The following is a 113683-nucleotide window of genomic DNA, read 5'->3' on the forward strand; positions in this document are numbered from 1 at the left end:
ACACTTCACCATGCTGGGTCGGGCTCATGGTGCCCGGATCCACGTTGATGTACGGGTCCAGTTTCATGATGGTCACATCCAGACCACGGGCTTCCAGAATGGCTGCCAGAGAAGCTGCGGCAATGCCTTTGCCGAGGGATGAAACAACGCCACCAGTAACAAAAATATATTTGGTCGTCATGCTGAACCTGAAAGAAGTTTAGGGAATTTTAAGGGGTGCTTCGGGGATGAAGCAGGACGGGGAAACAGTATACCAAAAACCCCTCTCCCAAACAATGAGCAAAAATCTATCAGGCTCACCGCCCCCTCATCTTGCGCCAAATCAACTTTGCTCGGTTTCCTTCGCCTTATCCCAGGCGGCATCGAGCTTTTCGAGGGTGCAATCGGTCATTTTCAAGCCTTCTGCGGCGATTATCTGCTCAACCTGACGAAAACGACGCTCGAACTTGGCGTTGGCGCCGCGCAGTACCTGCTCCGGATCCTTGCCCAGATGACGCACCAGATTGACAGTGGCAAACAGCAGGTCACCGAGCTCATCGCTCACCCTCGCCTCGTCCACATCGGCCATCAATGCCTCTTCCATCACCTCGTCGATCTCTTCGTGGATCTTGTCCACCACAGGCCCCAACGTCTTCCAGTCAAAACCGACGGTGGCGCAGCGTTTCTGAATTTTGGCGGCGCGAGTAAGGGCAGGCAGCGCCTGCGGGATATCGTCCAGCACGCTCTCTTTGTCGAGGGCCGCCCGCTCTTTGGCTTTTTCCGCCTCCCAGTTCGCTTTTACCGCCTGCTCGTTGGAGAGGTCTGCATCGGAAAAAACGTGGGGGTGACGACGAATGAGCTTCTCGCTCACCGTATCGACGATATCGGCAAAGTCGAACAAGCCCCGCTCTTTACCCAGCTGGGCGTAAAACACCACCTGAAACAGCAGGTCCCCCAACTCCCCTTTCAGCCCCTGCCAATCCTCAGTCTCGATGGCATCGGCCACTTCGTAGGCCTCTTCCAGGGTGTGCGGCACTATGGTCTGGAAGTCCTGTTTCAGATCCCAGGGGCAGCCGTTTTGCGGATCGCGCAGGCGAGCCATGATATCGAGCAATTGAGAGAGGTCATAACGTTGGGACATGGGATATTCGCTTTCTATTCGTTCAAAAAGGGTCATAAATACAGACCGGCCACTGGGGCCGGTCGGTTCGATATCAAAGCCGCTTGGCGCTGATCACGTCGTTAAGCTGACTGAGCTTGGCCAACGCCCGGTTGAAGGCGTTGATGTTGTAAATCTCCAGCTCCATGTCGATCTCGGCGGTTTGCTCGCGCACGTTGGAGCGCGAGCGCACCCCCATCACATTGATCTTCTCGTTGGCCAGCACGGTAGTGATATCGCGCAGCAGGCCGGAACGATCGTTGGAGATGATCCGGATGGTGAGGCCGTAGCCGCCGGAGTAGTTCTCCCCCCACACCGCATCGATCAGCCGCTCCGGGTTGCGACGGGAAAGCTCTTTCAACTGCTCGCAATCTTCCCGGTGGATCGAAACGCCACGCCCCATGGTGATAAAGCCCTGAATGGAGTCCCCCGGAATGGGCTGGCAGCAGCGGGCGATATGGGTCATCAGGTTGCCAACCCCTTCCACCACTATGTGGTCTTTGGGCTTGTGGCGCATCGGCGCATTGGCCTTCTGCTCCAGCTTCTCCAGCAATCGGCGATCTTCCTCTTCCGCCGTCGGCTTGTTGTAACAGGTGTCGAGATAGTTGAGCACCTGGTTGATGCGGATATCGCCACTGCCGATACCGGCCAGCAGATCGTCGGTGCTCTCCAGATTGAAGCGGCGCAGCATGTTGCCCTTGTCGATCTTGGACATGCTGAGGTTGTGGCGATCCAGCTCCTTCTCGAACAGCTCGCGACCGGCCACGATATTCTTGTCCCGATCCAGTTTTCTGAACCAGGTCGCCACCTTGGCCCGCGCCCGGCTGGAGCGCAGGAAGCCGGCGTTGGGGTTCATCCAGTCGCGGCTCGGGTTCGGCTCTTTCTGGGTGATCACCTCCACCTGATCGCCGGTCTGCAGAGCGTAGGTGAACGGCACGATGCGACCATCAATCTTGGCGCCGATGCAGCGGTGGCCGATCATGCTGTGGACGTGATAGGCAAAATCGAGCGGGGTGGCGCCTGCCGGCAGGTCGATGACATCCCCCTTCGGGGTGAAGACGTAGACTCTGTCCTCGAACACCTGACTGCGCAGATCTTCCAGCAGGGAACCGCTCTCGGAGAGATCTTCCTGCCAGGCGAGCAGCTTGCGCAGCCACTCGATCTTGTCTTCGAAGGTGTTGGCCTTGCCGCCCGCCTGCGCCCCTTCCTTGTAGCGCCAGTGCGCCGCGACGCCGAGCTCGGCATCCTGATGCATCTGGTCGGTACGGATCTGGATCTCGACCGTCTTGCCCTCCGGCCCCACCACTACGGTGTGGATCGACTGATAGCCGTTCGGTTTGGGGTTGGCGACATAGTCGTCAAACTCGCGGGGAATGTGGTGGAACTGGGTGTGGACTATGCCGAGCGCCGCATAGCAATCCTGCAGCCGCTTGGTCACTACCCGCACTGCGCGCACGTCGAACAACTCGTTGAATTCGAGGTGCTTCTTCTGCATCTTGCGCCAGATGCTGTAGATATGTTTCGGCCGACCGTACACCTCGGCGTCAACTCCCGCCTCTTTCAACCCATTACGCAGGGATTGCACAAACTCGCGGATATAGCGCTCGCGGTCGAGCCGCTTCTCGTCGAGCTGCTTGGCGATCTGCTTGTAGGTATCCGGGTGCAGGTAACGGAAGGCGAGATCTTCCAGCTCCCACTTGAGCTGGCCGATGCCCAGACGGTTGGCGAGCGGCGCATAGATATTGGTGATCTCCTGGGCCATCAGCACCCGAGTCTCTTCATCTGCCGTCTTCGCTTCCCGCAGGCAAGCGATCCGCTCCGCCAGCTTGATCACCACGGCACGCACATCCTCGACCATGGCGAGCAACATGCGACGCACGTTGTCGACCTGCTCCGGCGAGGTTTCGCTGCGATGGAGGGTCTGCAGGGAGCGGATGGCCTCCATCTCCAGCACCCCTTCCACCAGCTTGGCGATCTTGGAGCCAAAGTCCTCATCCATCCGCTCCTGGCTGATGAGACCGGCTTCGACGAAGGGGTAGATGATGGCCGCTTTGAGAGTACCGATATCCATGCTGAGCATCTGCAGGATGCCCACCATTTCGATGCCGCGCACCAGCAGCTTGCTGGTCAGCGCCTCGTCACCGAGCGTCAGACAATACTGGTAGACGGTTCGCAGCTGATCCTTTTCACTGTCACTCAAGGAGAGCGAGCTGACCCACTCTTCCAGGGTGAAGTTGTCTTTCAAATGAATATCGCGAACCGCAACCATGGTATCAATCCTTTAAATTATCGGGCCGAAAGCTGTCACTTTCTCCCCTCATGAGATTGCCTCAAATGGGGATATCCAGCGCACTTTTCAAGGCATATTGTCCAGAAAGACAATAGAGCGCACCAACAGGCCCTGCCGAACGACGAGGGTCTAGATTACCCCAATCACACCAGCTCAAACAGCCGCAGACATGCAGGATTGCACATCCGCATCGCCATACCGATGAGCAGGATTACTTCATATACACACCTGCTCAAACAGCCGCAGACATGCTAGATTACATATCCGCATCGCCGTACTGATGAGCAGGATTACTTCATATACACACCTGCTCAAACAGTAACGAACATGCCGGATGACCTATCCGGCATCGCCGAACTGATGAGTCATTTACTCCCGTTCAAACAGCGCCATGGACTCCAGATGACCGGTGTGAGGGAACATGTCGAGCATGCCGAGGCGCACCAGACGATAACCCCCTTTCACCAGCACCTGACTGTCCCGCGCCAGGGTGACCGGGTTACAGGAGACGTAGACCACCCGCTTGGGTGAAAGTTTCACGACGTGTCCCATCACTTCCAGCGCGCCGGGGCGAGCCGGATCCAGCAGCACCAGATCAAACCCTTCCCGCGCCCAGGACATGCCGACGATGTCATCGCTCAGGTCGGCCTTGTAGAAACGGGCATTGGTGATGCCGTTGCGACGGGCGTTCTCTTCGGCCCGCTGCACCATGGCCAGTTCACCTTCGACACCCACCACTTCGCGAGCCTGACGGGCCAGCGGCAGGGTGAAGTTGCCGATGCCGCAGAAGAGATCGAGCACCTTGTCATCCTTGCTCGCCCCGAGCCATGTCAGCGCCTGCTCAACCATGCTCTGGTTGATGGGGCCGTTGACCTGAATGAAATCACCGGGAGCAAATGCAAGAGACAGGCCATCCAGCGAGTAGGATGGGGAAAATTGTTGCTGCAGCGCTTCGATACGATCATCGGCCGCCTGCAGGTAGAGGTCGATCCCCTGCGCTTTTGCAAACTCCACCAGCAGGGCGCGATCCGCCTCATTGGGGCGGCCGGTGTGGCGCAGCAGCATCATGATCCCCTGTTCGGCCTGGATTAGCTCCGCATGGCCCAGCTCGCGCTGGCTCTTGAGGCGATTGAGGCATTCACGCAGCGGGGCAATCAGCGCAGAGAGCGGTTCGGCCAGCACAGGGCAACTGTCGATCTCCACCAGATCGTTGCTGTTGCGGCGGCGGAAACCGACCCGGGTGCAGCGACCATTCTTGTCAAATTTGATGGCCAGACGACAGACCCGGCGGTAAGCGCGATCTTCACCGGTCAGTACCGGCTCCAGCGCCGGCGCCTTGATGTTGCCCAACCGCTCGAACAGGCTGACCAGTCCCGCCGCCTTGGCGGCTTGCTGATCGGCAACCGACATGTGCTGGGCACTGCAACCGCCGCACTCGCGATAGTGGCTGCAAAAGGGGGCGATACGATTGGCCGCCGGGGTCACCACCTGTTGCAAGGCGGCGTGACCATACTGTTTTTTCTCTTCGGTGATGCGTGCCTTGACGGTCTCGCCGGGCAGTGCCCCTTCGACGAAGATCGCCTTGCCCTGATGGCGACCGATACCGACGCAGTGGTGATCGAGGGTGTCTATCGTAAATTCAATGCGTTGGAGCTGGGTGGACTTCTTTTGGGGCTTGAAAAACTGGGCCATAAAACTTGGTGCCTATAGGTGGCTATGTCATGATTGTGGAATCTGCTGCCGGGTATTGTCCCACAAGAATAATAGTATGACCAAATACGGCCACAGAGCCCGTGTATTGCCATCAACCCTATCGCCAACCCTGTTCACTGGTGGCCTGTTCGTATGACCAAATATGGCCTGAGAGCACGCGTTCTCGCCTTCACCATCCTGCCGACCCTGATCATCGGTGGCCTGATGGCCGGTTACTTCACCTTCCACCGCTACCAGCAGCTGGAAAACAACCTCATTGATCAGGGGATCAACATTATCGAACCGCTGGCGATCGCCAGTGAATACGGGATGACCCAGCACAGTCGAGAATCCCTCAAGCGGCTCATTGGCCTGACCCATCGCAAGAACTCCCCCTTCATCAAGTCCATCGCGGTTTTCACCCAGGACAACCAGCTGTTCGTTACCTCGAACTACCACCGGGATTTCACCCGACTCAGACTGCCCGATGGCGAGCCCATTCCGGATCTGACCAGCGTGACGTTTCAGGGGGACGACATCATTTTGCGCACCCCGATCCAGGCTGAAACCAGTCTGGATGGCTTCCCGCTGCCCAGCGATGTAGAGCCGCCGATGATCGGCTACATCTCGATGCAGATGGCGACCGATAGGGCCATGCTGCTGCAGTACCGCGACACCTTCTTTGCGGTGATCATGGTGCTCATCGGGGTCGCCTTCAGTACCCTGTTTGGCTTCCGTCTGGTCAAGAGTGTGACCCAACCCATCACCAACATGGTGCAGGCGGTGCACAAGATCAGGGAGGGGCGGCTCGATACCCGGGTCAGCGGCCAGCTCACCGGCGAGCTGGATATGCTGAAAAACGGCATCAACGCCATGGCCAAAGCGCTCTCCGAATATCACGAAGAGATGCAGCAAAATATCGATCAGGCCACCTCTGACCTGCGCGAAACCCTCGAGCAGATAGAGATCCAGAACGTCGAGCTCGACATGGCCAAGAAGCGGGCGCAGGAGGCGGCGCGGGTCAAGTCGGAGTTTCTGGCCAACATGTCCCACGAGCTTCGTACACCGCTCAACGGGGTCATCGGTTTTACCCGCCAGTTGCTGAAAACCAGCCTGACCCCGAGCCAAACCGACTACATGCAGACCATCGAGAAGTCGGCGCGCAACCTGCTTGGCATCATCAACGACATCCTCGACTTCTCGAAGTTGGAAGCGGGCAAGCTGCAGCTGGAACATATCCCGTTCAGCCTGCGCGACACTCTCAACGAGACCATGCACCTGCTCGGCCCCAGCGCCCACGACAAGCAGCTGGAGCTCTCCCTGCGGGTGGATGCCGATGTGCCGGACTACCTCACCGGCGACCCCATGCGTCTGCAACAGGTGCTGACCAACCTCACCGGCAACGCCATCAAGTTCACCGAACAGGGCAACGTGGATGTCCATATCGAGCAGACCGGCAGTGGCAACCACAAGGTGAGGCTCAACGTCCAGATCCGCGATACCGGCATCGGCATCTCCCAGGAGCAGCAACATCAGCTGTTCCAGGCCTTCAATCAGGCCGACTCCTCCATCTCCCGCCGTTATGGCGGCACGGGCCTGGGGCTCGTTATCACCCAGAAGCTGGTGCAGCAGATGGGCGGCCAGATCCGCTTTGAATCGGAGCTCGGCAAGGGCTCCCTCTTCTCCTTCAGTCTGGATGTGGAGGTATCCCCCCTGCCCCAGACCGATCAATTGCCGCTGGATCGGATCCGTGGCAAGCGGCTCTGGCTGCTGGAACCGGATCCCTTCGCGCAAGCCTCCCTGCTCGCCCTGTTGGCGGAGTGGCACCTCGACGTGCACCCACTGACCAGCGATGATCCCTGGCCTGAGATGAGCGAGCAGGAGATGGTGATCATCGGCAGCAGCACCCTGCATACGCCGCAGCAGGTGCTCGGCCGTCTCGACAGACTGAACGGCCAGCAGCAGAACACCATAGTGCTGCTCAGCAGCCACGAGCCGGCGCTCTATGAAGCGATGCTGGCCCATGGCGCCCAGCACTGTCTCTCCAAACCGGTCAACCACCGCAAGCTGCTGCACGCCCTGCTCTCGCCGGAATCGAGCCGCCAGAAACTGCCCGCCCAGCCTGCTCCGCGCCAGTTGCAGCCAATCAAGGTGCTGGCGGTGGATGACAACGCCGCCAACCTCAAGCTGATCGCCGCCATGCTCAAGGAGATGGTGAGTCAGGTGGTGGTGTGCAAAAACGGCAAGGAAGCGGTCAAGCAGGCCCAGAGCCAGCCGTTCGACATCATCTTCATGGATATCCAGATGCCGGTCATGGATGGCATCAGTGCCACCCAGGCTATCCGCAACCAGTCCCTCAACACCACCACCCCGATCGTGGCGGTGACCGCCCACGCCATCCCCGGAGAACGGGAGCGGCTGATCCGGCAGGGGATGGACGACTATCTGGCCAAGCCCATCGACGAGAGCATGCTGGCCCAGCTCATCACCGACTTTGCCCATCGGCGCCACCAGAATAATGGTGCCCAACAGATCGACTGGGCACTGGCGGTGCGGCAGGCGGCGGGGAAAGAGCATCTCGCCAGAGAGATGCTGACCATGCTGCTGGCCAGTTTCGACGAAGTGGAACCAGTGCTGGATAGCGCGCTGGCTGGCGAAATTGAAGATAGCGAGGTGCTGGCCCAGCTCCATCGCCTCAACGGTGGCTGTGCCTATTCCGGGGTGCCTGGGCTGCAACGGCTGCTCTCCCAGCTGGAGCAACAGCTGCGTGACGGCGTGCCGGTGAGCGAGCTGGAACCCGAGCTGCTGGAGCTGCAAGATGCACTGGAACTGGTGCGCCAGGAGGCGCCCCGCTATCTCGGCAAAGCTTGATGAGCTTGACCTGAACTGTATCGGCCCCCGCTTTTTCTGACGCGAGGGCCGCCAGATGGTAAAGTTGCGCCGTTTACACAGGAGTCAGCATGACCAACAACGATATTCTGCGCCGTCTGCGCTACGCCCTCACCATCAGCAACGACCAGATGGTCGAGATGTTTGCCAAGGGCAACCTGACGGTCACTCACGCCCAGCTGCACAGCTGGTTGATGAAAGAGGCGGCGGAAGGTGAAGAGCAAGAGGCAGGCTATGTCGCCTGTCCCGACTCGGCCCTGAGCCAGTTCCTCGACGGTTTCATCATCGCCCGCCGCGGCGTGCGGGAAGATGCACCGGCCCAGGTGATCCCGAACCGGATCAACAACAACATGATCTTGCGCAAGCTGCGCATCGGTCTCAACTTCAAGGAAGAGGATATGCTCGGCACCCTCAAGCTCGCCGACTTCAACCTCTCCAAGTCCGAGCTCAGTGCCCTGTTCCGCTCCAAGGATCACAAGCACTATCAGGATTGCGGGGATCAGATCCTGCGCAACTTCCTGATCGGCCTCACTGCCAAGTACCGCGGCTGACCAGCTGCGCGACTGACTAGGCAGAGCCTTCGACATGTGCCAGCGACTCACTCCTCCCACGCTCAGCAACCTGGCTGCAGCAGGGGGATGGCGCTGGCACAGTCTTCTTCCCCTCTTCTTTCTGCCACTGGTTCTGCTGCTGGGTGGTTGTACTCCGTCCGAATACCAGCTATCTACCCGCTATCAGAGCGCCAACCAGAACGAGCGGATCGCCTTTCTGATCCTTCACTACACCGACGAAGACGATGCCAATTCCTTGCGCCTGCTGACCGAGCCGGAGCACAAGGTGAGCGCACACTACCTGATCCCCCGCGACAGCCGCGAAACACCGCTCACCGTCTATCAGCTGGTGCCGGACAGCGCGCGCGCCTGGCATGCCGGACGCAGCCGCTGGCACCAATATGCCGGGCTCAATGCCAGCTCCCTTGGCATCGAGATCGTCAACCTCGGCTATCCAGCAGAAGATGAGCCGCTGGCCCCCGATGTCCGCCGCTGGCAACCCTATACCCCGCAGCAGATTGCCGCCGTCGGCGCCCTCAGTCGGGAGCTGGTCGCCCGCTACCAGATTCCACCGACCCAGGTGCTGGGCCACAGCGATGTCGCCCCCGAGCGCAAGCAGGATCCCGGCCCCCACTTCCCCTGGCGCCAGCTCTATCTGACGTACGGAGTCGGCGCCTGGCCAGATGAAGATCGGGTGGCCGAGCTACTGGCCAGCACCTTGCCCGATTGGGATGCGGCCATGTGGCAACAACAGCTGGCCCGCTATGGCTATGGCCTGCCCCGGAGCGGCCAGTGGGATGAGCAGAGCCGCGCCGTCATGGGCGCCTTTCAGCTCCACTTTCGCGCCAGCAAGGTCGATAGCAAACCGGACCGCGAGTGTCAGGCCATCCTGATGGCGCTGCTCGAAAAATACTTCCCCTAATCCTCATCCATTGCCCCCGTTGCTGCGTACTGTTTGATAGCCGTTAGCTATCAAACAGTTAGGCACAAACAATTGTCCCTGCATTTTGCAAGGCGTTACTCTGACTACGTTCCGAAAGAGAATTTAAAACCGATTTCCAAATCTGGAGGTGAATGATGAAAAGCCCGATTGGTCTTGATACTGCTCAATCACAAGCCCTGGCAGCCGAGTTGAACAAATTGCTGGCCAGCTACCAGATCCTCTACATGAACGTGCGCGGCTTCCACTGGAATATCCGTGGCAACCAGTTCTTCGAACTGCACCTGAAATTTGAAGAGATTTACAATGACCTGCTGCTGAAAGTCGATGCACTGGCCGAGCGGATCCTGACCCTGGATGGCGTGCCAATGCACAGCTTCAGTGACTACCTGAAAGTCTCTGCCATCCCAGAGCAAAAAGGGCTGCACGATGGCCGCGCCTGTGTCGAATCCCTGCTGGATAGCTTCCGCGAACTGCTGGTCGCCCAGCGCCGTATTCTGGGCCAGGCCGCCGAAGCCGGTGATGAGGGCACTGCCTCCATCCTCTCCGACTATGTGCAGCAGCAGGAAAAACTGGTCTGGATGCTGCGCGCTTATCTGGCCTGATAGTGAACCAAGCCGACTACAGCGTACGTATGATTGCTTGAGTAAGTACCGGGCCGAAAGCTCCTGACCAGACCACGGCCCAATCCGTCTGATTGTTATGTTCTGTTGCAAACCTGAGTTGTCTCTCCTTTTATCCACCCGCTTGCCGCCCTGTTTGGGCGGCTTTTTTGTTTTTGATCTGCATCAAGGGAATCTTAATTGGCAAATTGAATACCTATTAAGTTTTTCGCGAGAGGAATAGAATCGCCACAAAACAGACAACTGAAATGTCCAATTGGGAGAGACATGATGTTTTGTGTGCAATGTGAACAGACAATTCGTACCCCGGCAGGCAACGGCTGTGCCTACGCACAAGGTATGTGCGGCAAAACGGCGGAAACCTCGGATCTGCAGGATGTACTGATCTATACCCTGCAGGGGCTCAGCGCCTGGGCGCTGGCCGCCCGTGAGCAAGGCATCATAGATCGCGAGATCGATGCCTTCGTGCCCAAGGCCTTCTTCGCCACCCTCACCAACGTCAACTTCGACTCGAATCGCATCGTGGCCTACGTCAATCAGGCCCTCGCCTATCGCCAGCAGCTGGCCGATCGTCTGACCGCCATGGCGGTGCAGGTCAACGACTTGCCACACTCCGCTTACTTCGAACCCGGTGCCGAACTGCTGGAGCAACTTGCCCATGCCGCACCAGCCGCCCCCAATCGGGGCAAGAGCGAGGTGAACGAGGACATCATGGGGCTGCGTCTGCTCTGCCTTTACGGCCTCAAGGGAGCCGCCGCCTATATGGAGCACGCCCGGGTGCTGGATCAGCAGAGTGACGAGGTGGCCGCCGAATTCCACCGCATCATGAGCTGGCTCAGCACAGACCCGAGCGAAATGGGTCGGCTGTTCAGCTGTGCCATGGAGATCGGTCAGCTCAACTTCAAAATCATGGAGATGCTGGATCTCGGTGAAACCAGCGCCTTCGGTCACCCGGAACCCACCCAGGTGCGCGTCACCCCCATCCCCGGCAAGTGCATTCTGGTCTCCGGCCACGACATGATGGATCTCAAACTCATTCTGGAGCAGACCAAGGGGACTGGTATCCATGTCTACACCCACGGCGAGATGCTGCCCGCGCTGGCCTACCCCTTCTTCAAGCAGTACCCCCATCTGGTGGGCAACTACGGCTCCGCCTGGCAAAACCAGCAGAAAGAGTTTGCCAACTTCCCGGGCGCCGTGGTGATGACCTCCAACTGCATCATCGACCCGAACGTGGGCAACTACTCGGACCGCATCTTCACCCGCTCCATCGTCGGCTGGCCGGGCGTCACTCATCTGGAAGGGGATGATTTCTCCGCGGTGATCGCCAAGGCTCTGGCACTCGATGGCTTCAAGCACACCGAGCTCGAGCACTTCATCACCATTGGCTTTGCCCGCAACGCCCTGATGCAGGCCGCACCGGCGGTGATTGAGAAGGTCAAAGCCGGGGAGATCAGCCACTTCTTCCTGGTGGGTGGCTGTGACGGCGATAAGGCCGAGCGCGCCTACTTCACCGAGTTTGCCAAGGCGGCGCCCCGCGACAGCCTGCTGCTCACCCTGGGCTGCGGCAAGTACAAGTTCAACAAGCTCGACTTTGGCGACATCGGCGGCATTCCGCGCCTGCTGGACGTGGGCCAGTGCAACGATGCCTACTCCGCCATCCAGCTGGCGCTAGCACTCTCCGAGGCGTTCGAGTGTGGGGTCAACGATCTGCCGCTGACGCTGGTGCTCTCCTGGTTCGAGCAAAAAGCCATCGTGATTCTGCTCACCCTGCTCTCCCTCGGGGTGAAAGACATTCGTACCGGCCCGACCGCCCCCGCCTTCCTCACCCCGGCGCTGCTCAAGGTACTGGAGGAGCAGTTTGGCCTGAAAGGAACCACCACGGCCGAGGCTGACTTGGCCGAGATCCTGGCGGCCTGATCGGCACCTCATGTTGTAAGCGTTTGGCGAGCCGCCCGGCTCGCCTTTTTTCTGGATCCGGCTTTTTCACCAGACGTTTTTCGAACCGTTTCAAACCTAAGGAGCCTTGTGATGACCTCTCTCACGCTCACCTGCATTGGCCGCCAACAGAACACCCACGACGTAGTGAGCTGGCAGCTGGCGCCGCTTTCCGGCAGCCTCCCTCCCGTGCTGGCAGGCCAGTGCATCACCCTGCATACCGAGATAGACGGCCAGCCCCACTGCCGTGCCTATACCCTCTCCTCCAGCCCGCAGGATGCATGCTGGCAAGTGACTATCAAGGATGTGGGACGGGTTTCTCGCCATCTGCACCAGACCCTGCAAGTGGGAGACAAGATCCGGGTGGATGGCCCGTTCGGCGATTTCAACCTGACCGCCCTGCCTTGCGAACGGCCACTGCTGCTCAGTGCCGGTTCCGGCATCACCCCCATGTGGGCCATGTTGCGAGACGAACTGGCCAAACGGCCGGATGCCGATATTCGCTTTATCCATAGCGCCCGTTCGTCGAAGGATGTGATCTTCGCAGACGAGCTGGCGACCCTGACCGCGGCCCATGCCGGTGTGCGTCATGCCCTGATACTGGAAGAGGCGCCGAAGGGTCATCCCTGGGTGGGCCGACTCACCCCCGCCATGCTGGCCGAACTGGCCCCGGATCTGCGCGAACGCCATGTCTATCTCTGCGGCCCAGCCCCCTATATGGCGGCGGTCAGCGCCATGCTGGCTGAGCTGGGACTGCCGCCGGAGCAGTTGCATCAGGAGTCTTTTGGCCTTCCTCCAGCAGAGCCTGCCACCACCACCAGCGACCACTTCTGGCTGACCCTGAAAAAGAGCGGCAAAAAGGTGAAGATCCTGCCGGGTCAGACCCTGCTGGCGGCTCTGGAAGCGGCGGGCGAAACCATGATGGCGGCTTGTCGCGCCGGGGTATGTGGCAGCTGTCGTTGCACCACCACAGGTGACATCGAGCGCCAGAGCGTGATGACCTTGAGTGCGCAGGATCTGGAGAGCGGCGTGGCTCTGGCCTGTTCCTGCACTGCGAAAGGGGATATCAGTCTCGATTATTGAGATACACAAAGGGCTTCATTGGTATCTCAACCTTTTCCCGAGCGGGCAGGACGGGTAGACTCGGCCCCAGTTTCACCAGAACACGGGATAAAAAATGACAATACTGGTCACAGGGGGCGCCGGCTATATCGGCTCCCACACCCTGGTTGAGCTGCTGGGCGCGGGGCAGCAGGTCGTGGTACTCGACAACCTATCCAACTCCTCACCGGAGTCACTCAAGCGGGTCGAGCAGATCACCGGCAAGCCGGTCACCTTCGTCGAAGGGGATGTGCTGGACAGAGCCTGCCTGCAGCAGCTGTTCGCCAACCACCAGATCGAATCAGTCATCCACTTCGCCGGTCTCAAGGCGGTCGGGGAGTCGAGCCAGATCCCGCTCACCTACTACCAGAACAACATCAGCGGCACTCTGGTGCTGTGCGAAGAGATGGCCAAGGCCGGGGTTTTCCGGCTGGTATTCAGCTCCTCGGCCACCGTCTATGGCGATCCCGCCTCGGTGCCGCTGCGGGAAGATTTCCCCACCAGCGCCACCAACCCCTATGGTCGCTCCAAGCTGATGGTGGAGGAGATCCTGCGTGATCTCGCCAAATCCGATCCCCGCTGGGCTATCGTACTGCTGCGTTACTTCAACCCGGTCGGCGCCCACGAGAGCGGCCTGATTGGTGAAGATCCCAACGGCATCCCCAACAACCTGCTGCCCTATATCAGCCAAGTGGGTGTCGGCAAGCTCAAGGAGCTGGGGGTATTTGGCAACGACTACCCGACCCCGGATGGCACCGGCGTACGCGACTACATCCATGTGGTGGATCTCGCCATCGGTCACCTGAAAGCACTGGCACGCATCAAGAGCGACACCGGCGTCTTCACCTACAACCTGGGCACAGGTCAAGGCTACTCGGTACTGGAGATGGTCAAGGCGTTTGAAGCGGCCAGTGGCCGACCCATTCCCTACCAGATCAAACCCCGTCGCCCGGGCGACATCGCCGAGTGCTGGGCAGAGCCAACGCTGGCCCGTGCCGAGCTGGGTTGGCAGGCTGAGCGCGGTCTGGAGCAGATGATGGTCGATACCTGGCGCTGGCAAAGCAACAACCCGAACGGCTATCAAGGCTGATCTCTCGCGGGTGGATAACAAAACGCCCCGACATTTTCATGTCGGGGCGTTTTATTTTGCGACGTTCAATCAGTGGGTCTGACTGCGCAGCAGCGGCACACGGGCCAATCGGGGGGCAATGCGCTCTATCAGCCGATCAGCCAGCGGGGTCAGCAGCAACCAGGGCAGGCAGAGGGTCGCCAGCCCCAGCGCGCCGACGTAGACATCGGTAAACCAGTGGGCGCCAGCCAGAATGCGCGGCGCGGAAAAGATCGGCACCATCAGCAATGCGGTGACTCCCGCCCAGCGCGGCAGATAGCGCAAGGCATAGCCGGCGAAGATCATCAGGAACAGAGCGTGATCCCCGGGGAAGCTATCACCGGAAGAGTCCTTGGTCGGAATAGCGCTGATCTGGGTCACCCGCAGCGCATCGGGCACCATCAGGGTCGGGCTGGGTCGCTCCACCGGCAATCGGTGACCAAGCTGGTTGATCACCAGTGCACTTAGCAGCATCACTATACCCATTGCCACCAGCTGGCGACGACCCGCCAGATCCCGTGCAAAGAAACATCGGGCCAGGATCAACCCCATACAGGCCAACACCGCCAGATCGAACAGCCGGTTATTGGTGATGGCCACCAGATCGGCCCACAGAGCCGACTGCCCGAACCAGCCGTTAACGGTATGAAAAATCGCGAGGTCCCACTGATCCCAGGGACCATGAGCGGGCAGCGCAGCCCAACTGATGGCCACCAGACCACCGACCAGATAGCAAAGCAGGAACTTGCCCATGGGGACTCTCCTTTGGAAAAGGGCGATATCGTAAAACTGTAGCGTGCGTCACAAAACCGAAGAATTGTAAGAAAGTGCGACACAATATCAAGCCTCAAATAAAGCCCACCAGCCCATTCCAATCTCGCATATCCCAACAGCGCCAAGATTTCTGCCTCCGGCGCGGCATCTGTGGGCCTCTCACCATGAGTGCGGCTTGTGCCACCACCGCAACACCCCCTAGAATGCGCACTTCCCTTTACTGCGAAAGGAAGCGGTATGCATATTCACATTCTCGGGATCTGCGGCACCTTTATGGGTGGTCTGGCGGTGTTGGCAAAACAGCTTGGTTACCGGGTGACCGGTTCGGATGCCAATGTCTATCCCCCCATGAGCACCCAGCTCGAGCAACAGGGCATCGAACTGACCGAAGGCTATGACCCCTCCCAACTCGATCCGGCGCCGGATCTGGTGGTGATTGGCAACGCCATGAGCCGCGGCAACCCCTGTGTTGAATATGTGCTGGACCGCAATCTACCCTACATCTCCGGCCCCCAGTGGCTGCTGGAGCATGTGCTGCAAGATCGCTGGGTGCTGGCCGTAGCCGGCACCCATGGCAAGACCACCACCGCCAGCATGCTGGCCTGGGTGCTGGAGTACTCCAAGCTGGAGCCCGGTTTCCTGATTGGCGGCGTGCCGGGCAACTTCCCGGTCTCGGCCCGCTTGGGCTCTGCCCCCTTCTTCGTCATCGAAGCGGACGAGTATGACTGCGCCTTCTTCGACAAGCGCTCCAAGTTCGTCCACTACCATCCGCGCACCCTGGTGATGAACAATCTGGAGTTTGACCACGCGGACATCTTCCCGGATCTCGCCGCTATCCAGCGCCAGTTCCACCACCTGATGCGCACCGTGCCGAGCAACGGCCGGGTGCTGTTCCCGCAAGCCGATGACAACCTCACCGCCGTGCGCAAGATGGGCTGCTGGAGCGAAGTGGAGCTGGTGGGTCAGGATGACGCCAAGTGGAAAGCGGTCAAGCTGGCCGATGACGGCTCCGCCTTCGAGGTGTGGCTGGACGGGGTGAAGCAGGGTGAAGTGCACTGGGAGTGCATCGGCGAGCACAACGTCAACAACGGTCTGATGGCCATTGCCGCCGCACGTCATGCTGGCGTGATGGTGGAGCATGGCATCGCCGCCCTCTGCCAATTCAAATCCCCCAAACGGCGGATGGAACTCAAGGGCGAAGTGGCTGGCATCAGCGTCTATGACGACTTTGCCCATCACCCCACCGCCATCGAGACCACCCTCGGCGGCCTGCGCGCCAAGGTAGGCGGCTCACGTATTCTGGCGGTGCTGGAGCCGCGCTCCAACACCATGAAGCTGGGGGTTCACAAGGAGGAGCTGGCTGGCTGCTTCGATGGCGCCGACGAGGTGTTCTTCTTCCAGCCGCCCAACATCGGCTGGGATCTCGGCGAGGTGACAGCCCATATGACCCGTCCGGCCAAGGTATTCAACGATCTGGAGACCCTGATCAATCGGCTGGTGGCCGAGAGCCGTGATGGCGACCATATTCTGATCATGAGCAACGGCGGCTTCGGTGGCATTCATGACAAGCTGATCGCCCGCCTCAAGGATTACCACGGCGAACTATGAACAAAACGATCACCCTGGCGCTGACCGGTGCCTCCGGCGCCCCCTACGCCCTGCGCCTGCTCCAGTGTCTGGTGCAGGCGGACTATCGGGTCTACCTGCTCGCCTCCTCGGCGGCTCGTGTGGTACTCAAGACCGAGCAGCAGCAGGATTGGCCCGGCTCACCGAAAGAGCTCTCTGCCTATCTTTGTCACCAATATGGCGCCAAGGAGGGGCAGATTGTCGCCTGCGGCAAGGAGGAGTGGTTCTCGCCGGTGGCCTCCGGTTCGGCCGCGCCCAAACAGATGGTGGTCTGCCCCTGCTCTATGGGCACCGTCTCGGCCATTGCCAACGGCACCTCCGACAACCTGCTGGAACGGGCGGCGGATGTGGTGATCAAGGAGCGCGGCCAACTGATCCTGGTGCCCCGCGAAACCCCCTTCTCGGCGATCCATCTGGAGAACATGCTGAAACTGGCACGGCTCGGGGTGACCATCATGCCCGCTGCCCCCGGTTTCTATCATGAGCCGAAAAGCATCGCCGATCTGGTGGACTTTATGGTCGCCCGCATCCTCGATCATCTGGGTGTCGAGCATGAGTTGACCCACCGCTGGGGCTATGGCCACCACTGAGCGGACCGCCATATCCGGCCATAAAAAAACGGCGCCACTCAATGAGTGACGCCGTTTTTTCGTTAAGCCGTGTTAGCGAGCCTGAATTGGCGCCGTCACGTACTTGAACAGGAAATCAGTCACCTCTTGGCGCGCCGGGCGCTGAGGTTGATTGATCATCTGCATCATCACATAGCCAAAACCGGTCAAAGAGCGGGCCAGATCCTGTGCTGACAGCACGCTGGTGATCTCCCCTGCATCCATGGCGGTTTGCAGCTCGCTGGCGATCAGCTCAAGGCAGTGATCGAGCAGCCGGGTATAGCGGGGCCATACCTCTTCCCGAACCGATGAGCTCCACTCCAGCCAGATACCGGCATAATCCGGTTGATCGTAGGCGGCATCGACAGAGAGGCGTACATGACGCTGGATCTTGTCGAAAATGGAGCCCTGGTCACCGTATGCCTGCGACAGCATTTGGTTCACAAAGCGTTCGATCTCGGCCAGCACCTCATCTACCAACTCCTCGCGGGTGTTGAAATAGTTGAAGACGGTAGCCACAGAGACCTTGGCCTGTTCGGCTATCTCGGCGTGACCTGCACGGCCAATGCCGCGACGGGAGAACACCTCGATGGCACATTCCATCAATTGGGAGCGACGAGCTTCCGGCGACAGCCGGGTACGACGTCTTATTTCTGCGCGTGGTTCCATAGTTTTTATCATCTAATAGTTATTGATTATGGTGTTTATAGTATTTTAACTAATCATGCCTGAGTGCCTGCTAACTCTATCAATTAAAATAAGCCGATAAAAGCACCACGTATCTCTAGCACCCTTCAACATGAGTGGTAGAATCATCGGTTTTGATATTCATGAACGGCCAAATCCCCTTTGGCCTTATGGGAGTAAGTGATGAAACACACCGTCGAGGTGATGATCTCCGAGGCTGAAGTAGCCGCCCGGATCGCCAAATTGGGTGAAGAGATCACCGCCCGCTATCAGGGTTCTGACGAAGTCGTGATGATTGCGCTGCTGCGCGGTTCCTGCATCTTCCTGGCCGATCTCTGCCGCCAGTGCCAGCTGCCCATCACCCTGGACTTCATGACCGCCTCCAGCTACGGCTCCGGCATGCACAGCACCCGTGACGTCCGCATCCTCAAAGACCTGGACGACGACATCAAGGGCAAGGATGTGGTGATCGTGGAAGACATCATCGACACCGGTTACACCCTCAACAAGGTGCGCGAGATCCTCTCCCTGCGCGAGCCAAAATCCCTGGCCATCTGCACTCTGCTGGACAAACCCTCCCGCCGCGAAGTGCAGGTGCCGGTCGACTGGATTGGCTTCGCCATTCCGGACGAATTCGTGGTCGGCTGCGGCATCGACTACGCCCAGAAGTACCGCAACCTGCCGTTTATCGGCAAAGTGGTACCCCAGGAGTAAGCCAGGTTCAGGAATATCACGGGTGAAGCGGCCTTGCGCCCTTTACTCTGTGCAGGCGGCCTTGGCCGCCTTTTCTGTATCGAGCCGGATTCAACCATCACAGAGGTTGCAATGAACGCACTGGAAATCAGCGGCCTGAAAAAGACCTATCAGGGGGGCGTCGAAGCCCTTAAAGGCATCGATCTTACCGTCAGGCAGGGGGATTTCTTCGCCCTGCTCGGCCCGAACGGCGCGGGCAAGTCCACCACCATCGGCGTCATCAGCTCGCTGGTGAACAAGAGCGCCGGCAAGGTGAAGGTATTTGGCTACGACATCGACAGCGATCTGGAACAGGCCAAGGCCCAGCTCGGGCTGGTACCGCAGGAGTTCAACTTCAGCCAGTTCGAGAAGGTGATCCAGATTGTCACCCATCAGGCCGGTTTCTACGGCGTGCCCAAGGCGGAAGCCAAGATCCGCGCCGAGAAGTACCTGCGCCAGCTCGATCTGTGGGAGAAGCGCGACATGCCTGCCCGCACCCTCTCAGGCGGCATGAAGCGTCGCCTGATGATCGCCCGCGCCCTGATGCACGAGCCCAAACTGCTGATCCTCGATGAACCGACCGCCGGGGTCGATATCGAGATCCGCCGCTCCATGTGGACCTTCCTCAAGGATCTCAACGAGCAGGGCGTCACCATCATCCTTACTACCCACTATCTGGAAGAGGCGGAGATGCTCTGCCGCAACATCGGCATCATCGACAAGGGTCGTCTGATCGAGAACACCAGCATGAAGAATCTGCTGGGCAAGCTGGGTCGCGAGACCTTCCTGCTCGACCTTGCGCCAGGTTCTGCCGTACCCGAGGTGCCGGAGTTCAACGGCCGCATGCAGGATGAACGCACCCTGGAAGTGGATCTCGACAAGAGCCAGTCACTCAACAGCCTGTTCGAGCAGTTGTCCAACCAGCAGGTGCAGGTCGTGAGCATGCGAAACAAAGCCAACCGGCTGGAAGAGCTGTTCGTCAATCTGGTCGAAGAGGGGAGAAAAGCATGAATCTGGCCATCTATTACATCGCCTTCAAGAGCATTCTGGCCAAGGAGGTGAGCCGCTTTACCCGGATCTGGATCCAAACCCTGGTGCCACCGGCCATCACCATGAGCCTCTATTTCGTCATCTTCGGCAACCTGATCGGTTCGCGCATCGGTGACATGGGCGGCTTCACCTACATGGAGTTCATCGTGCCCGGCCTCATCATGATGTCGGTGATCACCAACTCCTACTCCAACGTTGCCTCCTCCTTCTTCAGCGCCAAGTTCCAGCGCAATATCGAGGAGATGCTGGTCGCGCCGGTGCCCAACTACGTCATCATCGCCGGTTACGTGGGCGGAGGCGTGGCACGCGGCCTCTGTGTCGGCCTCATCGTCACCCTGGTATCGCTGTTCTTCGTGCCGCTGCAGATCCACCATCTGTTCAGCGTCTGCGTGACCGTGCTGCTCACCGCGATCCTCTTCTCGCTGGGTGGCCTTATCAACGCGGTGTTTGCCAAGACCTTCGACGACATCAGCATCATCCCCACCTTCGTGCTGACACCGCTCACCTATCTGGGCGGGGTGTTCTACTCCATCAGCCTGCTGCCCCCCTTCTGGCAGGGGGTCTCCCAGGTGAACCCCATCATCTACATGGTGAACGCGTTCCGTTACGGTTTCCTCGGTATCTCCGACGTGCCGCTCGGCACCGCCTACCTCATCATCATCGGCTTTATCGTGGCCCTCTACGGTATCGCCTGGTGGCTTATCTCCCGCGGCACCGGCCTGCGCCACTGATTGCCAAAACGGGCACCTCGCGGTGCCCGTTTTTTATTCCCCCTGTAGCCCCTTCAACCTGCCAGCCCCCTTCTCAATAACCTGCCTGTCATTAAGGATTTACCTGACACCTTGTGATCCACCGCAATTTTCGAATTACCCCCAAAGGTATAATTCTCGCGGTTGGATGTGCCGTCACGGATGGCTCGTCCGTCTCTTCATTTCTCTCATCAGGGCAGGATCGCCTATGTCACTTATCACCGAGTTGCCAGCCATATTCGATAGTTTTTCAGATGCCCGTCGTCAGGGCTTTCTGGCTGTAATGGCACTCAAGGAGCGACAGATCCCCCTGGTCGGTACCTACTGTACCTTTATGCCGCAGGAGGTGGCGATAGCCGCCGGCGCCGTGGTGGTATCGCTCTGCTCCACCAGCGACGAGACCATCGAGGAGGCCGAAAAGGATCTGCCCCGCAACCTCTGCCCGCTCATCAAGAGCAGCTACGGGTTCGGCAAAACCGACAAGTGCCCCTACTTCTACTTCTCCGATCTGGTGGTGGGGGAAACCACCTGCGACGGCAAGAAGAAGATGTACGAGTACATGGCCGAGTTCAAACCGGTGCATGTGATGCAGTTGCCCAACCGCGCCGATGACGAGGCCTCCCGCACCCTGTGGCGCAGCGAAATCGTCCGCTTCAAGGAGTTGCTGGAGCAACAGTTCGGCAAGCCAATCAGCGAGCAGGCATTGCGAGACGCCATTGTGCTGAAGAACCGCGAGCGCCGTGCACTGGCCGACTTCTACCGGTTGGGCCAGCTCAATCCGCCGGCACTCAGCGGTACCGACCTGCTCAAGGTGGTCTATGGTGCCACCTTCCGCTTCGACAAGGAGCCGCTCATCAGCGAGCTGCAGGAGATGACCCGCCGCATCAAGGCCGAGTATGACGAGGGCCAGCGGCTCGACGCCCGTCCGCGCATCCTCATCACCGGCTGCCCCATTGGCGGCGCCGCCGACAAGGTAGTGCGCCTTATCGAGGAGCACGGTGGCTGGGTGGTGGGCTACGAGAACTGCACCGGCGCCAAGGCAACCGAGCAGAGCGTCAGCGAACAGGGCGACCCGTTCGATGCGCTGACCGACAAATATCTGGCCATCGGCTGCTCCTGTATCTCCCCCAACCACCAGCGCATGAATCTGCTGAGCCAGATGGTGGAGGAGTATCAGGCGGACGGAGTGATCGATGTGATCCTGCAGGCTTGCCACACCTATGCAGTGGAGTCGCTCGCCATCAAGCGCCATGTGCGCGAACGCCACGGTATCCCCTACATGGCAGTCGAGACCGACTACTCCAGCGCCGACAAGGGACAACTGGCCACCCGGCTGGCCGCCTTTATCGAGATGCTGTAAGGAGGCGCCGTGTCACTCTCCATCGGGATTGACTCGGGCTCCACCGCGACCAAGGGGATCCTGTTCGACCACAAGGATGGCGGGCGCATCGTCCGCCGTTTTCTGGTACCGACCCCCTTTCGTCCGCTGGCTGCCATCGAGCAAGGCTGGGAGGAGCTCTCGGCCGATTTGCCAGAGCGCCCCCACCTGACCCTGACCGGCTATGGCCGCGACCTGGCATCGTTCGCCAATCGCCGGGTTACCGAGATCTCCTGCCACGGGCTGGGGGCTCGCCTGCTCTGCCCGTCGGTACACACCGTCATCGACATCGGCGGGCAGGATAGCAAGGTGATCCAGCTAGATAGCGAGGGCAACCTCACCGACTTTCTGATGAACGACAAGTGCGCCGCCGGTACCGGCCGCTTTCTCGAGGTGATCACCCGCACTCTGGGAACTCGGGTCGAACAGCTCGACGAGCTGTTGGAAGGCGCAGAGCCCCACGACATCAGCAGCATGTGCACCGTGTTTGCCGAATCGGAGGCGATCAGCCTGCGCTCGGCGGGCATTCCTGCCGAGTCGATCCTGGCCGGCATCGTCCGCGCCATGGCCCGGCGCAGTGCCAATTTTATCGGCCGCCTCGGCGCCAGACCGAGCGTGCTCTTTACCGGCGGCGTCAGCCACTGCGCCACCTTCCGCCACTATCTGGCCGAAGGGTTGGGCTGTGAGGTCGCCACCCACCCGGATGCCCAGTTTGCCGGTGCGCTGGGGGCCGCCCTGTTCGGCGCCCGCGCCAGCACGGGAGGCAAATCATGAATCAGGAGTTTCTCTACCTGTTCCACTCCACCCTCGGCACAGTCAGACTGCGCAAGCGGCTGGAGCAGCACGGTCAGTCGTTTCGGGTCTGCGATGTGCCGCGCCTGCTTAGCGCTGGCTGTGGCCTAGCCATTCGCCTCCACTGCCCGCCAGACGAGTGGCAGCAGTGGTGCCAGAGCGGTGAAACCGCCGCCGTCTTTCGCTGCGAAGCGAACGGCGACTATCAGGAGCTGGCCCGCTATCCGGCCGATGGCCCGGACATGGCAAAGCAAAGCCCTGTGGTTGGCAATCGGAGTCATGGATGATAAAGAGCTATCCCATGGCCGTTTATTTGCGCATGCTGGCCAATCTGGCGCTGGGGGGATTCTTCCTCGCCTCCGCTGGGTTCAAGCTGATATCCCCCGCCCTGTTCATCGAGCAGATCGGCGCCTTCGGGCTGATCTGGCCGCAGCTGATCCCGCCGGTGGCCTGGGGACTGATCGCGCTGGAGCTCTGTGCCGGGCTCGCGGTCATCGCCAACCGGCGCTGGGGATTGTGGCTGGTGATCGGGCTGCTCGCCCTGTTTATTCCGGTGTTGGGCTATGGCGTTGCCATCGGGCTCGACATCTCTTGCGGCTGTCTGGGCAGGGCTGATCTCAGCTCGCTGCAGGAGGCCATTGTGCGGGATCTGCTGCTACTGACGCTTGCGTGCCCCCTGCTGCGAACTTCCCGCCCCGTTTTTCCCGTTCCCGTTTTTCCCGTACTGAAGGAGTAGTGACATGATGACATTGCGATCCCGCACCCTGCTGGCCTCGCTGATCGCCGCCAGCTTTGCCCTCGGCGGCTGTGGCGATAACCAGTTCGAGCAGGAGGTGAAGCTGGAGCAGTCGGCTGTGCAGCTGGCACAGGAGGCGCAACAGGGGGGCTATCAGCTGCTGACCGTGGCCGAGCTGAAGACCCGGATGGACAAGGGCGAGGAGCTGGTGATCATCGACACCATGCCCTATGAGGACTCCTACAAGAAAGAGCACATTCCGGGGGCCAAAAACTTTGTCTTTGTGAAAGAGGCCAAAGCTGGCGACAACTGGAGCGAGATCGTCGAGGGAAGCGGTACACCGGAGCAGTTCCAGGCGCTGCTGGGTGAAGACAAAGCCCGCCCCGTGGTGATCTACTGCGGCTTCGTCAAGTGCGGCCGCAGCCACAACGCAGCCGCCTGGGCGGTCAATCAGGGCTATCAACAGGTCTATCGGGTGCCGGGCGGCATCTTCGCCTGGAAAGGGGCCGGTTACCCCGTCTCTGCCGAGTAATACCTGCTCACAAGGTAACACAGTCGACATAAAGAAGCCCGCAACTGCGGGCTTCTTTCATATTGGGGAACGCTGGGGTTAGCTGGCGGCCTGCTGCTCCAGCACCTGCGTCTCGGCCAGCTGCTGCTTGCCCAGCAACCGCTTGGTGATCATGGCCGCCATGATGGAGCCGTTGACGTTGAGGGCGGTACGGCCCATGTCCACCAGAGGCTCGATGGCGATCATCACCCCCACCAGCGCGATGGGGAAGTTGAGGGTGGAGAGCACGATCAGCGCGGCGAAGGTGCCGCCACCGCCGACGCCGGCCACCCCGATGGAGCCCAGCGCAATGACCGGCAGCAGAGTCAGCAGGAACAGGGATTCAAACGGGTTGATACCGAGCATGGGGGCAATCATCGCCACCATCATGGCCGGATAGATGCCGGCACAGCCGTTCTGGCCGAGGTTGGCACCGAACGAGGCGGCAAAGTTGGCGATGCTGGAGGGCACGCCAAGACGTTGCTGGGTCTCGATGCTGAGCGGGATGGAAGCCGCGCTGCTGCGGGAGATAAAGGCAAAGGTGAGCACACCCCACACTTCCCGCAGATAGTGCAGCGGGTTCTGGCCGATCAGCAGCAGGATCACCATGTGTACCGCAAACATCGCCAGAATGGCGACGTAGCAGACCAGAATAAAGCCGAGCAGGCTGAGGATCTCGCTCAGGGGATAGTGGGCCACCACCCGGGCGATCAGCGCCATCACGCCATAGGGGGTGAGCGCAATCACCACCCGCACCATCTTCATCACCCACAGTTGCAGGGTGTCGATGGCCACGGCAGCGCGAGCACCAGCCTCTGGATGCTCCACCTTCAACTGCAGCAGGGCAACCCCCGCCAGCACGGTGAAGATCACCACGCCGATCACCGAGAGACCGCGGCTACCCGCCATATCGGCGGCAAAGTTGGTGGGCACCAGCGAGAGCAGCAGAGCCGGCAGGGTCTGGGCACTGTCGATGGTGCTCATGCTCTGTTGCAGCGCTGCCGTGTCGCTGCCGTGGCTCAACAGCCCCTCGGCAGTGAGACCACTCAGATGGGTCACCGTCATCCCCACCACACCGGCGATCATCACCAGCGTCAGCATGGAGCCGATCAGTACGGCGCTGATCTTGCCGAGATACTGGGCCTGCTCCAGCTTGTTGATGGCGGAGAGGATGGAGGTGAACACCAGCGGCATCATCACCACCTTGAGCAGGCTGACATAGCCGCCGCCGATGATATTGACCCACTCCAGGGTCTGCTGGACGCCGGCATCATCGGCCCCCCACCCCAGTTGCAGAGCCAGCCCGAACAGGGTGCCAAGCAGCAGACCCGCAAGTACCTTGCGCGAGAGCGGCACAGTAGAGGGAATCCGGGTCAGGGCAAAACAGAGCAGACAGAAGAGCAACGAAGCAAACAAGGTAAACATAAATAAACACCTGTAGCGGCCATCAGGGCCGATTGTGGAGAGAGAAAACAGCGGGTGCGAGCAGAGTCGCGAGGGAAAACGCCAAATGGCAGGCGTGAAAAAGCAGCGGACGCCCGGGAAGGCGTCCGCTGGCAATCGGGGGAATTACTTCTTTACGGTGACGACGCGGTTGTCGATAAGACGGGCCTTGCCGAGATAAGCAGCCATCAGGATCACCAGCTGCGCGCTCTCGTCAGTGGCGGATTCGAGGGTGGCGGCATCGACGATGTCGATGGCATCGGTACGAAAACCGGCGTTGTCGAGGCGTTGGCTGGCCTGCGCCACCAAGGAGGGCAGGTGGTGGTCACCCGCTTCGATCTGCTCGGCGATCCAGTTCATGGTGCGCGCCAGCTCGGGGGCAATGGCCCGCTCGGCGGCAGTCAGGTAGCCGTTGCGGGAAGAGAGCGCCAGCCCGTCTTCGGCCCGCACGGTGGGCACGCCGACGATCTCGATGGGCATCGCCATGTCGGCCACCATCTTGCGAATAAGCGCCAGCTGCTGGTAATCCTTCTGGCCAAAGCAGGCCACATCCGGCTGTACCAGATTGAACAGCTTGGTGACGACGGTACTGACACCACGGAAGTGACCCGGGCGCAGCGCCCCCTCCAGCAGATTGGAGAGACCCGGCACCTCGACGAAGGTCTGGCTCGCCAGCCCCTGCGGATACATGATCTCCGGGGTCGGGGTGAACACCATATCGACGCCGGCGGCTTCCAGCGCAGAGCAATCCTGCTCCAGAGTGCGCGGATAGTTGGCAAGATCCTCGGCCTTGTCGAACTGCATCGGGTTGACGAAGATGCTGACCACCACCTTCTCGGCGTGGCTGTGCGCCTCTTTCACCAGCGTCAGGTGGCCCTGATGCAGATTGCCCATGGTGGGCACGAATGCGATGGCACGCCCTTCACGGCGCCATTGGCTTATCTGCTCACGCAGAACGACGGGATTATTTACGACCAACATCAGCAGTTCACCTTCCGATAAATCAAAAAGAGAGACGGGTTGCATCTACCGGTAGCACTCGGGCGGGATGGGGCACGAACATTGCTATCAGCAGTTCACCTCTAGATGAATCAATAAGATACGGATTCGCTATACGGATTAACTGTGCGAGGCTGAGAAGCAGAGACGGGGGCCGCAGCCCCCATCATGCAACCGCCAGGATCAGTTGAAGCAGTGCTCCGGGCCGGGGAAGCTCCCCTCGCTCACCTGCTGGACATAGAGGCGGATGGCGGCACGCACATCGCCGGTCTCGGCCAGGAAGTTCTTGGTGAACTTGGGCACATAGCCGGAGGTGACGCCAAAGGCATCGTGCATCACCAAAATCTGACCATCGGTCGCGGGGCCGGCACCAATGCCGATCACCGGGATGCGAAGCGCCTTGGTGATGCGCTCGGCCAGCGCAGTGGGCACACACTCGAGCACCAGCAGCTGGATACCGGCCGCTTGCAGTTCGAGGGCCTGACGGTAGATCTCCTGCGCCTGAAACTCATCGCGCCCCTGCACCTTGAAGCCACCAAAGACATGAACGGATTGCGGAGTGAGGCCGAGGTGACCGCACACCGGCACCCCGTTGCGGGTAAGGTGGCGGATGGAGTCACACAGCCAGTCGCCCCCTTCCATCTTCACCATGCGGGCACCGGCCGCCATCAGGCGGGCTGCGTTCTGGTAAGTCTGCTCGGGAGTGGCGTAGCTCATGAACGGCATGTCGGCGACCACCAGTGCCTTGCTGGCACCGCGCGCCACACAGCGGGTGTGATAGACCATCTCATCCATGTTGACCGCCAGGGTATCCTGACCCCCTTGCAGCACCATGCCCAGCGAATCGCCGATGAGCAGCACGTGGGCACCCTCGTCGTCGAACAGCTTGGCAAAGGTGGCATCATAGGCGGTGATGGCGGTGAACTTTTGACCGTCCTGCTTCATCTTCAGCAGGCTGGCGGTGGTGATCTTGCTCATAGAGGCTCCTGTAGATCTGCACTCGGCGCAATGATGGCCAAATCATTGTGCGGGCAGCGGGCAACCAGTCGGGCGAGCGGGGTGCCGCAGGGCAGCACCAGAGCAGGCGCAATTTCGGCAAGGGGCAGCAGCACGAACTCCCGCTCCTTCATGCCGTAGTGGGGTACGATCAGGCGCTCATGGTTGATCACCTGATCCCCATAGAGCAGCAGATCGAGATCCAGAGTTCTCGGCCCCCACCGCTCATCTTTGCGCACACGTCCCTGTTCCAGCTCGATTTTTTGTAATTGATCCAGCAGCGCAAGGGGCGCGAGCCGGGTATTGAGCCGGGCCACGGCATTGACGTAGTCCGGTTGGTCAGCAGGCCCCATGGGGCGGCTGCTGTAAAACGACGAGGCCTCCACCAGCACAGATTCCGGCAACCTTGCCAACACGGCAACGGCGCGACGAGCCTGACCCAGCGGATCAGACAGGTTGGAACCAATGGCGATGAAGACCTCGGTCATCACGTCTGTTGTCACTCGGCCACTTTCGGTTTGCGGCGACGGGGGCGACGGCGGTTGCGGCTGTTGCTGCTGCGCTTCTCGCCATCGTGGCTACGGGCCTCGCCGCGCTCACCGCTGGCCGGGCGACGGGTCGCTTCACGCTGCAGTTGCGGGCGCACATCCGGATTGGAGGCAACATAACGCTCCCACCAGCTGGCCAGCTCACCGAGACCACGCTCGACCCGGTTGCGCAGCAACAGGAAGTCGAACGCCGCGCGGAACTTGGGATGCTCCATGGCGCGCTCGGGGTGCTTGCCCTGACGACGGGTCAGCCGCTGTTGCAGTGCCCAGATGTCGCGGACATCTGTGGTGAAACGGCGGGGAACGGCGATGATCCGCACCTGATTGTCCAGCACCTCGTTGATCGCCAGCATGAAGGCGTCATACCAGGGCAGGCCGCTCTCGTTCTCCAGCACCCGACCACGGGCCTCGACGCAGCCCCACAGCAGGGTGGCGTAGAGGAAGGCGGGGGTGACGCGCTTATCTTCACGAACGCGGGTGTCGGTATCGATCAGCGCCTGCTCGATAAACTGCTCGTAGGGCGAGTTGCCGTGCGGGGTAAACAGCGCAGCCACTTGCGGGAAGAGCTGCTGGAACAGACCATACTCGCGCAGCAATTTGTAGGTCGCCAGGCCATCGCCAGCCAGGAACAGCTTGAGGGTCTCCTCAAACAGGCGGGCTGCAGGGATGTCTTGCAGCAGTGGCGCCAGCTCCTTGATGGGGGCGGCGGTTCGCGGGCTAATGGTCATATCCAGCTTGGCGGCGAAGCGCACGGCGCGCAGCATGCGCACCGGATCTTCACGATAACGGGTCTCGGGATCGCCGATCAGCTCAAGCTTGCGCTCGGCCAGATCTTCCAGGCCCCCTTCGAAATCGTGCAGGGTGAAATCTTTGGCGCTGTAGTAGAGGGCGTTGACGGTAAAGTCGCGGCGCTCGGCATCCTCTTCGATGGTGCCGTAGACGTTGTCGCGCAGCAGCATGCCTTCATCAGACTGGGCCGACACATGTTTGCTGGTATTGACCTGATGGTGGTGACCCCGGAAGGTGGCCACTTCGATCACGTCACGACCAAAGACAATGTGAGCCAGGCGGAAACGACGGCCAATCAGGCGGCAGTTGCTGAACAGCGCCTTGATCTGCTCCGGCGTCGCATCGGTTGCGATGTCGAAATCCTTGGGCGTCTTCCCGAGCAGCAGATCCCGGACTCCGCCGCCGACTAGGTAGGCCTCATAGCCCCCTTTGTTCAGGCGATAGAGCACCTTGAGTGCATTCTCGCTGATCTCTTTGCGCGAAATAGGGTGCTGATCACGGCTTAAGGTACGACGTTGACCGGCGACACGGGCTGGAATGGGGGATTCCACCGACTGCTCGCCGTCTTCCTTGCCGAGCACCTTGCGGCAAAAGTTTGCGATCTGGGAAAAAATGGTACACCTCTTCATGACTTCTAAATTGACGGGAGGCCAAAAAATAGCGGCCTATGATAGCTCACGCCTAACCAAATGAAAAACCGTGCTGACAATTGATCCCGCATGAAACCGTCTGTCAGCGAAAATAGCGGTCTATCTGCACATAGCTCACGCCTGCACAAATGAAAAACCATGTGGCTACTTCAGCTCATTTGAATCAAACAGAGCCAAAAAATAGCCGTCTATCTGCGCCCAGCTCACGTCTTATTACACGAAAACCGGCTCTCTTTACTCAATGTCCAGCGGGATCTTCTCGCTGGCTGGCACCCGTTCGAGCAGCCAGTTGGCGATGCCCCACTCGATGATCTCGTCGATCCGGCTTGCCATCAGCTCGGGCGGCGGGCACTGGCCGAGGAAGTGCAGTGCCTGCCACAGGGCCGGTCGCACCTCATCAAGCGCCAGCGCAGGCGCATGGTTCTGCTTGGAGAGCTTGTTGCCATCTGCCAGCACCGCCAGCGGCAGGTGCACCCAGTCGGGCACCGGTGCCCCCAGGGTCTGGTAGAGGGCAATCTGGCGCACCGTGGGCTCCAGCAGATCGGCACCGCGCACTATCTCGGTGATGCCGCTGTCCATATCATCCACCACCACCGCCAGGTTGTAGGCGTAGAGCCCGTCGCGGCGGCGGATAATGAAATCCTCCTCGGCGAGCGCCGCCGGGACCGCGATATGGCCCTGCAAGCGATCATCGAAGTGGTAGACCGGATGGTGCTGGCGCAGCCGGGCGGCGCAACCTTCGGCCGCAAGCCCGAGGGTGCGGCAGTGGCCGCTGTAGAGACCGCCCGCGGCCATGATTTCGCGCCGGGTGCAGCGGCACCAGTAGAGATCCCCCGCCCGGTAGAGCTGGTCGATGATCTCGTCATAACGGCGGTGGCGCGCGCTCTGGAACATCACCTCCCCATCCCACTCGAGGCCATATGCTTCAAGAGTCTTGAGGATCAGGTGCGCTGCCCCCGCCATCTCCCGCGGCGGATCGATATCTTCGATGCGTACCAACCAACGTCCCTGCTGCGCTCTGGCCTGCAAAAAGCTGCCGAGGGCGGCGATCAGCGAACCAAAATGAAGCGGGCCTGAGGGTGAGGGGGCAAAGCGGCCGACATAGGGGCGCACAAGGGGTGAGGATGGGGAATTCACTGGCATGACTGTTCGGGTAAGCGATTCATTGAGGCTGCATTCTGGGGCTCGACCGCCAAAAGCTCAATAAAAAAGGGAGCCCGCGAGCTCCCTTTTTCATATACCAGAGGGTCGGGATCAACCGGCCATCTGTTTTTCCTTGATCTCGGCCAGCGTCTTGCAATCGACACAGAGGTCGGCAGTCGGACGGGCTTCCAGACGACGGATACCGATCTCGATACCGCAGTGTTCGCAGTAACCGAAATCATCGTCTTCAAGCAGCTGCAAGGTCTTCTCGATCTTCTTGATCAGCTTACGTTCACGGTCGCGGGTACGCAGTTCAAGAGCGAACTCTTCTTCTTGCGCGGCACGATCCACGGGATCCGGGAAGTTGGCAGCCTCGTCTTTCATATGGTCGACGGTACGATCAACTTCCTGCATCAGTTGGTTGCGCCAGGCACCCAGGATCTTGCGAAAATGCGCCTTTTGTTGGTCATTCATGTACTCCTCACCCGGCTTTTCCTGGTAAGGCGCGACACCCGCAATGGCCAGGGGGCCCAGAGATTTCCTGTTTTCGCCTGTTGGCATGCCCTGTCTCCTAATTCAGCACGCTACCCGTGCCATCCATAAATTGAGGGCGACATCTATAGCAGAAGGGTAACGGGTAAGCAAACGAGCCGTACCAATAATGTTACCCACTCCAATATTTATGCACTCCCCTCGGGTAACAGGTGACCAGATTCAAACGGGATAAACCCTTGAGCCACCATGCCTTGCACCCCAACATGGGGCCGATAGCATAAAATTTCAACCCCCGCCGCGATTGCCTGCTCAATTAGCAGACTATAGTGCGGATCTATATGGGTTGCAGGGCGCATCCGGCTTATTCCGGAGTGCAGCACCATAAAGAGCAGCACGGCCCTGTGACCTGCCGCTTTCATGGCCATCAATTCACGCAAATGCTTGGCGCCACGGGCAGTGACCGCATCAGGGAAGTAGCCCATGCCAGCCTCCTCTCGCTCATCGAGCAGGGTGACCGATTTTACCTCGACGTAACAATTGCCCTTCTCGTCATCTTCCAGCAACAGATCGATGCGACTGTTCTCTTCGCCATACTTCACCTCGGTGCGCAACCGGCTGTAACCCGCCAGCGGAGCGATAGCCTCCTGCTCGATCAACTCCCGGGCGATCTGGTTGGCGCGCGCCGTGTTGACGCAGATAAAGTGGCCCGCCGGGCTCTCGGCGATCTCCCAGCTGTTGGGCAGCTTGCGCTTGGGGTTATCGGAGGTGGAGTACCAGACCCGGGTGCCTGGATCGGCACAACCGGTCATGGCACCGGTGTTGGCGCAGTGGATGGTAATGACCTCGCCGTTATCGAGTTGCACATCGGTCAGAAAGCGCTTGTAGCGGGCCACCAGCTGGCCCGATTGCAGGGGGGGATCAAAGATCACGGGTTAGCCCTCCGCGCATCTTCTTTTACCCGGGCGCGCAGCGGCCAGCAGGCAAGCGGCTCGTGGCGCACCCCGTCCGGAGTCGAGATGGATTGATAGAGGCAGAACTCATCGGCCTGCAGCAGAAAATTTGGGGCAGGCAGGATGGCAGGGGCCTCGACCGCCTTGCGCGACAGGGTGACATGGGGGCGATAACCCTGCTCGCCATTGCCAAGGCGCAGCTTCTCACCGTGGCGGCGCAGCGCCTTTGCCAGCACGGTCAGCTCGTTGGGCCACTCCTTCGGGCCAATCCAGGCTGCCTTGGCTCGGCTGAACCAGCCGGTCTCATCCAGCCTGATGGAGAGCGGCGGACAGTGCTGGCGCTCTACGGCGGCGATCAGGCGGCGGGTGGTCAACTCGTCTGCCTCACCCAGAAAGGCGAGGGTCAGGTGGAGGTTGGCTTGCGGCACCGGCTGACCGGGCCAGGGCTGCTGATCGCGCCAGGCGATGAGCTCGGGGGCGAGCTCCTTGACGGGCAGGGCAAAGAAGAGTTTGGCCATGTGGTGATAATGCCTTTTTCACGCTCATTGGATGGGCCCATTCTATGGCAGCCATCCGGCCATGTCTCGCCACCCTCCCGCCCGAGTGGCCATCTGCGCACATCCACTCACGGTGGCGCGGGTGGCTGTGGCAGAATAGGCGCCGTTTTACCGGTTGCCACAGAAGGTGCTCATCGCTTTGTCCCAGCTCCCCATCGTTTCGGTATTACCCGAACTCTTTGCCGCCCTCGACAGCCACACCAGCGTGATCCTGCAGGCGCCACCCGGCGCGGGCAAATCGACTCTGCTGCCGCTGGAGCTGGTGCGTCAGAACCGGCTGCCCGGCCGCATCATCATGCTGGAACCAAGGCGCCTGGCTGCGCGCAATATCGCCACTTTTCTGGCCCGTCAACTGGGGGAGAAGGTGGGCGATCGCATCGGCCTGCGGGTGCGTGGCGAGAGCCGCACCAGCTCAGCGACCCGGCTCGAGATCGTCACCGAAGGGGTGCTGACCCGGATGTTGCAGCAGGATCCCGAGCTCACCGGCGTCTCGCTGGTGATCTTCGATGAGTTCCACGAACGCAGTCTGCACGCCGATACCGCGCTGGCCTTCGCTATCGAGAGCCAGCAGGGATTGCGCGATGACCTCAAGCTTTTGATTATGTCCGCAACCCTTGATGGCATGGCGCTCGAGACCTTGTTGCCGGATGCCCCTGTGGTTCGCTCGGAAGGGCGCGGCTTTCCCATCGACTACCACTACCGCCCCGCCAACCGCCAGCAGTGGCTGGAGCCGCAGGTCGGCGCCGTGGTGCTCGAAGCGCTGGCCGAGCAAGATGGCAGCCTGCTGGTCTTTCTGCCGGGACAGGGTGAGATCGAGCGGCTGGCACAATGGTTGGCAGACAGACTGCCGGACGACGTGATCCTCGCCCCCCTCTACGGCCGCCTCGATATGGCGGCGCAGCAGGCGGCCATCGAACCGGCGCCTGCGGGCCGCCGTAAGCTGGTGCTCACCACCAATGTGGCGGAGACCTCGCTCACCATCGAAGGTGTATCTGTCGTTATCGACAGCGGGCTGGAACGACGGGCCTCCTATGATCTGAAAAGCGGCGTCACCCGACTGGAGACCCGCCAGATAGCCAAATCCTCCGCCACCCAGCGGGCCGGTCGCGCCGGTCGTCTCGGCCCCGGCGTCTGCTACCGGCTCTGGAGCAGCGAGGTGCAGGAGCGACTCGCCGAGCAGAGCCCGCCAGACATCCTCACTCAGGAGCTGACCGGCCTGCTGCTGGATGCCGCCCAGTGGGGGGCCAAGGTGGAAGATCTGCCGCTGCTGGACATGCCCCCCGCCGCTGCGGTGGCCAGTGCCCAGCGGCTGCTGGTGGCCCTTGGTGCCATGAAGCCGGAGGGTGAGCAACAACTCACTCCCGCTGGCCGCGCCATGGCCGCCTTCGGTACCCACCCTCGTCTCGCCCGCATGCTGCTGCGCGCCCGCGAGCTGGAGTCCGAGGGTCTGACAGGGATTGTCGCCGATGCCGCTTATCTGCTGGCGTTGCAGGAAGAAGATCTGCGAGGATCGGAGCGCCTCTCTGTGCTGTTCCACCGCCGTCAAAACGCCCTGCGCCAGAACGCTGCCCGCTGGTTTGAACGGCTTGGCGCCCGCCCTGCCAATGCACAGGGCCAGTGGCTGGGGCTGCTCTGTGCCCTCGCCTGGCCGGATCGCATAGGCAAACTGCGTAGCGGCAGTCGCTATCAACTCAGTGGTGGGGTGAGCTGCGATCTGGTAGAAGGTCATCCCTGTCAGGGACAAGGGGCCCTTATCGCCATCGAGATGGGGCAGAACGATCGCGGCAGCCGTATCTTTATCGCCGAACCGATAGAGCTGGATGAGCTGGCGCGTCTGCTGCCGGAGCTGGTGAGCGAGCGCCAGTGGTTCGACTGGGACGAGCGGGAGGAGCGGGTGCGCGCCGAACGCCAGCAGGTGATCGGCGAGCTGGTGCTGAGCCAGCGACCGCTGACCGAACTCTCTGACGAGCAGAAAGGGCTCTGCCTGCTGCAAGGCATTCGCCGCAAGGGGCTGCATGTGCTGCCGTGGGACGAGAGTAGCGAAGGGCTGCTGGCCCGCCTACGCTGCGCTCGCGACTGGCTGCCTGATGAGGGGTGGCCCGCCATGGATGACGAGAGCCTGCTGGCCACGCTGGAACAGTGGCTGCTGCCAGCAGTGAGCGGCATGACCCGGCTGGAGCAGCTGAAGAGGCTCAATATGAGCGACATCTTGCGCCAATTCCTGCCCTGGCCGTTGCCCAAACGGCTGGACGAGGCGCTGCCGAGCCACTTTGCGGCACCGACCGGCAGCCGGGTGCGGATCCGCTATCAGCCAGGGCAGGCACCGGTGATCCCGGTACGTATTCAGGAGATGTTCGGGCAAGGCTCGACCCCCTGCGTGGCCGATGGCCGGGTGCCGCTGGTAGTGGAGCTGCTCTCCCCCGCCCAGCGACCACTGCAGATCACCGCCGATCTGGCTGCCTTCTGGGCTGGATCCTACGAGCAGGTGAAGAAAGAGATGAAGGGGCGCTATCCCCGCCACTACTGGCCGGATAATCCGCTGGAGGCGATGCCGACCAAAGTCACCAAAAAGAAGATGGGCATCTAGGTTCGATGGGTTAATCCCGCTCGGACGTTCGCGAATGCGACATAACAAGTAGAAAGGAAAGCAAAGAGGATTTATGGCAACCCAACGACGCAAGCGTGCCCCCAAGAAGGCAGCGCCCAAACGCACCATCTGGCGCAAGCTGTTCTGGCTTGGCTTCAAGCTCTCCCTGGTGGTGGCGGCCTTTATGGTGGTGTTTGGCATCTACCTCGATACCAAGGTGCGCGAGCGCTTCGATGGCGAGAAGTGGCAGCTGCCGGTGATGGTCTACAGCCGTCCGCTGGAGCTCTACCCCAGCCAGCGCCTGTCGCGGGACCAGATGCTGCGCGAGCTCAATATGCTGAGCTACAAGCAGGTGCGCCAACCTCACACGCCGGGTGAATACACCATCAACGGTAACCGCATCGAGCTGATTCGCCGCCCGTTCGAGTTCTATGATGGCGCCGACGGAGCCCGTGGCCTGCGCCTCACCTTCAACGGCCCGCGCCTTGAGGGGATCCAGTCGCTGGAGAACCAGCGCCAGCTCGGTTACGCCCAGATGGACCCTGTGCTGCTCGATCGCCTCAATACCGAAGATCGGGAAGATCGCCTGCTGGTGCGTATCGCCGAAGTGCCCGACAGCCTGCTGGTGACCCTGCTCACCACCGAAGATCGCGACTTCTACCAGCATGGCGGCGTCTCGCCGGTGGCCATCATGCGCGCCATGTTCGCCAACCTGATCGCGGGTCGCACCGTGCAGGGGGGCAGTACCCTGACCCAGCAGCTGGCCAAAAACTTCTTCCTGACCCGTGAACGCAGCCTGTGGCGAAAACTGCAGGAAGCCTATATGGCGGTGCTGATCGACTATCGCTACAGCAAGGACGAGATCCTGGAGTCCTACCTCAACGAGGTCTATCTGGGGCAGAACTTCTCGCAAGGGGTCTACGGCTTCGGGCTTGCCTCCTACTTCTACTTCGGCATTCCGGTCAACGAGCTGGATATCGATCAGGTCGCCCTGCTGGTCGGTCTGGTGAAAGGCCCCTCCTATTACGACCCATGGCGCTTCCCGGAGCGGGCCAAGACCCGCCGTGATCTGGTGCTGAAGCTGCTGATGGATCACGGCAGCCTGACCCAGGCCGAGTATGAACTGGCCAGCCGCCAACCCCTCGGCATCATCGCCCGTGGCCAGATGAGTTATGGCCGCACCCCGGCCTTTATGGGACTGCTCAAGCGAGAGATCCAGAGCCGCTTCGGCGCCGATCTGCTCAAGCAGTCCGGCCTCAAGATCTTCACCAGTCTCGACCCCATCGCCCAGCACGCGGCCGAGCGGGCGGTCGAATCGGGCCTCGCCGATATCGAAAAGCTGCGCGGCAAAAAGAAGCTGGAGGCGGCCATGGTGGTCTCCGACTGGCATAAGGGCGAAGTCGTCGCGCTGGTGGGTGGCCGCGATCCCCGCTACGCCGGGTTCAACCGGGCGCTGGATGCCCGCCGCCAGATCGGCTCGCTAGTGAAACCGGCGGTCTACCTCACCGGTCTCTCCAACGGCCTGACCCTGGCGACCCCACTCAAAGATCAGCCGATCCGTATTCGCGGTCAGGATGGCCAGGTCTGGACACCGCAAAACTACGATCGCAAGTTCCGCCAGAGCGTGCCGCTGATGGATGCGCTGGCCAGCTCCCTCAACGTGCCGACCGTCAATCTGGGTCTGCAAGTGGGGCTGGAGAAGGTAGTCGACACCCTGCACAAGCTGGGAGTCCAGCAGGAGATCCAGCCCTACCCGTCGCTGGTGCTGGGGGCGGTGGCCCTCTCCCCGCTGGAGGTGAACCAGATGTATCTTCCCATCGCCAATCAGGGACTGACCCAGCCGCTGTCGGCCATTCGCGCCGTGGTGAACGGGGATGGCAGCCTGCTCTATCAGCATGATCAGACCGCCAAGCGGGTCACCGACCAGCAAGCAAGCTGGCTGACCCTGTTCGCCATGACCAAGACGGTGAGTCAGGGCACAGCCCGCGCGCTCAGTGCCAAGTTCCCCGGCGCCACCATGGCGGCCAAGACAGGTACCACCAACGAGCTGCGCGACTCCTGGTTTGCCGGGATGGACAACAACGAACTGGTCAGTATCTGGGTCGGTCGCGACGACAACACCCCGGCGGGCTTGACCGGTGCCAGCGGTGCCCTGCAGCTCTTTAGCGGCTACATGAGCCAGCGCGGCGTCAACAGTCTGGGACTGAAGATGCCGGAAGGGGTCACCTGGGCCAACTTCTCCCGCGCCAGCGGCACCCGCGTCACCAGCGACTGCCCGGGCAGCCTGCAGGTGCCGGCCAAAGCCTCCACCATGGGCTCCCCGGCCGGTTGCGCCAGCAGTGCGACGCCACGCAGTGCGCTGGATGACTGGTTCGGCGGTTTCTTCAACTAGATCAACGACACGGGCAGCGCAGGCTGCCCGTTCACTATGCTGCTGACAAGGAAACACCATGACCTTTCCGCTGTTTGAGGCCATCCACCATGTGGCCATCATCGCCAGCGATTACCCACGCTCGCGCCACTTCTACCACGAGGTGCTGGGGCTGCCCATCATCGCCGAGACCCTGCGCGAGGCGCGCCAGTCGTGGAAACTGGATCTGGCCCTGCCGGACGGCAGCCAGCTGGAGCTGTTCAGCTTCCCCTCGCCTCCCGAGCGCCCCTCCCGCCCCGAGGCGTGCGGCCTGCGCCATCTCGCCTTTCGGGTCAGCGACCTTGACCGGGTCATCGCCCACCTACTGACCCATCGGGTCGAGGTAGAGCCGGTACGGGTGGACGAGCTGACCGGCAAACGCTTTACCTTCTTCGCCGACCCCGACGGCCTGCCGCTGGAGCTCTACGAAGCGCCGCGCTGAGCCTGAGTCGGTCAAGCAGTCGGCCAAACAAAAAGCCGCCCGGCGAAACCGGGCGGCTTTTGTTATTGCTTCAGATTATCAGGCGGTAGTCAGCATAACGACAGCCAGCGCCATCACCATCATGCCAGCCCAGCCGATGGGCTTGAGCCGCTCACCGAAGAAGAGCAAACCGCCCAGCGCCGTACCGACGATGCCGATAGCTCCCCAGGTGGCGTAGGCAACAGCCAGGTCAATCTGACCGCCACTTACCACTTCCGAGAGCAGGGTAAAGGCGCCGAGTACCAGCATGATCCCCAGGAATCCCCACCCCTTGTAACGAAAACCCTTGGAGCGGTTAATGGCCATGTTGGCGCCGATATCGATCAGTGCGGCACCCAGTACAATCACAAACGGACTCATGCTGTGGCCTCCGCTTCTACTGACTTGTCTGCAGGCTCATCATGGGTCTCCCCCATGGTCACCATAACAATCCCCACTATCGCGAGAGCCAGGCCAATCAGCTCCTGAACGGTCACATCGTAACCAAGGAACATGACCGACACTATGGTGATCAAGGTGATCCCGAGCCCCTCCCAGAGCGCAAACGCAATACCAATGGAGATTGTTTTGGCGGCTTTCGCCAGCAACCAGTACGAGAAGCCGATCAACAGCCACATCGGGATGTAATTCATCCAGCCAGCTCCCTGCTCGGGGATCATGGCCATGCTGGAGGTACCAGCGACCTCGGTCACGATGGCGCCGGTCAAAAACAGCCGGGCCAGAAACATACGACTTAATAACATATAAGATGCCTTTGTTGCTTCGACGGGAGAGATGGTAAACGGGGAGAAGCAACTCGCGACAATCGCTCAGCGTCGATTATTCCGACGCCACAGGTTTGCCTTGCCTTGGTTCGACACGCTAAGGTGATGGTGAAAAACTCCGCCATAGCCTGTAAAACATGAAGCTATATCAGATAGAACTCTTTGTAGAGTCCGCCAATAGTGGCTCTATTGCCAACACAGCCCGTCGCCTCGGCAAAAGCCGCAGCGCCGTCAGCACCGCCATCGCGGCGCTGGAAGTTGAGCTTGGCGTCGAACTTTTTGAACGAGGCGCCAATCAGAGTCGCCTGACCGAGATCGGCGAGCTGGTGCTTGATGATTGCACTCGCCTGCTGCAGGCAGCCAACAGCCTGCAGCAGAAGTGCAAACATTACGCCTCGGGGGCCGAAGTGGCGCTGCGGGTTGCCCGCGATGACGCCATTCCCGAGCCGGTGTGGCGCGAGATGCTGGCCAGCCTGCACAATCAGTTTCCCGGTACCAGTATCTCTCTGGTGCTCGCCTCCCCACCCGAACTGCCGGCGCTGGTGGAAGAGGGGTTCGTCGATGCCGCTTTTGGCCTTATCACCGAGGATCAGGAGCGCAGCGGCCTCAATATCGACGTGCTCAACCCGATCCGCACCCTGATGGTGGTGGCACCCAGCCATCCGCTGGCCGGACTGAAGCGGGTCAAACAGCAGGATCTGACCGATCACACCCAGGTCACCCTCTCGTATGTAGATGAATTTTCTGTAAAAAGCCTGCTACCTGTGGGAGGCATGCATATCGGTCTCTCCAGCTTCGAGTTGATGCGCAATGCGGTGCTGGACGGGCTGGGCTGGGCAGTGCTCCCCTCGCCACTGATCCAGAGCCAGTTGCGACAAGGCTCCCTGCTGACCCTGAAACACAAGTTCAGCCTGCAGTGGCGGGATTACGGGGTCTATCTGGCGGAAAACGCCTATCACGGCAAAGTATTGGCCTGGTTGAAAAAATCGATCCAGAGTTATCTTGAGCCTTTCGAGTAAAGATGAAAGAGGCGGTGCCAGCTCACGATATCTGCTTATCCTGATGATCCTGACAGAGGTGATCGTGCATACTCTTCACATACTCATTGAGCGCCGGAGGCGTAACCGATATGAGCAGTGCCCAAGACAAGGACGATATCTGGCTGGATGACGACATCATCGAACTCGATGATGAAGAGGTCGTGGTCCCCAAGGCACTCAATCCCTGGCAAGTGCTGATCGTGGATGATGAGCCGGATATTCATCACGCCACCCGGCTTGCCCTCTCCAATATTCAGTACAAATCTCGCCCGCTCGAGCTGCTCAACGCCTACAGCGGTGCTGAAGCCGCCACCATGCTGGAGGCCAATCCCAGGATTGCCCTGATCCTGCTCGATGTGGTGATGGAGACCGAAGATGCCGGTTTGCGGCTGGTGCACCGGATCCGCAACGAGATGCGCAACTCGCTGGTGCGGATCGTGCTGCGTACCGGCCAGCCCGGTCAGGCACCGGAACAAAGGGTGATCCTCGATTACGATATTAACGACTACAAAACCAAGACCGAGTTGACGGTACAAAAACTCTTCACCACCGTCATCGCCTCCCTTCGCTCCTACGAAACCCTCAGCGCCATCGACAAGAGCCGACAGGGACTCGGCAAAATTCTGGAGGGCGCGGGCGATCTCTACCATCTCCATTCACTCAAGGAGTTTGCTTCCGGCGTGCTCAAACAGATCAGCGCCATTCTCGATGTGGGCACCGAAGGGGCCATCTGTGCCGAACGCCGCCCAGGAGAACATGGGCTTGAGATCCTGGCGGCAACCGGAGACTACGAGGCGCTGCTGGAGGAGAAGAGCCTTGATGAATTTTCTGCCCTGAAAGAGTCGGTCATGAAGGCGTTAAACGAGCGCTGCAACCGCTTTGAACACCCTCAGGATTCCCTCTATATCGCCGCCCAGAATGGCCGCGAGTTCGTGTTGAGCTTCACCCCGACCCAGCCTCTGGATCCTCTCGAGTGCGACCTGCTGGATGTCTTCTGTCAGCGCATCTCGGCGGCCTACGACAATCTCTATCTCTACAATCAGCTGCTGCGCGCCCAGGAGGCCACCGTGGTGGCGCTGGCGGCGCTGGCAGAGTTTCGCGACTCCGATACCGGCGAGCATGTCTTGCGGGTGCAGAAACTCTCGGATGCCATCGTGGCCGAATTGAAGCAGATGGCAGCCTATCCCGAGCAGCTGACCCCGGAGTTTGTCGAGATGATCGGCATGGCCTCCATCCTGCACGATGTGGGCAAGGTGGGCACCCCGGATCATATCCTGCACAAGCCCGGACGTTTCGACCCGGAAGAACGGGCCATCATGGAGCAGCACGCCGGTATCGGCGCCAATATCCTGCACAAGGCGGGCGAAATGGTGGAGGGAACCAGCTACCTCTCGCTGGGGGCAGAGATCGCCCGGGGCCACCATGAGCACTTCGATGGTAAAGGCTACCCGCAGCAGCTGGCAGGCCAGCAGATCCCCCTGTCGGCGAGGATTGTGGCGGTGGTCGATGTATTCGATGCCCTGCTCAGCAAGCGCCCCTACAAAGAACCCTGGACGCTGGCGCAAACCATGGAGTATATCCAGTCCCGCTCCGGCACCCAGTTTGACCCTCATGTAGTGACAGCCCTGTCGCGACTGGTCAACGAATCGAGACTCCCCTACTCGCTCTGACCCTCGTTGCTCGCAACTCCTCATGCCCTGCCGGTGACCAAGGTCAGCGGCAGGGCATCAAAACAGCCGTTTTGTTGCATCCCGCACACATCAACGCGCCGCAAACAGGAAACATCCCCCTTCTTTGTTAGCGATAGCCGCTGAAATATGGTCATTTAACATCACATCGCTATAATATCGGCCTGCAAACCTGATACTAACAACGAAGGAATTATCATGAGCCTGAACCTGGTACCGGCCGGCAAGAGCCTGCCCGACGATATCTATGTCATCATCGAAATCCCGCAGAATGCCGACCCGATCAAATACGAAGTCGACAAGGACAGCGGTGCTATTTTCGTCGATCGCTTCATGTCTACCCCGATGTTCTATCCGTGCAACTACGGCTACGTGAACGCGACCCTCTCTCTGGATGGTGACCCCGTCGACGTACTGGTTCCGACCCCCTACCCGCTGTTGGCCGGTTCCGTCATTCGCTGCCGCCCGGTTGGCGTGCTGAAGATGACCGACGAATCTGGCGAAGATGCCAAGATCGTTGCAGTACCACACTCCAAGCTGACCAAGCAGTACGACCACATCCAGGATGTGAACGATCTGCCGGAACTGCTGAAAGCCCAGATCCAGCACTTCTTCGAGCGCTACAAAGAGCTGGAAGCGGGCAAATGGGTCAAGGTGGAAGGTTGGGGCGACAAGGCCGCTGCCGAAGCCGAGATCAAGACCTCTGCCGAGCGTTACGCTGCCAAGTAAGCATCACTCGGTTTGTAAAAAAGGCGCCTTATGGCGCCTTTTTTGTCGGTGTTTGCGGTAGCTGACCGGCCGCATCTCCGGCAGGATTGCCCTGAATGTATATTTCATGACCATCTTTCTGGTAGGGACGATAGTAATCACCGCCACAGCGATAGCCGCCGCCCGGCTGGCTCATCAGCTCGCAGTTGACCGGCAACACCTCCAGCCACTTGATGGCCTGCTGGTAGCGCAGCCACTCCTGCCATTCGTGCTCGCGCGCCAGCTGATCACGCAGGGCAAAGGTATCCGCAATGGACATCCCCTTGTTGACGATCACCTGACCCGCCATGGCTGGCAGGCTGAGCAGCCCAAACAGCACTATGATCCAAGGCTTCATAACCCCTCCAGAGTGACTTAATTTCACAATTAAATTAAAAGTCACATCAATCTGTTATCCAGATCACAAAACGAAACATCACCAAAGTGGTGCCGGCTCACCTAGTTGTTAATTATCGTCCACGGCAGGAAGCACCACCATGAAGCTGACCCCCGCGCTATTGCTCAGCCTCACTCTCAGCACCACCCTTGGCGCCACAAGCAACGCCAGCGAAATCAACATGAGCTGGCAGTGGCAATCCACCGATGGCCAGCGCAAGCACTTCCAGCTGACCACCGACGATCAGGTGATGGCCGCCAGTCGCCACGAGATGAGCCTGCTGAAGGCCTCTCTCACCAATCCGCTGGAGACCCTTTACGCCTATATCAGCCCACGGCTCTACAACAGCATCAACCTGATCAATCAGAGCAGCCCCGAGACCGCTACCAAATTTCGCAATCTGGAGCAGGCCTTCACCCTGCGGGACGACAGCATGGAGTCGCTGCTGTTCTGGCAAGCCTACCAGCAGTATCAGGAGGATGCCTTCTACCAGATGAGGGTGATCCCCTGCGTCCATCCGGCCAATCGCAAACTGCCTTGCGTGCGACCCGATTACTCCCAGCTCTTCTACCACTTCAAAGGGCACCTCAAGCCGCTGGCGCAGCAGTTTGCGGCCAAGGATCTCGCCACCAGCGTCAGCCTGCTGCAGGAGTGGCTGAACGCCATCCCCACCCAGCCGGAGCAGCTGGATCACTTCGCGCCGCCGCTACAGGCACTGCAAGATAACAAGGCCGACAGCGACGAGAAGGCGCTGCTGATGGCCAGTCTGCTGGCGGAGCTGGCCCCGCAATATGTGCTCAGCATCATCTATCCGGATATCAGCATCGGCAGCGTCTCCCCTGCCTGGCTGGCCATTACGGCAGACAGTGGCGTACCCGGTGATGTGGTGGTGATCAACAATCAGCGCCATGTGCTGCTGACCGGCTCGTCCCTGCTGGCCCAGCAGATGACCATGGCCAAGATCCCCCTCATCAGCGAGTCGCTCTACTGACGCAGACAGCTCAGACCAGCCGCCAATTCATTGATTTTTATCGATGTCATGCCATCCTAGCCGCCCTTGCCAGCCAACCACCTGACTGGCGGGGCGCCGACGCTTCTGAATTGCGATCTTATTTAACACTTTTTAAACAGATCCGATCAGTTTAGGATGAAGCTCGCCCATTCCCTCAATCCGAAACTCGTTATAACATAACAAATGGAGTGTCATCAGGATGAAACATCTCGTACTTACTTTGGCGCTGCTGCCATCTCTGGTCTTTGCTCACAACTTCAAGGATGGCAACCCGGTTCCGCTGGTCAATGTCAGCGACAAGGGTGAGCTGGTACTGAACGGCAAGGATATCGGCTACCAGCCGTGGCAGAGCACCTCGCTCACCGGCAAGGTGTTCCTGATCCAGCATATTGCCGGTCGCTCCAGTGCCAAGGAGCTGAACGCCCCGATGATCGAGGCGATCAAGGCCGCCAAGCTGCCGCAAGACAAGTACCAGACCGTTACCGTCATCAACAGCAATGACGCCATCTGGGGCACCTCCGGCTTCGTGAAGAGCAGTGCCGAGGACAGCAAGAAAGAGTTCCCCTGGTCCGCCATGGTGCTGGATGCCAAGGGCATGGCGCGCAACGCCTGGGATCTGACGCCGGAAAGCTCGGCGATCATCCTGCTGGATAAAGAGGGCAAGGTGCTGTTTGCCAAAGATGGCCAGCTCGATGCCAACAATATTGCTACCGTGATGGGGCTCATCAAGTCCCATCTCTAAGTCAGAGAGAAAGGGCGCTGATAGCGCCCTTTCCATAAGGGTCTATGGGTCGTATCAAGCTGAAAATCTGGATCTTGCTGCTGGGCTGGTTATGGCTGCAGCCTGCCCTTGCCCGGCACCAGTTTGAATCCGCCCTGCCCGGCCACGACGACCATCACTGTCTGGTCTGCGCCCTCCATCTGGATGGCAAGCAGGTCATCACCGCTACCCCCTATTGTTTCCCCAGTTCGACCTCTGTTTTGCCCGCTGTTGCAATAATGCAACGCTCGGCAAATACCGCCACGCTTCACAGCTATGCCATCCGTGCGCCGCCCGCCTCTGCTTTTCTCTATCCCTTTGTTTAATTTCGCTATTTGTTTTGAAAAAGGATTAAAGATGAAAGCAGTTACTCTGTTGCTGGCCGCAGCGGCCTTTGGCGCACACGCAAATCACGACGAACACGAGAGCCACAGCCACGGCGCCCACGAGCATGGCCACGGCCACCTCAATCTGGTGGTCGATGGCGACCAGCTGATGATCGAGCTGCAGGCCCCTGCCGCCGATCTGGTAGGCTTCGAGCACGCAGCCAAAAGCGATGAAGAGAAGGCGCAATATGCCAAGGCTATCGCCCGCCTCCAGCAGCCTGATGCCCTGTTCCGCTTCGACCCGGCCGCTGGCTGCAAACTGACCCAGCAGGAGCTGCAAGCCGCCAAAGAAGAGCACGACCATGACCATGACCATGACCATGACCATGACCATGACCATGACCATGACCATGACAAGGCTACCAGCGACAAACATGAAAACCACCATGATCATGACGAAGCGGGTCACGCCGATATGGGCGCCATGTACACCTACACCTGTGCCACCCCGGCCAAACTGACCGGCCTTGAGGCGACCCTGTTCAGCGTCTATCCGAGCCTTGAGAAGCTGAGCGTGCAGGGGATCCTGCCCACCGGCCAGACCGCAGGCGAGCTGACCCCGTCCGCCAACAAGCTGAGCTGGTAACGCCATGAAAAAAGCCGTGGTTGAGATCCGCGATCTGGCCTTTGCCTGGCCAGGTGGCGACGCTGTACTCGATCTGCCCGCCCTCACCATCCGCGAGGGTGAGCGGGTCTTTATCAAGGGCCCATCGGGCTCCGGCAAATCGACCCTGCTCGGGTTGCTGGCCGGGATCCAGACCGCCAACCACGGCACCCTGGAGGTGCTGGGCCAACCATTGGCCCGGCTCTCTGGCCGTGCCCGTGACCACTTCCGGGCGGCCAATCTGGGTTATATCTTCCAGCAGTTCAATCTGCTGCCCTTTCTCTCGGTGCAGGACAACGTGACCGCTGCCCTCACCTTTTCGCCCGCCAAACGGGCTCGCCTGCAAGGGAGTCCGGAGCAGGAGGCGCGCCGTCTGCTGGCGGAGCTGCAACTGCCGGATGACGCACTGCATCGCCCCGTCCATGCCCTCAGCATCGGCCAGCAGCAGCGGGTTGCTGCCGCACGGGCGCTGATCGGCTCGCCGCCACTGGTGATCGCCGACGAGCCCACCTCGGCCCTCGACACCGACAACCGGGCGGCCTTTATAAAGCTGTTGTTCGAGGAGTGCGACAAGCAGGGCTCGACCCTGATCTTCGTCAGTCACGACCCTTATCTCGAACCCCTGTTCCCGCGGGTCGAAAACCTGCAACAGCTCAACCGGAAGGCATCATGCTAAAGCTCGCCCTACAAAGTCTCTGGGCCCGCCGCCTCACCGCCGGGCTCACCCTGCTGGCCGTAGCCATCAGCGTCACCCTTCTACTCGGGGTGGAGCGGGTGCGCACCCAGGCCCGCGAAAGCTTCTCCAATACCGTCTCGGGGACCGATCTCATCGTTGGCGCCCGCTCTGGTCAGGTGAACCTGCTGCTCTACTCGGTGTTTCGCATCGGCAACCCCACCAACAACGTGGGGTGGGACTCCTATCAGGCCATCAAGCAGAAACCCGGCGTCGCCTGGACCATCCCGCTTTCCCTTGGTGACTCCCACAAGGGATTTCGGGTTCTCGGCACCAATGGCGACTACTTCACCCACCTGAGGTACGGTCAGCAACAGTCGCTGCAACTGCGGGAAGGGCGACCGTTCGAGACGCCGTTTGAAGCGGTACTCGGCGCCCAGGTGGCCGAGAAGCTCGGCTATCACCTTGATCAATCCATCGTCATCGCCCACGGCGCTGGCAACACCTCGTTCAGCCAGCACGACAATCTGCCATTCAAGGTGGTGGGTATTCTGGCGCCGACCGGTACGCCCATCGATCGCACCATCCATGTGCCGCTGGCGGGGATAGAGGCGATCCATCTGGGCTGGGATACCGGCCGCCACAGCAAGAACGTAACACCTGAGCAGGCGCTGGCGCAGGATCTCACCCCGAAAACCATCACCGCCTTTATGGTGGGCTTGAGCAACCGGATCCTGGCGTTCCAGCTGCAACGCAGCGTCAACACCTATCCCAAGGAGCCGCTGATGGCGATCCTGCCGGGGGCCGCCCTGCAGGAGCTGTGGAGCCTGATGAGCGTGGCGGAAACCGCGCTGTCGGTGATCGCCGGTTTTGTGGTAGTCGCGGGCCTGATCGGCATGCTGACTACCCTGCTGGCGGGGCTTAACGAGCGGCGCCGGGAGCTCGCCATCTTGCGATCCCTCGGCGCAGGCCCTGCCCACCTGTTCCTGCTGCTGGCGCTGGAGGCGATGGCGCTGACCACGGTCGGCATTACTCTCGGGGTCGCCGTGCTCTATCTGGGGCAGGGGCTTGCCTCGCCCTGGCTGCTCAGCCACTATGGCCTGCAACTGAGTCTGGGGCTTCCGAGCGCCTACGAGTGGCAGTTGCTGGGGGTAGTCTGGCTGGCAGGCATGGTGATTGGCCTGCTCCCTGCTGCACGCGCTTACCGCTACAGCTTGAGCGATGGCATGAGCATTCGCGTCTAGCGAGACGCCCAAAATCGAAACAGAAGGACAGATGATGAAGTGGAAAATTGTGGCGCTGCTCGCCAGCCTGCTGGTGCTGCCCGCCCTGGCCGCCGATTACAAGACCATCGACTGGGATGTGCTCATCCCGGAAGGGGAGAAACTGCTGCCACCGCCCCAGGTCAATCACGAAGATCCCATGTCGGTTCCGCAACCGGTGGGTGGGGTAAACAAGAAGCTGGACAACCAGGATGTGCGCATTCCGGGCTTCGTAGTGCCGCTGGAAGGGGATGCCAAGAAGATCACCGCCTTCCTGCTGGTACCCTACTTCGGCGCCTGCATCCATGTGCCGCCGCCCCCCACCAATCAGGTGATCTATGTGAGCTACCCCAAGGGTGCGCCGGTGGATGATCTGTGGGATGCCATCTGGGTAAAGGGCAAGATGCGCACGGTCAGCTCCAGCCACGAGATGGCCACCGCCTCCTATTCGATGGAAGCGGTCGAGGTGAGTGTCTACGAGGAGTAATCCTCCCGTTGCAAAAAAAGCGGCCTCCACGGAGGCCGCTTTGTTATCTTGGCATCCCGGTTGGAGTAACATTCAGCTCCAGAACCTGTGCGAATGGAGTCAGCATGGCAGACCTCCCCCCCCCGAAAAAAGAGAGTTCGATCCTGAGCAGCCAGGAGCAGACCCTGCGCCTGGCCCGCAGCCGCGGCATCGACGGCATGCTCACCCGCAATACCGACAGCACCTTCGAGCAGCGCGCCACCTTTCGCCATCTGGCGGATCAGGCCGCCCGCCAGCGCAATCTGGAAGCCATCATGGTGATGGCCTCCCGCCACTGCGAAGAGACCGCGGCTGGCGGCGAGATGGACAGTGATTGGCTGACCCGCTTCCTGCAACTGGCGGAAGATATCAGCATGGTGCCGATGCAGCAGCTGTGGGGGCGGATCTTCGCGCTGGAAGTCGCCACCCCGGGCCGCTTCTCCATTCGGGCGCTCGCCACCCTCAAAGAGATGACCCAGCGCGAGGCCCAGCTGTTCCAACGTATCTGCTCACTGACTTGCCACTACACCGGCAGCGACGAGCAGCGACTGCTGCTGGGGCTGCACAAGGGGGCCAGCCTGCTGAGTCGTGCCAAGGCAACGCGCCTTGGCCTTGGCAAATACCGACTGCCCTACAACGCCCTGCTGCAACTGTTTGAGCTGGGGCTGCTGCATCGCGCGGAGCTGGAGTCCGGCCCGCTGCCCGCCGATGGGGTCGAGCTGGAGTTTGGCAACCAGCGCTGGCGGCTGCAGTGCAAGCAGAACAACATCACCCTGCTCTACTACCGCCTCACCCCGGTGGGCAACGAGCTCGCCCAGCTGCTGCAAGAGTCGCCGCTGGAGGAGTACCTGCAGGATCTGAAAACCGTGCTGGTGCAGGGTATCCAGATTGAAGTGATGCAGCTCGTCAGCCCCCCCTCCTCACCCGCTCCCGACCCTCTCCCCTGATCTCTGGCGGGGCAGCGGATGCCCCGTCGGTTCATGGTTCCTTCGCATCAAGCTGCTGGCTTCCAGCTCATGGGCTTGCCCAGAATAGGTTGCAAATTGCAGATGCCGCAGAGGCACACCCCGTCAGATCCGTTGCATATTGCAAACAGCAACGATCTTTTCCTGCCAAAACGACACTAATAACACATCAATCATTAGCTTTTGCCAGCTGGCCCGCCCTTTGCACATGTCTTGATGAAGATCAAAATTTAACCATCACGGCTCGGGAGCAAGGCCATGAGAATCAATCAACCGGTTACCCAAAGAGAACGTCTCTATCCAGACCACCAGAGCCTGATTTCCACCACGGATCTGGAGAGCCGCATCACCTACGCCAACGATGAGTTCTGCGAGATAGCAGGCTTCCAGCTCGACGAGCTGGTGGGGGAACACCACAATCTGGTGCGTCATCCTGACATGCCGAAACAGGCCTTTGCCGATCTGTGGAACCATATCCGCGAAGGCAAGAGCTGGATGGGGCCGGTGAAGAACCGCTGCAAGAGTGGCGATCACTACTGGGTCAGCGCCTTTGTCACCCCCATCAAGGATGCCAGCGGCCGGGTGGTGGAGTATCAGTCGGTGCGCACCGCCCCGAGCGAGGAGATCAAACAGCGGGCCAAGAAGGTCTATGCCGACCTTCGCAACAACAAGCTGCCGCTGGCGCTCAAGCTGCCCACCTTCTCCCATACCCTGACCATCAACCTCTGCCTGCTGCTGAGCCTGCTCGCCATGTTTGCGCTTGGCTACAACCACGACATGAACTGGCAACTGGCGCTGGTCGCCCTGCCGCTGGCGATAGCGGCCATCACCCTGAATGCCCTCTCCCGTCGACTCGGCAAGCTCAACAAGATGGCCCGCAGCCGCTTTGACAACCCGCTGATGCAGCTGCTCTACACCAACAAGGTGGACAACATCGCCGCCATCGAACTCTCGATGGTGATGAATCAGGCCGAGTTCAACGCCGTGCTGGCCCGCACCCAGCAGACTTGCAGCAAGATCCTGCAGGCCGCCGAGGGGGATCTGCGCAACGCCGAATCCATCACCGACAACCTGCAACAGCAGCAGGCCGAAACCAATCAGGTAGCCACTGCCGTGACCGAAATGTCGGAATCCATTCGCGAGGTGTCACAAAGCTCGACTGACTCCTCCAGCCTGCTGGATGAAACGGCCGTGCTGTTCAAGAGCGGCAACAGTAGCGTGGCCGAAACCGTGGCCGCCGTGGCGGGCATGAACAGCGAGCTGACCACCTCCAAGAGCGTGATCAGTGCGCTGGTCGGCCACTGCCGCGATATCGACGGCATTCTGGATGTGATCAACAACATCGCCAACCAGACCAACCTGCTGGCCCTCAACGCCGCCATCGAAGCGGCCCGGGCTGGCGAAGCGGGTCGCGGCTTCTCGGTAGTGGCCGACGAGATCCGCACCCTCGCCATCAAGACCCAATCCTCGACCAGCGAGATCCAGAAGATGATCACCGAGCTGCAAACCAGCGCCGGGGATGCAGAACAGGCGATGGAGAAGGGCTGCCAACTCTCCGAAAGCTGCCAGCAAAAAGCCTCGGCGACCGGCACCATACTCCAGCAGATCAACGATATGTTGCAGCAGGTGGCCTCCGGCAGTAGCCAGATTGCCCAGGCGGTGCAGGAGCAGTTCCACGTCACCGCCGAGATCAACCGCAACGTGCTCAGCATCAAGACCCTGGCCGATGACTCCAGCGTCGGCAGCCAGCACGCCGTGCACGGCATCACCCAGCTGGTAAACCAGTTGAGCGATCTAGACCGGCTGGTACGCCAGTTCCAGAAAGGGGCGCCGGCAACCCAGAGCCGCTACGAAGTGGCCACTACCCGCGCCGTGCCGGTTCGCCAAGCCAGATAACCACTACCCAAACAATCACCGCAGAAAAACCCTATGGGCCTTTGGGCCCATAGGGTTTTTTAATGCCCGCCAGCAAGAGGACGACACTCTCGCTTCACTGTCCGATTTCCCTCTGCGCTGATGGGCCCAAGCGGTTGAGCGACCACATTTAAACCCATTACTGATTAATTTATTGATCTTACTCAGAAAATGGTCCGCTTGCGCTTTTCACTCCAGCCCCGTTCGGTAACATAGCCGCTTGGCAACCTCTCGCAGGAGTCAGCCATGAGTCAGGCCAATGCCAAAACGCAGGTAAAAAGCAGCAGACTGGAGGCTGTAATTCAGGGGCGGTAGCGTGGTTTTTGCAGATTGGCGCAGAGCATAGCCAAGCCCAATAAACGAGGACGGTCAGGCCAACCAGAGCGGGATAAATATGGATTTGGTTGATCGGTAAAACTAATTTTCAAATACGTTTCGCGGTAAACGTTGGGCTTCACTTCGTTCAGCACCAACCTATGATGTTTTAACCAAACATACGAGATACCCATCAAGCCAAGCAGCATTCTACGCTGCTTTAAAATTGGTGAGCGCCCCATATTTTTAACAAGATAGAGATAATAAGATGAAGAAAGATATTTATGTTTTTATTCGTTACCCACTAATTGTCGAAGCTAGTGGTCCTGTTAGCTATGAATGGCGCAGTGTTCAAGTAGATAAATTGCAAGGTAAATTACTTGATTATGCTGTCGCATATGTTACCGATGGAATTTCAAATATTGAAGTGACGTTTGATGTTTCTCTTCGAGGAATTGAGAGAGTAATTGTTACCAATGACGATAAACGCTATGAATGGGACCCCATAAATAACATGCAGCAAGCAAAAAGTGTAATACCAGAACTAGGTGATAACTGCGACGATGTTGTTAACAAGCTAAGGCAGTTGGTGAGGCTTGGTATTGGTGAAGAATTTAAGTTTAAAGTTCCGGTCCAAAATAGCTAACAAAACGTTCCAATTCAACTTTGCATTATGCATTCATATTCGAGACGTATTTAAGATGAATGAGAAAGAAATTTTATCTAGATTTATGGATGACCGCATCCCAACATGGCCTTGCCCAGAATGCGGGGCCAACTCGTTAGCTAGTCAAGAAAATGGCTTTCAGAAACAGTATAGGATGCCGATTGACCCCAATCATCCCGCTTTTGAGCCAGAATCGATTGAGTATGTATTCAGTCTAAATTTAAAGTGCACAATTCCAGATTGTGGGTGTGCTGTTATGTGCGTAGGTACAGGTGATGTATCTCAAGAATACTTAGATGATGGCTCGGGCGGATGGGATTGGTTTGATAATTTTGAAGTGACATATTTTCAACCTCCACTTCAAATATTCGTCCCCCCTAAAGACACGCCATATTGGGTAAAAAAGGCTTTATCAACATCATTTTCAACATACTTTAGCTCACCTAGTACAAGTTTAAGTACATTGCGTGCAGCGTTGGAAGTCTTGCTAGGAGAAATGGAAGTCGCGTCAGTTGATGAAAAAGGAAACTTTTTATCTTTAGCAAAAAGAATCTCATCTTTACCTGAAGATTATCGAAAAATAATTGAGCCAGCTAATGCAATTAGATGGTTGGGTAATGATGGTACTCATGCTGGATATCAGGTTAGAAAATCAGATGTGGTCGATGGATATAAAATTTTCTCTCATATTCTAAATGAGTTATATCCCGAAAAGAAAGCATCTATAGACACATTAGTGGCCCGCATCAATGAAGCGAGAGGGGTCGCAAGGTAGGCATAACAAAGAGCTATTGGAACCCCCACCTGTACAGCCCGTAGGTTCGAATAGCGCAGCGTATTCTGACAATCGCGAATAACCCCGCCGCGATATAAGCAAGGATCGGAAGATCCTTTTGCGGAGTTACGATCGCCCCCCTTGAGGTGGGTCAAGACTTGCCGGTGCCACTATAAGCTGGATTTATTGGTTTTCCGACAATGACCCAACTTTTGCTTATAGTGGTGGTCGCCAGCCCATAAGCGCCTGTGGTGGCCAACTGACCGGCCGCCGGGCGCTTGTTATAGGTTCTTCCGATCCAACTACAGGTAATTCCCCTGCCGCAGGGCAGTCAACAACTCCCCCACCAGCGCCTCCACCGATTTACCAGCATTCAGCAGATGAATTTCCGGCTGCTCCGGCGCCTCATAGGCGGAGTCGATACCGGTAAAATTCGTAATTTCCCCTGCCCGCGCTTTTTTATAGAGCCCCTTGGGGTCACGCTCTTCACAGACGGCGAGCGGCGCATCGACAAAGACTTCGACAAACTCCCCTTCGCCCAAGAGGCTGCGCACCAACGCCCGCTCGGCACGGAACGGCGAGATAAAGGCGGTGAGCACGATAAGGCCCGCATCCACCATCAGTTTTGCCACCTCGCCAACCCGGCGGATATTCTCCTGCCGCGCGGCATCATCGAAACCGAGATCGCCACAGAGGCCGTGGCGCACATTGTCCCCATCCAGCAGATAGGTGTGCTTGCCTTGTGCCGCCAGCGCCTGCTCCAGCGCCCCCGCCAGGGTCGATTTACCCGCCCCCGAGAGCCCGGTAAACCAGATCACCAGCGGCTTTTGCCCTTTCAATTCGGCCCGGCTCTGTTTGTCCACGGCATGCTTGTGCCACACGATATTGCTCATCCCACACTCCTTGATTGGCGCTTACGCCTCAAAACTTAAACTGTCCGGCACCACGGGGAGCCGCCTCGGACTATCAGCCGACAACGTGCTGGTGCCATGGTATTGCTCATCCCACACTCCTTGCTTGGCGCTCACGCCTCAAAACTTAAACTGTCCGGCACCACGGGGAGCCGCCTCGGACTATCAGCCGACAACGTGCTGATGCCATGGTATTGCTCACCCAACACGCCTTGATTGGCGCTCACGCCTTAAAACGGAAACAGCAGGGGCACCATCACAATCACCCCGAGGCTATAGGCCAGCGAGACCGGCAGGGCCAGCTTGAGGTAGTCCGGCATCTTGTAGTTGCCCGCGGCATAGACCATCAGATTGGTCTGGTAGCCGTAGGGCAGGATAAAGCTGGAGCTCGCCCCGAACAGCACCGCCAGAATAAACGGCATGGTCGAGACATCCATGCTGAGCGCCAGCTGGTAACCCATGGGGAAGGCCAGCGCGGCCGCTGCGTTGTTGCTCATCAGCTCGGTCAGCACCAGCGTAAACACATAGATACCGATAAAGGCGATGATGGGGCTGGCACCGTTGAACTCCCCCATCAGCCAGTCGGCGATAAGCTTGGCCAGCCCGCTCTTTTCCAGCTGATCGGCGATGGCCAGCGCCCCACCCACCACCAGCCAAATATCGAGCGGGAAGCGGCGGCGGATCTCGTCCAGGGTCAGAATGCGGGTGAGCAGCAGCGCCACCAGCATCAGCAGCAACCCCTTGAACAGCGGCACCAGATCGAATACCGAGAGCGCCAACACCCCGAGAAACCCCAGCACCACGGCGGCGCTGCGCTTGCCATCGAGGCGGGTGGAGGCTTCCAGCCCGCTCACCACCACAAACTCCCGCCCCAGCGATTTGTTGCGGGCAAACTGGGGGCCAGGGGCCAGCAGCAGAGTATCACCGGCGTGCAGTTCAATCTGGCCGAGGCCACCGGTGAGCTGGGTTTCGCCGCGGCGCACCGCCAGTACCACCGCATCGAAGTGGGTGCGAAATTCGGCATCCTTGATGGTCTGACCCACCAGCCGCGAGCTGTGGCTGACGATCACCTCCACCAGATGCTGGCCGTTGAGGCGGTGCTGGCCGTAGAGATCCAGCCCCTTCATCTCCTGCAATACGCCGACGCTCTCCACATCGCCGCAAAAGAGCAGCACGTCCCCTTCGTGCAGTTCGTGTTCCGGCTGCACCGGGCAGATCACCTGCTCGCCGCGAATGATTTCCGCCAGATAGAGGCTTTTCAGGCTGCGCAGGCCGTTCTCCTTGACGCTGCACCCCGCCAGCGGCGAACCGGCGCCCACCTTGGCTTCGAGAAAATAGCCGGATTCGCGGCTCATCTCGGTATCCTGCTCCGGCAGGTGACGGGCAAACAGCAGCACGGCCACCAGACCGGTCAGCAGGGTGCCCGCCCCCACCATAAAGAAGTCGAACATGCCGAGCGGCGGTGCCCCCATCTTGATGAGGAAGCTGTTGACGATAAGGTTGGTGGAGGTTCCGATCAGGGTCAGCACCCCGCCAAAGGTGGCCGCGAAGCACATGGGCAGCAGCAGCCGCGACGGCGCATGGTTGGGGTTGCGTTTGACCGCTCCCAGCATGGAGGCCACCACGGCGGTGTTGTTGACGAACGCCGACAGGAAGGCGGTGGAGAACCACACCTTCACCAACACCTTGTTGAATGAACCCGTGCCCACCAGATTGGCGAACCAGCTCATGATGCGGGTCTTCTCCACCGCCAGCGACACCAGCAGCAACAGCACCAGCGTCAACAGAGCACTGTTGGTGTAGCCCGCCACCACGGCATTGATATCCGCCAGCCCGCTCAGGTAGGTGATGAGCACGGCGCCCGAGAAGAGCAGCGCCGGGCGGAGTTTGCCCTGGATCAGCAGGGCCACGAGAGCAGCCAGCAGACCCAGCACCAGGAATTGTTGCCAGGTCATGGGCTTACTCCTTGCTTGTGTCGTTACCGATGGCAAGGGCTTGCCAGTGCGGAAAGTGCTTGCGCACCAGCGCGTTGAGCTCGATCTCAAACTCGCTGTAGTGCCCTTTTACCGCTTTGGCGGCCAAGCCTTCCACTATCATGCCGGCGCCGACGGTGACGTTGGTCAGCCGGTCGATCAGGATAAAACTGCCGGTATCACGGATCTCCTGATACGGGTCGAACGCCACCGGGTCGGTGAGGCTCAGCTCGCACAGGCCGATCTCGTTGAGCTTGAGCTCGCTGGCGGGCAGTTCGTCCAGCTTGTTGATCTCGATGCGGTGACGGATGGCCTCCACCTGACCGCGACTCTTCTTGGTCGCCAGCTTGACGTCGTAGACCCGGCCCGGTTGCAGGGACTCCTCTCCCATCCAGACGATATGGGCCAGCACATTCTGGGTCACTTGCGGCTGCTTGGCGGCATCCACCAGCAAGTCGCCGCGGCTGATATCGATCTCGTCGGCGAAGGTGACCGTGATGGACTGACCCGGCAGGGCGTACTCCAGATCCCCGTCGAAGGTGACGATGCGGGTCACTGTGCTCTCCTTGCCGGACGGCAGCACCGCCAGCTTGTCGCCCACCCGCAGGATGCCGGAAGCGAGCGTGCCCGCGAAGCCGCGAAAATCGAGGTTGGGGCGGTTAACATACTGCACCGGCAGGCGCACCGGATGACGCTCCAGCTCGCGCTCCACTTCGGCAGACTCCAGCAGAGCCAGCAGGGTTTCGCCTTCGTACCAGGCCAGCTTGTCGCTTTGGTTGACCACATTGTCGCCGTCCAGCGCCGAGACCGGCACGATATGGATGGTGTCGACGCTGAGCTTCTTGGCGAATTCGCGGTAATCGGCGCTGATGCGCTCGAACACCTCTTGGCTGAACTCCACCAGATCCATCTTGTTGACCGCCACCACGAACTGCTTGATGCCGAGCAGACTCGCGATAAAGCTGTGGCGGCGGGTCTGATCCAGCACCCCTTTGCGGGCGTCTATCAGGATGATGGCCAGATCGCAGGTGGAGGCGCCGGTGGCCATGTTGCGGGTGTACTGCTCGTGGCCCGGGGTATCCGAGATGATAAATTTGCGCTTGGCGGTGGAGAAATAGCGGTAGGCCACGTCGATGGTGATGCCCTGCTCGCGCTCTGCCTGCAGGCCGTCTACCAGCAGTGCCAGGTCCAGCTTCTCGCCGGTGGTGCCGAGCTTCTGGCTGTCGGACTCCAGCGCTTTGAGCTGATCTTCATAGATCTGCTGGGAGTCGTGCAGCAGGCGACCGATAAGGGTGCTCTTGCCGTCATCCACGCTGCCGCAGGTGAGAAAACGCAGCAGACTCTTGTGCTGCTGGGCGTGCAGATAGGCTTCGATGCCCTGTTCGGTGATGGCGGTCTGAATATGGCTGTTCATGCTGACGACTCCTTAGAAATATCCCTGACGCTTCTTCTGCTCCATGGAGCCGGCCTGATCGTGGTCAATCAGCCGCCCTTGCCGCTCGCTCGAGGTGGTGAGCAGCATCTCTTCAATAATTTCCGGCAAGGTGGTGGCATCGGATTCGATGGCCCCGGTCAGCGGGTAGCAGCCGAGGGTGCGGAAGCGCACCAGCTCCTGCTTCACCTCATCCTCGGCGGTGAGCGGCATGCGCTCGTCATCCACCATGATCTTGATGCCGTTGCGCTCCACCACCGGGCGCATGGCCGCGAAGTAGAGCGGCACTATGTCGATGTTCTCGAGATAGATGTATTGCCAGATATCCAGCTCGGTCCAGTTGGAGAGCGGGAATACCCGGATGCTCTCCCCCTTGTTGACCTGGCTGTTGTAAACGCGCCACAGCTCCGGGCGCTGGTTCTTCGGATCCCAGCGGTGGGACTTGTCACGGAAGGAGTAGACCCGCTCCTTGGCGCGGGACTTCTCTTCATCGCGACGGGCGCCACCGAAGGCGGCGTCGAAGCCGTATTTGTTGAGCGCCTGCTTGAGCCCCTCGGTCTTCATGATGTCGGTGTGCTTGCCACTGCCGTGCACGAAGGGGTTGATGCCCATGGCGAGCCCTTCCGGGTTCTTGTGGACGATCAGATCCAGCCCGTATTTTTTGGCGGTCTCGTCGCGGAACTTGATCATCTCCTTGAACTTCCAGTCGGTATCGACGTGAAGCAAGGGGAACGGGATCTTGCCCGGATAGAAGGCCTTGCGGGCCAGATGCAGCATGACGGAGGAGTCCTTGCCGATGGAGTACATCATCACCGGGTTTTCAAATTCGGCAGCCACCTCGCGGATGATATGGATGCTCTCGGCTTCCAGCTGCTGCAAGTGGGTCAATCTTTCACGGTCCATGTTGGTCCTCGGGTCATTGCTTATGCGCCTGCTCGGGGCGCTGGGTGGTTCAGTGCGCGGCCGCGCTGGCAACCGCATCAAATATCTCTTTCCGGGTCAGGCCAGCTGCACCAGCTTGAGGTCGCAGCCATCGAGATCCGGGTTAGCGCGCTGCTGCTCGCCGCCCTGCTCTCCAAACCAGGCCAGCCGCTCGCGCAGGGCGACCACTTCGCCGATGACGATAAGCGACGGGCTCACCGCCTGTTTGGCCAGCTCGGCCAAGTCGGCCAGCGTGCCGGTCAGCACCCGCTGACGGGATGTGGTGCCACGCTCGATGATGGCGATGGGGGTGGCTTGGCTTCGGCCGTGATCCACCAACTGCTGCTGGATATGCTCGGAGCGCATCAGCCCCATGTAGATGACCAGGGTCTGACTGGTGGCGGCGAGCTGCTGCCAGTCGGGCTCCTTGCCCTCTTTTTGGCAGTGGCCGGTAATAAAGACGGCGCTCTGGGCGTAATCACGGTGAGTGAGCGGAATACCGGCATAGGCGGTGGCACCGGCGGCGGCCGTGATGCCGGGCACCACAGAGAAGGGGATTCCTTCGTCGGCCAGCACTTCCAACTCCTCGCCACCCCGGCCAAACATAAAGGGATCGCCCCCTTTCAGCCGCACCACCCGGTTGCCCGCCTTGGCGTATTCCACCAGCAGGCGATTGGTCTCCTCCTGCGGCACGCTGTGGGCGCCCGCCTTCTTGCCGACCGACACCAGGGTGGCGTCGCGACGCACCAGATCGAGGATCTCGGCGGAGACCAGCTGGTCGTAGAGCACCACTTCAGCCTGTTGAATCTGTTGCAGCGCCTTGAGGGTCAAGAGGCCCGGATCACCGGGGCCCGCGCCGACCAGCACCACTTCGCCCACTTCGCTTTTCGCCTGATCGAGTCCATCACTCAGCCACTGCTCGGCACCTTGCCAATCCTCTTTTTCAATCAGGCTGGCGAGGGTGTTGGAGGCAAAGGCGCGCTCCCAGAAGCGACGACGATCGGAAATCGAGGAGAGCACCCGCTTGGCCTTGTCACGGACCCGACCGGAGAGCTCGGTCAGCCCGCCAAGATGGCGCGGCAGCAGGCTCTCCAGCCGTTCGCGCAGCAGGCGCACCAGCACCGGCGCTTTGCCGCCGCTGGAGACCGCCACCATCAGCGGCGAGCGATCAATGATCGAGGGGAAGATAAAGCTGGAGCGTTTGGGGTCATCCACCACATTGACGAACAGACCCAGCTGGTTGGCACTTTGATAAACCAGTGCGTTGACTTCGAGGTTGTCGGTCGCCGCCACCACCAAAATCTGGCCTGCCAGATGGGCCGGGCTGAAACGCTCCGCCAGATGGGTGAAACGACCGGTGAATTCCGCAAATTCCGGTTCAAGCTCCGGGGAGACCAGGGTCAGCCGGGCACCGGCTGCCAGCAGCAGGCGCGCCTTGCGCAGGGCAACCTCGCCCCCGCCCACCAGCAGTACCGGGCGGCCTTCCAACTTGGCAAACATAGGTAAATAATCCATTTCGGCCCATCCCTCGGAACACGACTAATATGGGGCGACTATAGGCAGGGCAGCTTATCCCTCAAAATAATAAAAAATGCTTTTTAATGCGTTTTAGTAATTAACAAAGCCAATTCATGACAAAGGCGTACGAAGTCACTTGTGGTACCTGACGCCAGACCATAGGCTAGGGACTGTGTTTCATAAGGAGCTAAATGATGAATGAATCATTGATTGTGCTAGGGATTTTCGTGTTCCTGGTGCTCGCCACCCTGAGCGCGGGCATCAAGATAGTGCCCCAGGGCTACAACTGGACGGTGGAGCGCTTCGGCCGCTACACCCGCACCCTGACCCCGGGTCTTAACCTGTTGATCCCCTACGTGGATCGGGTCGGCCACAAGATCATCATGATGGAGCAGGTGCTGGATATCCCGGCACAAGAGGTCATCTCCCGCGACAACGCCAACGTCACCATCGACGCCATCAGCTTTGTGCAGGTGGTGGATGCCCGCAAAGCGGGTTATGAGGTCAACGATCTCACCAGCGCCATCCGCAATCTCACCATGACCAATATGCGCACCGTGCTCGGTGCCATGGAGCTGGACGAGATGCTCTCCCAGCGCGACACCATCAACGAGAAGCTGCTGCGCACCATGGATGCCGCCACCGCCCCCTGGGGTATCAAGGTGACCCGCATCGAGATTAAAGATGTGCGCCCGCCGCTGGCACTGGTCGAGGCGATGAACGCCCAGATGAAGGCCGAGCGCCAGAAACGGGCCGAGGTACTGGAAGCCGAAGGGGTGCGCCAGTCCAAGATCCTGAAAGCGGAAGGCGAGAAGCAGTCCCAGATCCTCAAAGCCGAAGGCGAGCGTCAGGCCGCCTTCCTCGCCGCCGAAGCGCGAGAGCGGGCTGCCGAGGCGGAAGCCAAGGCGACTCATATGGTTTCCCAGGCGATTGCGGAAGGGGACCTGCAGGCCATCAACTACTTCGTGGCTCAGAAATATACCGAGGCACTAGCCCGCATCGGTGAAGGCCCCAACAGCAAGATCATCATGATGCCGCTGGAAGCGGGCAGCCTGATTGGCTCTGTGGCTGGCATGGCCGAGCTGTTCAACAAAGATGGCAAGGGCAGCAAGTCATGACAGCCCTGTTAGAGGGGCTGACCCACTGGCACTGGTTGGGGCTCGGCTTCATTCTGCTGGCCATCGAGGTGCTCGGCTCGGTGGGATTTTTGCTCTGGACCGGCATCGCCGCGCTGGAAGTGGGGCTACTGCTGCTGATCTGGCCCTTTGGCTGGCAGGCGCAGTTGCTGCTGTTTGCGGTGCAATCCCTGCTCACCACCTGGGCCTGGTGGCGCTGGCAGCACCAGCGTGACAACTCGGGTCAGGATGCCGCCAGCACCATCAACGAGCGGATGCAGAGCTATATGGGCCGCGAGCTGACCCTGCTGGATGATGTCGCCCAAGGCACCAGTCGGGTGCATCTGGACGATACGGTCTGGACGGTGCGCTGCGACGAGTCGCTGCCTGCGGGCAGCAAGGTCAGGGTGGTGGGAGCCGACTCCCACATCCTGCTGGTTGAACCCCGCAACTGACGCAACTCTGCCATCGAGCCATAAAAAAGCCCGCGATCGCTCGCGGGCTTTTGTCTCTCTGGCTGCCACTCAGGTACGCAGCCGATCGAGCTGACTGGCCAGCGCCGTGGCAGCTTGCTCCAGCGCCTCGCTCAGTTGATGGCTGGAGGTGGCCTCCTGCCCGATCACGTTGGCGGTATCACCAATCCGCATCAAATTCTTGTTGATATCGTCACTGACAGCACTCTGCTGCTCGGCGGCGGTAGCCACCTGACTGATGTGGTCGTGGATCTGCTGGATCTGGGCCACCACCCGATTGAGCGCCTCGAACGCCTGCTCGGTGCCCTGCACCGTGGTGGTGGAGCGCTCGATGCCGGTATTCATCAAACGCTGACTGCTGCTCACCTCGGTCTGCAAACTGCCAATCAGCTGGCCGATCTCGTCGGTCGATTCACGGGTCTTGGTCGCCAGCGCCCGCACCTCGTCCGCCACCACTGCAAAGCCGCGGCCCATGTCCCCTGCCCGCGCCGCTTCGATGGCGGCGTTGAGGGCCAGCAGGTTGGTCTGCTCGGCAATGGCGCGGATCACATCGAGGATCCGGCTGATATTGGTGCTGCGCTGGGCCACCAGCGCCACCGCTTTATCCGCCTCATGCATATCGCCGACCAGAGTATGGATCTCGTTGCGAGCATTGCTGAGGGTCTGCTGGGCGGTATTGATGTGGTGGGTCGCCGCTTCCGACTCCTGCGCCGCCTGCTCGGCATAACCCGCCACGCTGACTGCCGTGGTGCTCATCTGATGCATGGCGCTCACCACGCTCTCCAGCTCCAGATTCTGCTCGTCCAGGCTACTGCGCATGGTGTCGGCGGTATGTTTCATCTCCCGCGCCTGCTGGTAGACCTGCTGACCAATCCCCTTGCTCATTTGCACCATGCCCCGCAGCTTGCCGAGGAAGGCATTGAGCTGAGAACCCAGATCGATCAGCTCCTGATGGGTGTCGATCTCCATCTGCTGGGTCAGGTCACCCTCGTTGCTGGAGAGATGGCCCACATGGCGGCTGATAAGAGAAAGTGGCGCTGTGATGGTCTGGATAAACCAGACCAGTAAGCCCAGCACCAGCAAAGTGATCCCGCCCATCGCGATGATCTGCTGCCGCTGGCCATCCACCAGCAGGGTGCCCAGTTCATTGCTGATGGCGTGCGCCTTGCTCAGCGCCAGCGCCTTGGGCACCTTGATCATCAACCACCACTGGGTATTGGTTGCCTCAACCCGGATGGGCTGATGAAGAATAAAGTCACTGTCGCTGCTGACCGGCTGACCGTCAGGCAGGGTCAGGCCCACCTCCTTGAGTGGACGGCCCAGCTTGTCGGCATAGCGGTTGCTGCCCACAATCAGCCCCATCTTGCTGACCAGGGTCACATCCGCCTTGTTGTCATAGAGGCTCTTTCCAAGGTTTTCAGCCAGTTGCTGGAAGATGGGCAGGTTCATATCCACCCCGGCCAGCCCGACAAACTTGCCGTCACGCAGCACGGGCACCGTCAGACTGGTCATCAGCATCTTGTTGCCCGGGCTGATTTCGTAGAGGTAGGGCTCCATCAGGCAGGGCTGGCGGGTATCGCGGCCACAGAGATACCACTCGCTGTTGCGAATGCCAAACTCGTTGAGGGAGGTATCAAACTTGGCCTCGCTGGCAGCGGCGTCCACCGCTTGCTGGGCGACGGCGCCTCCCTGATCCTTGGTGAAATAGACCTCCAGACTCCCCTTGCCTGCCACCGAGTGGCTGGCTCCGCCCAGCCAGTTGCCATCCTCGCCATCATAGCCATCCGGTTCAAACTGGGCATAAATGGAGCTGATCCCGCTCGCCTGCTGCAAGCTGCTGCCGAGCAAGTACTCCACTTGGGGCCGCGACAAGCGCAGTTCCGGCTTGGCCATCCCGGCTTCAATCTGGGCGGTCACGGTCAGGGGGATCTGATAGGAGTTCTGCATCAGCGAGGCAATCTGGATGGCATAGCGCTCTGCCTGATATTGCAGGCTGCGGGAGACCTCCTCTTCCAGTGCATCGCTGGTCTGGGTCATCACCATGTTGCGAAGGGAGCTGAAAGAGGCCGATTGCAACAGGGTCATGGCCAGCCCGGTCAGCAGAAAGAGCCCCATGGTAAGGCACAACAACTTGAACTTGAGGGAACGTTGCTTCATGCGACAACTCCTTATGGCAGAATAACAACGAATTACTTGAGTATATTCGCCCACTTGCGCTTCACCCGATTTGTTGATGGGTTTGTGGCAGGCTTCTGGTTATAATTTTTGCCTTCCCGAGCGTTGATGGAACAGTCGCAATGAGCAATGCACTGAGCAGTGTCCCGCCGGTAGTCGCGATGGACTACCCCTTTCCGGCCAAACCTCTTCCCCTGAGTGCCGAGCAGAGAACGACCTTGACCACAGAAATCAAGGCGCTGCTCAAGGAGCGCAAGGCGGTACTGGTTGCCCACTACTACACGGATCCCGAGATCCAGGCGCTGGCCGAAGCCACCGGCGGTTTCGTCGGTGACTCGCTGGAGATGGCCCGCTTTGGTCGCGATCACGAGGCGCAGACCCTGATCGTCGCCGGGGTACGTTTCATGGGCGAGACCTCCAAGATCCTGAGCCCCCACAAGCGGGTGCTGATGCCGACTCTGGAGGCCGAATGCTCCCTCGATCTGGGCTGTCCCATCGAACAGTTCTCCGCCTTCTGCGATGCCAATCCCGACCATACCGTGGTGGTCTATGCCAATACCTCGGCCGCCGTCAAAGCACGGGCTGACTGGGTGGTGACCTCCAGCATCGCGCTCGAGATCGTCGAGCACCTCGACAGTCTGGGTCACAAGATCATCTGGGGCCCGGATCGCCATCTGGGTGCCTACATCGAGAAGAAGACCGGGGCGCAGATGCTGCGCTGGCAGGGCCACTGCATCGTCCACGACGAGTTCAAGGCCCGCGCCCTGCGCGAGCTGAAAGAGCAGAATCCGGACGCCGCCGTGCTGGTTCATCCGGAATCCCCCGCCTCGGTGATCGAGCTAGCCGATGCGGTGGGCTCCACCAGCCAGCTGATCAAAGCGGCCAAGGAGCTGCCCCAGCAGAAGCTGATCGTGGCGACCGATCGGGGCATCTTCTACAAGATGCAGCAGGCCTGTCCGGAGAAAGAGATGGTGGAAGCACCGACCGGTGGCGATGGCGCTACCTGCCGCAGTTGCGCTCACTGCCCCTGGATGGCGATGAACGGTCTGGTGGCGATCAAGGAAGCGCTCACCGACGGTGCCGAGCACCACGAGATCCATGTCGACGAAGATCTGCGGGTCAAAGCCTTGATCCCCCTCGATCGGATGCTCAATTTCGCCGCCGAACTCAAGCTCAAGACCCAGGGCAACGCCTGATTGCCACCGTCACGAGATGCAAAGAGGGCTCCCGCGGGAGCCCTCTTTATTTATCTGAACCTAATCCAACTCAGATGATTACGGTGGAGAGGCTGTGCTCTTCATCCGGTGCGACGGTCACACCCGCCTCGCCAGCGATGGCTGCTTCGACGCAGAGCATGGTGCGATAGCCATCGTCGCTCATGTCGGCCATGGCGGTGGCCCCTTCCAGCCAGGGGGTCCAGACCACCACGCTGTCGTGGTTGCCGCTCACTACCCGGGTCTCGCGCTCACCATCCTGCACGCTCACCATCGCCTCTGGCTGCCAGTAGACCCGATCCAGCGGCCCGCTCAGGGTCAATGCACCCTGCTGCTTGGCATCCTGTCCGGTCAGCTTGTCGGCATAGGGCTCGCCCAGACCGCTCACGCTCACCGCCTCCGGGGCGCTGATCTGCAAATAGGTGTGCAGCGCACCGCTATAGGTCAACGGCTGAGCACCTGTGTTGCGAGTGGTCAGCACCAGCGAAAGCTCTTTGCCCACCAGCACGTCCAGTTCCAGCTCGAAGGAGTGATCCCACAGGGCACGGGTTGCGTCGCTGTCGCGCAGGGAGAGATGAACAAGCGTGCCGTCAGCGTGATCGGAGACCCCGTCCAGCATCCAGAGGGTGGTACGGGCAAAACCGTGGGAGGGCTTGCCGCTACCGACGCGGGCGGGCGCCGGGCCAAACCAGGGCCAGCAGATCGGGATACCACCGCGAACAGGCTTGCTGCCATCCAGCACCGCCTTGTCACTCAGCCAGATGGAGGCCGGCTCGCCATGACGCTGATAGCTCAGCACATGGGCGCCAAACAGGCTGATTTCTGCCTTGGCATAGTCGTTGTTGATGGTGAGAACCGGCAGACCGGCGGCATTGTTGGCAAGCTTGCAATTGGCTGTCAGGGGACGAATGGATTGCATGTGGACTCCTGTCATCAGGGGAAACCGAAAAACAAAAAGGCGGCCAATGGCCGCCTTTTTCAAGCTACGCGATTGCGCATCCCAAATTACTTGGAGATGTGAGCAATCAGGTCCAGAACTTTGCTGGAGTAGCCCATTTCGTTGTCGTACCAGGATACAACTTTAACGAATTTGTCGTTCAGCTGGATACCAGCCTTGGCGTCGAATACGGAGGTCTGACGCTCACCCAGGAAGTCGGTAGATACAACTTCGTCTTCGGTGTAGCCCAGAACGCCTTTCATAGCGCCTTCGGAAGCAGCTTTCATCGCTTCGCAGATTTCTGCGTAGGTAGCAGCTTTCTTCAGGTTAACGGTCAGGTCAACAACAGACACGTCCGGAGTCGGAACACGGAAAGCCATACCAGTCAGCAGGCCTTTCAGTTCCGGAATAACTACGCCAACAGCTTTGGCAGCACCGGTAGAGGACGGGATGATGTTCTGAGCCGCACCGCGGCCACCGCGCCAGTCTTTGGCAGACGGACCATCAACGGTCTTCTGGGTAGCAGTGGTAGCGTGAACGGTGGTCATCAGGCCAGACTCGATACCGAAGGTATCGTTCAGAACCTTGGCGATCGGGGCCAGGCAGTTGGTGGTGCAGGAAGCGTTGGAAACGATGTCCTGGCCAGCGTAGGTAGAGTCGTTAACACCCATTACGAACATCGGGGTAGCGTCTTTGGACGGGCCAGTCAGAACAACTTTCTTGGCACCAGCAGCGATGTGCTTACGAGCAGTCTCGTCGGTCAGGAACAGACCGGTAGCTTCAGCAACAACGTCAACACCGATTTCGCCCCACTTCAGGTTGGCCGGGTCACGCTCAGCGGTAACACGTACGGTTTTGCCGTTTACAACCAGGTTGCCGTCTTTAACTTCAACGGTACCGTTGAAACGACCGTGAGTTGAATCGTACTTCAGCATGTAAGCCATGTAGTCAACATCGATCAGGTCGTTGATACCAACAACTTCGATGTCTGCACGCTCGCAAGCCAGACGGAATACGAAACGACCGATACGGCCAAAACCGTTAATACCTACTTTGATAGTCATATTTAGTTACCTAACTGTTCAGTAGTCAAAGAAAATTCCGCTTGTAAATTTACTAGAACTCTCCGGTGAGTCAACCAACATTCTGTCTGAAATTGCGCTATATCATGAAAAACTGTGAAATTAATTTTCTGTTTATGTAACTGATTACCACGTTTTGACGAAAAAAGTGCCAGATCGTGGCATCGCGCAGATATCAACAATAGTGCCTACTCGGTCACACAACCGTTCACAGAGATATGTAAAAATGTGCGCGGTTTAGCATGGCCCATAGAGCCACTGTTCAAGTACCACCCCATAAAAATCAAACAAAATAGTATAGATAGAATCCACAGCGGGAATTCTCAAACTATGACCACCCTGATTGAACAGCTGGCTGCCGCAAAAGGTATCGCCAGCGAGTATGTCGATGCCTGGGGCCACCCGGCCCAGGTATCAGAAGAGAGCAAGGCCGCCATGCTGGGCGCCATGGGCTACCGCGTCGATGACGAGGCCGCACTGGTGCAGCAGCTGGAAGAGGAACATCGTCAGCACTGGCTGCGGGCGCTGGATCCTGTGATGGTGGTTCGCACCGGCGACGCAGTTACCCTTGAGGTTCGCCTCCCCATCGAATTCGTCAACGACGCCCTCACCTGGCAGCTCCAGCAGGAGCAGGGTGCAGTGCTGTCCGGTCAATTCACCCCCATCGAGGGTGAGCTGGTCGGCGTGGCCGAATTTGAAGAGATGGAGTGCCAGGCCTATCGTGTCACGCTGGATATGGCCCCGGAGCTGGGTTATCACCAGCTGGTGTTGCTGGAAGAGGGCAATGACGAACCGCTGGCCACCATGCGCCTCATTGTCGCCCCCAAGGCCTGCTACAAACAGGCGCCGATTGCCGATGGCCGCAAGGTATGGGGCCCGAGCGTGCAGCTCTACTGCCTGCGCAGCCGCCACAACTGGGGTATCGGTGATTTCAGCGATTTGGGCCAGCTGGTTGAGAAAGCCGCCGCCTGGGGTGCCCACTTCGTCGGCCTCAACCCTATCCACGCCCTCTATCCGGCCAATCCGGAGAGCGCCAGTCCCTATAGCCCCTCTTCCCGTCGCTGGCTCAACGTGGCCTATATCAATGTGGAAGCGGTGCCCGAATTCCAGCAGAGCGATCGCCTGAAAGTGGAAGTGGCAAGTCCTGCCTTCCAGCAACATCTGGCCGATCTGCGCGCCAAGGAGAATGTCGATTACACCGGCGTGATCCAGACCAAACTCGGCATGCTGCGTCAAGTGTTCGACGAAGCCACCCTGAGCGCCGAGCGTCAGGCCGCCTTTGATGCCTTCGTGGCCGCCGGTGGCGACAGCCTGCAACAGCAGGCAGCATTTGATGCCCTGCAGGCCCACTTCTATGCCAAAGGCGAAAATGCCTGGGGCTGGCCGGTATGGCCGCAGGAGCTGCGCGATTACCACAACCCTGCCGTTGCAGCCTGGATGGCCGAGCACCCGCAAGATGTCAACTTCTACCTCTATCTGCAGTTCCTGGCTGATGAGCAATTGGCGCAAGCCGATGCCCGTGCCAAGGCTGCCGGCATGGTGATGGGGATCTACCGGGATCTGGCAGTTGGCGTCTCCGAAGGCTCCACCGAGATCTGGGCCAACCAAGATCTCTACTGCCCGAAAGCCTCGGTCGGTGCGCCGCCCGATATCCTCGGCCCGCTCGGTCAGAACTGGGGCCTGCCCCCGATGAACCCGAACAAGCTGTTTGAAGCGGCCTATCAGCCGATGGTGGACTTGTTCCGTGCCAACATGCGCTCCTGTGGCGCACTGCGTATCGACCACGTGATGGCCTTGCTGCGCCTGTGGTGGGTACCGCCCGGAGCGTCCGCCGCCAAGGGCGCCTACATCTACTATCCGGTCAACGATCTGCTGGGCATTCTGGCCTTAGAATCCCACCGCAATCAGTGCCTGCTGATCGGCGAGGATCTGGGCACCGTGCCGGAGGGGATCGACGTGACCCTGAAAGAGAACGGCGTCCACTCCTACAAGGTGTTCTTCTTCGAGCGCTCCAAGGAAGATGGCGGCTTTATCTCCCCGGCGCACTACACCGAGCAGGCGATGTCGGCCCTGACCACCCACGACATGCCGACCCTCAAGGGCTTCTGGCACTGCGACGATCTGGCGCTCGGCCGTCAACTGGGTCTGTATCCGGATGAAGATGTATTGAAGACTCTGTATGCTGATCGTCACCAGGCCAAACAGCGGATCCTCGACAGCTTGCATGCCCACAAGGTCATCTCTGACAACATCAGTCATGACGTGAACTGGGTCGGCATGAACACCGAACTCAACCACGGTCTGCAGATCCACATGTCCCGCGGCAGCTGCGCCCTGTTCAGTACCCAGCTGGAAGACTGGCTGGAGATGGACAAGCCGGTCAACGTACCGGGCACCAGTTACGAATACCCCAACTGGCGCCGCAAGCTTTCCGCTGATCTGGAAGATATTTTTGCCAATGAGGCACTCAAGGCACTGGCTGGCAAGATGAGCCAAGCCCGTGATGAGGCCAGTCGTTGAGACGCTGTCTCCCACAGCGCTCTCACCTAAATCCACTCCGGCTTCGGCCGGAGTGGATGCTCTGTCATGAAAGGAAATCTCGATGCTCGTTGAACGTTTGGTTGCTGCCCGCTGTTCCGATCCCTTCTCTCACTTAGGCCTGCAGGCCAATCCGGATGGGCCCGGCCTCAAACTGACCGCCTGGTTGCCTGATGCCCTCGAAGTCCGCGTCAAGGATCTCAAGTCGGGCAAAGTCGTTGCCACCCTGGCGCCCACCGATGAATCGGGTCTTTTTGAAACTGTTTTCACCCGCCGCAAAAACTCCCTCCCCTATCAGCTGATCGCCAGCTACCAAGATGCCACCACCGAGGTCATCGACCCCTATCAGTTTCAGGATGCCGCCTGGGCAGGCCTGGCCGAACTGACAGCCCAGCCGGAAAACCTCTATCACACCCTTGGCGCCCAGCTGCGCACCGTGGAGCATCTTGGCCAGCAGGTGGAAGGGGTGCGTTTTGCGGTCTATGCGCCGAGCGCCACCGCCGTGAGCCTCATCGGCGATTTCAACTTCTGGGATGGCCGCCGCCACCCGATGCAGCGCAGCCTCTGCGGTCACTGGGTGCTGTTTGTGCCGGGCCTCAAAGCCGGGGATCGCTACAAGTTCGAGCTCAAGGACCCCATGGGCAACCGGCTGCCCCACAAGAGCGATCCGGTCGGCTTTTACTGCGAGCAGTATCCGTCGTTCGCCTCCGTGGTCTATGACCACGCCCAGTACCAGTGGCAGGATGCCGAGTGGATTGCCAGCCAGCACAACGACAAGCGCGAGCAGCCGCTCTCCATCTATGAGCTGCATGTCGGCTCCTGGAAACGCCACCCCAATGGCGACAGCCTGAGCTGGCGCGAACTGGCGGTGGAGCTGGTCGCCTACGTCAAGGAGATGGAGTACACCCACATCGAGCTGCTGCCGGTCTCCGAGCACCCCTTCAGCGGCTCCTGGGGCTACCAGCCGGTGGGTATGTTCTCCCCCACCAGCCGCTACGGCAGCGCCGATGATTTCAAATACTTCGTCGACCAGTGCCACCAGGCCGGGATCGGCATCATTCTGGACTGGGTGCCCGCCCACTTCCCGTCCGATGCCCACGGACTGGCCCGTTTCGACGGCACCCCGCTCTACGAATATGAAGATCCGCGCCGTGGCTGGCACCCGGACTGGAACTCATACATCTACGACTTTGGCCGCGACACCGTGCGCCAGTTCCTGGTGGCGAGCGCCCTGTTCTGGCTCGACAAGTTCCACATCGACGGACTGCGGGTGGATGCGGTCGCCTCCATGCTCTATCTGGACTACTCCCGCAACGCCGGTGAGTGGGTACCGAACGTCGATGGCGGCAACCACAACTACGAGGCGATCAGCCTGCTCAAGTGGACCAACGAGGAGGTCTACGGCAAGTATCCCCACGCCATGACCATAGCCGAAGAGTCCACCGCCTTTGCCGGTGTCTCCCGCCCCACTTTCCTCGGCGGCCTCGGCTTTGGTTTCAAGTGGAATATGGGTTGGATGCACGACACCCTCACCTACATGCAGAAAGAACCGATCCACCGTCGCTACCACCACAACGACATGACCTTCTCCATGGTTTACCACTATGACGAGAACTTCATCCTGTCGCTCTCCCACGACGAGGTGGTGCACGGCAAGCACTCCATGCTCTACAAGATGCCGGGGGACGAGTGGCAGCAAGCCGCCAACCTGCGCGCCTACATGGGCTTCATGTACGCCCACCCGGGCAAGAAGCTCAACTTCATGGGCACCGAAATCGCTCAGAGCAACGAGTGGAACCACGACGCCCAGCTGCCATGGCATCTGCTGCAATATCCCAAGCATGCCGGTCAGCAGCGGCTGATCCACGATCTCAACCACCTCTACCGTCATGAGCCTGCCTTGTATCAGGCCGATTATGAGCAGACCGGCTTCCGCTGGCTGGATCACAACGATGCCGACAACAGCATCTTTGCCTGGCTGCGGGCGGACAAAGAGGGCAAGCAGACTATTGTGGTGGCTTGCAACTTCACCCCGGTGCCCCGTCTCGAATATCGGATCGGCGTCCCAGCTGGGGGCCACTATCGGGTGGTGCTCAACACCGACAGCGAGTATTACTGGGGCAGTAACTATGATGTAGGTCTGGTGTTCGCTGCCGAGCCGACCCCCTGGCAGGGGATGGCACACAGCATAGTGCTGGATCTGCCGCCGCTGGCGACCTTGTTTATCAAACAGGAGTCTTGATGCTTGTAATGGAAAAAGGGGTGGGCCACCCGCTGGGGGCCCGCCTTGACGAGAACGGTTGCCACTTCTGCGTTTGGGCCCCCCAGTCGGACAAGGTGGAGATCTGCCTGTACGACGAGCAGGAGCAGGAGCTGATGCGGCTGGAGTTGCCCGGCCGCCGTGGCCAATATCGCTTTGGCTACGTGCGCGGTGTAAAGGCCGGTCAGCGCTACGGCTATCGGGTCTATGGCACCCCGCAGGAGGGGATGCTGTTCGATCCGCAAAAACTGCTGATTGACCCCTACGCCAGGGCGCTCAGCCGTCCCACCTACTGGGATGAAGCCCTCTATCAGGGGGACAGTGCCGGGATGATTGCCAAGTCGGTGGTGGTGGATGACAGTTTTGACTGGCAAGGGGTTGGCAAACCCGGGATCAGTCCGGCCCGCACCATTATCTACGAGACACACGTCAAGGGCTTTACCAAGCAGCACCCGGGGATCCCCAAAGCGCTGCAGGGCACCTACCTTGGCATCAGTCACCCGCTGGTCATCGAGCACATGAAGAGCCTCGGCATCACCTCGGTGCAGCTGATGCCGGTGGCCGCCTTCATGTCGGAACCGCGACTGGAGCAGCTGGGACTGACCAACTACTGGGGCTACAACCCCATCGCCTTCTTCGCCCCGGAGCCGCGTTACAGCACCCGAGCAGACGAGGCGGTGACCGAGTTCAAGACCATGGTACGCGAGCTGCACCGGGCCGGGCTCGAGGTGATCCTGGATGTGGTCTACAACCACACTGCCGCCTCTGGCTTCGACGGCCCCACCCTCTCGTTCAAGGGCTTTGACAACGCCGGTTACTACGCCTTCGAAGCGGGCCCCCACGGCCCCGACTACACCCGTCACGCCAACGTGACCGGTTGTGGCAACAGCGTCAATCTGGATCACCCCAACACCCTGCGGCTGGTGCTCGATGCCTTGCGCTACTGGGTCACCGAGATGCAGGTGGACGGCTTCCGTTTCGATCTGGCGGTGACGCTGGCGCGGGAAGCGGGGGAGTTCGAGCCCATGGGCGCCTTCTTCAAGGCAGTGATGGCCGACCCAGTGCTGTCACAGGTCAAGCTCATCGCCGAACCCTGGGATATCGGCCCATTTGGCTACCGGCTGGGTCAATTCCCGAGCCAGTGGCAGGAGATCAACGACCGCTACCGCGATACGGTGCGCGCCTTCTGGCGCGGTGATGCGGGCAAGATGGGGGACTTTGCCACCCGCTTGGTAGGCTCGCGGGATATTTTCCCGAAGAACTGGCGCTCCCCCCACACCAGCGTCAACTACCTCTGCTATCACGACGGTTTCACCCTGGAGGATCTGGTCTCCTACAACCAGCGCCACAATCAGGCCAATGGTGAAGACAATCGGGACGGCCACGGCAACAACCTCTCCTATAACCACGGGGTAGAGGGGCCGACCCTGGATCCGCGGGTCAACAGCCTGCGCCAGCAGCAGAAGCGCAATCTGATTGCCACCCTGCTGCTCTCCCAAGGCACTCCCCACTTCCTCGCCGGGGACGAGATGGGCCGCAGCCAGCTTGGCAACAACAACGCCTACTGCCAGGACAACCAGATCAGCTGGGTCAACTGGCAGTGGCGGCCGGAGGATGAGCGGCTGTTCGCCTTCACCCAGCAGATGATGGCGCTGCGGGCGGAGTCCTGCGTCTTCTCCAACCTGCAACTGAGCGACGATAGCTGGAATGGCACCCCGTCCAGCTGCCATCAGGTCAACTGGTATCACCCGGACGGCCACCAGCTCACCGATCAGGATTGGCACGCCCCCATGGGGCAGGCGTTCGCCATGGATATCGGCATGATCAACTGTGTCGGCGAGCGCTGGTACGTGCTGTTCAACGCCAGCGATTATGACATCCAGTTCCGCCTGCCACCGCCGGGAGAAGGGCTGGAGTGGATCCAGACCATCGACACCGCCACCAACGATGGGCTGCCCTTCCTGCCGGATGACATCAAACGGCAGGTAGCGGTCGGCCGGGCCCACTCCCTCAAACTGCTGGAGCGGGTGGCGCTGGCCAGCACGGCGGAGGATGCCCAGCCACCGCAGCAGGAAATTCTACCTGCATCCGGTGAGGAGATGGTTGCCACCTCGATCACAGATACAGGCAAAGCATAAGAGGCATGCTGGAGTCAGCTTTACGGAGCCGCTATGCTGGGCTCCGGTATGGATGGCAAGGAGTCGGTATGAGCAGTAACAATCCGGAACAGTGGCGCAGCAAACTGACCGCAGAGCAGTTTCACGTCTGCTGGGAAAAGGGCACCGAGCGCCCCTACAGCGGCGCCCTGCTCCACAATCGCAAGAGCGGCGACTACCTCTGTGTCTGCTGCAAGAGCGTGCTGTTTCACTCAGGAGCCAAGTTTGATTCCGGCTGCGGCTGGCCCTCGTTCGACAAGGCCATCGAGGGGACGGTGGAGTACACCGAGGACAACAGCCACGGCATGAAGCGAGTGGAGATCACCTGCCGCCAGTGCGGCTCTCACCTCGGTCACGTCTTCCCCGACGGACCGACCGAGACAGGCCAGCGCTACTGCGTCAACAGCCTGAGTCTGGATTTCGATCCCGACGCTTAAGCGGCTGACCCATTGCAATAAAAACGGCGCCTCCATCACGGAGGCGCCGTTTTTTATCGGGATTCCACCGCATTCACGCCAGCAGGATAGCAGCCATCACCAGCAGGGCCGCAATGGCCGGTATCGGCAGCTTCACCACCCGCAGCAGATAGAAGCTGATAACCGCCAGCGCCAGATCGGTCGGCGCCAGCACCGCGCTCTGCCACACCGGCTGATAGAGCGCCGCCAGCAACAAGCCCACCACGGCGGCATTGATGCCGGTGACGGCCCCCGCCAGACGGGGCTGGGCCAGCCACTGTTGCCAGCAGGGGCCCACCGCCCAGAGCAGCAGAAAGCCGGGTGCAAAGAGCGCAAGGGTCGCCAACAGGGCCCCGATCAGCGGCATCTCGGGCTGCAACTGGGCGCCAAGATAGGTGGCAAGGGTAAACATGGGGCCCGGCACCAACTGAGCCAGGCTGTAACCGGTCAGAAACTGCTGCTCGTTGAGAGTGTGGCCCACGCTCTCTTGCAGCAGCGGCAGCACCACATGGCCACCGCCAAACACCAGACTACCGGCGCGATAGAAGTCGGCAACCAGCTGGCCAATCGGGCTAGCGAGCAGCGGCAGACCGATAAAAAGGACGCCAAACAGCAGCAGGGTCGGCCAATGAGGCTGACTGCTGGCGGCAGAAGGCTGCTCGGCGGAGGCTGGCACACTACCCGCCCCGCGCTGGCTGCGGGCGCAGATCAGCGCAGCTCCCGCCAGCATCAACAGTTGAGTCATCAGACCGGGCTGCCACCAGAGTGCAGCAGCGGTCACCACCATGATCCCTTGGGTCATTCCCGTGGCACAGAACTGACGACTCATGGTGAGCACCGCATCGGCCACCACGATGAGCGCCAGCAGCTTGAGGCCATGCAGCGCCGCATCGAGCCACAAATTGCTGCCCAGCTGGCCGATGCCGATCGCGGCCGCCAGTAGCAGAAGAAATGAGGGCAGCGTGAAGCCAAGAAAAGCTGAGAGCGCCCCGCTCAGACCGGCGCGATGACGACCGATGGCGAAACCAAGCTGGCTGGAGGCGGGCCCCGGCAGCAGTTGGCACAGCGCCAGCAAGCGGGCAAATTCGGCCTGTGTCAGCCAGCCGAGCCGCTGTACAAAGGTGCGCTGGAAATAGCCGATATGAGCGGCCGGGCCGCCAAAACTGATGCATCCCAGCCATAAAAACTGAATAAATACCTGTCCCACGCTCTTCTCCCTCATCCCTCTTCTCCCGATGGAGAGGAGATATTATGACAGCACGATGATCGTTTTATGACAATCAGACTGATTCGGCCGACACCATGGGCACATCACCCGGCAGATAGCAGCGTCCCGCCAGCCAGCAGGCGATGGACTGACGGCTGGCGTCGAAATGGGGCTCGGGCAACGCGCGCGGATCGCACCAGACCCAGCCTTCGCACTTCTCCGGCTCCAGCAGTTGCGGCTCACCATCGGCCTTAGCGTGCAGCGTCACCGAGATATAGTGCAACCCGCTCTCGCGCCAGGTCTCCAGATTGTTGGTCACCGCCACGACCTCGGGCCCGTGGATCTCCAGTCCGGTCTCCTCGGCTACCTCGCGGATCGCCGCTGACTCGAAGCTCTCCCCCAACTCCAGATGACCACCCGGGATCGACCAGTAGGGGGCATGGCTCCCTTTGCGTTTGCCAAGCAGCACCTGGCCTTGGGCGTTGGTCAGGATGACGCCGACCCCGACGCGGGGATAGAGAGTGGACATGAAAACGCTCCTTCAATCAGGCAATAAAACGGCCCCACCATAGGCCCAAGGAGGGTACAGGGCAAGCCCCGGCTGCACGGCACCTGCGCCTGTTGGTGGCCCCTCCCCTTGCCCCTTAACCGGTTATCACTGATGCTGGGGAGTGAAGCCCGGATGGAGAGGTCATCCCCATCCTCTCCGTCCCCCATCACCCCGAGGAGTCCGCCATGAAAAAATTGCTCCCCCTGTGCGCCCTGCTGCTCACGGCTTGCCAAACCACGCCGCCCCCCAGCTCGCTCGCCATCGATGATGCCGACGCCTGGCAGGCCATTTGCAAAGATGGCACCCGGGTTCGCGCCGTGGTGGCAGAGGGGATCTGTGGGGATCATCGCGGGGTAGCTATGTGGACGAATAAGCCAAGAGCTGAACGGATGGCAGAAGAAGCCGCCAAATAGTGTGATCCAGGCACCATAAAATGACACTACCGGCCAATTGGTCGGATTTTTTCGCGATCTCGCCAGCACTTTGCCACCTTGTTCATGGTGCGCTCAGTTTTCTGTTCCCATACTGGCCCTACAGTTCCAAAAGAGGAGAGACAAGATGCAAACATCCATCGTCGGGCTCTCCATTCTGTGGGGGCTAGCCAGTTTTGGTGTTCAGGGGGATTTCATCGAGAGCCGTGATTCCGTTGCGCCATCCTGGCAAGCCGAGTCCAGAGTGGAGATGGAAGGTTATCTGATTGAATCGCTTGGCGAAGATCGCTGGCTGTTCGACAACGGCAGCGAGAGCCTGCTGGTCTCCCTGCCCGAGGGGCAGTGGGTGCCGACCGGCGAGCGGCTGCGGGTCAGCGGCGAACCGCAGCAGGAGCAGAGCGGCTGGCTGCTGCAGGTGGCAGACATCAGCCAGGTCAGCGTCTGACCACGGCAGTCGCCCCGTCACCGCGACAGCGAATCCAGACCCGATAACCACGACCGAATAACCAAGAGCGAATAGCAAAAGAGGAGGCCACTGGCCTCCTCTTTCTGTTTCGATAAGCGGTTTGCGCAGCCTCACCCCAGATGGTTGAGCGGCAGCGCCGTCTTGTGCTTGATGCGGCGCAGCACGAAGCTGGAGCGCACTCCGGTCACCCCCGGAATATGGGTCAGCTTGTCCAGCAGGAAATGCTGATAGTGCTCCATGTCGCGCACCACTACCTTGAGCTGGTAGTCGGCATCGTTACCGGTGATGAGGTCACACTCCAGCACTTCGGGCAACTCGCTGATGGCGCGATCGAAGTTTTCGAACCGCTCCGGCGTATGTCTGTCCATGGAAATGTGAATGTAGGCGGTGAGGGTGAGGCCAAGCTGGCGGGCGTTGAGCAGAGTAACGTGGGTGTCGATGAGACCGGCATCCTCCAGCGCCTTGACCCGGCGGGAGCAGGGGGACGGCGAGAGCCCGACCAGCTCGGCCAGTTCCAGATTGCTGATGCGGCCATTCTCCTGCATCAGCTCGAGAATATGTCTGTCTATGCGATCAAGTTTCAGCATTTACCCTTCCTCGTTGCAATGACTAATCCACTTTTCCTAGATTAAGGGTGAACTATTGCAAAAACAACCGAAATGAGTGGTTACTTTGCAACCACTCACCGGCACGGGAGGGATACTATGGTTACATCTTCCGGTGGCAAAGCAGATACCTGACCGGGTCTCTGCGGTGAAGGACCTTACCGGGTCAAGAGCCCCATCAGCCGTCTTACCTTATCAGGAAGCGACGGGCTGGAACGAGAGAACCCCCTCCCCGAAGGCAACAAAGCAGGCATCCCGGCGCCTGCTTTGTTGTTTTTGGGCGTTTGACGAAATCAGAGCGCGGGCGGCGTGATGCGATAGAGACAGCGATGCGCCCCCTCCAGCAGATATTGCTCCCGTTCCACCGTCGCTGGCGCCAGCAGCTGGCGAAACAGCGCCAGTTCGCTGCGACAAAAACCGCGGCAGCTGCGTGCCGCCGCACAGATGGGGCAGTGGCTCTCCCACAGCAGCCAGCTACCATCCTCTTCGCGGCGGATCTCCGCCATGTAGCCCTCGCGAGTGCGCAGCTCCCTGAGCGCCGCCAGCCGGCCAGAGAGGCCATGGGACCCCAGCGCCTCCTGATAGCGAGCAAGCATCTGCTGCTCCCGCTGCTGGATCAGCCGTTCCATCCCCTCCTCGCCAAACAGCTCGCGCACGTTGTCGATCAACTGCACGGTCAGATCGCTATGGCTATCGGGGAAGCGCTGCCAGGCCTGCTCGGTGAGCTGCCACAGCCGCACGGGACGACCGCGCCCGCGCGCCTCGTCGCTGAATGTGACCCACCCCTCCTGCTCCAGTGCGAGCAGGTGCTGGCGGGCGCCCATGGAGGTCATCTGCAACTGCTCCCCCAGCGCGGCGGCGCTCTGCGGGCCATGGCTCTTGAGCAGAAACAGGATCTTGTCGGTGCTTGCGTTCATGCTCTCATTATGGGGTGCGCCCTTTATTAAATCAATAATTCACTTTACTTAATCCCATCTATGAATCAGCATAAATAAACCAATAACTTTATTTAATGGGTGCAACATGGAGAAACACGGGCACAAAAATCCCCTCTGGGTGCTGGTCATGACGGTCACGCTGGCAGTTGCAGGTTTCAGTCTCCCCTCCCCGGTGTTGGCACCTTTGCTGCTGGATCCGGCCCACGGCATGCTGACGCCGGAAGCCTCCGACTGGAGCCGCAAGGTGTGGCTGGGGGTCATCATGGGGCTCTATCCGCTGTTCCAGCTGGTGGGCAGCCCCTGGCTCGGTCGCCTCTCCGACCGCTATGGCCGCAAGCCACTGCTGTTGCTCTCGCTGGCGGGGGTACTGGCAGGCTATGCCCTGATGGCACTCGGTATCGCCTGGCGCTCCCTCCCCCTGTTGCTGCTCAGCCGGATTGTGGAGGGGCTGTGCAACGGCAACATCGCCATCGTGCAGGCGATGGCGGCGGATCTCGCCGGCAAGGAGCACAAGGCGCGCAGCTTCGCCTGGATCAACATCGGTATGAATCTGGGCTGGGTCGTGGGGCCGATGATCGGGGGCTACGCCGCGGTGATCTCGGGGGATTACAGTCTGGCCGCCTGGCTGGCCGTCGCGATGACCCTGCTCAACCTGCTGCTGGTGCTCTGGCTGATCCCCTATCGTCCGCCGGTGGCGGCCGCCCGGCAGGCCGCGACCCTCTCCAGCCGCCAGTTGCTGCTGCAACCAGCCCTGCTGCCCTACTTCGCACTTACCCTGATCAGCTATGGCGCCGTGCAGCTCTATTTCACCTACTTCAATATCTGGCTGGTGGAGCGGCTGTCCTTGGATCCGGCCCAGCTGGCGCAGGCGGCGGTGCTGGTGAGCCTGCCCATGATGGCGGGCTCCTGGCTCGGCTCCCGCATCGCCCGCCACTGGCGCGGCAGCTCCCTCGGCATTGTCGGCCATCTGGTGATGGCGAGCGGCATGCTGCTCTTTATCCTGCCCGTGCACTGGTGGGGACTGGCACTCACCTTCGTTCCCGCTGGCATCGGCATGAGTCTGGGGGAGCTGGCCACTTCGGTGGCGATCTCCAACCGCAGTCACCCGGAGCAGCAGGGGCAGGCGATGGGGCTCTACCGCGCCCTCGCCGTGGGTAGCGAGATCCTGGCGGTGCTGCTCGGCAGTCTGGTGCTGCTGGCCGGTACCGAGTGGCCCTTCTATCTCGCCACCCTCTGCTCCCTTGCCAGTGCCGCCGGTTTCTATCTGCTGCGCCGCCGTGCCGACCGTCGTCAACAGCTGGCCAGCTGCACCTGAGCCACGAAGGGATCACAGTTCGGTGCTTCGGCCGCGGGCAAGGCTTGCATCGGGGCGCCGGGTCTGGGACGGTAAAGCTCTTTACGGATTTGTTCGATGCTGGAGGAGCTATGAGTGAGTACAAGGCCATCGCGCTCGATATGGATGGCACCCTGCTGACCCGTGATCACAAGATCTCGTCGGCCACCCGGGCAGCCCTGGCGCAGGCCCGCGCCCACGGCATCAAGGTGCTGCTGGTCACGGGGCGCCACTACATGACGGCGCGTCCCTTCCACCACGAGCTGGCCCTCGATACCCCCCTCATTTGCAGCAACGGCGCCTATCTCTATGATCCGGTGCAGAACCGGATCCTCAGCGGCGACCCGCTGGCGGCAGCCCCGCTTACCAAGCTACTGGCCGCGATCGAGGCACAGCAGATGGGCGCCCTGTTCCACCTGAGCGAGGGCATTGGCTACATCGGCTGTGAAGAGCATGTCACCCGCATCCGCCACTGGTCGGCCAATCAGCCGGACCACCTCAAGATCGCCCTCCACCCGGTCGAGGAGCTGGCAGGCTGGCTCGACAACCCGGTCTGGAAGCTGGAGCTGTTCAATCAGGATCCGGCGCGCCTGCACACCTTTATGGGCGAGGTGGTCGAGCAGATGCCCTTTACCCGCGACTGGGCGGCCCCCTATGCGGTGGAGCTGGTACAGCCCGGTTGCAGCAAGGGCAACCGGCTGGCCCAGTGGGCAGCCAGCGAAGGGATTGCGATGGAGCAGGTGGTGGCGTTTGGTGACAACAACAACGACATCAGCATGTTCGAGCAAGTTGGGCTGGCGGTGGCCATGAGCAATGCGGCCCCGCAAATCCAGAGCCACGCCCATCGGGTCACGGCCGACCACAACGAAGATGGTATCGCACTGGCGCTGCAGCGCTGGGTTCTGCCCTGAGCTGACAAGATGCAACATGGCCAGCACGCGGGCTGGCCATGAAGAGAGGGATTAACCGCCGAAGGAGAACTGGATCACCCGATCCGGATAACGCAGACGGTTGTACTCCCGGCGCAGGGATTCGTAGTGGCGAATGGCCCGATCGCGCTTGGCGCGGTAGTAGTCGCGCTGTTCCGTGTTGGTTTCGTTACGGATGCTGCGCTCCAGCGTATCGATATCACGCTCGGTACGTTCCAGCTCGTCGCTGATCTCCCGCAGGCGGGCAGCCAGTTTGTACTCTTCGTAGCCACGCTGATACTGTTTGAGGAAGCTGGCGTCATTGGGGCATACCCCCAGATAAGCCTGCCCCTCCTTGCCCTTGCTGTAAGCCAGCTCGGGAATGCAGTAGAGCTCCAGCCCCTTGTCGTAGCCCCGTTTCCACTCGGCTTCATCCACTTTGAGGCCATATTCGCTGCAAGACGAAACGTAATCGCGGGTCGCCTGACGGGTTTTGCCTTCCGATCCATCCTGATAACCCAGGTTGTACCAACTCATGGTGCGGCACTCATCTTCTGACAGGGCACTGCATCCCGCCAGCAATACCGGCAGGGTCAGCAACAGGATTTTGGGGGACATGAACAGACTCCGGAAAAGATAGTGAGCGGCATTCTAGAGAGGATAAAAGGCCATAACAAGGGATGCGATCCCGTGCGGTCTGGCGCGGTTTATTTGATGTTTTTATCACTATTCAACGCCGTGCCAGACGGGCGGCCAACCCGCTTTCCTTGTTATCAGGCGCAAGGTAAACTGCGCCATCTTTTAACTGGCGCGCAACAAAAACAATGAAAGTCCTGACCGTCGATTACCGCTCACCCGATGCGGCCCAACGCTTCACCGAATCCCTGCGAACCACCGGCTTTGGCGTGTTGACCAACCACCCCATTCCGAAAGAGCTGGTGCAGTCCATCTACGACAACTGGTATCGCTTCTTCATGAGCGAGCAGAAGCAGGATTTCCTGTTCAACCGCGAAACCCAGGATGGCTACTTCCCACCCTCGGTCTCCGAGGTGGCCAAGGGCCATAGCCAGAAAGACATCAAGGAGTACTTCCACATCTACCCCTGGGGCCAGATGCCGGCAGAGCTGAAAGAGCAGGCGATGGAGTACTATCGTCTGGCCAACGGTCTGGCCGCCGAGCTGCTGGGCTGGGTGGAGCAGTACACCCCGGCCGATATCGCCGCTCACTACAGCAGCCCCCTCTCCTCGATGATCGAAGAGAGCCAGAAGACCCTGCTGCGGGTGCTGCACTATCCGCCGTTCGATGGCACCGAGGAGCCGGGCGCCATCCGCGCCGCCGCCCACGAAGATATCAACCTGCTCACTATTCTGCCCGCCGCCAACGAGCCGGGGCTGCAGGTGAAGGGTTCCGATGGCGAGTGGATGGACGTGCCGTGCGACTTTGGCACCCTCATCATCAATATCGGCGACATGCTGCAGGAGGCCTCTCGCGGCTACTACCCCTCCACCACTCACCGCGTCATCAACCCGACCGGTGGCAGTGCCGCCAAGTCGCGTATCTCCCTGCCGCTGTTCCTCCATCCGCGGCCCGAGGTGGTGCTCTCCGAGCGTCATACCGCCCACAGCTACCTGATGGAGCGGCTGCGGGAGCTCGGGGTGATCTAGTCCGCCGACGAGCAGTTGTCAGAGACCAAACCGGAGCAATCTCGCTCCGGTTTTTATTTGGCGGCAGGATTGGGCAAAAAACAGAATTAAATTAGCCAATCATGCCAATAAATCGCATTTATGCCTGATAACCGTCGTAGTGATTGCGCCGTGACCTCCGTAACATGAGCGCCATTCTGCCCCTGCCAAGGGGCGCTCGATTGGAGTTCTTATGAAGCAGTCCCAATGGTCATCCCGACTCGGCTACATCCTCGCCGCAGCGGGTTCCGCGGTCGGTATCGGCGCAATCTGGAAATTTCCCTACGTCACTGCCGTCAACGGCGGCGGCGCCTTCCTGCTGGTCTTTCTGCTGTTCAGCTTCACCCTGGGGGTGGCGGTATTGATGGGGGAGACCCTGCTCGGCAGCATGAGTCGCCGCGGGGTAGTCGGAGCCTTCTCCGATCTGCTCGGTAAACAGTGGCGCTGGGTTGGGGTAATGGGGGTGATCTCTACCCTGCTCATCTACTGCTTCTACAGCGTGGTGGGCGGCTGGACCCTGGGTTATACCGGCATGGCCATCTCCGGTCAGCTCAACCATGGGGATGCGGCGGCCCTCACCGCCCGCTTCAATGACTATGTCAGCGGCGACGTCTGGCCAATCCTCACTCACCTGCTGTTTGCCGCCCTCACCTGGATGGTGGTGCAAGGGGGCATTCAGAAAGGGGTGGAGCGCACCTTGCGCTGGATGATGCCGGCCCTGTTCCTGATGATCCTGATGCTGGTCGCCTTTGGCCTCACACTGCCCAATGCGATGGCGGGGGTACGTCACTTCCTGATGCCCGACTTCAGCAAGCTGGGGATGTCCGGCGTGCTCGATGCCATGGGGCTGGCCTTCTTCTCCCTCTCCATCGGTCTTGGCATCCACACCACCTACGGCGCCTATCTGCCGACCAGCGAAGGGGTTGGTCGCTCCAGCCTCTGGGTGGTGCTGCTGGCCAGCATGGTGGCAGTGCTGGCGGGTTTGATGATCTTCCCGGTGCTGGCCTCGACCGGTATCGACCCGGCCTCCGGCCCCGGTCTCACCTTTATGACCATGCCGGCGGTATTTCAACTGCTGCCCTTCGGTCAGGTGCTTGAGGTGATCTTCTTCGCCCTGCTGGTCTTTGCGGCGCTCTCCTCGGCCATCTCCCTGCTGGAGCATTTGCAGTGCTTCCTGTGCGAGACCTGGGGCTGGTCACGCCGCACGGCCTGCAGCGCCATCACTGGATTCGTCATGGTTAGCGGTGTTCCGGTCAGCCTGTCGTTTGGCCCGCTGCAACACGCAACCCTGTTTGGCAAAACCATTTTCGAGTTGCTGGACTTTGTCACCTCCAACCTGATGATGCCGCTGTTCGGCCTGATGCTGACGCTGCTGCTGGGCTGGAAACTGGGGCGCAAGGCGCCGCCGCAGGGGATTGCCAGCCACTGGCATCACTTGCTGATGAACTGCTGGCGCTGGATTGCCCCCTTGCTGATCGGCGGGATCTTGATTCGCGGTCTGGTGTGACGGTTACTCTTCGCGGGTGGGCTCATCGGCCCGCCCCTGGGCGGCTCTGACGGCCTCCAGGGCATGCTGCCAGCGGGTGATCTCGGCATCATCCGTTCCCTTGGAGAAGACGATATAGAGACCGGCCTGATGGAGCAGTACCCCACTGCTGACGATGCTGCGCAGGGATAACCCCATCTTGTCGAGGGTGGCCTCCATCACCAGCTCCGCCATCGGCAAGGCATCGATCTTGCCCAGCATCAGCCGCTCTATCGCCTCCCCGACTGTCTTGTAGCGCACCAGATTGGTGTAGCCCTCATGGGTCAGCCGCACGTCATCGGCATTACCCAGCACGACCCCCACTCTGGGCAGATCCCGCAGCTGTGCCAGCGAGGTCAGCGGGTGGCGACTATCCGGCGCCTGATAGATAAAGACCCGATTGATAAAGAGCGGGCCAACCCATTTGAAATGAGACTCCCGCTCCGGGAGCCGCTGTACCACGAACAGTCCATAGCCGGGCTCGACCCGTGCCAGCGCCAGCGCCCGCTTGAGCGGGTAAATCCGCACCGGATAGCGGGTGCCAAGCTCCTCCTGCACCTCATCGATCAGGCGAATGGCAAATCCGTCGAGCTTGCCGTCGCGGTATTCGGTAAAGGGGGGTAAGTCGTGACTCAGCAGGGTTAATCCGGGCTGCGCCGACACACTCAGGCTGATCAGTAACCAGGGCAACACCATCCATCTCATACGACATCCTGTTTCATCGTTGTTCCCGTCAGCGCCATGTAGCGGTCACTAGTTCCAGAAGAAGCTACGTCGATTATCGCCCAGTAAATAGCCACAAGGTAGAAAAGATACGGCCCGGCAACGCGCTCGCCGATTGAGTTGTACGTAAGTCAGAGTGGTGACAGCGGCACACATAAAAAAATTTTGATTTTATGTGTCAATTATTCTTTCCATGGTTTAGGCTGTTTCCTCATTCATAAGTCAGGTTGCCACCTCATGTCTGCCATCCTCGTGCTGTTTGGTCGATTTTTTAGCTCGCAAGAGAGGTGACCTTGCACGCACAGTTTTTCTGAATGTTCATTGCAAAGGTCGCCTCAGGCGGCCTTTTTTATGGTCTGTCGTTTATTGCTACTCAGGAGTATTGCTTCGATGTCGTGTTACCCGGAGGTTGTATGAGCCAGGTTCAGTGGTCTTCCCGTCTCGGTCATGTGCTGGCCGCAGCAGGCACAGCGATTGGCCTTGGTGCCATCTGGAAGTTTCCCTATGTGACCGCCACCAATGGCGGTGGCGCCTTTCTGCTGGTGTTTCTGTTGTTCAGCTTCACCTTGGGGGTAGCGGTACAGGTCGGCGAAACCCTGCTCGGCAGCCATAGCCAGCGCGGGGTGCTCGGCGCTTTTCGCAAACTGGTGGGGCCGAACTGGCGCTGGATGGGGTATATGGGGATCGCCTGCGGCTTCTTTATCTACAGCTTCTACAGCGTGGTAGGCGGCTGGACCGTGGGTTACGCCGCGCTGGCGATGGCTGGCAAGCTCAATCTGAGCGAAGGAAGCGCCCTCACCGCCCTGTTCAACGGCTATGTCAGCAACCCCTGGTGGCCGGTGCTGACCCATCTGATCTTCGCAGGTCTGACCTGGTGGTTCGTGCAGGGGGGTATTCAGAAAGGGGTGGAGCGGGCACTGCGCTGGATGATGCCCGCGCTCTTCATCATGATGCTGCTGCTGGTGGGGGTCGGTCTCTCCATGCCGGGCTCCATGGCGGGTGTGCGCCAGCTGCTGCTGCCGGACTTCTCCATGCTGACCGGCCAGAGCGTGCTGGACGCGCTGGGGCTGGCCTTCTTCTCCCTCTCCATCGGGCTCGGGGTACACACTACCTATGGCGCCTACCTGCCCAATAGCGAAGGGGTGCTGCGCTCCGGGGTCTGGGTGGTCACACTGGCAAGCCTTATCTCGGTGCTGGCGGGCTTGATGATCTTTCCGGCGCTGGCCTCTACCGGCATAGACCCCACTGCCGGGCCGGGTCTCACCTTTATGACCATGCCTGCCGTGTTCAGCCATCTGCCGTTCGGTCAGGGGCTGGGGGTGGTCTTCTTCCTGTTGCTGTTGGTGGCGGCGCTCTCCTCCTCTATCTCCATGCTGGAGCATCTGGTGCGCTTCACCACCGAGGAGTGGGGTTGGTCGCGTCGTGGCGCCTGCCGGGTACTGACCCTGCTTATCATGGCCTCCGGCATTCCGGTGAGCCTGTCGTTCGGTCCATGGAGCGATCTGACCCTGTTTGGCAAGACCATCTTCGAGCTGCTCGACTATCTGACCTCCAACCTGATGATGCCGCTGTTTGGTCTGGTACTGACCCTGCTGCTGGGCTGGCGCCTGGGTGATGCCATTCTCCCTGTAGGCCTGTCACCCGCCCTGCGTCTGGCGCTGCTCTGGTGCTGGCGCGTGGTGGCGCCGCTGCTGATCAGCGGGATCCTGATCCGCGGGATCATGTAACGCTTTGCGAATCCGTGCGGGCAGGCCTTGGCCTGCCCTTTTTATTGCTGGCGTTTACTTTATTACAGGCATTCATATGAGCAGCATCACGATGGACAGGAGTGCAGTCGGGCAATCTCGGAAGAGCAGGATGAAGAAGGATCGGAGTGGCAGAGTGGCAGAGTGGCAGAGTGGCAGAGGGCACTATAAGAGGTAGTGCTCGGCTCGCCACAACGGCAACAGAAGACGCTGGAGTACTGAATTGCGGGCAAAAAAAATCCCCATCTGAATGGGGACTTTCTCTGCAATCGCAGCTGATATCTCAGCCTCGCTTGCGAATATGGTGGTCGTTACTGGGATCGAACCAGTGACCCCCTCCTTGTAAGGGAGGTGCTCTCCCAGCTGAGCTAAACGACCTGGGATTCTTGAAATGATGGTGGGTCGTGCTGGATTCGAACCAGCGACCAATTGATTAAAAGTCAACTGCTCTACCGACTGAGCTAACGACCCATCTAAATCATTTTTCTACAAAATGGTGGTCGTTACTGGGATCGAACCAGTGACCCCCTCCTTGTAAGGGAGGTGCTCTCCCAGCTGAGCTAAACGACCTGGGATTCTTGAAATGATGGTGGGTCGTGCTGGATTCGAACCAGCGACCAATTGATTAAAAGTCAACTGCTCTACCGACTGAGCTAACGACCCATCTAAATCATTTTTTTAAACTTTTTACTGCAAATATGGTGGTCGTTACTGGGATCGAACCAGTGACCCCCTCCTTGTAAGGGAGGTGCTCTCCCAGCTGAGCTAAACGACCTGGGATTCTGAAATGATGGTGGGTCGTGCTGGATTCGAACCAGCGACCAATTGATTAAAAGTCAACTGCTCTACCGACTGAGCTAACGACCCATCTAAATCATTTTTTTAAACTTTTTACTGCAAATATGGTGGTCGTTACTGGGATCGAACCAGTGACCCCCTCCTTGTAAGGGAGGTGCTCTCCCAGCTGAGCTAAACGACCTGGGATTCTGAAATGATGGTGGGTCGTGCTGGATTCGAACCAGCGACCAATTGATTAAAAGTCAACTGCTCTACCGACTGAGCTAACGACCCATCTAAATCATTTTTTTAAACTTTTTACTGCAAATATGGTGGTCGTTACTGGGATCGAACCAGTGACCCCCTCCTTGTAAGGGAGGTGCTCTCCCAGCTGAGCTAAACGACCTGGGATTCTGAAATGATGGTGGGTCGTGCTGGATTCGAACCAGCGACCAATTGATTAAAAGTCAACTGCTCTACCGACTGAGCTAACGACCCATCTAAATCATTTTTTTCTACAAACTGGTGGTCGTTACTGGGATCGAACCAGTGACCCCCTCCTTGTAAGGGAGGTGCTCTCCCAGCTGAGCTAAACGACCTGGGAATTCTGTCTCCACCAAGTGGAGAAAATGGTGGGTCGTGCTGGATTCGAACCAGCGACCAATTGATTAAAAGTCAACTGCTCTACCGACTGAGCTAACGACCCTCACCACGACCAGTTCCGACTGCATTACTGCTTCGGCTCTGACGGCGGCCTATATTACGGATTTAAATTTCCGGTGCAACAGAAAATTCGTAATTTAAATCCGTTTGCTCACTGTGCGTACAAATGCAGGCTGTTTTTACAGTAGCGTTACGAAAACAGTGACATACAGCAATGTTACAGCTTGGCCAGACTCTGTTTGGCCAACTGGGCCGGCGAGGTGTTGGGATAGCCCTTGATCACCTGCTCATAGAAGGATCTGGCTTCCGCCTTCTTGCCATCCAGCTGCGCCAGCATACCCAGCTTCAGCAACGCATCGGCTCGCTTGGGGGATTTGCTGTATTTGTTGGCCACGGTCGAAAACTGGGCCGAGGCACCGGCTCTGTCACCCTTGTTGAACAGCAACTGGCCGAGCCAGTAGTGTGCATTGGGAACATAGCCCGAATTGGGGTACTGCTTGATAAAGCCCTGGAAAGCCGGAATGGCTTTGTCGTAGTTCTTCTCTTTGAGCACCATGTTGACCGCTGCGTCGTAGGCCTGGTTCTCATCCTGATTGGTTGAGTAATTGGCGGCAGCAGCCGGTGTGGCAGCAGCAGGGGCCGGGGCGGCTGGAGCAGCTTGCTGGCTGCTGGCAACCTTGTCGAGCTCCTGGTAGAGCTGGCGCTGGCGCTCTTGCGACTGTTCCATCTGGTAGGTCTGCTGCTCCAGCTGACCACGCAGCTCGGAGACCTCCCCTTGCAGGGAGTCGACCTGCTGCTGCAATTCAGCTTGCAGTCGCAGACGGGCATTGAGGGTGCGCTCCAGCAGGGCAACCCGATCTTCCAGGCTACCGGTGGGCACGATGGCGCCGTTGTTGCCACTAAGGACAACGCCACCACCCGAGTCACCGCCCAGATCGCTGACCGGTGCTGCAGCTTGCGCATTCAGAGCAACCATTACGGCCAGCGCAACGACAGCTTGCTTGTACACAGATTTCATTCGGATCAAACCTTAGCGTTTAGTACAGATAAAACGGCCAGCGCCATCGTCGCTCGCATATGCAGATTTCATTCGGATCAAACCTTGGCGTTTAGTGCAAATAAAACGGCCATCGAAATGGCCGCTTGCATATAAACGAACTTCGTTCGGTTTAAACCTTAGTAAACCAGAACCGCGCGGCGGTTTTTGGCAAAGGCATCCTCGGTGTGAGACATGTCCAGCGGCTTCTCTTCGCCATAGCTGACGATGGAGAGCTGCTCGGCCTGCACACCCAGGGTTTGCAGATACTTGGCAACAGCCTTGGCACGACGCTCGCCCAGGGCGATGTTGTACTCCGGAGTACCGCGCTCATCTGCGTGACCTTCGATCAGGACTTTCACGCTCGGGCGCTCGCGCAGGTAGCTGGCGTGGGCATCCAGCAGATCAGCGTACTGACCCTGGATATCGTAACCGTCGAACGGGAAGTAGATCACGTTGTCACGCTGCAGTGCTTCGAACTTCTGACGCATCTGCTCTTCCGGGGACAACATGCCGTTGGCGCCGCCGGTTTGTACACCGCCCATGCCGTCGGTCATACCTGATTCAGCGCCAGCGGCGTCGGAATCAGAAGAAGAACTACAAGCGGCCAGGGTGAACAGTGGCAGTGCGATGGCCAAACCCTTGAGCAGTTTATTGAGTTGCATGCTATTTCCTTAAACCTTTATAACAAAACAAAAAACAATTGGATTTTTATCAATTCAAGAAGGGCGACCAAGCTGGTGCACGAATTTCACCGCTACTGGTCGGAAGCACAGCCTTGAAGCGACCATCAGTCGACACCAATGCGAGACTCTTACGACCCTGATAGATGGTGGCATAAATGATCATGCTGCCATTGGGAGCCACACTTGGCGACTCATCCAGAGCGCTCTGGGTAAGGACCAACAGGGCATTGTTTTCCATGTCCTGACGGGCAATACGATACTGTCCCTGAACACGGGTCACCATCACCATGATTTTGCCATCAGGAGTGATGGATGCACCCTGGTTGGATTCACCTTCCCAAGTCATCCGGCGAGTCATACCAGTCGCCAAATTTACGCTATAAATCTGGGGTTTGCCACCACGTTCAGAGGTGAACAACAAATTTTGCCCATCCGGCATCCAGGAGGGTTCGGTGTCGATCACACGGCTGGTTGTGACGCGGGTCAGCTGCTTGCTAGCGACATCAACCACATAGAGGTTCGGTGAACCATCTTTGGAGAGAACGATAGCCAGACGACGACCATCCGGAGACCACTCCGGCGCCCCGTTGATACCGCGGAAACTGGTGATCAGACTGCGCTGCTGGGTGTAGATATCCTGCACGTAGATTTCGGACTTCTGGTTCTCGAAGCTCACGTAAGCCAGCTTGCTGCCATCCGGCGACCAGGCCGGGGACATCAACGGTTCGCGGGAGCGCAGCAGGGTCTTCTCGTTGTAACCGTCGTAGTCAGAAATGCGCAGCTGGTACGGGAACTGGGTACCCTGCTGTACGGAGACGTAAGCCAGACGGGTCAGGAAGGCACCGCGCTCGCCAGTCAGACGCTCATAGACGATGTCGGAGATACGGTGGGCAAACTGACGCATCTGGGCACCCGGGATGGTCGCCATGCGGCTATCCAGGATGTAACCGTTGCTCTCGCCACCTTGCGCCTTGGCCAGCTGGCCTTTCAGCACATCGACCAGCTCGAAGTTGACCTTGTAGGTGCCGTCACCTACTGCCGAAATGGAACCCACCACCACGGCTTCAACCCCTTGAGCGGCCCAGGGAGCGAAGTTGATCTCGCTGCTGCTGCTCGGGGTCTGCGGCATCTGGCCACGGGCCAGCGGCTTGAATTTGCCACTGCGCATCAGGTCGTTGGAGACCACTTCCGCGATGTCCTGCGGCAACTGCCCGTTGCCTTCCCACTTGAAGGGGGCGACGGCGATGGGGCGTGCGCTATCAATACCGCCGGTGATGACGATGTCCAGGGCCGCCTGGGCACTCTGGCCCAGCAACAAACAGCCAACCAAAGCAAAAAATACTTTTCTGATCATGGCTTAAATACTCGGTTCCAATAAAGATGAGAGGTTAAATTCCTTTCTCGGCGAGAGGTTGCCAACCGGAGGCAAGCAACCTCGTTTTATCACGCTTAGATACTCGGTTCTAACTTCAGGTTAAATTCCTTCAACATCTCGAATGCCGCAGGATCCTTGGGCACTGGCAGTTGATTGGCTTTCAAGACAGCCGCCTTACCCGAACGACAGACCGCCGGGTCACCCTGGCCGTTATCTACCGATATGACAAAGCCACTGCTCGCAAGACGTACGCCGATAGTACATGTTTTGCCCCGCATGGTGGGATCCAAAATCATATACCGCTCAACAGTGGCCTTGATGAGCGCCGCATACTTGTCGACCTCACCTTGTGCCGCTGCAGAGGCAGCCTGGCTGCGGGCATTGGCTTCAGCCGCCAGCTGCTGCTGCATCATGGCTTCCATCTCTTTTTGCAGTCTGGCCTCCTCGGCCGCTTTGCGTTTGCGTTCTGCCGCGATCTTGGCCTGCTTCTCGGCTTCAGCCTTGGCTTTCTTCTCTGCGTCAGCTTTTGCCTTTTTGGCTGCCTCTTCCTTGGCCTTCTTCTCAGCCTCGGCTTTGGCTTTTTTCTCAGCCTCTGCCTTGGCTTTCTTCTCTGCCTCAGCCTTGGCCTTCTTGTCAGCTTCCGCTTTCTTGGCTTTGGCCTCCTCGGCTTTAGCCTTCTCTTCCGCCTGTTTTTTCTCGAGCTCTTTCTTTTTCTTCAGCGCCAGTGCCTTGGCCTCTTCAGCAGCCTTGCGCTCGGCTTCCGCCTTCTTGGCCTTCTGCTCTTCCAGCTTGCGGGCCTCCTCGGCTTTCTGCGCCTTCTCTTCCGCCCGCTTCTGCTCGGCAACTTTTTTCTGCTTCTCAGCCTCGGCCTTGCGGGTCGCCTCTTCTGCTTCTTTCCGCTTGGCCTCGGCAATACGCAGCCGTTCCTGCTGCTGGGCTAGTTCGCGTTTGGCAAGATCCGTATCTTCCTTATCCTTCTCTTTCTCTACCTTCTGCGGCTTGGGCTGAGCTTTCTGCTGCTGGATCTGCTTGGCCTGCTCGTTGAGGAAGTTCTCATCAAGCATCACGGCATTGACGATCTGCCCCTTCGATTCGGGTCGTTTCGGTTTGCTGAAATCGAGCCCGACAAACAGGATGATGCCGATGATCAGGTGCAGCAGAAACGACGCGATGAGATAACCGGAAATACCACGCTTCACATCCATCTCCGTTAGTTCACCGGATCTGTCATCAGGCCAACCTGAGGCACACCCGCATTCTTGAGGGCCACCATCAACAGGATCACCTCTTCGTAGCGCACGGCCTTGTCACCCGCGACCACCACGGGGGCATTCTGGTTGATCGCCAGATAGCCCATGGCTTTTTCGGTGATGTATTGCTGCATCGCCTCTGGCGTGCCACTTGGCACCGGCTCGTCATCGGCTTCGCCAGCCTTGATGACATACTCGCCTTCGGTATTGACGCTGACGATGAAGGGCGGCTTGGCATCTTCCGGCAACTGCTCGGACTCAGCCTGCGGCAGATCCACCTTGACCCCTTGCGTGATCACCGGCGTGACCGCCATAAAGATGATAAGCAGCACCAGCATGACGTCGATATAGGGAACCACGTTGATCTCGGCCACCTTCTTGCGCCGGATCCGCTGATAGGTTTGCATTACTGATCACCCTGCTGCTGAGCAATTTGACGGTTCAGAATGGTGGTGAACTCGTCCATGAAGTTGGCGTAGGCGTTCTCCAGCCGCTCGACCTTGTTGGAGAAGCGGTTGTAGAAGATTACCGCCGGGATAGCGGCAAACAGACCCATTGCGGTCGCAATCAGCGCTTCCGCGATACCCGGTGCCACCATCTGCAGGGTGGCCTGCTGCACCTGACCCAGGGCGATAAAGGCGTTCATGATCCCCCAGACGGTACCGAACAGACCGATGTAGGGGCTGATGGAGCCGATGGTCGCCAGCACCGGCAGGTTGGATTCCAGATCATCCACCGCACGGGAGAGGGAGACGCGCATGGCACGGTAGGTACCATCCATCACCGCATCCTGACCACGGGCACCGGCCTTGAGCAAGCGGGCATACTCCTTGAAGCCGGAGTAGAAGATATCTTCCATGCCTTCGATATCATCGCGGCGGGAAGATGACTCCTGATAGAGCCGATTGAGATCGACCCCTGACCAGAAGCGATCTTCAAACTGTTCCGATGCGAGATTGGCCGCCTTGATCGCCTTTGAACGCTGGATAATCAGCGCCCACGAGACAATAGACATGCTCATCAGGGTCATCATGACCAGTTTTACCAACAGGCTGGCTTGCCAAAACAGGCCAATAAACGAAATTTCAGCGTGCACTTAACAGCACTCCCTTGATTTTTTCAGGTATAGCTACAGGTTTCATTTGCGGATGACTGACACAGGCTATCTGTACCATGGCCTGGGTGATCAGTCGTCCATCAGCCGCCAGGATCTGCTGCGAAAAGCGCAGGGATGCGCGTTTCACTTCAATCACTTGCGTTAATACATTCAATAGTTCATTAAAACGGGCCGCCGAGCGGAAATCGATCTCAGTTCGGCTCACCACGAAGGCATATCCCTCCTGCAGCCAGACGTCCTGTTCGACCCCTTTGGCACGAAGAAACTCGGTGCGAGCACGTTCCATAAACTTGAGATAATTGGCGTTGTAGACGATGCCCCCGGCGTCGGTGTCTTCGTAGTAGACACGCACCGGAAACTCAAAGACTTCCCCCATAACAATCTGTGATCCATTCGACAGTCAGATGGGGGGCTATCATAGCGCAGGGCTGAATAGGAAAGAAGCAGGGGGAGACAGGGAAATCCTGCCTCCCCCCGTTTTTTATGAAAGGAAATATGAATGTGTCAGCCAGAGGCCATACAACAAACTGGGCCAGGCGAGCCAGGGGTTGAACAGCACACGTCCGGGCAGACTTTTCAGATGAAAGCCAAGTCCGTTAAGTACGCCACAACAGACGGCCCACATCAGCCAGGGAGCAAGCCAGAGACCATGCTCGCTGGTGTTGGCCGCGATCAGATTGGGGGCCTGTAAAATAGCGACGGCCAACAAGGCCGCCGCGAGTAACATCAACCCCTGCCACGGCTGCCGCTCCAGTGGAGCGGCGAGCCTGGCGAGTCGATCACTTGTTTTCATCGATCTGACGATCCATGTTCTCGGTGTGTTCCAGCCACAGCGCATTGATGATGCCAAATGCACAGGCCAGCAACAGCCCCAGGATCCAGGTGAAATACCACATTGTCAGCGCACCTCTTAATAGAGAGATTGTTGGTTATCTTCGATGTGCTTGTTGGTTACCCGGCCAAACATCTTGATGTAAGTCCAGATGGTGTAACCCAGCACAATCGGTACGAAGATCGCTGCAGCCACAGTCATCACCTGCAAGGTGTTGAAAGAGGCGGTAGCATCCCACATGGTCAGGCTCAGTGACGGCTCAAGGCTTGAAGGCATCACGAACGGGAACATGGAGAAACCGGCAGTGAGGATGACCCCGGCAATCGCCAGCGAGGAGCTGGTAAACGCCAGCCAACCGATGTTCATGCGGGCAAACAGCGCAGTCAGCAGGCTCATGGCCAGGCCCAGTACAGGGGCAGCCACCATCCACGGATAGAGGGTGTAGTTGTTCATCCAGGCACCAGCCTGCAGGACAACTTCCTTGTTCATCGGGTTGGATACTGCGTCAGTCGCGGCAGCCTTGACGATGACATACCCTTCCATACCGCTTACCCACCAACCCGCGGCAGCAAACAGCACCAGGGTCAGCAGTGAGCAGATCATGGCGGCAGTACGGGAACGTGCCAGCACTTCCCCGTCGGTCTTCATCATCAACCAGGTTGCGCCCTGGGTGAGCAGCATGAACAGGCTCACCAGACCAGCCAGAATGCCGAACGGGTTAAGCAGGCCGAAGAAGTTGCCGTGATAGGTCAATATCATGAACTGGTTAAACTCGAACGGAACGCCTTGCAGCAGGTTGCCAAAGGCCACACCAAAGACGATGGGCGGTACGGCGCTACCGGCGAACAAGGCCCAGTCCCAGTTGCTGCGCCATTTTGCATCAGCACGCAGCGAGCGGTACTTGAAACCGACCGGACGCAGGAACAGCGCCATCAAGGTCAGGATCATGGCGATGTAGAAGCCGGAGAAGGTCGCGGCATACACCATCGGCCAGGCGGCGAACAAGGCACCACCGGCAGTGACCAGCCAAACCTGGTTACCTTCCCAGTGCGGTCCCATGGTGTTGAGCATCACGCGGCGCTCGACATCTTTCTTGCCAACGAACGGGAGCAGTGCGCCTACCCCCATGTCGAAGCCGTCAGTGATGGCAAAACCGATCAGCAGTACGCCGACCAGAGCCCACCAGATGACACGCAGAGTTTCGTAATCAAACATGGTCGCTCTCCTTATGCCTTGATCTGTTCAAAGTGATACTTGCCAGTCTTCAGGCTGCTGGGGCCAAGACGGGCATACTTGAACATCAGGTACATCTCGATAACCAGAAGTACGGTATAGAACAGGCAGATACCGATCAGAGAGAACCAGATCTCGGCTGCAGGCAGGTTGGATGCAGAGAGGGAAGTCGGCAACACCTCTGCAATGGTCCACGGTTGGCGACCATATTCAGCAACAAACCAGCCAGCTTCGATAGCGATCCACGGCAGCGGGATACCCCACAGCAGACCCTTGAGCAGCCACTTGCGCTTGCCGATCTGGTGACGGGCACTGTCATAGAAGGCCATACCAATCAGCACCAGCATCAGCATGCCGACGGCAACCATGATGCGGAAGGCGAAGAACAGCGGCAGTACCTGCGGGATGGAGTCATCCACGGCGGCCTTGATCTGCTCGTCGGTAGCATCGGTCACGTTGCTGGTGTAGCGCTTGAGCAGCAGACCGTAGCCCAGATCCTGCTTCACTTCGTCGAAGCGAGCGCGGGTCTCGTCAGACTTGTCACCGGATTGCAGCTTGGTCAGCAAGTCGTAAGCGGTCATACCGTTACGAACGCGCAGTTCGTGCTCGCTCTTCAGATCCTTCAGACCGGTGACCTGACCGTCCAGAGAACGGGTCGCGATAATGCCCAGTGCATAGGGGATCTTGATGGCGTAGTCGGTACGCATCTCTTCCTGATTCGGAATACCGAACAGGGTAAAGGCGGCCGGAGCAGGTTCAGTTTCCCACTCAGCTTCGATAGCGGCCAGTTTCACCTTCTGCACTTCACCGGTCTCGTAACCGGATTCGTCACCGAGGATCAGCACGGACACGATGGAAGCCATACCGAACGCAGCGGCAATGGCGAAGGAGCGACGGGCAAACGCCACATCACGATTCTTCAACAGGTAGTAGGAGGAGATACCCAGCACAAACATGGCGCCACAGGTATAACCAGCCGCCACAGTGTGAACGAACTTGACCTGAGCAACAGGGTTGAGCACCACGTCAGCGAAGCTCATCATCTCCATCCGCATGGATTCGAAGTTGAACTCTGCCCCGACCGGGTTCTGCATCCAGCCGTTGGCGACCAGGATCCAGAGGGCGGAGAGGTTGGTACCCAGCGCCATCAACCAGGTGGCAGCCAGATGCTGATGCTTACTCAGACGATCCCAACCAAAGAAGAACATACCGACGAAGGTGGACTCCAGGAAGAAGGCCATCAGCCCTTCGATAGCCAGCGGGGCCCCGAAGATATCGCCGACATAATGGGAGTAGTACGCCCAGTTCGTCCCGAACTGGAACTCCATGGCCAGACCTGTGGTGACCCCCAGGGCAAAGTTGATACCAAACAACTTACCCCAGAATTTGGTCATGTCCCGGTAGATGGTGTTGTTGGTCATCACATAGACGGATTCCATGATCGCCAGGAGAAAGGCCATTCCCAGCGTCAGGGGTACAAACAAAAAGTGATAAAGGGCCGTCGCAGCGAACTGGAACCGCGATAGGTCTACCACATGCTCAGCAATCATGATGTTTCCTCACCGATTATTGGCACGGCTATTTTAAGTTTTAAGCACAAAGCTTCCGTTGGGGGTTATCGAATGGGCCCCGTTGAGACGCATCACAACAAAACACTTTCAGTAACCACCAATATTAACAACAAGGCAACGCAAAAACACAAATAAAGCTAATGTTTAACAATTAAAAAACAATAAGCTTCAATTTATTCTCGCTCATTATGACCGGGTTTTTATATCACCTTTATTTGATTGAAATCAATGTAAAAGGACCCGCCATACATGGCTTTCAAAGCCATGTTTAATCTATTTCACGATTATTGAAGCGAGCCAGATCACAAAAGATGACAATGCGTAAAATATTGATTTAAATCAATTTAAGAATTTGACATCCGGCCACCCCATTTAATTTGAAAAATGTCGATGACGCGCCTTTTTCCATGTTATCCAGGTCAGGCGAACTGATTCGAAAACTCAATTTAAAACTACAAACAATGCATACTCATGCGAACCAATTTCATCAATCACTACATTAGATAAACTAATTTGAAGGTTGCAATTTTTCTTGTTTGCCCGGGCCGATACGAGCTCCTACAATGCGCCTCGCAGTGAGGGCATACCCTTGGATACAGGCCGGTTAATCAGGGTTCACGGTACGTATTCGACCATCAATTTGAACCTGTCTATTGGAATCGAAGATGAAAAAGTTTGTTGCTAAAACCATCCGTTACTACAAGCTTTCCTTTGTTCAGCTCTATCAACTGAACCGACTCTGAGAGCTCGCGACGGCTCACCTGTTTATTTTCCGGTCTGTGTCCAGACGCACTCACTGTCTGTGAACATCCATCCTGAATTGTCTTTGCCCACCGCATCAGCCGTGGGCTTTTTTTTGCCCGAATAACAAAAAACCGCCTTTGACGGCGGTTTTTTGTTCAAACGACTGTTTTTACTTCTCATCTGGTCGCTGAAGACCGAAATGAGCATATGCTCGTGTGGTCGCAATCCGTCCTCTGGGTGTACGTTGCAGATACCCTTGCTGGATCAGATAAGGCTCAAGCACATCTTCGATAGTATCTTTCTCTTCCCCGATCGCGGCGGCCAGATTATCGAGACCCACCGGCCCCCCCATAAACTTGTCTATGACAGCCAACAATAACTTGCGGTCCATGAAGTCAAAACCTTCGTTATCGACATCCAGCATGTCCATGGCGCGGGCCGCGATGGGGCCATCGATCCGGCCATCGGATTTGACCTGGGCGAAGTCACGCACTCGTCTTAACAAACGGTTAGCAATCCGCGGCGTACCGCGAGAGCGACGGGCGACCTCAATGGCACCATCTTCCGTCATGTCGAGCCCCAGACAACGGGCACTGCGGGAGACGATATCGGTCAGGTCCTTGACGTTGTAAAACTCCAGCCGCTGGACGATGCCGAAGCGATCCCGCAGCGGGCTGGTGAGTGAACCGGCCCGGGTGGTAGCGCCAATCAGGGTAAAGGGAGGCAGATCCAGCTTGATGGAGCGAGCCGCTGGTCCCTCCCCGATCATGATGTCGAGCTGGTAATCCTCCATCGCCGGATAGAGCACCTCTTCCACCACCGGGCTGAGACGGTGGATCTCGTCGATGAACAACACATCGTTCGGTTCAAGGTTGGTGAGCAGCGCCGCCAGATCCCCCGCTTTCTCCAGCACCGGGCCGGAGGTGGTCTTGATATTGACACCCATCTCGTTGGCGACGATGTTGGCGAGGGTGGTCTTACCCAAGCCCGGCGGACCGAAGATCAGCAGGTGATCGAGCGCTTCACCCCGCTGACGGGCCGCTTCGATAAAGATCTCCATCTGCTCGCAGACGGTATCCTGACCGGTGTAATCAGCCAGCTTCTTGGGGCGGATAGCCCGGTCAATAATGTCATCCTCACGGGCGGCACTGGCCGAAATGAGGCGGTCTGCTTCAATCATCAACTACCTCATACCAGGCTACGCAGGGATTCACGGATGATATCTTCCACCGACATCCCCTCTTTGGCGATCTTGCTGACAATCTGGCTCGCCTGCTGCGGCTTGTAACCGAGGGCCACCAGCGCACTGGCCGCCTCTTCGGTCACATCCGGTGCCCGCAATTCTGGCTCACTGGCTGGCAGGGTGACCATGGCCGGGGAGAAGAGGTCGTGACTGACCCAGCCCTTGAGGCGATCCTTCATCTCCACCACCAGACGCTCGGCGGTCTTCTTGCCGACTCCCGGCAGTTTGACCAAAGAGCTTATCTCTTCACGTTCGACACTCAGCACGAATTGGGTAGCTGTCATGCCGGAGAGAATAGCCAGCGCCAGCTTGGGGCCGACTCCGTTGGTCTTGATCAGCTCGCGGAACAGCGCCCGCTCCTGTTTGTGGTTAAAACCATAGAGCAACTGGGCATCTTCCCGCACCACGAAGTGAATGTGGATGGTCGCCTCCTTGCCGATCTCCGGCAAATCATAGAAGCAGCTCATCGGCATATGAACCTCGTAACCAACCCCGCCTACTTCCAGCAAGACCTCGGGGGGCTGCTTCTCAATGACAATGCCTCTCAAGCGACCAATCACGGCTCTCTCCTCACCAATACAGCTATTCGCAAATTGGCTCATAGCATAAAGAATAACTGGATAAGTATCCAGCATAGGGCAGCAACCCTCTGGTATCCGGAGAAGCTTTTTCGCAAATTGGCCACCATGCTTGATCTAGTTCAGCCTGCGTGTACGGGATGTTTCTGCACCGTACCGGACTCCGACTGGGCATGAGCCACTACACTAAATCCGTTCGGAACCGAAATTGATGCCAATGCAGATACCAAGGAAGGCCATCATATGAAAATTGTTACCACCGCCAATCTGGGTCTTGCCATCTTGCTCGGCTGCACGCTGGGGATGGGGGTCGTGGGCTGGTATGGCAGCCAGCGGCTGGCCGGCCTGCTCACCTATGTGTTGGGAAGCGCCTGGCAGACCGCCGATGGCGCCATGGAAGGCTCCATCGAACTGGGCAATCAACAGTTACAGATTCAGAAGATGCAAAACGGCACCCCGCTCAATCGCACCGAGCTTGATGCCGCCAAGGCGGCGACCGATGATGCGCTGGCCCGGGTCAGCCAGGGTCAGCTCATTGATGGCGCAGTCCTGGCCACTATGGAGCAGCAGAAGCTGGCCTATCAACAACAACAAGAGAAGCTGTTGACGCTCTATCACGCCTATACCGAGGTGGATCAGGCCCTGCATCACAACGCCGAGCTGATGGCACGACTCTCGACCCAGCTGGAGGTGATTGGCGATGGGGCGGTAGAGGTGCTGACCCAGGCCCCCGACCAGACCATCAGCTGGAACAGCGGCCTCTCCACCCGCTGGGAAGCGGCCGACGGGGGAATGGAGTCCAATATCGGCTTTTTGCGCCAGCTCTATGCGCTGGAGAAGATGCGCAGACAAGGGGTAACGGAGGCGATCAAGGTCGAGCTGAAAGAGGCGACCGATTTCTATCACGAAGCGATCGACAGCATGCTCGGTACCGGGCTGTTCGATATCGAGGGAACCGGCGAATTTGCCGGCAAGCCGCTGGCGACACAGTATCGCACCCTGTTGGCCCGACATCAGCAGCTGATGGGGCAGTGGATCGAGGCGCTCGGCAGCTATCAGGCCCAGCAGGCTCTCTATGAGGCCAGTGCCGACCAGCTACAGCAACAACTGGTTGCCATCGAGGCAAGCGGTGATGCCACCGTCGAGGATCAGGTAGTCCAGCTCAACGGCATCATCAGCCAAACCCGCACCCTGCTGCTGGGCGGCCTGTTGCTTAGCCTGATCATGGTCACCCTCTGTGGCTTCTGGCTGACCCGCAAGCTGGTCACCCCGCTGCTGCAAGTGGACAAACGGATGCAGGATATCGCCGCCGGCGAGGGGGATCTCAACGCCCGCATCAACCTGCAGCGGGATGACGAGATAGGCTCGCTGGCCAACAGCGTGGATCGCTTCATCGAGAAATTGCAGAAGATGATCAGCTCCACCATGGACAACAACCGGCACATCAGCGAACACGTTCACACCTCGGTCAACCGGGTGGAGGCGATCAGCCAGAGCAGCCGCCAGACCGCCGAACATGCGCTGGCCCTGCATCAGGACAGTGAACAAATGGTACAAGTCGCTACCGGTATTTCTGACAACTGCAGCATGGCGGCCCACAATGCCAACGAGGTGCGCCAGCTAACCACCGAAAGTAGCCAATATGTCGCCTCTGCCAGTGCGGGCATGCAGCGGGTGGTGCAGGAGGTGGGCGAGTGCGCCATCGCCATCAACGCCCTCAAGGAGCAGGCGGGCCAGATCGGCCAGATCATCTCCACCATCAGCGAAATCTCGGAGCAGACCAACCTGCTGGCCCTCAATGCGGCTATCGAAGCAGCCCGCGCGGGGGAGATGGGACGTGGCTTTGCTGTGGTCGCGGACGAGGTGCGCACCCTGGCCAATCGCACGGCGACATCAAGCGCCGAGATCAGCCAGGTGATCAGCAGCATCCAGCAGCAGACCGAGAGCGCCTACCTGATGATGCAGCGCAACCTCAAGACGGTGGAGTCCGGCATGCAGGACTCCGAGAACACCAAGCAGATCCTGTTCAAGGTGGAAGGCGCCATCGACCAGCTGGCCGACATGGTGCAGCAGGTGGCCGTAGCCACAGGTCAACTGTCACACACCCTGAGCCACTCCTCTGACAAGGTCTCCGGCATCAGTCTGCAAGCCAGAACCGGCGAACAGGAGGCGCAGGAGTGCCTGCAGCTCGCCTCCTCGCTCCATCAAGCCAGCCTGCTGCAACAGCGCCTGCTCTCCCAGTTCCGAGTCTGACCCCCTCCAATAGCGAAGATGCCACTCCCTGCGAGTGGCATCTTTTTGTTACCGGTCGCTCATTCCTGCCGCCTTAACTTCCTCAACTTCCTATGGCCAGTTGAATAGCCAGACTCAGCATGATGATGCCGACCAGCAGATCGATCCCCCGCTGCACCCCTCCTCGCGCTAGCCAGGGCGCCAATGCGGCCGCTCCCAGCGCAAGCGAGTAAAACCACACCAGCGAGGCCAGCATGGCCCCCGCAGCAAAGGCCGGACGCAGGGACTCGCTCACCTGACTGCCAAGGGAGCCGAGCAGCATCAAAGTATCGAGATAGACGTGAGGGTTGAGCAGCGTAACACCCAGCGTCATCGCCAGCACGCTTTTGGCCCCCATCTGCTGAGCAGAATCGGCAAGTCCCTCCCCCTTACCGCGCCAGGCACTGAGCAGGGAACGGCCACCAAACCAGCCGAGAAACAGCACGCCACCCCAGGTGAGTAGCGCCATGCCGAGGGGGCTGGCGGCCAGCACATTGGCTCCGCCAAATACGCCGATAGCAATCAGGGTGAGATCGCAGAAACTGCAGAGCGTGGCCGTCAGCAGATGGTGATTGCGATGGATGCCCCGGCTCAGCACAAAGGCATTCTGGGCGCCGATGGGGATGATCATGGCCAGACCGATGGTGAAGCCTTGCAGTGTCGTTGCGAGCATCATGGAGAGCACCGTTCGAAGTGATGAATGAACGGCACTATAGCGAGCCCTGTTCCCTCTTAGAAATTCATTGATTTACTGGTTTATTCATTTTGCTAATGATGAAGCTTTTCTATTCAATCCCTTGTCAATTACCGGATCTGACAATTGTGACCCTCATACAGCAGCAGGAGAATCTGTGGCATGTGAGACTCGGACTACTGCAACACTCGGGGAAAATTGGTGACCACCACCTGCTCCAGATTGGGCAACAGCAAGCCGGTCCCCACCCCCTTGGCAATGGCCTGGTAGCGGTTCATGGAGCCGGTTTTGCGGGTGACCTGATTGAGGTGGTAATTGACCGTGCGCTCCGTGATGCCGAGGATGCAGGCTATCTCGCAGGAGGTCTTTCCTTCGCTGGCCCAAAACAGACACTCGGTTTCACGCTCGGTCAGGGGCTCTTTGCCCGCACTGTCCATCATGCTGAAACGCACCACCCGGATTGCGGCATCGAAGATATAGTTCGACATCCATGAGAGGATCGGCGACGACTCCAGCAGCAGATCGCTCGAGGCCCGCTCGGACGTGATAAAGGAGAGGATCCCGTTCTCCCCGGCTGCACCGTGCAGGGGGAAGGAGATGCCATTGCGTAGCCCGAACTCGGCTGCCAGCCCCATCACATCCATGCTTCCCTCTTGCAGAAAACTGGCTCGCTCATCGAGGCGGTTCCAGTAGATGGGCAGAGTCTGCTTGCGCGCCAGCTGGATCACCGGATCACATGCCAGCATGTTGTTTTCGGTGTAGGCCTGCACCCAGGAGTCAGGGCAGTGATTGAACAGCACCACCTTGGGTCTTTGCATCGACATCGGCAGGATCAGCGCGAAGCGGTAGTAGTCGTAGCCCATACCGAGCGTGAAGTGACCGATCAGCTCGGCCAGACGGTTGCCATCCGTCACCGAAGTGAAATGTTCGAGATACTCAAGCAGTTGGTCTCTTTTCATATGAAAGCCCCCTTGGCCAGACATGTGATTATAACGGCGAATAGCAAGACAGAGGGCCCATAATGTTGGTTTTCAAAGGAAAATTGAGAGAGCATCCACGAAATGAGGTAGAGGAGGAACTCTATCGCTTTCGAAATCGCGTCTTTTCCGACCGGCTCGGCTGGGATGTAGAGTCCCATCGGGGACTCGAGCGTGACAGCTTTGATACGCCAGACACCCATTGGGTGCTGATCGAGGATAAACAAGGGCTGTGCGGCTGTATTCGCCTGCTCAACTGTGCCGATGCCTATATGCTGCCCACCATCTTCCCCACCGCCCTTGCCGGTGAAAGTGCACCACGCACCCCCGATGTCTGGGAACTGACCCGTCTAGCCATCGATGCCAGCCGTGCTCCGCGGATGGTCAATGGCGTCAGCGAGCTCACCTGCGTTATCTTTCGCGAAGTCTATGCCTTCGCCCATGCTCACGGGATCCGGGAGCTGGTCGCTGTCGTCAGCCTGCCGGTAGAGCGCATCTTTCGTCGTATCGGACTGCCCATCGAGCGGCTCGGTCACCGCCAGACGGTGGATCTGGGGGCCGTGCGCGGGGTGGGGATCCGCTTCCATCTGGATGAACGTTTCGCCCGTGCCGTTGGCCAACCTCTGCTGGGCCACTATCAAACCAGCCACATTCTACTGCAGCAACCATCAAGGGCGCTGACAGCGCAGTCATAAAAAATCCCGGGAAAACAGACCCGGGATAAACAGATCGCTATGAGCCCGCAGGCTAACCCACGGATCAGCGGGCAGTATCCTCCCTCAACAACCTGATCACTACTGTCAGAAATCACAGCATAACGTCCCTGTCACCACTCATTGTTGTCCCCTGCCGAGTGACGTAGAGTCAGCCCAGAAGCAACGCAAGGGAGGGAAGATGAAAGAGCTGGACTACAAACTGCTGCGGGCGTTGGATGCGGTACTGCAGGAACAGAACTTCGAGCGGGCGGCCAAGTCGCTCCATATCACCCAGTCGGCCATCTCCCAGCGGATCAAGCAGCTGGAGCAGCAGTTTGCCGAGCCGCTGCTCATCCGCAGCCAGCCGCTGCAAGCGACCCCGCTCGGCCAGAAGCTGCTGGCACACTATCGTCAGGTCCACCAGCTAGAGCTGGAACTGGCTGGTGAGCTGGCTCCCGCCACACCACAAGCACCCATCCGGATCAGTATCGCCGTCAATGCCGACAGCCTGGCCACTTGGTTTCTGCCCTCGATTACTCCCTTGCTTGAGCAGCATCCCATCGAACTCAACCTGCTGGTGGATGACGAGTGCCGCACCCTCGACAAGGTGCGCGAGGGGCAGGCCTTCGGCGCGGTCAGCCTGAGCCCCCAACCGCTGGCGGGTTGCTGTGTCGACGAGCTCGGTGAGATGAACTATCTGCTCACCGCCAGCCCGGCCTTCGTGGCTCGCCATTTTCCTCGCGGTCTGACCCGGGAAGCACTGGCCAAGGCACCGGCAGTAGCGTTCGATCAGCGAGATGACATGCATGTAAGCTTTATGAGGGAGCAGTTCGGGCTGGAGCCTGGCGGCTACCCCTGCCATACGGTTCATTCGTCGGAGGCCTTTGTCGCCATGGCCGAACAGGGAGTGGCCTACTGTCTTATCCCGGAATTACAGATCAGGAGACAACTGGAGAGTGGCTCACTGGTCAACCTCAGCCCAGAGCGCATCCTGACGGAGCGACTCTACTGGCACCGTTGGGTACTGGAAAAAGGGGTACACAAACAGCTCTCTTTACGGCTCATCGACTATGCCCGCAGCTCTCTGAAGCCACGCTAATCAGGCCATTCACCTTGGCTTTGCAGGGCTAAAAACGTATAGTGCTGGGCGTTTCTTCATCAGGTCTCCACTCAGGTTCCCCATTTATGTTCCAAGACAATCCGCTGCTGGCCCAGCTCAAGCAACAAATCCGCGAAAACATCCCGAAGAAAGAGGGTGTGATCCGTGCCTCCGATCGGGGCTTCGGCTTTCTGGAGGTGGATGAGAAGACCAGCTATTTCGTGCCGCCTCCTTACATGAAGAAGGTGATGCACGGTGACCGGGTGAGCGCCCTGATCCGCACCGAAAAAGAGAAGGAAGTGGCCGAGCCGGATGCCCTGCTGGAGCAGTCCATCACCCGCTTCGTGGCCCGGGTCAAGATGTTCCGCGACCGTCTCAACGTGGTGGCTGACCACCCGCTGATCAAGGATGCCATCAAGGCCCGCGTCAAGAAGGGTCTGGATGAGAAAGAGTTCAAGGAAGGGGACTGGGTGGTCGCGATCCTCAAGCGCCATGCGCTGGTCGACGGCAACTTCTCCGCCGAGATCACCCAGAAGATTGCCGCCCAGGAAGATCACAATGTGCCCTGGTGGGTGGTGCTGGCGCGCCACAACCTGGCCCAGGTCGAGCCGGCTGACTTGCCGGAGTGGAAGGTGATCGAAGAAGAGGAGCTGCCCCGTCGCGATCTGACCGCAGTCCCCTTCTTCACCATCGACGGTGCCAAGACCAAGGATATGGACGATGCGCTGGCCATCACCAAGCTGGACAACGGCTGGGAGCTGCTGGTTGCCATCGCTGACCCGACCGCCTATGTGGCCGAAGGGAGCGAGCTGGACAAAGAGGCCGCTCAGCGCGCCTTCACCGTCTACATGCCAGGCCGCAACGTGCCGATGATCCCGCGCACCCTCTCCGACGAGCTCTGCTCCCTGAAAGAGGGCGAAGAGCGCAACACCCTGTGTGCCCGTCTGCTCATCGCCGAAGATGGTCTGCTACTGGAGGAGACTGAGTTCTTCGCCGCCCGCATCTGCTCCCACGCCCGTCTCAACTATGACGACGTCTCCGACTGGGCGGAGCACGGCAAAGAGCTGGCCATCGACGCAGGTGTGCTGGCCCAGCTGCCGCTGATGAAGGCGATGACCGAAGCGCGCATCAAGTGGCGCACCGAGCATGCGCTGGTATTCCCGGATCGTCCCGACTACGACTTCGAGCTGGGCGAGAATGGCGAAGTGCTGGCTATCCACGTCGAGCCGCGCCGCATCGCCAACCGCATGGTAGAAGAGTCGATGATCGCCGCCAACATCTGCGCCGGTCGCGTGCTGGGCAAGAGCGTCGGTTACGGCATCTTCAACGTTCACACCGGCTTTGACGAAGAGTCCCTCGACGGCGCCATCGACCTGCTGAAGAGTGCCGAAGCCCCGTTCGAGCGCGACGAGATCGCCAGCCTCTCCGGCTTCTGCGCCCTGCGCCGCTGGATCGACAACCTCGACACCCGCTGGCTGGATGGCAAGATCCGCCGCTTCCAGAGCTATGCGCTGATGTCCTCCGAACCGGGCGCCCACTACGGTCTGGGTCTGGATGCCTACGCCACTTGGACGTCACCTATTCGAAAATACGGCGATATGGTCAACCATCGTCTGCTCAAAGCGGTCATCGCGGGCAAAACCCCGGGTGAGCGCCCGAGTCAGGAGCTCACCGAGCATCTGACCGCCTGCCGCCGCCTGCACCGCATGGTGGAGCGTGACATCGGTGACTGGCTCTATGTCCGCTACCTGAAGGCCGATGCAGGCACCGACAAGGTGTTCAACGCCGAGATCATCGACGTGATGCGTGCTGGCCTCAAGCTGCGTCTGCAGGAGAATGGCGCCGTGGTCTTCATGCCTGCCCGTCATATCCTCGACAACAAGGATCGCCTGGAGTGCAACTGGGACAATGGTCGCGTCTATCTGGACAAGACCGAGGTGGTCTACGAGCTCGGCCAGCTCATCGAGGTGAAGCTGACCGAAGCGGTGGAAGAGACCCGTTCCCTTATCGCCAAGCCGGCGGTAGATCTGGTACCGGGTCCGGCACCGGAAGCCCCGGTCGCCGAGAGCACACCTGCGGACGTAGCCCCCAAGGCTGAGTAAGCCGCACAGAGTCATCTCATCTGCCCGAGAGCCCGCCATTGCGCGGGCTCTTTTTTGCCCCGCATCTGCCATACACGCTGCCACAAGTGGCGCCACTACGCACAGTTTTCGCCACAGTTGGCAGTAAAAGCAGTGAATGTTTCCACGCATAACGTGGAATGCAACCAATATGTGCGACACCTCTCCTTTCTGACATATTAATCAAAGAGAAATATGTTTATACTCGCTTGGGTACAATCCAAGGGATGCTGGTATGCAGGAATGGGACCCGGAACACTTCACCAACTTCGCTCAGTTATGCGAAGTGAGCCTCGCCACCATCCGTGAAAAAACCGATGCCGAACGCCTCTACCTCTGGCTGAAAGCCCCCGAACCGCAGCTCTACAGCTTTCAGCTCGATAAGGGGCTGACTACGCTTGATCTCGCCCATCTCGGTCAACTGACCCTGCCCCACCATCTGCTCGACAAGGCGATGGACAAGGGGCAACTGGTGATCGAGCAGATCTACCAGCCGCCGGACTCTGGTGAGAATGTCGAACCAGCCCAGCAACGACTACGCGCCTGCTTCCCCCTCAAACGCCATATGAGCCTAGAAGGGGTCATCTATCTGGAGACCCACCGCCGTATCGACCGCCTCTCTGCACGCCAGCGTCAGGGGATCCAGCTGCTGATCCACTATCTGACCGCCGAATTGAGCAACCACCTGCTATCCAGCCAGGTCAATCAGGAGCGGGATCAGCGGCTCCATACCCAGACCGATCTGGTGCAGAGTCAGGCGCTGCAGGGCTCTTTTCTCACCATGTTGCAGGCGCTGCACATGGTCAGCGTCACCCTCTCCCGCAGCCGCAGCGAGAACGATCTGCTGCGGGACGCCGTGCTTCTGGCCCGCAAGGAACTGCAGTTCGATCGGGTCGCCATCTTCCTGATCGAACCCGATGGCAAGACCATGCGCGGCACCTGGGGCACCAGCGAAGAGGGAGAGCTGGTAGACGAACATGACTTTGTCAGTCCCATTCCGGAGCACCCCACGGTGCAAGAGGCGCTCAGGCGCAAGGATTACGTGCTGGTGATGGAAGATACCCCCCTCTACTACGAGAAGCAGCAGGTGGGCCGTGGCTGGAACGCCATGGTATCGCTATGGGATGGCACCACTCCCATCGGCTGGATCGCCGCCGACAACCTGCTCTGGCACCGTCCGCTCAAAGCCTATCAGAGCGAGATCTTCAAACAGTACGCCGCCATTCTGTCACAACTGCTGATCCGCCAGCGTACTCAGGAGCAGCTGGAAACCCTCAACCGCCAGCTGGAGGCCCGGGTCGCCGAGCGCACCATGCAGCTGGCCGAGACCAACCGGGCGCTGGAGGAGGCCAATCACCGCCTCTCCCTGCTGTCGCTGGAAGATCCCCTCACCGGCATCGCCAACCGGCGCCAGTGGGACATCACCATGCAGCGGGAGTGGGAGTGGGCACGACGCACCCAGAACCTGCTGGCGGTATTGATGATCGATGTGGACGAGTTCAAGGCCTACAACGACCACTTCGGCCATGCCAAAGGGGATCTCTGCCTGCAACAGGTAGCCCGAGTACTGCGAGAGGCCGAGCGACGCTCTACCAATCTGGTGGCTCGTTATGGCGGAGAAGAGTTCGTCATCCTGCTCTGCGCCCCCCAACCCGGTGAGGCCGAACAACTGGCCGAGAGGATCCATGATGGCCTAACCCGATTAAAACTGCCCCATCCCGCCTCGCGGGTTGCTGATTTCATTACGGTTAGCATAGGCTTTAGCTATCTGGTTCCCTCCCTGAACGAGGCATGGCAGAGTCTGACCGAACAGGCCGATCAGGCGCTCTACCACGCCAAGTCTCAAGGACGGGCGCGCACTCTGGCCTATCGGTGATCCCATGCTGTTGCGTCGTTATCCCATCTTCAATCGCCGCATGGCCCTGGTGGCCTACGGCATCGATTATCTGCTCGGCTCACCGGACGAGTGGCCCTCGCTGGCACAACATTGCCGCCTGCTGGCACAAGGGCGCCAATATCTGGTGCCCTTCACCCACGAACAGCTCGATGAACAGCGCCCCCTGCTGTTTGATCAGGATGCGATCCCGCTGGTCGAAGCCTCCAGCGAACGGCTACCAGCTTCCTTTCCGGTGCTGGAACAGTGGCGAGACAGTCGACGCCGGCTTGCCGTACACGGGGTCAGCCGTGAGCCACGCTGGCTCGGTGCCAGCCGTCTGCTGGTATTCTGGATGGGCGAAGAGGGGATCTGCCAGCCCACCGAACACAAGCGGATGGCCCTCGATATCGAAACCTGGGAAGACTTTCTCCCGCTGCGAGAGGCCGGAGTCGACTTCTTTGCCGGTGGTTTTCTCGCCCGCCCCGAGCTGGTCAATCAGCGTGCCACCCAGCCCGACATGGCACTTGTGCAGCAGATCCTCCAGCTCATCTGCCACGAGGAGTTCTCCTTTGCCCAGGTGGCCCGCCTGCTGGAGCAGGATGCCTTGCTCCCGGGCCAGCTACTCACCTATGTCAACGCCCCCGGCTTCGATCATGCCGCCCCCATCACCTCGGTTTCCCGCGCCCTCTCTTATCTGGGAGAGCAGGAGATCCGCAAGTTTGTGCTGATCAACGGCCTAGCCAGGGTAAGCCAGCATATGCCGGAGGCCTCTACCCGGATGGCCATCGCTCGCGGTCGCTTCTGTGAACTTATCGCCCTCACCGCCCTAGACAAACGCGAAGCAAGCTGGGCTTTTCTGGTAGGGCTGGTACTCGATGGTTCCCTGCTATCGGAGTCGCTGAAGGCCCACCTGCCCAACAACGTAAAACGAGCCATCGAGCGGCACGAAGGGCCGCTGTTCCACCTGTTCCAGCTGGTCAGGACCTACGAACAGGGCAACTGGGCCCTGCTGGAGCAGCTGGCACCGAAATACCAGCTCGACCCGACCAGACTCACCCCCGTTTATTTTCAGGCGCAAATGTGGGGGCAAGCGTTTCTCACCTGCTAGGTGATGGCGAGGCGGGGAGCCACTGGCTAGAATGGGCTCCCTTTTTTCAGAGACAGACCCCGCACCATGACGCTTTCCGGATTCCAAGGCCTGGTCTTTGACCTTGATGGCACCCTGGTCGACTCCATGCCGCTGCACCTCGCCGCCTGGGAGCACACAGCCCGCGAGTTTGGCTTTCACTTCGATGCCGACTGGTTCTATGAGCTGGGTGGCATGCCGAGCCGCAAGATCGCCCTGCTGGTCGCACAGGAGCAGCAGATCCCCCTCGATCCGCTCGAAGTCACCCGCTGCAAGACCGCCCACTATGTGGCCAACCTGCACAAAGCGACCGTGTTTCCGGCCATGCAGGCGCTGGTCGAGCGCTATCATGGCGTCATCCCGATGGGGATCGGCACCGGCTCGCCTCGCGTCAACGCCGAGGCTGTGCTGCGCAACACAGGGCTGGATCGCTACTTCTCTGTGGTGGTCACCGCAGACGATGTGGAGCTGCACAAGCCCAATCCGGACACCTTCCTGCTGGTCGCCAGCAAGCTGGGGGTCGAGCCATCAGGATGTCTGGTGTTTGAAGATACCGGTATCGGGGTACAGGCCGGAGAAGCGGCGGGTATGCAGACCTGCATGGTCAAAGAGGGCAAACCGGTCGGCATAACGGCGTAGTGCGGAAAAAAATATCGCCCTGCAAGGGGCGATCACCGGAACCGGCTCTCATACGGGACATGAATGAAAATGAGAGCAGGTTCCGTCAGCCGCTGACGCAGGGCGCATCAACGGGGCGTGCGGGGCAGACGATTACTCGTTGTTGCCGCCGCCCTGATTGTCGTCATAACGACCCGGCGCACCGTGGGGGCGCGGCGCCATGGAGACACGCGGCTTGCGAGCACGCTGGATATTCACCTGCGGACGGCCGGTGTGCATGGCGATGGTGGAGATCTTGGCCTTGTAAACCAGCTGCTGGTTACCATGAGCATCGGTCAGCAGCACGCTGTACTGGTCGAACCCGCTGATGGTGCCTTCCAGCTTGATGCCGCTCACCAGAAAAATAGCGACCTGACTGCGGTTCTTGCGCAACCAGTTGAGGGCAGAATCTTGCCCGTTCCCGAGGGAGAAGGCTTGCTCAATCGTGGAGTAGCTGGGGGATTCAGTTGTCATAAATTATTGTCCCGCGGAAAAAAAGTGGCGTTTGATTGTGCTAAATGGGCACTGGCTTGTCAAAGTCATTCTCACTCCCGCCAGCAATAGCGCCCTCCGGGGGCTGGTCGCTGACCAGCACAACTGCGATAATCGCCAGCTCTGGCTCTACCACGGGCCTTATCTGGGGTTTTATCTTGCATCCGGTTTCACACCAACACCACACCACCTATGTCCATGATGCCACTGCCTGCGAAGAGTGTGACCTGCTGATACCGGCCACACCGCTCGAGGTGGGACAGGCCAGCTGCTGCCCCCGTTGCGGACACACCCTGAGTCGCCACCTGCCACAGCAGGAGTTGCGGCCGATCTCCTACGGGTTCGCGGCACTCATCATGTTCGTGCTCGCCAATGCCTTTACCTTTATGTCCTTCTCGGCCAAAGGGGTGGGCCAGGAGATGACCTTTTTGCAGAGCATCACCACCCTGGTGGATGAGGGCTATCTGTTTCTCGGCGCGGTGCTGAGCCTGACCCTGATCGGCCTGCCGCTGGTCTATATGGGCTCCATCATGCTGGTGCTGTGGCGGGTCGATAAAGATCTGCACAGCAATGCCCTGCGCTCCCTCGGCCGTCTGCTCTGCCGGATCAAACCCTGGCTGATGGTGGATGTCTTTCTGGTGGGGGTGCTCATCTCGCTGGTCAAGCTGATGGGGATGGCCGACATCAAGATGGGGCTGTCATTCTGGGCTTTCGTCGGTTACACGGTGCTGCTCATCAAGATGATCTCCTCACTGGATCAGATGTGGCTGTGGCAGCGGTTGTTCGGCCCGACCGAGGCGCGGGATATCGACCCGGAAGCGGGCGCGCTGGAATCAGGTCTGGTGGGCTGCCATATCTGTGGCGCCCTGAGCGAGGTGGGCAGCCACAGTTGCTCCCGCTGCGGCGGCAAGCTGCATGCGCGCAAGCCGGGCGGCCTGAACCGCACCTGGGCGCTGCTGTTTACCTCCGCCATTCTCTACATTCCGGCCAACGTCTATCCCATCATGGATACGGTGTTTCTCGGTGATGACAGCCCCTCCACCATCCTCGGCGGTGTGGTGCTGCTCTGGGCCATGGGCTCCTACCCCATAGCGGCGGTGATCTTTTTCGCCAGCGTGGTGGTGCCGCTGGTGAAAATACTGGCGCTATTCTGGCTTTGCTATATGGTGCAGCGCGGCAATGTCACCTCCCCCCTCGGCAAGCTCAAACTCTATCGCATGACCGAATTTGTCGGACGCTGGTCGATGATCGACGTCTTCGTGGTGGCCATTCTGGCGGGCCTGATCCGACTCGACAATCTGATGACCATCTATCCCGGCCCTGCGGCCGTCGCATTTGCAGGTGTGGTGCTGATCACCATGGTCGCCGCCATGAGTTTCGACTCCCGCCTGATCTGGGATTTACAACAAGGAGAACGCGAACGTGAGTGAGCGTAAAAAAAGGTGGAAACCGGGCTCTGACTTTCTGAGCTCTGCCGCCGCAATCTGGATGGTGCCCCTGCTGGCGCTGTTCATCGGTCTCTGGATGCTGTTCCAGCACTGGTACTCCCAGGGCCCGAGTTTCACCCTGACAGTCGCCACTGCCGAGGGCATAGTCGCTGGCAAGACGGTGATCCGTTCCCGCGAAGTGGACGTCGGCCGCATCGAGGCCGTCGAGCTGAGCGATGACTACAGCCATGCGGTGCTGAAAGGACGGCTGACCAATGCCGCCTCCGGCATGCTGCGCGGTGACAGCCAGTTCTGGGTGGTCAAGCCCAGAGTGGGCCGTGAAGGAGTATCGGGTCTGAGCACCCTGCTCTCCGGCGCCTATATCGAGCTCGCCCCCGGCAAGAAAGGTCGGGCGCGGGACGAGTACGCCATGCTCGATAAACCGCCGCTCGCCTCCCTCGATGCCAAGGGGCTGCGTCTCACCCTCAGCAGTCGCGACACCCGCGCGCTGGGGGAAGGCTCCCCCATCAACTATCAGGGCTTCACCATAGGTCAGGTGGAAGAGGCGAAGTTCCTGCCGGAAAAGAGCGAGATGCAGTATCAAATCTTCATCCACGCCCCCTATGACATTCTGGTGAGCAGCAACTCCCGCTTCTGGATGACCCCGGGCTTCGAGGTCTCCATGAGCAGCGAGGGGATGAAGGTGAAGATGGATTCGCTGGAGAGCCTGATCGATGGCGGCATCACCATGGGTCTGCCACCCGGCTGGGCGCCTGGCGAACCGGTCAAACAGATGGAAGGGTTCACCCTGTTCCAGGATGAGGCGAGCGTGCTGGCCGGTAGTCTGGATCAGTTCATCGACTACGTCTTCCTGTTCGATGACAACGTGGGTGGCCTGCACCCAGGCGCGGCGGTGCAGTATCGCGGCATTCGGGTCGGTACCGTCATCTCCGCCCCCTACCTCATCGAGGACAAGGGCGTGCAAATCTTCAAGAGCCGCCAGATCCCGGTGCTGGCCCGCATCGAGGTGCAGCGCCTCTCCCACCGCTATGCCAAGGCGGAGAAGGATCAGTGGCGTGCCCTGTTCGGCAAGCAGTTCAAGGAGGGGTTGCGTGCCAGCCTCAAGACCTCGAGCCTGCTGACTGGCGGCAAGATCATCGACCTCAACTTCTATCCGGACGCGCCACGTTTCGAACAGGCCAAGCTGGCCGGTTATCAGGTCTTCCCCACCGTGCAGGGCGGGCTGGATCAGATCGAGCGCAAGGTGAACCTCATCCTCGACAAGTTTGTCGACATGGACATGGCAACCACCCTGACCAAGGTCAACGGGTCACTGACCACCTTGGATGGCACCCTGAAGAACATCAGTGCAGTCAGCGCCAACCTGAACAAGCTCA

Annotated in this window: 106 protein-coding genes and 12 tRNA genes (2 of these 118 only partly in view); 58 read left to right on the plus strand and 60 right to left on the minus strand. The window is 59.5% G+C overall.

Annotated features, from left to right (window positions below):
• The 4 genes from pyrG to rlmD all read right to left on the minus strand — a co-directional run.
• Positions 1–181, minus strand: partial view of a glutamine hydrolyzing CTP synthase gene (gene pyrG / locus ACTG2G_RS07250; protein WP_005335584.1) — the 5' end (the start) only. 1457 nt of this gene lie to the left of the window's left edge; only the first 181 of its 1638 coding nucleotides appear in the window; it begins with the start codon at positions 179–181; its stop codon lies beyond the left edge, outside the window.
• 141 nt (positions 182–322) lie between these two features.
• Positions 323–1120: a nucleoside triphosphate pyrophosphohydrolase gene (gene mazG / locus ACTG2G_RS07255; RefSeq protein ID WP_202005806.1), complete on the minus strand. Its 798-nt coding sequence runs from the start codon at positions 1118–1120 to the stop codon at positions 323–325.
• A gap of 73 nt (positions 1121–1193) precedes the next feature.
• Positions 1194–3407: a GTP diphosphokinase gene (relA, locus tag ACTG2G_RS07260; protein ID WP_005335588.1), complete on the minus strand. Its 2214-nt coding sequence runs from the start codon at positions 3405–3407 to the stop codon at positions 1194–1196.
• Between the two features lie 390 nt (positions 3408–3797).
• Positions 3798–5120, minus strand: a complete 1323-nt coding sequence (gene rlmD / locus ACTG2G_RS07265; RefSeq protein WP_100645155.1) for a 23S rRNA (uracil(1939)-C(5))-methyltransferase RlmD — start codon at positions 5118–5120, stop codon at positions 3798–3800.
• 153 nt (positions 5121–5273) lie between these two features.
• Between rlmD and barA the strand changes: the two genes are divergently transcribed.
• The 7 genes from barA to galE all read left to right on the plus strand — a co-directional run bounded on the left by barA (position 5274) and on the right by galE (position 14252).
• The gene (gene barA, locus ACTG2G_RS07270) at positions 5274–7991 is read left to right on the plus strand and encodes a two-component sensor histidine kinase BarA (protein WP_439985326.1); all 2718 of its coding nucleotides are present in this window, start codon (positions 5274–5276) and stop codon (positions 7989–7991) included.
• Positions 7992–8080: 89 nt separating this feature from the next.
• Complete coding sequence (locus ACTG2G_RS07275; protein ID WP_005335594.1) at positions 8081–8560, plus strand: DUF1456 family protein; 480 nt, start codon at positions 8081–8083, stop codon at positions 8558–8560.
• A 34-nt stretch (positions 8561–8594) separates the two neighbouring features.
• Positions 8595–9482, plus strand: coding sequence for an N-acetylmuramoyl-L-alanine amidase (locus ACTG2G_RS07280; RefSeq protein ID WP_439985327.1), 888 nt, complete (start codon positions 8595–8597; stop codon positions 9480–9482).
• 155 nt (positions 9483–9637) lie between these two features.
• Positions 9638–10105 (plus strand): Dps family protein, encoded by a 468-nt coding sequence (locus ACTG2G_RS07285; RefSeq protein ID WP_005362843.1) that lies wholly within the window; start codon positions 9638–9640, stop codon positions 10103–10105.
• A 288-nt stretch (positions 10106–10393) separates the two neighbouring features.
• Positions 10394–12043, plus strand: a complete 1650-nt coding sequence (gene hcp / locus ACTG2G_RS07290) for a hydroxylamine reductase (protein WP_439985891.1) — start codon at positions 10394–10396, stop codon at positions 12041–12043.
• Positions 12044–12154: 111 nt separating this feature from the next.
• Positions 12155–13144: an FAD-binding oxidoreductase gene (locus ACTG2G_RS07295; RefSeq protein ID WP_439985328.1), complete on the plus strand. Its 990-nt coding sequence runs from the start codon at positions 12155–12157 to the stop codon at positions 13142–13144.
• A 94-nt stretch (positions 13145–13238) separates the two neighbouring features.
• The gene (gene galE, locus ACTG2G_RS07300; RefSeq protein WP_005335608.1) at positions 13239–14252 is read left to right on the plus strand and encodes a UDP-glucose 4-epimerase GalE; all 1014 of its coding nucleotides are present in this window, start codon (positions 13239–13241) and stop codon (positions 14250–14252) included.
• A gap of 69 nt (positions 14253–14321) precedes the next feature.
• Here galE and ACTG2G_RS07305 read toward each other — a convergent pair whose 3' ends face one another.
• Positions 14322–15023: a phosphatase PAP2 family protein gene (locus ACTG2G_RS07305; RefSeq protein ID WP_439985329.1), complete on the minus strand. Its 702-nt coding sequence runs from the start codon at positions 15021–15023 to the stop codon at positions 14322–14324.
• A gap of 258 nt (positions 15024–15281) precedes the next feature.
• Between ACTG2G_RS07305 and mpl the strand changes: the two genes are divergently transcribed.
• Together mpl and ACTG2G_RS07315 are read left to right on the plus strand one after the other, a co-directional pair.
• Entirely contained in the window at positions 15282–16652 is a 1371-nt protein-coding gene (mpl, locus tag ACTG2G_RS07310) for a UDP-N-acetylmuramate:L-alanyl-gamma-D-glutamyl-meso-diaminopimelate ligase (protein WP_439985330.1), read from the plus strand.
• Complete coding sequence (locus ACTG2G_RS07315; RefSeq protein WP_421354210.1) at positions 16649–17260, plus strand: flavin prenyltransferase UbiX; 612 nt, start codon at positions 16649–16651, stop codon at positions 17258–17260. The genes mpl and ACTG2G_RS07315 overlap by 4 nt, the downstream gene beginning before the upstream one ends.
• 72 nt (positions 17261–17332) lie before the next feature.
• Here ACTG2G_RS07315 and ACTG2G_RS07320 read toward each other — a convergent pair whose 3' ends face one another.
• A complete protein-coding gene (locus ACTG2G_RS07320) occupies positions 17333–17947 on the minus strand; it encodes a TetR/AcrR family transcriptional regulator (protein ID WP_042079938.1) in 615 nt (204 codons plus the stop codon).
• Positions 17948–18148: 201 nt separating this feature from the next.
• Between ACTG2G_RS07320 and hpt the strand changes: the two genes are divergently transcribed.
• From hpt to ACTG2G_RS07360, 8 genes are all read left to right on the plus strand, one after another.
• Positions 18149–18679, plus strand: coding sequence for a hypoxanthine phosphoribosyltransferase (gene hpt, locus ACTG2G_RS07325; protein ID WP_005335618.1), 531 nt, complete (start codon positions 18149–18151; stop codon positions 18677–18679).
• Between the two features lie 111 nt (positions 18680–18790).
• Positions 18791–19708: an ABC transporter ATP-binding protein gene (locus ACTG2G_RS07330; RefSeq protein WP_100652864.1), complete on the plus strand. Its 918-nt coding sequence runs from the start codon at positions 18791–18793 to the stop codon at positions 19706–19708.
• Positions 19705–20478, plus strand: a complete 774-nt coding sequence (locus tag ACTG2G_RS07335) for an ABC transporter permease (RefSeq protein ID WP_005362866.1) — start codon at positions 19705–19707, stop codon at positions 20476–20478. Before ACTG2G_RS07330 ends, ACTG2G_RS07335 begins: the two co-directional genes overlap by 4 nt.
• A 226-nt stretch (positions 20479–20704) precedes the next feature.
• Entirely contained in the window at positions 20705–21856 is a 1152-nt protein-coding gene (locus tag ACTG2G_RS07340) for a double-cubane-cluster-containing anaerobic reductase (protein ID WP_421387027.1), read from the plus strand.
• Positions 21857–21865: 9 nt separating this feature from the next.
• Positions 21866–22648 (plus strand): acyl-CoA dehydratase activase, encoded by a 783-nt coding sequence (locus tag ACTG2G_RS07345; protein ID WP_421307026.1) that lies wholly within the window; start codon positions 21866–21868, stop codon positions 22646–22648.
• Positions 22645–22953: a DUF3343 domain-containing protein gene (locus tag ACTG2G_RS07350; protein WP_421307025.1), complete on the plus strand. Its 309-nt coding sequence runs from the start codon at positions 22645–22647 to the stop codon at positions 22951–22953. Before ACTG2G_RS07345 ends, ACTG2G_RS07350 begins: the two co-directional genes overlap by 4 nt.
• Positions 22954–22967: 14 nt before the next feature.
• Positions 22968–23402 (plus strand): MauE/DoxX family redox-associated membrane protein, encoded by a 435-nt coding sequence (locus ACTG2G_RS07355; RefSeq protein WP_421387026.1) that lies wholly within the window; start codon positions 22968–22970, stop codon positions 23400–23402.
• A gap of 4 nt (positions 23403–23406) precedes the next feature.
• Entirely contained in the window at positions 23407–23934 is a 528-nt protein-coding gene (locus ACTG2G_RS07360) for a rhodanese-like domain-containing protein (RefSeq protein ID WP_421387025.1), read from the plus strand.
• 78 nt (positions 23935–24012) lie between these two features.
• Here ACTG2G_RS07360 and ACTG2G_RS07365 read toward each other — a convergent pair whose 3' ends face one another.
• The 9 genes from ACTG2G_RS07365 to thpR all read right to left on the minus strand — a co-directional run bounded on the left by ACTG2G_RS07365 (position 24013) and on the right by thpR (position 32483).
• Complete coding sequence (locus ACTG2G_RS07365) at positions 24013–25377, minus strand: cation:dicarboxylate symporter family transporter (RefSeq protein ID WP_421387024.1); 1365 nt, start codon at positions 25375–25377, stop codon at positions 24013–24015.
• Positions 25378–25521: 144 nt separating this feature from the next.
• Positions 25522–26376, minus strand: coding sequence for a pantoate--beta-alanine ligase (gene panC, locus ACTG2G_RS07370; protein ID WP_335848411.1), 855 nt, complete (start codon positions 26374–26376; stop codon positions 25522–25524).
• Positions 26377–26577: 201 nt separating this feature from the next.
• Positions 26578–27372, minus strand: coding sequence for a 3-methyl-2-oxobutanoate hydroxymethyltransferase (gene panB, locus ACTG2G_RS07375; RefSeq protein ID WP_042063124.1), 795 nt, complete (start codon positions 27370–27372; stop codon positions 26578–26580).
• A complete protein-coding gene (folK, locus tag ACTG2G_RS07380) occupies positions 27369–27878 on the minus strand; it encodes a 2-amino-4-hydroxy-6-hydroxymethyldihydropteridine diphosphokinase (protein WP_101529629.1) in 510 nt (169 codons plus the stop codon). Before folK ends, panB begins: the two co-directional genes overlap by 4 nt.
• Before the next feature lie 11 nt (positions 27879–27889).
• Positions 27890–29356 (minus strand): polynucleotide adenylyltransferase PcnB, encoded by a 1467-nt coding sequence (gene pcnB / locus ACTG2G_RS07385; RefSeq protein ID WP_005335642.1) that lies wholly within the window; start codon positions 29354–29356, stop codon positions 27890–27892.
• Positions 29357–29611: 255 nt separating this feature from the next.
• Complete coding sequence (gluQRS, locus tag ACTG2G_RS07390) at positions 29612–30520, minus strand: tRNA glutamyl-Q(34) synthetase GluQRS (protein WP_139443331.1); 909 nt, start codon at positions 30518–30520, stop codon at positions 29612–29614.
• A 111-nt stretch (positions 30521–30631) separates the two neighbouring features.
• Complete coding sequence (gene dksA / locus ACTG2G_RS07395) at positions 30632–31081, minus strand: RNA polymerase-binding protein DksA (protein ID WP_005335644.1); 450 nt, start codon at positions 31079–31081, stop codon at positions 30632–30634.
• A 119-nt stretch (positions 31082–31200) separates the two neighbouring features.
• A complete protein-coding gene (sfsA, locus tag ACTG2G_RS07400) occupies positions 31201–31944 on the minus strand; it encodes a DNA/RNA nuclease SfsA (protein WP_236563037.1) in 744 nt (247 codons plus the stop codon).
• Entirely contained in the window at positions 31941–32483 is a 543-nt protein-coding gene (thpR, locus tag ACTG2G_RS07405; RefSeq protein ID WP_439985331.1) for an RNA 2',3'-cyclic phosphodiesterase, read from the minus strand. Before thpR ends, sfsA begins: the two co-directional genes overlap by 4 nt.
• Positions 32484–32661: 178 nt before the next feature.
• On the opposite strand from thpR, the gene hrpB reads away from it, so the two are divergent.
• The 3 genes from hrpB to gloA2 all read left to right on the plus strand — a co-directional run bounded on the left by hrpB (position 32662) and on the right by gloA2 (position 37961).
• The gene (gene hrpB, locus ACTG2G_RS07410) at positions 32662–35109 is read left to right on the plus strand and encodes an ATP-dependent helicase HrpB (protein WP_439985332.1); all 2448 of its coding nucleotides are present in this window, start codon (positions 32662–32664) and stop codon (positions 35107–35109) included.
• 73 nt (positions 35110–35182) lie between these two features.
• Positions 35183–37501 (plus strand): penicillin-binding protein 1B, encoded by a 2319-nt coding sequence (mrcB, locus tag ACTG2G_RS07415; protein ID WP_042052390.1) that lies wholly within the window; start codon positions 35183–35185, stop codon positions 37499–37501.
• 58 nt (positions 37502–37559) lie between these two features.
• Positions 37560–37961 carry an SMU1112c/YaeR family gloxylase I-like metalloprotein gene (gloA2, locus tag ACTG2G_RS07420; protein ID WP_139443326.1) on the plus strand — a complete coding sequence of 134 codons (402 nt, stop codon included), beginning with the start codon at positions 37560–37562 and terminating at the stop codon, positions 37959–37961.
• A 78-nt stretch (positions 37962–38039) separates the two neighbouring features.
• Here gloA2 and ACTG2G_RS07425 read toward each other — a convergent pair whose 3' ends face one another.
• Positions 38040–38360, minus strand: a complete 321-nt coding sequence (locus tag ACTG2G_RS07425) for an SMR family transporter (protein WP_201902495.1) — start codon at positions 38358–38360, stop codon at positions 38040–38042.
• A complete protein-coding gene (locus ACTG2G_RS07430) occupies positions 38357–38743 on the minus strand; it encodes a DMT family transporter (protein WP_005335660.1) in 387 nt (128 codons plus the stop codon). The genes ACTG2G_RS07425 and ACTG2G_RS07430 overlap by 4 nt, the downstream gene beginning before the upstream one ends.
• A gap of 158 nt (positions 38744–38901) precedes the next feature.
• On the opposite strand from ACTG2G_RS07430, the gene ACTG2G_RS07435 reads away from it, so the two are divergent.
• The 3 genes from ACTG2G_RS07435 (at position 38902) to ppa (ending at position 42221) form a co-directional block, all read left to right on the plus strand.
• Complete coding sequence (locus ACTG2G_RS07435) at positions 38902–39783, plus strand: LysR family transcriptional regulator (protein WP_439985333.1); 882 nt, start codon at positions 38902–38904, stop codon at positions 39781–39783.
• A gap of 110 nt (positions 39784–39893) precedes the next feature.
• Positions 39894–41474: a DUF3369 domain-containing protein gene (locus tag ACTG2G_RS07440; RefSeq protein ID WP_421209619.1), complete on the plus strand. Its 1581-nt coding sequence runs from the start codon at positions 39894–39896 to the stop codon at positions 41472–41474.
• 216 nt (positions 41475–41690) lie between these two features.
• Entirely contained in the window at positions 41691–42221 is a 531-nt protein-coding gene (ppa, locus tag ACTG2G_RS07445; protein ID WP_005335667.1) for an inorganic diphosphatase, read from the plus strand.
• A gap of 28 nt (positions 42222–42249) precedes the next feature.
• Here the strand turns inward: ppa and ACTG2G_RS07450 are convergent, their stop codons facing one another.
• Complete coding sequence (locus ACTG2G_RS07450; protein ID WP_421387017.1) at positions 42250–42597, minus strand: hypothetical protein; 348 nt, start codon at positions 42595–42597, stop codon at positions 42250–42252.
• A 139-nt stretch (positions 42598–42736) separates the two neighbouring features.
• Here ACTG2G_RS07450 and ACTG2G_RS07455 point away from each other — a divergent pair, with 139 nt between their 5' ends.
• The 11 genes from ACTG2G_RS07455 (at position 42737) to ACTG2G_RS07505 (ending at position 52474) form a co-directional block, all read left to right on the plus strand.
• Positions 42737–43627 carry a hypothetical protein gene (locus ACTG2G_RS07455; RefSeq protein WP_005354684.1) on the plus strand — a complete coding sequence of 297 codons (891 nt, stop codon included), beginning with the start codon at positions 42737–42739 and terminating at the stop codon, positions 43625–43627.
• A gap of 220 nt (positions 43628–43847) precedes the next feature.
• Positions 43848–44390 carry a YtfJ family protein gene (locus tag ACTG2G_RS07460; protein WP_005343253.1) on the plus strand — a complete coding sequence of 181 codons (543 nt, stop codon included), beginning with the start codon at positions 43848–43850 and terminating at the stop codon, positions 44388–44390.
• 44 nt (positions 44391–44434) lie between these two features.
• A complete protein-coding gene (locus ACTG2G_RS07465; protein ID WP_204385066.1) occupies positions 44435–44734 on the plus strand; it encodes a DUF2607 family protein in 300 nt (99 codons plus the stop codon).
• A 31-nt stretch (positions 44735–44765) separates the two neighbouring features.
• A complete protein-coding gene (locus ACTG2G_RS07470; RefSeq protein WP_421387016.1) occupies positions 44766–45380 on the plus strand; it encodes a DUF2796 domain-containing protein in 615 nt (204 codons plus the stop codon).
• Between the two features lie 4 nt (positions 45381–45384).
• On the plus strand, positions 45385–46074 hold the full coding sequence (locus ACTG2G_RS07475; RefSeq protein ID WP_115521732.1) for an ABC transporter ATP-binding protein: 690 nt from the start codon (positions 45385–45387) through the stop codon (positions 46072–46074).
• Entirely contained in the window at positions 46068–47315 is a 1248-nt protein-coding gene (locus ACTG2G_RS07480) for an ABC transporter permease (RefSeq protein WP_245148394.1), read from the plus strand. Before ACTG2G_RS07475 ends, ACTG2G_RS07480 begins: the two co-directional genes overlap by 7 nt.
• A gap of 31 nt (positions 47316–47346) precedes the next feature.
• The gene (locus ACTG2G_RS07485) at positions 47347–47820 is read left to right on the plus strand and encodes a DUF3299 domain-containing protein (protein ID WP_026034852.1); all 474 of its coding nucleotides are present in this window, start codon (positions 47347–47349) and stop codon (positions 47818–47820) included.
• A 104-nt stretch (positions 47821–47924) separates the two neighbouring features.
• Complete coding sequence (locus ACTG2G_RS07490; protein WP_064341696.1) at positions 47925–48785, plus strand: TIGR03899 family protein; 861 nt, start codon at positions 47925–47927, stop codon at positions 48783–48785.
• 276 nt (positions 48786–49061) lie between these two features.
• Entirely contained in the window at positions 49062–50699 is a 1638-nt protein-coding gene (locus ACTG2G_RS07495) for a methyl-accepting chemotaxis protein (RefSeq protein WP_439985334.1), read from the plus strand.
• Positions 50700–51300: 601 nt separating this feature from the next.
• Positions 51301–51678 (plus strand): hypothetical protein, encoded by a 378-nt coding sequence (locus ACTG2G_RS07500; protein ID WP_439985335.1) that lies wholly within the window; start codon positions 51301–51303, stop codon positions 51676–51678.
• Positions 51679–51733: 55 nt separating this feature from the next.
• Positions 51734–52474, plus strand: a complete 741-nt coding sequence (locus ACTG2G_RS07505; RefSeq protein WP_439985336.1) for a DUF4145 domain-containing protein — start codon at positions 51734–51736, stop codon at positions 52472–52474.
• Positions 52475–52776: 302 nt separating this feature from the next.
• Here ACTG2G_RS07505 and cysC read toward each other — a convergent pair whose 3' ends face one another.
• From cysC to cysG, 5 genes are all read right to left on the minus strand, one after another.
• Positions 52777–53367 (minus strand): adenylyl-sulfate kinase, encoded by a 591-nt coding sequence (cysC, locus tag ACTG2G_RS07510; RefSeq protein WP_425890819.1) that lies wholly within the window; start codon positions 53365–53367, stop codon positions 52777–52779.
• Positions 53368–53615: 248 nt separating this feature from the next.
• Positions 53616–55340: an SLC13 family permease gene (locus tag ACTG2G_RS07515; RefSeq protein ID WP_439985337.1), complete on the minus strand. Its 1725-nt coding sequence runs from the start codon at positions 55338–55340 to the stop codon at positions 53616–53618.
• A gap of 4 nt (positions 55341–55344) precedes the next feature.
• Complete coding sequence (cysN, locus tag ACTG2G_RS07520) at positions 55345–56772, minus strand: sulfate adenylyltransferase subunit CysN (RefSeq protein ID WP_439985338.1); 1428 nt, start codon at positions 56770–56772, stop codon at positions 55345–55347.
• Positions 56773–56784: 12 nt separating this feature from the next.
• The gene (cysD, locus tag ACTG2G_RS07525) at positions 56785–57717 is read right to left on the minus strand and encodes a sulfate adenylyltransferase subunit CysD (RefSeq protein ID WP_320109984.1); all 933 of its coding nucleotides are present in this window, start codon (positions 57715–57717) and stop codon (positions 56785–56787) included.
• A gap of 72 nt (positions 57718–57789) precedes the next feature.
• Positions 57790–59226 carry a siroheme synthase CysG gene (gene cysG / locus ACTG2G_RS07530; protein ID WP_439985339.1) on the minus strand — a complete coding sequence of 479 codons (1437 nt, stop codon included), beginning with the start codon at positions 59224–59226 and terminating at the stop codon, positions 57790–57792.
• A gap of 197 nt (positions 59227–59423) precedes the next feature.
• On the opposite strand from cysG, the gene ACTG2G_RS07535 reads away from it, so the two are divergent.
• Entirely contained in the window at positions 59424–60347 is a 924-nt protein-coding gene (locus tag ACTG2G_RS07535; RefSeq protein WP_005335703.1) for an SPFH domain-containing protein, read from the plus strand.
• Positions 60344–60799 (plus strand): NfeD family protein, encoded by a 456-nt coding sequence (locus tag ACTG2G_RS07540; protein WP_005354718.1) that lies wholly within the window; start codon positions 60344–60346, stop codon positions 60797–60799. The genes ACTG2G_RS07535 and ACTG2G_RS07540 overlap by 4 nt, the downstream gene beginning before the upstream one ends.
• A 69-nt stretch (positions 60800–60868) precedes the next feature.
• Here the strand turns inward: ACTG2G_RS07540 and ACTG2G_RS07545 are convergent, their stop codons facing one another.
• Complete coding sequence (locus ACTG2G_RS07545) at positions 60869–62974, minus strand: methyl-accepting chemotaxis protein (protein ID WP_439985340.1); 2106 nt, start codon at positions 62972–62974, stop codon at positions 60869–60871.
• A gap of 140 nt (positions 62975–63114) precedes the next feature.
• Here ACTG2G_RS07545 and nadA point away from each other — a divergent pair, with 140 nt between their 5' ends.
• Complete coding sequence (nadA, locus tag ACTG2G_RS07550) at positions 63115–64188, plus strand: quinolinate synthase NadA (protein ID WP_206901124.1); 1074 nt, start codon at positions 63115–63117, stop codon at positions 64186–64188.
• Positions 64189–64258: 70 nt separating this feature from the next.
• Here the strand turns inward: nadA and ACTG2G_RS07555 are convergent, their stop codons facing one another.
• Together ACTG2G_RS07555 and gap are read right to left on the minus strand one after the other, a co-directional pair.
• On the minus strand, positions 64259–65125 hold the full coding sequence (locus ACTG2G_RS07555) for a D-hexose-6-phosphate mutarotase (protein ID WP_439985341.1): 867 nt from the start codon (positions 65123–65125) through the stop codon (positions 64259–64261).
• A gap of 86 nt (positions 65126–65211) precedes the next feature.
• A complete protein-coding gene (gap, locus tag ACTG2G_RS07560; protein WP_005335708.1) occupies positions 65212–66207 on the minus strand; it encodes a type I glyceraldehyde-3-phosphate dehydrogenase in 996 nt (331 codons plus the stop codon).
• Between the two features lie 348 nt (positions 66208–66555).
• Between gap and malQ the strand changes: the two genes are divergently transcribed.
• From malQ to msrB, 4 genes are all read left to right on the plus strand, one after another.
• Positions 66556–68745, plus strand: a complete 2190-nt coding sequence (malQ, locus tag ACTG2G_RS07565; RefSeq protein WP_429205590.1) for a 4-alpha-glucanotransferase — start codon at positions 66556–66558, stop codon at positions 68743–68745.
• Positions 68746–68827: 82 nt separating this feature from the next.
• On the plus strand, positions 68828–71005 hold the full coding sequence (gene glgB, locus ACTG2G_RS07570) for a 1,4-alpha-glucan branching protein GlgB (protein ID WP_429205588.1): 2178 nt from the start codon (positions 68828–68830) through the stop codon (positions 71003–71005).
• Entirely contained in the window at positions 71005–73161 is a 2157-nt protein-coding gene (glgX, locus tag ACTG2G_RS07575; protein WP_005354729.1) for a glycogen debranching protein GlgX, read from the plus strand. The genes glgB and glgX overlap by 1 nt, the downstream gene beginning before the upstream one ends.
• A 68-nt stretch (positions 73162–73229) precedes the next feature.
• Entirely contained in the window at positions 73230–73616 is a 387-nt protein-coding gene (msrB, locus tag ACTG2G_RS07580) for a peptide-methionine (R)-S-oxide reductase MsrB (protein WP_040068248.1), read from the plus strand.
• A gap of 73 nt (positions 73617–73689) precedes the next feature.
• Here the strand turns inward: msrB and chrA are convergent, their stop codons facing one another.
• Complete coding sequence (gene chrA / locus ACTG2G_RS07585; protein WP_439985342.1) at positions 73690–74856, minus strand: chromate efflux transporter; 1167 nt, start codon at positions 74854–74856, stop codon at positions 73690–73692.
• Between the two features lie 58 nt (positions 74857–74914).
• The gene (locus ACTG2G_RS07590) at positions 74915–75370 is read right to left on the minus strand and encodes a nucleotide triphosphate diphosphatase NUDT15 (RefSeq protein ID WP_108541616.1); all 456 of its coding nucleotides are present in this window, start codon (positions 75368–75370) and stop codon (positions 74915–74917) included.
• A 206-nt stretch (positions 75371–75576) separates the two neighbouring features.
• Here ACTG2G_RS07590 and ACTG2G_RS07595 point away from each other — a divergent pair, with 206 nt between their 5' ends.
• Both ACTG2G_RS07595 and ACTG2G_RS07600 read left to right on the plus strand, forming a co-directional pair.
• A complete protein-coding gene (locus ACTG2G_RS07595) occupies positions 75577–75804 on the plus strand; it encodes a hypothetical protein (protein WP_123172361.1) in 228 nt (75 codons plus the stop codon).
• Positions 75805–75949: 145 nt separating this feature from the next.
• Positions 75950–76267: a hypothetical protein gene (locus ACTG2G_RS07600; protein WP_252655773.1), complete on the plus strand. Its 318-nt coding sequence runs from the start codon at positions 75950–75952 to the stop codon at positions 76265–76267.
• A gap of 131 nt (positions 76268–76398) precedes the next feature.
• Here the strand turns inward: ACTG2G_RS07600 and ACTG2G_RS07605 are convergent, their stop codons facing one another.
• Both ACTG2G_RS07605 and ACTG2G_RS07610 read right to left on the minus strand, forming a co-directional pair.
• The gene (locus tag ACTG2G_RS07605) at positions 76399–76875 is read right to left on the minus strand and encodes an Lrp/AsnC family transcriptional regulator (protein WP_005304871.1); all 477 of its coding nucleotides are present in this window, start codon (positions 76873–76875) and stop codon (positions 76399–76401) included.
• 311 nt (positions 76876–77186) lie between these two features.
• Positions 77187–77810 (minus strand): helix-turn-helix transcriptional regulator, encoded by a 624-nt coding sequence (locus ACTG2G_RS07610; protein ID WP_252655775.1) that lies wholly within the window; start codon positions 77808–77810, stop codon positions 77187–77189.
• Positions 77811–77916: 106 nt separating this feature from the next.
• On the opposite strand from ACTG2G_RS07610, the gene ACTG2G_RS07615 reads away from it, so the two are divergent.
• Positions 77917–79146, plus strand: coding sequence for an MFS transporter (locus tag ACTG2G_RS07615; RefSeq protein WP_252655777.1), 1230 nt, complete (start codon positions 77917–77919; stop codon positions 79144–79146).
• 110 nt (positions 79147–79256) lie between these two features.
• On the plus strand, positions 79257–80075 hold the full coding sequence (locus tag ACTG2G_RS07620; RefSeq protein WP_439985343.1) for a Cof-type HAD-IIB family hydrolase: 819 nt from the start codon (positions 79257–79259) through the stop codon (positions 80073–80075).
• A gap of 51 nt (positions 80076–80126) precedes the next feature.
• On the opposite strand, the gene ACTG2G_RS07625 is transcribed toward ACTG2G_RS07620, so the two are convergent.
• Positions 80127–80690, minus strand: a complete 564-nt coding sequence (locus ACTG2G_RS07625) for a DUF2799 domain-containing protein (RefSeq protein ID WP_005362971.1) — start codon at positions 80688–80690, stop codon at positions 80127–80129.
• Positions 80691–80711: 21 nt separating this feature from the next.
• On the opposite strand from ACTG2G_RS07625, the gene ACTG2G_RS07630 reads away from it, so the two are divergent.
• The 3 genes from ACTG2G_RS07630 to ACTG2G_RS07640 all read left to right on the plus strand — a co-directional run bounded on the left by ACTG2G_RS07630 (position 80712) and on the right by ACTG2G_RS07640 (position 83261).
• The gene (locus tag ACTG2G_RS07630) at positions 80712–80900 is read left to right on the plus strand and encodes a hypothetical protein (protein WP_149152192.1); all 189 of its coding nucleotides are present in this window, start codon (positions 80712–80714) and stop codon (positions 80898–80900) included.
• Positions 80897–81736 carry an isopenicillin N synthase family dioxygenase gene (locus ACTG2G_RS07635; protein WP_421387003.1) on the plus strand — a complete coding sequence of 280 codons (840 nt, stop codon included), beginning with the start codon at positions 80897–80899 and terminating at the stop codon, positions 81734–81736. The genes ACTG2G_RS07630 and ACTG2G_RS07635 overlap by 4 nt, the downstream gene beginning before the upstream one ends.
• A 211-nt stretch (positions 81737–81947) precedes the next feature.
• Positions 81948–83261 carry a sodium-dependent transporter gene (locus ACTG2G_RS07640; protein WP_042052423.1) on the plus strand — a complete coding sequence of 438 codons (1314 nt, stop codon included), beginning with the start codon at positions 81948–81950 and terminating at the stop codon, positions 83259–83261.
• Positions 83262–83264: 3 nt separating this feature from the next.
• Here ACTG2G_RS07640 and ACTG2G_RS07645 read toward each other — a convergent pair whose 3' ends face one another.
• Positions 83265–83984 carry a substrate-binding periplasmic protein gene (locus ACTG2G_RS07645; RefSeq protein ID WP_421387002.1) on the minus strand — a complete coding sequence of 240 codons (720 nt, stop codon included), beginning with the start codon at positions 83982–83984 and terminating at the stop codon, positions 83265–83267.
• 431 nt (positions 83985–84415) lie between these two features.
• Between ACTG2G_RS07645 and ACTG2G_RS07650 the strand changes: the two genes are divergently transcribed.
• On the plus strand, positions 84416–85729 hold the full coding sequence (locus ACTG2G_RS07650; protein ID WP_005362979.1) for a sodium-dependent transporter: 1314 nt from the start codon (positions 84416–84418) through the stop codon (positions 85727–85729).
• Between the two features lie 320 nt (positions 85730–86049).
• Here the strand turns inward: ACTG2G_RS07650 and ACTG2G_RS07655 are convergent.
• The 25 genes from ACTG2G_RS07655 to ruvA all read right to left on the minus strand — a co-directional run bounded on the left by ACTG2G_RS07655 (position 86050) and on the right by ruvA (position 98834).
• A tRNA-Val gene (locus ACTG2G_RS07655) sits at positions 86050–86125 on the minus strand.
• A gap of 17 nt (positions 86126–86142) precedes the next feature.
• Positions 86143–86218: transfer RNA gene (locus tag ACTG2G_RS07660), tRNA-Lys, on the minus strand.
• A gap of 23 nt (positions 86219–86241) precedes the next feature.
• Positions 86242–86317 (minus strand) — tRNA-Val (locus ACTG2G_RS07665).
• A gap of 17 nt (positions 86318–86334) precedes the next feature.
• Positions 86335–86410 (minus strand) — tRNA-Lys (locus tag ACTG2G_RS07670).
• A gap of 36 nt (positions 86411–86446) precedes the next feature.
• Positions 86447–86522: transfer RNA gene (locus ACTG2G_RS07675), tRNA-Val, on the minus strand.
• Positions 86523–86538: 16 nt separating this feature from the next.
• Positions 86539–86614: transfer RNA gene (locus tag ACTG2G_RS07680), tRNA-Lys, on the minus strand.
• A gap of 36 nt (positions 86615–86650) precedes the next feature.
• Positions 86651–86726, minus strand: a tRNA-Val gene (locus ACTG2G_RS07685).
• A gap of 16 nt (positions 86727–86742) precedes the next feature.
• Positions 86743–86818 (minus strand) — tRNA-Lys (locus ACTG2G_RS07690).
• 36 nt (positions 86819–86854) lie between these two features.
• A tRNA-Val gene (locus ACTG2G_RS07695) sits at positions 86855–86930 on the minus strand.
• Positions 86931–86946: 16 nt separating this feature from the next.
• Positions 86947–87022 (minus strand) — tRNA-Lys (locus ACTG2G_RS07700).
• 25 nt (positions 87023–87047) lie between these two features.
• Positions 87048–87123, minus strand: a tRNA-Val gene (locus ACTG2G_RS07705).
• Between the two features lie 31 nt (positions 87124–87154).
• Positions 87155–87230 (minus strand) — tRNA-Lys (locus ACTG2G_RS07710).
• A 174-nt stretch (positions 87231–87404) separates the two neighbouring features.
• Positions 87405–88205, minus strand: coding sequence for a tol-pal system protein YbgF (ybgF, locus tag ACTG2G_RS07715; protein WP_421255228.1), 801 nt, complete (start codon positions 88203–88205; stop codon positions 87405–87407).
• A gap of 158 nt (positions 88206–88363) precedes the next feature.
• Entirely contained in the window at positions 88364–88888 is a 525-nt protein-coding gene (gene pal / locus ACTG2G_RS07720) for a peptidoglycan-associated lipoprotein Pal (protein ID WP_005304908.1), read from the minus strand.
• 49 nt (positions 88889–88937) lie between these two features.
• Positions 88938–90263: a Tol-Pal system beta propeller repeat protein TolB gene (gene tolB, locus ACTG2G_RS07725; protein ID WP_158112736.1), complete on the minus strand. Its 1326-nt coding sequence runs from the start codon at positions 90261–90263 to the stop codon at positions 88938–88940.
• A gap of 95 nt (positions 90264–90358) precedes the next feature.
• Positions 90359–91489 (minus strand): cell envelope integrity protein TolA, encoded by a 1131-nt coding sequence (gene tolA, locus ACTG2G_RS07730; protein ID WP_216979490.1) that lies wholly within the window; start codon positions 91487–91489, stop codon positions 90359–90361.
• Between the two features lie 5 nt (positions 91490–91494).
• On the minus strand, positions 91495–91941 hold the full coding sequence (gene tolR / locus ACTG2G_RS07735) for a protein TolR (RefSeq protein ID WP_005335733.1): 447 nt from the start codon (positions 91939–91941) through the stop codon (positions 91495–91497).
• Positions 91941–92630 (minus strand): protein TolQ, encoded by a 690-nt coding sequence (gene tolQ / locus ACTG2G_RS07740; protein ID WP_005335735.1) that lies wholly within the window; start codon positions 92628–92630, stop codon positions 91941–91943. The genes tolR and tolQ overlap by 1 nt, the downstream gene beginning before the upstream one ends.
• Positions 92620–93027, minus strand: coding sequence for a tol-pal system-associated acyl-CoA thioesterase (ybgC, locus tag ACTG2G_RS07745; protein WP_005335737.1), 408 nt, complete (start codon positions 93025–93027; stop codon positions 92620–92622). The genes tolQ and ybgC overlap by 11 nt, the downstream gene beginning before the upstream one ends.
• Positions 93028–93132: 105 nt before the next feature.
• Positions 93133–93444, minus strand: a complete 312-nt coding sequence (locus ACTG2G_RS07750) for a cyd operon YbgE family protein (protein WP_041202810.1) — start codon at positions 93442–93444, stop codon at positions 93133–93135.
• The gene (gene cydX / locus ACTG2G_RS07755; protein ID WP_005304933.1) at positions 93431–93547 is read right to left on the minus strand and encodes a cytochrome bd-I oxidase subunit CydX; all 117 of its coding nucleotides are present in this window, start codon (positions 93545–93547) and stop codon (positions 93431–93433) included. Before cydX ends, ACTG2G_RS07750 begins: the two co-directional genes overlap by 14 nt.
• A gap of 14 nt (positions 93548–93561) precedes the next feature.
• Positions 93562–94698 carry a cytochrome d ubiquinol oxidase subunit II gene (gene cydB, locus ACTG2G_RS07760; protein WP_439985344.1) on the minus strand — a complete coding sequence of 379 codons (1137 nt, stop codon included), beginning with the start codon at positions 94696–94698 and terminating at the stop codon, positions 93562–93564.
• A gap of 11 nt (positions 94699–94709) precedes the next feature.
• Positions 94710–96266 carry a cytochrome ubiquinol oxidase subunit I gene (locus ACTG2G_RS07765; RefSeq protein ID WP_005335743.1) on the minus strand — a complete coding sequence of 519 codons (1557 nt, stop codon included), beginning with the start codon at positions 96264–96266 and terminating at the stop codon, positions 94710–94712.
• Between the two features lie 934 nt (positions 96267–97200).
• Positions 97201–98211 carry a Holliday junction branch migration DNA helicase RuvB gene (ruvB, locus tag ACTG2G_RS07770; protein ID WP_005335744.1) on the minus strand — a complete coding sequence of 337 codons (1011 nt, stop codon included), beginning with the start codon at positions 98209–98211 and terminating at the stop codon, positions 97201–97203.
• Positions 98212–98219: 8 nt separating this feature from the next.
• Positions 98220–98834 (minus strand): Holliday junction branch migration protein RuvA, encoded by a 615-nt coding sequence (gene ruvA, locus ACTG2G_RS07775; RefSeq protein WP_421386911.1) that lies wholly within the window; start codon positions 98832–98834, stop codon positions 98220–98222.
• Positions 98835–99095: 261 nt separating this feature from the next.
• Here ruvA and ACTG2G_RS07780 point away from each other — a divergent pair, with 261 nt between their 5' ends.
• Positions 99096–101105, plus strand: coding sequence for a methyl-accepting chemotaxis protein (locus ACTG2G_RS07780; RefSeq protein ID WP_421386909.1), 2010 nt, complete (start codon positions 99096–99098; stop codon positions 101103–101105).
• An 82-nt stretch (positions 101106–101187) separates the two neighbouring features.
• On the opposite strand, the gene lysE is transcribed toward ACTG2G_RS07780, so the two are convergent.
• Both lysE and ACTG2G_RS07790 read right to left on the minus strand, forming a co-directional pair.
• Positions 101188–101796: an L-lysine exporter gene (gene lysE, locus ACTG2G_RS07785; RefSeq protein ID WP_421386914.1), complete on the minus strand. Its 609-nt coding sequence runs from the start codon at positions 101794–101796 to the stop codon at positions 101188–101190.
• 197 nt (positions 101797–101993) lie between these two features.
• Positions 101994–102776 (minus strand): LuxR family transcriptional regulator, encoded by a 783-nt coding sequence (locus ACTG2G_RS07790; RefSeq protein WP_216952064.1) that lies wholly within the window; start codon positions 102774–102776, stop codon positions 101994–101996.
• 62 nt (positions 102777–102838) lie between these two features.
• On the opposite strand from ACTG2G_RS07790, the gene ACTG2G_RS07795 reads away from it, so the two are divergent.
• The 6 genes from ACTG2G_RS07795 to ACTG2G_RS07820 all read left to right on the plus strand — a co-directional run bounded on the left by ACTG2G_RS07795 (position 102839) and on the right by ACTG2G_RS07820 (position 110349).
• A complete protein-coding gene (locus ACTG2G_RS07795; protein ID WP_421386908.1) occupies positions 102839–103489 on the plus strand; it encodes an acyl-homoserine-lactone synthase in 651 nt (216 codons plus the stop codon).
• Positions 103490–103688: 199 nt separating this feature from the next.
• Positions 103689–104588, plus strand: a complete 900-nt coding sequence (locus tag ACTG2G_RS07800) for a LysR family transcriptional regulator ArgP (protein ID WP_266135412.1) — start codon at positions 103689–103691, stop codon at positions 104586–104588.
• Positions 104589–104674: 86 nt separating this feature from the next.
• The gene (locus ACTG2G_RS07805; RefSeq protein WP_421386907.1) at positions 104675–106690 is read left to right on the plus strand and encodes an exoribonuclease II; all 2016 of its coding nucleotides are present in this window, start codon (positions 104675–104677) and stop codon (positions 106688–106690) included.
• A gap of 253 nt (positions 106691–106943) precedes the next feature.
• Positions 106944–108584, plus strand: a complete 1641-nt coding sequence (locus ACTG2G_RS07810) for a sensor domain-containing diguanylate cyclase (RefSeq protein WP_421386906.1) — start codon at positions 106944–106946, stop codon at positions 108582–108584.
• Between the two features lie 4 nt (positions 108585–108588).
• Positions 108589–109692 carry an EAL and HDOD domain-containing protein gene (locus ACTG2G_RS07815; protein WP_421263397.1) on the plus strand — a complete coding sequence of 368 codons (1104 nt, stop codon included), beginning with the start codon at positions 108589–108591 and terminating at the stop codon, positions 109690–109692.
• A gap of 66 nt (positions 109693–109758) precedes the next feature.
• Positions 109759–110349 (plus strand): HAD family hydrolase, encoded by a 591-nt coding sequence (locus ACTG2G_RS07820; protein WP_040066974.1) that lies wholly within the window; start codon positions 109759–109761, stop codon positions 110347–110349.
• A 132-nt stretch (positions 110350–110481) separates the two neighbouring features.
• On the opposite strand, the gene hfq is transcribed toward ACTG2G_RS07820, so the two are convergent.
• Positions 110482–110841, minus strand: a complete 360-nt coding sequence (gene hfq, locus ACTG2G_RS07825) for an RNA chaperone Hfq (protein WP_005335772.1) — start codon at positions 110839–110841, stop codon at positions 110482–110484.
• Positions 110842–111017: 176 nt separating this feature from the next.
• Here hfq and ACTG2G_RS07830 point away from each other — a divergent pair, with 176 nt between their 5' ends.
• Complete coding sequence (locus ACTG2G_RS07830) at positions 111018–112289, plus strand: paraquat-inducible protein A (protein WP_040066978.1); 1272 nt, start codon at positions 111018–111020, stop codon at positions 112287–112289.
• Positions 112282–113683: the 5' portion of an intermembrane transport protein PqiB gene (gene pqiB / locus ACTG2G_RS07835; protein WP_005335774.1), read on the plus strand. 248 nt of this gene lie beyond the right edge of the window; 1402 of the gene's 1650 nt are visible here — the first part of the coding sequence; it begins with the start codon at positions 112282–112284; its stop codon lies beyond the right edge, outside the window. The genes ACTG2G_RS07830 and pqiB overlap by 8 nt, the downstream gene beginning before the upstream one ends.

It is taken from the genome of Aeromonas sp. 55A (assembly GCF_051919665.1).
In the GTDB taxonomy this organism is placed as follows: domain Bacteria; phylum Pseudomonadota; class Gammaproteobacteria; order Enterobacterales; family Aeromonadaceae; genus Aeromonas; species Aeromonas veronii.

Bases quoted from the DNA above. Each gene is read 5' to 3' on its own strand.
- ACTG2G_RS07500 (WP_439985335.1), top strand. From the start codon at position 51,301: ATGAAGAAAGATATTTATGTTTTTATTCGTTACCCACTAATTGTCGAA.
- ACTG2G_RS07350 (WP_421307025.1), top strand. From the start codon at position 22,645: ATGAATCAGGAGTTTCTCTACCTGTTCCACTCCACCCTCGGCACAGTC.
- ACTG2G_RS07545 (WP_439985340.1), bottom strand. From the start codon at position 62,974: ATGAAGCAACGTTCCCTCAAGTTCAAGTTGTTGTGCCTTACCATGGGG.
- ACTG2G_RS07795 (WP_421386908.1), top strand. From the start codon at position 102,839: ATGTTGGTTTTCAAAGGAAAATTGAGAGAGCATCCACGAAATGAGGTA.
- ppa (WP_005335667.1), top strand. From the start codon at position 41,691: ATGAGCCTGAACCTGGTACCGGCCGGCAAGAGCCTGCCCGACGATATC.
- ACTG2G_RS07440 (WP_421209619.1), top strand. From the start codon at position 39,894: ATGAGCAGTGCCCAAGACAAGGACGATATCTGGCTGGATGACGACATC.
- ACTG2G_RS07780 (WP_421386909.1), top strand. From the start codon at position 99,096: ATGAAAATTGTTACCACCGCCAATCTGGGTCTTGCCATCTTGCTCGGC.
- hcp (WP_439985891.1), top strand. From the start codon at position 10,394: ATGTTTTGTGTGCAATGTGAACAGACAATTCGTACCCCGGCAGGCAAC.
- tolR (WP_005335733.1), bottom strand. From the start codon at position 91,941: ATGCAAACCTATCAGCGGATCCGGCGCAAGAAGGTGGCCGAGATCAAC.
- thpR (WP_439985331.1), bottom strand. From the start codon at position 32,483: ATGGCCAAACTCTTCTTTGCCCTGCCCGTCAAGGAGCTCGCCCCCGAG.
- ACTG2G_RS07650 (WP_005362979.1), top strand. From the start codon at position 84,416: ATGAGCCAGGTTCAGTGGTCTTCCCGTCTCGGTCATGTGCTGGCCGCA.
- ybgF (WP_421255228.1), bottom strand. From the start codon at position 88,205: ATGAAATCTGTGTACAAGCAAGCTGTCGTTGCGCTGGCCGTAATGGTT.
- ACTG2G_RS07320 (WP_042079938.1), bottom strand. From the start codon at position 17,947: ATGGAACCACGCGCAGAAATAAGACGTCGTACCCGGCTGTCGCCGGAA.
- msrB (WP_040068248.1), top strand. From the start codon at position 73,230: ATGAGCAGTAACAATCCGGAACAGTGGCGCAGCAAACTGACCGCAGAG.
- tolA (WP_216979490.1), bottom strand. From the start codon at position 91,489: ATGGATGTGAAGCGTGGTATTTCCGGTTATCTCATCGCGTCGTTTCTG.
- rlmD (WP_100645155.1), bottom strand. From the start codon at position 5,120: ATGGCCCAGTTTTTCAAGCCCCAAAAGAAGTCCACCCAGCTCCAACGC.
- ruvB (WP_005335744.1), bottom strand. From the start codon at position 98,211: ATGATTGAAGCAGACCGCCTCATTTCGGCCAGTGCCGCCCGTGAGGAT.
- hfq (WP_005335772.1), bottom strand. From the start codon at position 110,841: ATGACAACTGAATCCCCCAGCTACTCCACGATTGAGCAAGCCTTCTCC.
- gap (WP_005335708.1), bottom strand. From the start codon at position 66,207: ATGACTATCAAAGTAGGTATTAACGGTTTTGGCCGTATCGGTCGTTTC.
- pcnB (WP_005335642.1), bottom strand. From the start codon at position 29,356: ATGAAGAGGTGTACCATTTTTTCCCAGATCGCAAACTTTTGCCGCAAG.
- ACTG2G_RS07615 (WP_252655777.1), top strand. From the start codon at position 77,917: ATGGAGAAACACGGGCACAAAAATCCCCTCTGGGTGCTGGTCATGACG.
- ACTG2G_RS07360 (WP_421387025.1), top strand. From the start codon at position 23,407: ATGATGACATTGCGATCCCGCACCCTGCTGGCCTCGCTGATCGCCGCC.
- ACTG2G_RS07430 (WP_005335660.1), bottom strand. From the start codon at position 38,743: ATGTTATTAAGTCGTATGTTTCTGGCCCGGCTGTTTTTGACCGGCGCC.
- ACTG2G_RS07275 (WP_005335594.1), top strand. From the start codon at position 8,081: ATGACCAACAACGATATTCTGCGCCGTCTGCGCTACGCCCTCACCATC.
- ACTG2G_RS07340 (WP_421387027.1), top strand. From the start codon at position 20,705: ATGTCACTTATCACCGAGTTGCCAGCCATATTCGATAGTTTTTCAGAT.
- ACTG2G_RS07295 (WP_439985328.1), top strand. From the start codon at position 12,155: ATGACCTCTCTCACGCTCACCTGCATTGGCCGCCAACAGAACACCCAC.
- mrcB (WP_042052390.1), top strand. From the start codon at position 35,183: ATGGCAACCCAACGACGCAAGCGTGCCCCCAAGAAGGCAGCGCCCAAA.
- ACTG2G_RS07495 (WP_439985334.1), top strand. From the start codon at position 49,062: ATGAGAATCAATCAACCGGTTACCCAAAGAGAACGTCTCTATCCAGAC.
- ACTG2G_RS07435 (WP_439985333.1), top strand. From the start codon at position 38,902: ATGAAGCTATATCAGATAGAACTCTTTGTAGAGTCCGCCAATAGTGGC.
- cysC (WP_425890819.1), bottom strand. From the start codon at position 53,367: ATGAGCAATATCGTGTGGCACAAGCATGCCGTGGACAAACAGAGCCGG.
- ACTG2G_RS07465 (WP_204385066.1), top strand. From the start codon at position 44,435: ATGGGTCGTATCAAGCTGAAAATCTGGATCTTGCTGCTGGGCTGGTTA.
- gluQRS (WP_139443331.1), bottom strand. From the start codon at position 30,520: ATGCCAGTGAATTCCCCATCCTCACCCCTTGTGCGCCCCTATGTCGGC.
- ACTG2G_RS07450 (WP_421387017.1), bottom strand. From the start codon at position 42,597: ATGAAGCCTTGGATCATAGTGCTGTTTGGGCTGCTCAGCCTGCCAGCC.
- pal (WP_005304908.1), bottom strand. From the start codon at position 88,888: ATGCAACTCAATAAACTGCTCAAGGGTTTGGCCATCGCACTGCCACTG.
- ACTG2G_RS07805 (WP_421386907.1), top strand. From the start codon at position 104,675: ATGTTCCAAGACAATCCGCTGCTGGCCCAGCTCAAGCAACAAATCCGC.
- ACTG2G_RS07645 (WP_421387002.1), bottom strand. From the start codon at position 83,984: ATGAGATGGATGGTGTTGCCCTGGTTACTGATCAGCCTGAGTGTGTCG.
- ACTG2G_RS07470 (WP_421387016.1), top strand. From the start codon at position 44,766: ATGAAAGCAGTTACTCTGTTGCTGGCCGCAGCGGCCTTTGGCGCACAC.
- mpl (WP_439985330.1), top strand. From the start codon at position 15,282: ATGCATATTCACATTCTCGGGATCTGCGGCACCTTTATGGGTGGTCTG.
- ybgC (WP_005335737.1), bottom strand. From the start codon at position 93,027: ATGGGGGAAGTCTTTGAGTTTCCGGTGCGTGTCTACTACGAAGACACC.
- nadA (WP_206901124.1), top strand. From the start codon at position 63,115: ATGAGCAATGCACTGAGCAGTGTCCCGCCGGTAGTCGCGATGGACTAC.
- ACTG2G_RS07515 (WP_439985337.1), bottom strand. From the start codon at position 55,340: ATGACCTGGCAACAATTCCTGGTGCTGGGTCTGCTGGCTGCTCTCGTG.
- malQ (WP_429205590.1), top strand. From the start codon at position 66,556: ATGACCACCCTGATTGAACAGCTGGCTGCCGCAAAAGGTATCGCCAGC.
- ACTG2G_RS07620 (WP_439985343.1), top strand. From the start codon at position 79,257: ATGAGTGAGTACAAGGCCATCGCGCTCGATATGGATGGCACCCTGCTG.
- ACTG2G_RS07625 (WP_005362971.1), bottom strand. From the start codon at position 80,690: ATGTCCCCCAAAATCCTGTTGCTGACCCTGCCGGTATTGCTGGCGGGA.
- ACTG2G_RS07810 (WP_421386906.1), top strand. From the start codon at position 106,944: ATGCAGGAATGGGACCCGGAACACTTCACCAACTTCGCTCAGTTATGC.
- ACTG2G_RS07425 (WP_201902495.1), bottom strand. From the start codon at position 38,360: ATGAGTCCGTTTGTGATTGTACTGGGTGCCGCACTGATCGATATCGGC.
- glgB (WP_429205588.1), top strand. From the start codon at position 68,828: ATGCTCGTTGAACGTTTGGTTGCTGCCCGCTGTTCCGATCCCTTCTCT.
- hpt (WP_005335618.1), top strand. From the start codon at position 18,149: ATGAAACACACCGTCGAGGTGATGATCTCCGAGGCTGAAGTAGCCGCC.
- ACTG2G_RS07485 (WP_026034852.1), top strand. From the start codon at position 47,347: ATGATGAAGTGGAAAATTGTGGCGCTGCTCGCCAGCCTGCTGGTGCTG.
- ACTG2G_RS07600 (WP_252655773.1), top strand. From the start codon at position 75,950: ATGCAAACATCCATCGTCGGGCTCTCCATTCTGTGGGGGCTAGCCAGT.
- ACTG2G_RS07475 (WP_115521732.1), top strand. From the start codon at position 45,385: ATGAAAAAAGCCGTGGTTGAGATCCGCGATCTGGCCTTTGCCTGGCCA.
- mazG (WP_202005806.1), bottom strand. From the start codon at position 1,120: ATGTCCCAACGTTATGACCTCTCTCAATTGCTCGATATCATGGCTCGC.
- ACTG2G_RS07305 (WP_439985329.1), bottom strand. From the start codon at position 15,023: ATGGGCAAGTTCCTGCTTTGCTATCTGGTCGGTGGTCTGGTGGCCATC.
- ACTG2G_RS07605 (WP_005304871.1), bottom strand. From the start codon at position 76,875: ATGCTGAAACTTGATCGCATAGACAGACATATTCTCGAGCTGATGCAG.
- tolB (WP_158112736.1), bottom strand. From the start codon at position 90,263: ATGATCAGAAAAGTATTTTTTGCTTTGGTTGGCTGTTTGTTGCTGGGC.
- ACTG2G_RS07820 (WP_040066974.1), top strand. From the start codon at position 109,759: ATGACGCTTTCCGGATTCCAAGGCCTGGTCTTTGACCTTGATGGCACC.
- ACTG2G_RS07535 (WP_005335703.1), top strand. From the start codon at position 59,424: ATGAATGAATCATTGATTGTGCTAGGGATTTTCGTGTTCCTGGTGCTC.
- ACTG2G_RS07315 (WP_421354210.1), top strand. From the start codon at position 16,649: ATGAACAAAACGATCACCCTGGCGCTGACCGGTGCCTCCGGCGCCCCC.
- cysG (WP_439985339.1), bottom strand. From the start codon at position 59,226: ATGGATTATTTACCTATGTTTGCCAAGTTGGAAGGCCGCCCGGTACTG.
- chrA (WP_439985342.1), bottom strand. From the start codon at position 74,856: ATGAGGGAGAAGAGCGTGGGACAGGTATTTATTCAGTTTTTATGGCTG.
- ACTG2G_RS07765 (WP_005335743.1), bottom strand. From the start codon at position 96,266: ATGATTGCTGAGCATGTGGTAGACCTATCGCGGTTCCAGTTCGCTGCG.
- relA (WP_005335588.1), bottom strand. From the start codon at position 3,407: ATGGTTGCGGTTCGCGATATTCATTTGAAAGACAACTTCACCCTGGAA.
- ACTG2G_RS07800 (WP_266135412.1), top strand. From the start codon at position 103,689: ATGAAAGAGCTGGACTACAAACTGCTGCGGGCGTTGGATGCGGTACTG.
- ACTG2G_RS07460 (WP_005343253.1), top strand. From the start codon at position 43,848: ATGAAACATCTCGTACTTACTTTGGCGCTGCTGCCATCTCTGGTCTTT.
- ACTG2G_RS07540 (WP_005354718.1), top strand. From the start codon at position 60,344: ATGACAGCCCTGTTAGAGGGGCTGACCCACTGGCACTGGTTGGGGCTC.
- ACTG2G_RS07455 (WP_005354684.1), top strand. From the start codon at position 42,737: ATGAAGCTGACCCCCGCGCTATTGCTCAGCCTCACTCTCAGCACCACC.
- ACTG2G_RS07635 (WP_421387003.1), top strand. From the start codon at position 80,897: ATGAAAGTCCTGACCGTCGATTACCGCTCACCCGATGCGGCCCAACGC.
- ACTG2G_RS07365 (WP_421387024.1), bottom strand. From the start codon at position 25,377: ATGTTTACCTTGTTTGCTTCGTTGCTCTTCTGTCTGCTCTGTTTTGCC.
- ACTG2G_RS07285 (WP_005362843.1), top strand. From the start codon at position 9,638: ATGAAAAGCCCGATTGGTCTTGATACTGCTCAATCACAAGCCCTGGCA.
- ACTG2G_RS07555 (WP_439985341.1), bottom strand. From the start codon at position 65,125: ATGCAATCCATTCGTCCCCTGACAGCCAATTGCAAGCTTGCCAACAAT.
- cysN (WP_439985338.1), bottom strand. From the start codon at position 56,772: ATGAACAGCCATATTCAGACCGCCATCACCGAACAGGGCATCGAAGCC.
- folK (WP_101529629.1), bottom strand. From the start codon at position 27,878: ATGACCGAGGTCTTCATCGCCATTGGTTCCAACCTGTCTGATCCGCTG.
- panC (WP_335848411.1), bottom strand. From the start codon at position 26,376: ATGTTGGTCGTAAATAATCCCGTCGTTCTGCGTGAGCAGATAAGCCAA.
- dksA (WP_005335644.1), bottom strand. From the start codon at position 31,081: ATGCCAACAGGCGAAAACAGGAAATCTCTGGGCCCCCTGGCCATTGCG.
- glgX (WP_005354729.1), top strand. From the start codon at position 71,005: ATGCTTGTAATGGAAAAAGGGGTGGGCCACCCGCTGGGGGCCCGCCTT.
- cydB (WP_439985344.1), bottom strand. From the start codon at position 94,698: ATGTTTGATTACGAAACTCTGCGTGTCATCTGGTGGGCTCTGGTCGGC.
- ACTG2G_RS07505 (WP_439985336.1), top strand. From the start codon at position 51,734: ATGAATGAGAAAGAAATTTTATCTAGATTTATGGATGACCGCATCCCA.
- ACTG2G_RS07490 (WP_064341696.1), top strand. From the start codon at position 47,925: ATGGCAGACCTCCCCCCCCCGAAAAAAGAGAGTTCGATCCTGAGCAGC.
- ACTG2G_RS07750 (WP_041202810.1), bottom strand. From the start codon at position 93,444: ATGAAAACAAGTGATCGACTCGCCAGGCTCGCCGCTCCACTGGAGCGG.
- ACTG2G_RS07815 (WP_421263397.1), top strand. From the start codon at position 108,589: ATGCTGTTGCGTCGTTATCCCATCTTCAATCGCCGCATGGCCCTGGTG.
- ACTG2G_RS07335 (WP_005362866.1), top strand. From the start codon at position 19,705: ATGAATCTGGCCATCTATTACATCGCCTTCAAGAGCATTCTGGCCAAG.
- gloA2 (WP_139443326.1), top strand. From the start codon at position 37,560: ATGACCTTTCCGCTGTTTGAGGCCATCCACCATGTGGCCATCATCGCC.
- panB (WP_042063124.1), bottom strand. From the start codon at position 27,372: ATGAGCAAGATCACCACCGCCAGCCTGCTGAAGATGAAGCAGGACGGT.
- ACTG2G_RS07790 (WP_216952064.1), bottom strand. From the start codon at position 102,776: ATGAAAAGAGACCAACTGCTTGAGTATCTCGAACATTTCACTTCGGTG.
- barA (WP_439985326.1), top strand. From the start codon at position 5,274: ATGACCAAATATGGCCTGAGAGCACGCGTTCTCGCCTTCACCATCCTG.
- ACTG2G_RS07280 (WP_439985327.1), top strand. From the start codon at position 8,595: ATGTGCCAGCGACTCACTCCTCCCACGCTCAGCAACCTGGCTGCAGCA.
- ACTG2G_RS07640 (WP_042052423.1), top strand. From the start codon at position 81,948: ATGAAGCAGTCCCAATGGTCATCCCGACTCGGCTACATCCTCGCCGCA.
- galE (WP_005335608.1), top strand. From the start codon at position 13,239: ATGACAATACTGGTCACAGGGGGCGCCGGCTATATCGGCTCCCACACC.
- ACTG2G_RS07480 (WP_245148394.1), top strand. From the start codon at position 46,068: ATGCTAAAGCTCGCCCTACAAAGTCTCTGGGCCCGCCGCCTCACCGCC.
- lysE (WP_421386914.1), bottom strand. From the start codon at position 101,796: ATGCTCGCAACGACACTGCAAGGCTTCACCATCGGTCTGGCCATGATC.
- ACTG2G_RS07610 (WP_252655775.1), bottom strand. From the start codon at position 77,810: ATGAACGCAAGCACCGACAAGATCCTGTTTCTGCTCAAGAGCCATGGC.
- ACTG2G_RS07355 (WP_421387026.1), top strand. From the start codon at position 22,968: ATGGCCGTTTATTTGCGCATGCTGGCCAATCTGGCGCTGGGGGGATTC.
- ACTG2G_RS07595 (WP_123172361.1), top strand. From the start codon at position 75,577: ATGAAAAAATTGCTCCCCCTGTGCGCCCTGCTGCTCACGGCTTGCCAA.
- cydX (WP_005304933.1), bottom strand. From the start codon at position 93,547: ATGTGGTATTTCACCTGGATCCTGGGGCTGTTGCTGGCCTGTGCATTT.
- ACTG2G_RS07590 (WP_108541616.1), bottom strand. From the start codon at position 75,370: ATGTCCACTCTCTATCCCCGCGTCGGGGTCGGCGTCATCCTGACCAAC.
- ACTG2G_RS07330 (WP_100652864.1), top strand. From the start codon at position 18,791: ATGAACGCACTGGAAATCAGCGGCCTGAAAAAGACCTATCAGGGGGGC.